The sequence below is a fragment of the Accumulibacter sp. genome, assembly GCF_029255145.1.
Classification (GTDB): Bacteria; Pseudomonadota; Gammaproteobacteria; order Burkholderiales; family Rhodocyclaceae; genus Accumulibacter.
In genome coordinates this window covers 1-80866 of sequence record NZ_JAPUVQ010000113.1, presented here as the reverse complement: position 1 = coordinate 80866, position 80866 = coordinate 1, and the positions used below count along the sequence as shown (strand labels likewise).

Here is an 80866-nt window from a genome sequence, read left to right as displayed (position 1 = left end):
TCGTCCCGCTGTTGACTGCTCAGCGACCTTCAGCACGCTCTGGCGCAGGCTAACTCGCGCCTTGAGGTGCTCCAGCGTAGGGCAGAGCCCTGGCATCAGGTCGGCAAGAATTCCAATCGCGGAGTTTGGGGCACTGCTCTCGTCGCCAGCTGGCCGGCAGTTGCCGGTACAATTGCCAGATGACACCTCGCTATTGGCAGCAGGCTTCAGCAGACTTGGCACGGGGCGACCCGGTACTCGCTGGGCTTGTTGAGCGTTTTTCCGGCACGGCGCTGGTTTCGCGCGGAGAGCCCTTCGTGACCCTGGTGCGCTCGATTGTCGGCCAGCAAATTTCGGTGAAAGCGGCGGACAGTGTCTGGCAGCGCTTCGCAGCCGCTTTGCCGGCGATTAACCCGACCGAAATCCTGTCGCGTGACCCGGCAAGCTTGCGTGCCTGCGGACTTTCGGTGCGCAAGGTCGAGTATGTCGTCGACCTGGCACGGCACTTCGACAACGGTCAGATCCACGTCGGTCACTGGTCGGCGATGAGCGACGCGGAGGTCATTGACGAGTTGACTGCGGTGCGCGGGATCGGCGTGTGGACGGCCGAAATGTTTCTGATCTTCAGTCAGTTGCGCCCCGATGTCTTCCCCCTTGACGACATCGGCCTGCAGAAGGCGGTGGCCAGACACTTCTTTCAGGGAGAGCGTCCGCCGCGGCGGACGCTTGCTGCGCATGGCGAACGCTGGCGCCCGTGGCGTTCGGTTGCGACCTGGTATCTCTGGCGAAGCCTCGACCCGCTACCCGTGGAATATTGACGCGGCTGGTTTCGGCAGATCAGTGGCTTGTCCTTTCGGGTTAGAATGACAGGTTTTGAAGAATCGGCATGCTTTCAAACACGGTTGGGCCTGATGAAAACCAGTTTCCTCGATTTCGAACAGCCGATCGCTGATCTCGAAGGCAAGATCGAAGCCCTGCGCTTCGCGCAGGACGAGTCGGCCGTCGATATCTCGGAAGAGATCAGTCGCCTTGAGCAGAAAGGTCAGAGCCTCACGAAGGAGACCTACGCTCGGCTGACGGCCTGGCAGGTCTCGCAGGTGGCGCGCCATCCACAACGGCCATATACCCTCGACTACCTGTCGCTGATCTTCACCGACTTCGAGGAGTTGCACGGCGATCGCAGCTTTGCCGACGATCATGCGATCGTTGGTGGGCTGGCCCGCTTCAGCGGTCAGGCGGTGATGGTGATCGGCCACCAGAAGGGGCGTGACACCAAGGACAAGATCTTCCGCAACTTCGGCATGCCGAGGCCAGAGGGTTATCGCAAGGCCTTGCGTCTGATGCGACTGGCCGAGAAGTTCGCCATTCCGGTACTGACCTTCATCGACACGCCCGGGGCGTATCCCGGCATCGACGCCGAAGAACGCGGCCAATCAGAGGCCATCGGCCGCAACCTCTACGTCATGGCGGAGCTGAAGGTGCCGATCATCGTCACCGTCATTGGTGAGGGAGGCTCGGGCGGTGCCCTGGCGATCGGCGTTGGCGACCAGGTGCAGATGCTGCAATACGCGACGTATTCGGTGATTTCTCCCGAGGGCTGCGCGACGATCCTCTGGAAGAGCGCCGAAAAGGCGAGCGAGGCGGCAGAGATCATGGGCATTACCGCTCCGCGCCTGAAATCCCTGGGTTTGATCGACAGGATCGTCAACGAACCGACCGGCGGCGCCCATCGCGACCATCCGGCAATGGCCAAGAACCTCAAGCAGGCGCTGCAGGAAGCCTTGCAGCAGCTCGCCCCGGTGCCGACTCGCGACTTGCTGAAGCGGCGCCTGGAACGTTTGCTGGCCTATGGCCGGGTCAAAGAACAGGCACGGCACTGAGTTCGGTCAGCCAGGATCCGCCGGTCTGATCGCGCAGACGCTGGCGGCGTTTCTCAAGCCCCGCTTGTTGTTGGGCGCCCGCTTGTGCGTCGGCCTTTCCGGCGGTCTTGATTCGGTCGTACTGGTGCACGCGCTCGATCGCCTACGGCGAACGGGCGTCGCTGTGGAGCTGTCGGCGGTGCACGTGCACCATGGCCTGAGCGCCAACGCTGACGCGTGGGCGATGTTCTGTTCGGACTTCTGCCGAAGCCGCGGCGTACCGCTGGCGGTCGTTCGAGCACAAGTGCCGGATGCTCGCGGTGAGGGACTGGAAGCAGCGGCACGCGGCGTGCGGCACGCGGTGTTTGCCAACTGCTCCGCAGACTGGCTGGCGCTGGCGCATCACCGCGACGATCAGGCCGAGACCGTCCTGTTCAGGTTGCTGCGCGGCGCTGGCGTCGGCGGCGCCGCCGGGATGCCTGCCGAACGCTCGCAGGCTGCCGGGCCCCGGCTGATCCGTCCCTTGCTCGACGTTGCGCGGTCGGAGATTGCGCGCTATGCCGAAGAGCATTCGCTGGCGTGGATCGAAGACGAAAGCAACGCCGACTGCCGCTACCGCCGCAATTACCTGCGACAGCAAGTCATGCCGCGAATCAAGGAGATCTTCCCCGGAGCGGCGCAGGCGCTGGCGCGCGCCGCGCGGCACTTTTCAGAGGCAGCAGCGCAGCTCGAAGAGCTGGCGAGCGCCGACCGGGGCGCCGCTGCCGGTGCGCAGGGGCGCATCGATCTGGCGCGTTTCAATGCCCTGAGCGCGCCGCGAGCGCGCAACCTGTTGCGCTGGGAGCTTCGTACTGCCGGTTTTCGCGCTCCCGATGAACGCTGGCTTGACGAGGCCCTGCGGCAGTTGTCGCGGGTCGGCGCCAGTTCGCAAACCTGCGTCGCGACGCGGGATGGCGAGTTGCGCGCCTATCGTGGCGAATTGCACGTCGTCGTGCGGCGCGAGCCGATTCCGCAAGTTGCCGTTCCCTGGAACGGTGAGCTGGCCTTGCCGTGGGGCGGCGATCGGGTGTCCTTCGTACGCACCGTAGGCAGCGGGATCAGTCATCGCTTGCTCGTCGGCGCCAGTGTTTGCCTCCGGTCCAGGCAGGGCGGTGAGCGTCTGCGGCCCGATCCGCGGCGGCCGGCAAGAAGCCTGCGCAACGTGTTGCAGGAAGCGGCGATGCCACCCTGGGAACGAGCGCGCCTGCCACTGCTGTGGTGCGGCGAGCGGCTGGCGTGGGTTGGCGGGGTCGGTGTCGATGCGGCCTTCGCCTGTGCGCCGGGTGAGGAGGGTTTGGTGCCGCTCTGGGAGGCTGGCGACGGCCCGCCACCTGCGGCTTTCCAGATGGCGCCCGCTTGAGGCCCTGGCGGCGTTCGCCGGGAACGGGATCCGCAACCGTGGTCAGCGTTTGCCGGCCAGCAGTTGCGCCAGTTCAACTGCTGTTCTGACGCCCATTTTTTCGAAGAGGTTGGCGCGGTGCACTTCGACCGTGCGCATGCTGATCTGCAGTTCGTCGGCGATCACCTTGTTCAGCTTTCCGGCCAGGATCAGGTCCATGACCTGCCGCTCGCGGGTGGTGAGGCGGTCGGTCAGGGCGTTTACCGTATCGGCGCCCGACGCCGCCAGCCGCTGGGTTTCATCGAGCTTCAGCGCTTCGATCACGCGATTGACCAGTTCGTTGTCGTTGCAGGGTTTCTCGACAAAATCGAAAGCACCCTGCTTCAGTGCCGCGACGGCCATCGGCACGTCACCGTGGCCGGTCAGAAAGATCACCGGCAGCTTGCTGCCGTGCTCGCACAAGGTCGCGAAAAGCTCGGGTCCGCTCATGCCGTCCATGCGGATGTCGAGCACGATGCAGCCGGTAAGCGAGGGGTTCCAGGCAGCCAGGAAGTCTTCGGCAGAGGGGTAGCTCAGGCAGGCGACACCGCGCGATTCGAGTAGCCAGCCGAGTGAGTCGCGGATCGCTTCGTCGTCGTCGACCAGGTAGGCGTGCGGGCTCATTGCATGGCAATCGGGAGGGTGATGAAAAAGATCGAGCCGCCTTCCGGGTTGGGCTCAACCCAGAGCCGGCCGTGGTGAACCTCGATAATCGAACGGCAGATGTTGAGTCCCATGCCCATGCCCTCGGCCTTGGTCGAGAACAACGGGGTAAACAGCTTGTCTTTCACCTCGGGCGGGATCCCCGGGCCACGATCAATCACCCGGATCTCCATTTGATGATTGTCGAGTTGGCTGAGCTTGACGGTCAGCCGCCGCTGCTCGGAGGGGGTGTGCCGCATCGCCTCGATGCCGTTGCGCATCAGGTTGAGCAGCACCTGTTCGAGCATCACCGGATCGGCCATCAGTTCGGGACGCATGCCCTGGATCTCGCGGACGATACGGACGCCGCGGGCCTTCGCCGCCCCGTCGATGAAGCCGACACTGTCGTCGATCACTTCGGCGAGGTCGCATGGCGCGCGCTTGGGTTCGCTCTTGCGCACGAAGTCGTGCACCCGGCGGATGATGTGGCCTGCACGCTGGGCCTGGACGGCCAGTTTTCCGAGCGCTTCCTGCAGCTGCTCGGTCGTGAAATTGCCCGACTCGAGCTTGTTCAGGCAGCCGGCGTTGTAACTGGTGATTGCCGCCAGTGGCTGGTTCAGCTCGTGGGCCAGCGTTGACGCCATCTCGCCCATGGTCACCAGGCGTGCGGTGACCTGAAGTTTTTCCTGCTGCTGCTGGGCGAGTTCCTCGGCGTGCTTGCGGACGGTGACGTCGATGATCGACGCCATCCAGCCGGTTTGCTGACCATCGGCGTCGATCAGCGGCGCCTCATAGACCAGAGCATCGAAGCGGCTGCCGTCCTTGCGCATCAGGCGGATCTCGAAGCCCTCTGGTGGCGCCTTGCCCTGGAGTACCTCGTTGTGCAGCTGCAGGGTTCTCTCCATTTCTTCCGGCGCCCAGTAGGGCATCGGCGGCTCGCTGCCGATCAGCTCTTCGGCGCTGAAGCCGACCATATGCAGGAACGCCGGGTTAACGTAGCTGACCCGGCCGTCGAGGTCGCGCGCCCGCATGCCGACCATCAGCGAGTCCTCCATCGCCTTGCGGAATGCGTACTCCGAGCGCAGTGCCTGCTCGGCGTAGAGCCGCCTCTGGATCAGACCACGGACCGCCCACAGACTCCAGAAGACAGCCGCCGCCAGGACAATGATCAGCGCCGCAATCAGGGTCTGCGCCAGATTGTCCGCTCCGCGGTAGGCGGTGACCTGCAGCACGACGCCATAGCCTGGCGGGTCGAGGATGACCGGGTAGCTGAGGGTGGTCGCCGCGGCGTCAATCTTCGATTTGCTGGCCAGTACGCTGCCGTTGCCGTCCAGAACGCGGACCTGATATTTTTCGGCGAACCACCAGGGAACCTGTTGTTTGAGCAGGCCATTGAGCGAATAGACGCCGAGCAGCGTGCCGCGATAGCGGCCGTCATCGAAGATCGGCACGTAGAGTTCGAACTGGCTTGCCTCAGCCGTCTGATAGGCGTCGCTGTAGACCGGCTCGCCGAGGCGGGCGAGTTCGATCGCGCGGCCGACGGGGCTGTCGTCGGATGCTTCCGACTCGTGTCGCGGCAGCTTTCGGGTCGGCATCCCGTGCACCGCGGTGGCCGTTGCGTCCAGCCACAGGACCTGCTGCAGTTCCGGGTTGTTCTTGAGTATGTGGCGCGCGCGCAGAGCGAATAGAGCCTCCTGATCGCCTGCCCGGGTGAGGTCGAGGGCGAGTTGCCGCAGTTGCTCGGAGTTGCCCTCGAGGTGAAAGCGAACGCTTTGCTCCAGCCAAAGGACGTCGGCGATCAAGGTCGAGCGTTGTTCATCGATCGCGTTCTGGCGCAACAGCCAGAGCAGCGCGATCAGCAGGATCAGCAGCAGGCCGACGGCCACCTTGAGGATCGAGAGGTACCAGTGCGACCAATTCTGGGGAATGGGCCGCCGGAGGTCGCGCTGGTATACGAGGGGGGCGTCTTTCATGGGCTGCCATCTTACCCAAGTTCTGACTGCCGAGAGCGCCATGGACGATGTCAAACCGCGGTCCGGCGCTTGGTCGATGCATTGCATTGCGGATTTCCACAATACTCGCCAGCGCGTTTTTTTGTGATATTCGCTGCTGCAACACAGTCATGGCGTGATTTCACAACCAACTCTCGAATGGAGGAGACAACATGAAAATTTCGAAACTGCTGTTTGGCTTGGTGGTCTGCGCGGTGTCCGCCGGGCCGCTCACAGCTCTCGCCGACGATCCGATCGTGATCAAGTTCAGCCACGTGGTAGCCAACGATACGCCGAAGGGTCTGGGTGCGGATTTCTTCGCCAAGCGCGCCGGCGAACTGACCAAGGGCAAGGTCAAGGTCGAAGTCTACGGCAACTCGACGCTGTACAAGGACAAGGAGGAACTCGAGGCGCTGCAACTCGGTGCCGTGCAGATGCTCGCGCCGTCGCTGGCCAAGTTCGGCCCGCTCGGCGTGAAGGAGTTTGAAGTCTTCGACCTGCCGTACATCTTCGACAACTACGTCGACCTGCACAAAGTGACCCAGGGTCCGCTTGGCAAGAGCCTGTTGAAGAAGCTGGAGCCCAAGGGGGTGACCGGCCTGGCCTACTGGGACAACGGCTTCAAGTCGTTTTCGGCGAACACGCCGATCATGATGCCGGAGGATCTCAAGGGCAAGAAGCTGCGCATTCAGTCGTCCAAGGTGCTCGAAGCGCAGATGCGCGCGCTCAAGGCGATTCCGCAGGTGATGGCCTTCTCAGAGGTTTATCAGGCGCTGCAGACCGGTGTTGTCGACGGGACCGAGAACCCGATCTCCAACCTTTACACCCAGAAGTTCTTCGAAGTGCAGAAGCATCTGGCGCTGACCGACCATGGGTACCTCGGTTACGCCGTGATCGTCAACAAGAAGTTCTGGGACGGCTTGCCGGCAGACGTCCGCGGCCAGCTCGAAGCGGCGATGAAGGAGTCGACCGAGTACGCCAACAAGATCGCCAAGGAGCAGAACGACAAGGACCTCGAATCGGTCAAGAAGACCGGCAAGACGGCCGTCCACGTGCCGACGCCCGAACAGCGCCTGGCCTTCAAGAAGGCGCTGGTGCCGGTGCATAAGGAGATGGAATCGCGGATCGGCAAGGATCTACTGCAGTCGGTGTACAAGGAGACCGGGTTCGATCCAAGCAAGCTCTAGGGAGCTAGAGAGCACGAAAGCAGCCCGTTGGGACACCACGCCCAGCGGGTTTTTTTCAGGCAGGCGGGGACTTTCTGGGGGACTCATGAATGAAAATACTTGATCACCTGGAGGAATGGCTGATCACCTTCCTCATGGGGGCGGCGACGACGATCATCTTTATCTCCGTCGCCCATCGCTACGCGGCCGGATATGAAATTCCGGTCTTGCAGGACTGGTTGCTGTCGCTCAACGTCGGATGGGCGCAGGAATTGTGCATCATCATGTTCGTCTGGATGGCGAAGTTCGGAGCGGCCTACGGCGTTCGCACCGGCATCCACGTCGGGGTCGACGTGATGATCAACCGCCTGAGCGATCGCTGGCGCGCCAAGTTCGTCGTTTTTGGCATGCTCGCCGGCGCCTTGTTTACCGGCGTCGTCGGTACCTTGGGCGCGTTTTTCGTGTGGGACAACGGTGCCCACTACGCGATCTTCCAGTTTCTCGGGATGAATACCAACGACATGTTCTCTGGGCCGACGACACCCGACCTCGAGTGGCCGACCTGGGTGGTCTATAGCGCCATCCCGCTGGGTTCGTCGTTGATGTGTTTCCGCTTTCTGCAGGTCACCGTGAGTTTCCTGAAGACCGGCGAGTTGCCGCACCACGATCACGGCCATGTCGATGGACTCGAAACGGAAGAGATTCCGGACGAGGTGACGGTCTACGAGATGGAGGACAACCTGCATCCCCATGACCGGACGTACGAGAAGCGACATCCGGAAGATCGCTCGGGCAACGGAGGCCAGAAACAATGAACGCCATCATCATCTTCACCATCCTGTTGTGTCTGATGCTGACGGGCATGCCGATCTCGATCTCGCTCGGCCTGACGGTCCTCAGCTTCCTGTTCATGTTCACCGAAGTGCCGCTCGAGGCGGTCGCTCTCAAGTTGTTCACCGGCATCGAGAAGTTCGAGATCATGGCCATTCCGTTCTTCATCCTGGCCGGCAACTTCCTGACTCACGGTGGCGTGGCGCGACGGATGATCAGGTTCGCGACGAGCATGGTCGGCCACTGGTACGGCGGCTTGGGTCTCGCCGGCGTTCTCGCCTGTGCGCTGTTTGCGGCCGTTTCGGGTTCTTCGCCAGCGACCGTCGTGGCGATCGGCTCGATCCTGATGCCGGCGATGGTCAAGGCCGGTTTTCCGAAGCGCTTCGGCGCCGGGGTGATCACCACTTCCGGGGCGCTCGGCATCCTGATCCCGCCGTCGATCGTGATGGTCATGTATTCGGTCGCCACCAATACCTCGGTCGGCGCGCTGTTCATGGCCGGCGTGATCCCCGGTATCGGTCTGGCGATGGTCCTTGGTGGCGTGACCTGGTATCGGGCGCGGACCAACAACTATCCGCGCATGGCCAAATCGTCGTTCGCCGAGCGCTTCAAGGCTTTCCGTGAATCGGCCTGGGGGTTGCTGCTGATCGTCATCGTCATGGGCGGGATCTACAGCGGCATGTTCACGCCGACCGAGGCCGCGGCGATGAGCGCGGTCTACGCCTTCGTCGTCGCCGTCTTTGTTTACAAGGACCTGTCGCTGAGCGACGTGCCGCGGGTGCTGCTCAACTCGGCGAACATGTCGGCGATGCTGCTCTACATCATCACCAACGCCGTGCTCTTCTCGTTCATCATGACCAACGAGAACATCCCGCAGACGTTGGCCGACTGGATGCTGGGCCACGGACTTGGCATGATCGCCTTCCTGCTGGCGGTGAACGTGATCCTGCTGCTTGCCGGCAACTTCATGGAGCCGTCGTCGATCGTGCTGATCTTTGCGCCGATTCTCTTCCCGGTAGCGATGACCCTGGGGATTGATCCGGTGCACTTCGGCATCCTGATGGTGGTGAACATGGAAGTGGGGATGTGCCATCCGCCGGTCGGCCTCAACCTCTATGTGGCCTCGGGGATTACCAAGATGGGGATTACCGATCTGACCATCGCCGTCTGGCCGTGGTTGCTGTCGATGCTCGCCTACCTGGTCCTCATCACTTATGTTCCGATCATTTCGACCTGGCTGCCGACCAGGCTGGGCATGATGTAGACGCCACGCCAGAACTGGCGCGATAGAGGCGCGCGTGCGGGGAGACCCGTACGCGCGCCTTGCTTTTCGTCGCCCGGCGATAGCAGATCTGTGCCGGAGTCTTGGTATAATATGAGGTTGTGTTTCTAGCGATATGATTTGTCGTCGTTTTTCTTGACTACCTACTGTTTGGAGAATGATTCATGGCCGTCGAACGTACTCTTTCCATCATCAAGCCCGATGCCGTCGCCAAGAACGTGATTGGCAAGATCTACTCCCGTTTCGAGACCAACGGGCTGAAGGTGATCGCCGCCAGGATGGCCTGGCTGTCACCACAGGAAGCTGGCGGTTTCTACGCCGTGCATAAGGAGCGTCCGTTTTTCAATGATCTGGTGTCGTTCATGATTTCCGGTCCGGTGATGGTGCAGGTACTCGAGGGCGAGGATGCGATTGCCAAGAACCGCGAGCTGATGGGCGCCACCGATCCGAAGAAGGCCGCCGCGGGAACGATCCGTGCGGACTTCGCCGAGTCGATCGACGCCAACGCCGTGCATGGCTCGGACGGCGAGGAAACGGCGAAGACCGAGATTGCCTTCTTCTTTCCGGCGATGGCCGTCTATTCCGGCCGCTAGGCCGAAGCATCGGTTTTCATGACGGTCAACCTGCTCGATCTCGATGCCGCCAGCCTGTCGGCGTTTTTCGCCGGACACGGCGAGAAGCCTTTTCGCGCCAGGCAGGTGTTGCGCTGGGTGCATCGCTTCGGGCAGGGTGATTTCGATGCGATGACCGACCTGGCCCGGAGTCTGCGCGAGAAACTGAAGGACATGGCGGTGGTGCTGCCGCCCGCCATCGTTGCTGACAGCCTCGCCGGCGACGGGACGCGCAAGTTCCTGTTCGACGTCGGCGCCGGCAATGCCGTCGAGTCGGTGTTCATTCCGGAGGACGATCGCGGCACGCTGTGCATCTCGACTCAGGCCGGCTGTGCGCTGGACTGCTCATTCTGCTCGACCGGCAAGCAGGGTTTCAACCGCAATCTGACGGTTGCCGAGATCATTGGCCAGTTGTGGCAGGCCAGGCACGCGCTCGGCGCTTACCGGCACGGCGAAACGCAAGGTGAGCGGGTGATCAGCAATGTCGTGCTGATGGGCATGGGCGAGCCGCTGGCCAACCTCGACCATACGGTCCTGGCGCTGCGTCTGATGCTTGACGACGACGCCTATGGTCTTTCCCGCCGCCGGGTCACGGTCTCCACCTCGGGTCTGGTACCGGCGATGGACCGCTTGCGCGACGAGTGCCCGGTGGCTCTGGCTGTTTCCCTGCACGCGCCGAATGACCGTCTGCGTGATGAACTGGTGCCGATCAACCGCAAGTACCCCTTGCCGCTGCTGCTGGCGGCCTGCAGACGGTATCTGGAGAAGGCGCCTCGCGATTTCGTGACTTTCGAGTACGTCATGCTCGACGGCGTCAATGACTCGGATGGGCAGGCGGAGGAGTTGCTGGCGCTGACCCGCGACGTGCCGTGCAAGTTCAACCTGATCCCCTTCAATCCGTTCCCGGGCTCGTCGTATCGCCGCTCTCCGGCACCACGCATCCGACGTTTTGCCGAGATTCTGATGGCCGCCGGGGTGGTAACGACGACCCGCAAGACGCGAGGCGACGACATCGATGCCGCTTGCGGGCAGCTGGCGGGGCAGATTCTAGACCGGACAAAACGTGGTACAGGGCGAACCTTTGCGCTCCAAATGGCGCGTCACGAGGTCGCCAGATGAGGAAGCTTGCATGGGTGTTGGTCGCGTTGCTGAGCGCCAGTGGCTGTTCGTCTGGACTCTTCTCTTCGGGCAGCGCGCAGAAGCCCGCCGAGGAGGACGTCGATTCGCGGCGGCCGACGCCGCCCCGCGACAACCGCACGCGCGCCAAGCTGCATACCGATCTGGGTTCGCTGTACCTGCAGAACAAGAATTACTCGGTGGCGCTTGAGGAGCTGACGATGGCCATCGTCGTCGACCCGGATTACGCGAAGGCGCATGGTACCCGCGGGCTGGTGCTCTACCACATCGGCGAGATGCAACTCGCCGACCGGGATTTTCAACGAGCCTTGAGCCTTGACCCCAACGATCCCGAACTCCAGAACAACTATGGCTGGTATCTTTGCCAGATTGGCAGGGAGAAAGAGGCCATTCCGATTTTGCAGCGAGCAATGAAGAACCGTTTGTACGAAACCCCCGAGAGGGCTTACCTGAATGCCGGCGCCTGCTACATCAAGCTCGGTGATCTGGATAATGCCCAGGGGCTGATCGAGCACAGTCTGCGGATCGTGCCAGACAACCCGCAGGCGCTGCTGCAACTGGCAGACATCAACTACCAGCGCGGTAATCTGGACCTTGCCAGTCGGCAGCTTGCAGACCTGATCCGCAAGGCCAAGCCGAATGCCGAGGCGCTGTGGTTAATGGTGCGGGTCGAACGGAAACTCGGCGATCGTCTGGCCGAAGCCCGCTATGCTGCCCAGTTGAAGCGAAACTTTCCGCTCTCACCGGAGGCTCATGAACTGCTGAAAGGCAACTTCGAATGAGTGAACAGTCTGTATTCTCGATCGCCGCAGAGCAGGGCTTGCCAGGCGGAAATGCTACACACGAGGCGCCGCTCGCAACCGTCGGGCAGCAGCTGCGCGCCGCTCGCGAGGCCAGAGGCATCAGCGTCGCCGACGCCGCGCAGTCGCTGAAGCTTGGCCCCAGGCAGGTAGCCGCGCTGGAGAGCGAGGACTGGTCGTCGCTGCCCGGCAACACCATGATTCGCGGCTTCGTTCGCAACTACGCGCGCCTGCTCAATCTGGACGGCGATGCCCTGATGCGCGGTCTCGACGCGGAACAGATGCAGCGGACTCTGCAGCTCGAGGTATCCGCCGGAACCAGCGCCAGCTTGCCGCAAGCCGGAAGGCGGGCAGAGCGGCGCGACTACCTCGCGATATTTGGCGGGCTGCTGTTGCTGCTGCTGGCCGTGCTGGCGTATCTGTTTGTGCCACCGGGCTTCTGGGACGAGAAGCTGGCGGCGTTGACCGGCAGCAGCAACTTGCCAGCGCCTGCCGCGCCGCCGGTAGTCGCGGCACCGCCGGCGGCCCCGATCGAGACGCAGCCGGTGCTTGCGCCGCCTGGCCCGTCGGCGGCAGCCGCGCCAGCGAACCCGGCGGGGGCTGTCGTTCAGAGTCCCGGCGGCCAGTCGCAAGGCGCGGCGACGATCGACACGCCGCCTGCAGCTGTCGGCGACACGCTCAGGCTCCGCTTCGCGGAGGCCGCCTGGATAGAGGTTCTCGATGGCCGCGGCGAGGTGCTGTCGACGGGTTTCAAGCCGGCAGGCAGCCAACAGGATATCACCGGGCAACCGCCGTTCTCGCTGGTGCTGGGAAACGCCCGCCATGTGACGGTCGAGTACAAGGGCAAGACCATCGATCTTGAGTCGCACACCAGCAAGGGCGTGGCGCGGCTTACCGTCAAATGAGGATCTCGCCACTGGTGGACAACAAGCTGTGAGCAATTTGCTGCCTGCTCGGCGGCGTCGGCCGACGCGCGCAGTCCGGATCGGCCAGGTGACCGTCGGTGGAGGGTCACCGGTGGTGGTCCAGTCGATGACTAATACCGATACCGTCGACATCGTCCGGACGGCGATCCAGTGCGCCGAGCTCGCGGGTGCAGGGTCTGAACTGGTGCGCATCACTGTCAATACGCCGGCCGCGGCGGCCGCCGTGGCGGCGATTCGTGCGCAACTCGACCGGATGGGCGTCGACGTGCCGCTGATCGGCGATTTTCATTACAACGGTCACCGCCTGCTCGCCGAGCATCCGGAATGCGCCGCCGTGCTGGCCAAGTACCGGATCAATCCGGGCAATGTCGGCCATGGCCGGAAACGCGACGAGCAGTTCGTGCAGATGATCGAGATGGCCTGCCGCTATGAGAAGCCGGTGCGCATCGGTGTGAACTGGGGAAGTCTCGATCAGGATCTGCTGGCCCGGATCATGGACCAGAATGCGCGCCGCGCAGAGCCATTGGATGCGGTCGAGGTGATGCGCGAGGCAATGGTCGCTTCGGCGCTCGAATCGGCCGCGCGGGCCGAGGAGATTGGCCTGCCGGCTGACCGCATCATCCTTTCGTGCAAGGTTTCGGGCGTCCAGGACCTGATCGCCATCTATCGCGAGCTGTCACGGCGTTGTGATTATCCCTTGCATCTCGGCCTGACCGAGGCGGGAATGGGCTCCAAGGGAATCGTCGCCTCGACGGCGGCGATGGCGGTCCTGTTGCAGGAAGGCATCGGCGATACGATCCGCGTTTCGCTGACCCCGGAACCGGGTGGCAAGCGGACGCAGGAGGTGATGGTCGCCCAGGAGATGCTGCAGACCATGGGTCTGCGCGCCTTTACACCGATGGTCGTTGCCTGTCCCGGTTGCGGCCGGACCACCAGCACCTTCTTTCAGGAATTGGCGCAGTCGATCCAGGAGCACGTCCGCGAGCGGATGCCGCAATGGCGCGGCGAGTACGATGGGGTCGAGAACATGACCCTGGCCGTGATGGGCTGCGTCGTCAATGGCCCCGGCGAGAGCAAGCATGCGAACATCGGCATCAGCCTGCCGGGTACCGGCGAGACGCCGGTGGCGCCGGTGTTCGAGGACGGAGCCAAGACCGTTACCCTGCGCGGCGACCATATCGCAGCGGAATTCACCGCCATCGTCGATGCCTACGTGGCGCGCAGCTACCAGAGAAAGAGTAGATGATCGCTCCGAAGATCCAGTCCGTTCGCGGGATGAACGATATTCTGCCGGACGAGGCCGAGTTCTGGGATCTGTTCGAGGAGGCCATCCGTTCGTGGCTCAAGAGCTACGGCTACCGCCCCTTGCGCCTGCCGATCGTCGAGCCGACACCGCTGTTCAAGCGGGCTATCGGCGAGGTCACCGATATCGTCGAGAAGGAGATGTATTCGTTTGTCGACAGCCTCAACGGTGAGCCGCTGACGCTGCGTCCCGAGGGTACCGCTGGCTGCGTGCGCGCTGTCATCCAGCACAATCTGATTGCCCACCAGCCCCAGCGGCTGTACTACATGGGGCAGATGTTTCGCCACGAGCGGCCACAGAAAGGGCGTTATCGCCAGTTCCATCAGGTGGGCGTCGAGTCACTGGGCTTTGCCGGCCCGGATATCGATGCCGAACAGATCCTGATGGGTGCCCGCCTGTGGGGCGACCTGGGGCTGGCCGGCATTACCCTGCAGCTCAATACCCTGGGGCAGTCGGCCGAGCGGGCCAGCCATCGCGCAGAATTGATCCGCTATTTCGAGCAGCACCGCGAAGTACTCGACGAGGACGCCAGGCGGCGTCTGCACAGCAACCCCCTGCGCATTCTCGACAGCAAGAGTCCGGCGTTGCAGGAATTGCTTCTCGGGGCGCCGAGACTGATCGATCATCTGGGCCGCGAGTCGATGGCGCACTTCGAGGGCGTGCAGCAAGTTCTGCGCGACGCCGGCCAGCCCTTCGAGATCAATCCGCGCCTGGTGCGCGGCCTCGACTACTACAATCTGACCGTGTTCGAGTGGGTCACGGACCGCCTTGGCGCACAGGGGACGGTCTGCGCCGGTGGCCGCTACGATGGTCTGGTGCAGCAACTCGGCGGCAAGCCGGCGCCGGCCTGTGGTTTTGCGATGGGCGTCGAGCGGCTGCTGGCGCTGATTCGCGAGGCGGGCGGGGAAACCACTGCGCCAGCGGTCGACGTCTACGTTGTTCATCAGGGAACGGCCGCTTCGCGTCTGGCCGCGCGGGTTGCCGAAGGCCTGCGCGACCAGGGTATCGATGCGCTGTTCCACTGCGGCGGCGGCAGCTTCAAGACCCAGATGAAGAAGGCAGACGCTTCCGGGGCCGGCTTTGCGGTGATCATCGGTGATGACGAGGCCGAGGCCGGCGAGGTGACGCTCAAACCACTGCGCTCGATCGGCGAGCAGCAGAACCAGCAGAAGCGCGTCAGCGTCGATCGCGTCGCTGACGAAATCATGAGTTCTATTTTGGATTGGGAAGAATCGTAATGGCTACCTACGACCTCGAGGAACAGGAACAGATCGCCGAGATCAAGGCGTGGTGGAAACAGCATGGCAATCTGGTGACTGGCGTCCTTACCGCCGCCGCGATCGGCGTTCTTGCGTGGCAAGGCTGGAACTACTATCAACGCAGTCAGACGGCCAAGGCCGCGATGGTCTACGGCAGCCTGCAGAAAGCGGTGGCCGAGAATGATTCGCAGCGGCTCAAGGCCGCCAGCGGCGAACTGATCGAGAAGTTCGGCGGCACGGCGTATGCGCCACTGGCCGCCTTGTCAGCCGCCAGAGTGATGGTTGACGCCGGTGACGCGAAAACTGCCAGCTTGCAGCTACGGTGGGTGATTGATCATGGCCAGAACGAATTGCGCGATCTGGCGCGTTTGCGGCTGGTGGCCCTACTGCTTGACGAGCAGGCTTACGATGAAGCACTGAAGCAGCTTGATGGCAATGTCGGTGCCGGCTTTGCGGTTCGCTTTCTCGACAGTCGTGGCGACGTATTCAGTCTCCAGGGCAAGAAGGCAGAGGCGCGCAGCGCCTACCAGGAGGCTCTGGCCAGGATCGAGAAGGCAGACCAGCCCGGCAAGGGACAGAACACCCAGCAGGCCGCGCAAGCCAATGCGGCCTACCGTGAATTGCTGCAACAGAAGCTTGACGCCCTCGGGGAGAGCAGTTGATGAGGCGCCCCGTGCTGGCGTTGCTGCTGCCGTTGGTGTTGGCTGGTTGTTCGATGCTCGACTCCCTGAATCCGTTTTCGAGCAGCGGTCCGAAGATGGCCGAACTGCAGCCGATTCAGGCCAGCGCACAGGCGCGCGTGGTCTGGCAGGAAAGCGTCGGCAAGGGCGAACCGTACGCCTTCGTTCCTGCGGTGGTTGGCTCGTCGGTGTACGCGGCCGGCAGGGACGGCACCATCGCCCGCTTCGACGATGGTCGTCCGGTCTGGCGAATCAAGACCGAGCAACCGCTGTCGGGGGGCGTCGGGGCCGATGAGCGCCTGCTTGCTGTCGGCACCGCCAAGGGCGACATTCTTGCTTTTGCCGCCGCGGACGGCAAGCTGCTGTGGGAGGCCAAGGCCAGCAGCGAGGTTCTGGCGCCGCCGGCGGTCGCCGGCGGACGGGTGATCGTGCGCAGTGGCGACCATCGCCTTGCGGCCTACGATGCTGCCGACGGGACTCGCAAGTGGATCTATCAACGCCCGACCCCGGCCCTGTCGGTGCGCGTGACCGCAGGGCCGGTGGTGGTCGAGAAGTATGTCTTTGCCGGTTTTCCGGGCGGCAAACTGATCGCGGTGAATGCCGACAACGGCGCGCCGCTGTGGGAAGGGACCGTCGCCTTGCCGAAAGGCGCCACCGAGCTCGACCGCATCGCCGATGTCAGCAGCGTTCCGGTCATCGATGCGCGAATGATCTGCGCGGTCGCCTTCCAGGGGCGCGTTTCCTGTTTCGATCTGGGCGCGGGGAACCTGATCTGGGCCCGTGACATTTCGAGCGCGGCGGGTTTGTCGATTGACAGCCGCTACGTTTACGTCGCCGACGATCAGGGCGCCGTGCATGCCCTCGACAAGGCCAGCGGGGCCAGCATCTGGAAGCAGGACAAGCTCTTTCTGCGCCGCCTCACGGCGCCCCTGGCCAGCGGCGGGCTCGTTGCGGTGGCTGATGTGCAGGGCGTCGTGCACCTGCTGAGTCGCGACGACGGCTCTTTTGCGGCTCGGCTGAGCACCGACGGCAAGCCGGTCGTGGCGCCGCTGCAGCGGATCGGCAAGAACCTGCTGGTGCAGACCAGCGGCGGTGGTTTGTACGCGATCGAGGCGCAATGATCCAGTCAATGGCACCTGCCCGGGCCGTTCTTCAGCGCAGGTCTGCGGGAGGTCCGCGCCGCGGTTCGCCGCCTCCGTCGCGGGCACCTTCGTGGTCGCGACTGCTCCGGAAACGGCAGCGCGCCGCGCTGTGCGAGCGCTGTCCAGAATGAAGCCGAGCATCGTCCTGGTTGGACGGCCGAATGTTGGCAAGTCAACACTGTTCAACCGACTGACCAGGAGCCGCGACGCGCTGGTTGCCGACGTCCCGGGTCTAACCCGCGACCGCCACTACGGTCATGGCAGGTTGGGCAGCAAACCCTATCTGGTGATTGACACCGGCGGTTTCGAGCCGCTGGCCAAAGACGGCATCATGCAGCTGATGGCACGCCAGGCCGAACAGGCGATCGACGAAGCCGACGTTGTCGTGCTGGTCGTCGATGGTCGCGCCGGGATCACCGCGCTGGACAAGGAAATTGCCAATCGTCTACGCCAGTCCGGCCGCCCGGTTCTGGTGGCGGTCAACAAATCGGAAGGAATGAGTCACGGTCTTGTCGCCGCCGATTTCCACGAACTCGGGCTGGGTCAGCCGCGGCCGATCTCGGCAGCACACGGCGAGGGCGTGCGCGCGCTGATCGATGATGCGCTGGAGGGCTTTCCAGAGCCCGGGGATAACGAGGCCGAGAGCGACACCGTCAGGGTGGCCATCGTCGGTCGGCCGAATGTCGGCAAGAGCACGATGATCAACGCACTGCTCGGCGAAGAGCGAGTGATCGCTTTCGATCAGCCGGGAACGACCCGCGATGCCATCCATGTCGATTTCGACCGTGCTGGCAGGAAGTACACGCTGATCGATACGGCTGGTCTTCGCCGCCGCGGCAAGGTTTTCGAGACCATCGAGAAGTTCTCGGTAATCAAAACGTTGCAAGCGATCGAGGAGGCCAATGTCGTGCTTCTGGTAGTCGACGCGCGCCAGGACATCTCCGACCAGGACGCCCACATCGCCGCCTTCATCCTCGAATCGGGGCGCGCGCTGGTGGTTGCGGTGAACAAGTGGGACAGTCTTGACGCGTACGTTCGCGAGCAGATCAAGGTGGCGCTCGAAGGTCAGCTGGCGTTCATCGATTTCGCCCGCTTTCACTACGTCTCGGCGCTCAGGGAGCAGGGCCTCGAGGCGCTCTTCCGCTCGGTCGATGAGGCCTACAAGGCGGCCACTGCCAATCTTCCGACACCGCAACTGACGCGCACGCTGATCGACGCGGTGGCCAGGCAAGCGCCGCCCCGCAACGGCCTGTTCCGGCCCAGGTTGCGCTACGCGCACCAGGGCGGCCGCAATCCTCCGCTGATCGTGATTCATGGCAACGGCCTCGATAAGATCCCGGAGTCGTATCGCCGTTACCTCGAGCGTCTGTTCCGGGAGGTGTTCAAATTGCAGGGAACGCCATTGCGGATTCAGTTCAACGTTTCCAGCAACCCGTATGCCGACAAGAAAGCGCCCGAGGTGAAGCGCCGCGACCGCAAGGCCGCCGACCAGCCGAAAGCAGCTGTCGGCGCCACGGCCAGGCCCGGGTCAGCGCGCAAGGAGAAGGTCGCAGCCAGGCCCCTTAGGCCGTCCAGGGCGCGCTGATCGGCGGCCACACCGGGCGCTCGAAGCAGCCGGCCGAGCTGAACGGTACGCTCCGCGCGGCAAGCTGTTGTTGGCCGGGAAACGTTGGCCGCGTCCATCGCGCTCAGGGTGGCTGCGACTTTTTGTCGCCACCTCTGTACAATCCTGGCTCCCCGGTTGCACTGACCTGCTTTTCGAAGGATGATGGAGGCGTGCTTGGCGTCAGTTGCTTGCCGGACTTCGGTAGCTTGAATCGGGCCGAGGACGAAACGTACCTGGAAGATGGAAGGTGATCAAGGTCCTATTTGTCTGTATGGGGAATATCTGCCGCTCTCCGACGGCGGAGGGCGTCGTTCGCCAGATGCTTCGCGAGAAGGGTCTGGAGGACAAGGTCGAGGTCGATTCGGCCGGGACGCACGGCTATCACGTTGGCGAAGCGCCGGATCAGCGTACGCAGCGGGCTGCTGCCAGTCGTCGCTACGATCTGTCCGAGATGCGGGCGCGCAAGGTGGCGGGCCAGGATCTCGACTACTTTGACATGATCCTGGCCATGGATCACAACAACCTGTCGGTCCTGCAACGCATCTGTCCGCCGGAAAAGCACGAGCGGCTGGCACTGTTCATGAGTTATTCCAAGAACTTCGACGATGACGAGGTCCCGGATCCCTACTACGGCCTGGGGCACGGCTTCGATCTCGTGCTCGACATGGTCGAAGATGCCGCCAACGGGCTGATTGAAAGCCTTCAGAAAAGGCTGGCCGATGACGCTTCTGGCGCGGCTGATCCAGCTCGGCTGAGGCACCACGATAGCACGACCTGACCGCCAGGGCGGCGCGAGCTGGCCGGCCCCGGCCCAGCTGTGCCGAGAATGCTCCCGTAGCTGCGCTGCGGGCCGTTTTCCTGCCCACCGTCGCCAGAGCGGCGTCGAACGCCGTTTCTGAAAGCATCCGCGCCTGTGGCCGCCCATCGAAGTCGTGTCGGCCAGCGGCCCCCGCTGAAAAGCAGGGATCCGTCGGCAGGTCTCAGAAGGGCAGGATCAGCCCCGGTCGCGCGCCGTTGAGGACGCGTCGAAAGTCGGCCTGGATGCGGTCGAGTGCAGCACGGTTGTCGGCCTCGAATCTCAGCACCACCACCGGCGTGGTGTTCGACGGACGTGCCAGGCCGAAGCCATCGGCGTACTCGACGCGCAATCCATCGATGGTGATGATCTCGCGCGCGCCCTCGAAGTGGGCGTCACGCCGCAACTCGTCGAGCAGCGTGAAGGGCTCGCCTTCGTGCATGGCGATATTCAGCTCCGGCGTCGAACTGCTGTCGGGCAGTGCTTCGAGCACCGCGTTGGCGTCGCTTGCGCGTGAGAGGATTTCGAGCAACCGGACACCGGCGTAGAGGCCGTCGTCGAAGCCGAACCAGCGTTCCTTGAAGAACATGTGGCCGCTCATTTCGCCAGCCAGCGGCGCGCCGGTCTCCTTCAGCTTGGCCTTGACCAGCGCGTGGCCGGTCTTCCACATTAGCGGTTCACCACCGTGCTCGCGGATCCAGGGTGCCAGCAGGCGCGTGCATTTGACGTCGTAGATGATCTGCTGGCCGGGGCAGCGGCGCAAAACGTCGGCGGCAAAGAGCATCAATTGGCGGTCCGGGTAAATGATCTGACCATCCCTGGTGACCACCCCGAGACGATCGCCGTCACCGTCGAAAGCGAGCCCGATCTCGGCGTCGGTGTCGCGCAGTGCGCGGATCAGGTCCTGCAGGTTTTCGGGTCTTGATGGATCGGGGTGGTGGTTTGGGAAGTTGCCGTCAACCTCGCAGAACAGCTCGACCAGGTCGCAGCCAAGGGTGCGGAACAACTCGGGAGCGATGCCGCCGGCGACGCCGTTGCCGCAGTCGATGACGATCTTCATCGGCCGCGCCAGGCGCACGTCGCCGACGATCCGCGCCAGATAGGCTGGCCCGACGTCGGCACCGCTGGCCTGGCCGGCGCCGCGGCACAAGTCGCCTGCTTCGACGCGCTGGCGGATGCCCTGGATCGTCTCGCCGGCAAGCGTTTCGCCGCCGACGACCATCTTCAGGCCGTTGTAGTCGGGCGGGTTGTGGCTGCCGGTGACCGCCACACAACTGTCGCAGCCGAGGTGGTGCGCGGCGAAGTAGACCACCGGTGTCGGCACGCGGCCGACGTCGATGGTGTCGATTCCCGCCAGGCGGATACCTTCCATCAGCGCGGACGCCAGTTCCGGTCCCGACAGGCGTCCGTCGCGACCGACGGCGACCGCGCGCTGCCCACGCTCGGCCGCCAGCGAACCGAGGCCGTGGCCGATACGGCGGACGATCGCGGCGGTCAGCGTCTTGCCGACGATGCCGCGAATATCGTAGGCCTTGAAAATCTCGCTGGGGAGGGCGGCGTTCAATTCAGACATCTCGTACCTCGTTCCGAAAAAAATGAAGAATGCGTTGTGGCAGCCAGTCCAGCCGCCCCGGCAGGCGGCCGCTGACGAAGCCGACGTGGCCGCCCTGTTGCGGGAATTCGGCTTGCACGCTGGCGGCTGTCTGGCTGGCGGCGGGCAGCGCCTGCGCCGGCAGAAAGGGATCGTTGCGCGCATTGAGCAACAGCGTCGGCAGGCGGATGGCGGTCATCCACGGTTTGCTTGAGGCCCGCCGCCAGTAATCGTCGGCGCTGGCGAAGCCATGCAGTGGGGCGGTGACGACATCGTCGAATTCGTGTAAACAGCTGGCTGCGCGCATGCGCTGCGCGTCGAACAGGCCGGGATGGCGGCGCAGTTTTTCCGCCGCCTTGCGCTTGAGCGTCTGCAGGAAGTGATGCGTATAGATCCGGTTGAAGCCACAGGCTAGTTGGTGGCCGGAGGCGCCCAGATCGAACGGAGCACTGATCGCTGCCGCTGCCCGCAGGCAATCGGCGGCGTTGCCTTGTCGTTCGCCCAACCATTTGAGCAGGGCATTGCCACCCAGCGAAACGCCGACCGCGTAACGCGGACGCGCCGGGAAAAGTTGCTGCAGGCGCCTCAGGATCCAGTCGATCTCGGTACTGTCGCCGGAATGGTAGGCGCGCGGCAGGCGATTGATTTCGCCCGAACAGCCGCGGAAATGGACCACCGCGCCGGTCCAGCCGATGGCCGTGCAGGCGCTCATCAGCGTGATCGCGTAATGGCTGCGGGAACTGCCTTCAAGCCCGTGGAAAAGAACCAGCAGTGGCATCGAGTCGGCGCTGACCGATGCTGTTGGCGGATCGGCCCAGTCGACATCAATGAAGTCGCCATCCGGAGTTTCCCACCGTTGCCGACGGTAGAACCGCGGCGCAGGTTTGATCAGCAGTGGGTAGATGGTCTGGGCGTGGCCACCGGGCAGCCAGTCCGGTGCACGGTAGGGGGTCAATGCAGGGTCCGCGGCACCGTGCCTTCGCGCTCGCCGGCGACCCGCTTTTCGGCCAAGTCGCGGTCGGCCGCCGTCGAGGAATGGTGCGCGAGCAGTCGCCAGCCGCTGGCGCCCCGCTGAAAGACGTTGGTGGCCAGCATCGGGCCGTGCGCTTTTTCCTCGTCGCCGATGTACAGCGTCTCGACGACGTTGTGCACTGCCAGCAGCATGCTGTTCCAGCGCGTGACGCGTGACAGGCGGACCTTGAGGCGCGGATTATTGGCGAAAATGCCGCGCCAGCTGTCGCGAATCGCTGCCGGACCGCTCAGGCGCTGGCCGGTCGGATGAATGCAGACGATTTCTTCGTCGTCGGCCCAGACGCTCATCAGCGCGACCAGATCGGCGCGCGCGATGGCCTCGTAGAAAGCCGCTTCGACTTCCTGCGGGCTGGCGAAGATCGGGTTCATGAGCGGCTCATGCGCTGCTGCCGGCCAGGCAGGCATTCAGTACCCGTTGCGGATCGAGCTTGTTCAGACAGTCGAGATGACCCAGCGGACATTCGCGCTTGAAGCACGGGCTGCACTCGAGCTTGAGGCTGAGGACCTGCGCGTGTTCCGACAGCGGCGGAGTAAAGGCAGGCGACGACGAGCCATAAACGGCGACCAGCGGTCTGCCGAGCGCCGCGGCGACGTGCATCAGCCCGGAGTCATTGCAGACCACGAAGGTCGCGGCGGCCAGCACGTCGATCGCCTGCGCCAGCGAGGTGCTGCCGCAGAGGTTGCGCGGCCGGGTCTGGCGGGTCTGGCCGGCGATCTGCTCGGCGATCGGCCGGTCCTTGGCCGATCCCAGCAGCCAGACGGCGTAACCGCGCTCGGCCAGCGCATCGGCCAGGGTCGCAAAATGGCGCGCCGGCCAGCGCTTGGCTGGACCGTACTCGGCGCCCGGGCAAAAAATGGCCAGTTTCCCCGGGAGATCGACGCCGAGCGACGCCAGCGTCGCGCTGCGTTGTGCGCTGCTCGAGTTCAGCGAGGGCAGCGGCAGGGGTCGCGGCAGTGGATCGCCGGCGGACTCGGCGAGTTGGGCGAAGCGTTCGGCCATCTGCGGCAGCCGCGCCTTGTCCAGCGTATGCCGACGGTTGATCAGACCATAGCGCTTCTCGCCGACGAAGCCGATCCGTTCCGGAATGTCGGCAAAGAAGGGGACCAGTGCCGACTTGAGCGAATTGGGCAGCACGTAAGCGCGCTGGTAGCCGCCCTCAGCCAGTTGGCGAGCAAGACGGTGACGCGTCTTCAGCGACAGCTCGCCGTGCGCGAAGGGGCTGTCGACGACCTGCGCGATTTCCGGCATCCGTTCCAGTACGGGCGCCACCCAGCGTGGCGCGAGGGCGTCGAGCCGCAGGCCGGGTGTGCGCTGGTGCAGGCGCATGAACAGTGGTTGCGCCAGAACTGTGTCGCCGATCCACGACGGGGCGACGATCAGAGCCTTCATCAGCGCTTGGTGATCTGGCTAGGCTGGTCTACCCGAGGCGGGTAGCCGCCGCCCCTCAGTGGTGTCCCTTCGGGAGTTCACCCTTGAGGACGTAGTGGGCACTGCAGTACGGGCAGATCGCCTCGCCGGTGCGCGCGATCTCGAGAAATACGCGCGGGTGCCTTGCCCACAGCGGTGCGTCGCCGGTCGGGCAATGCAGGGGCAGGTCCTTGGCGGTAATCTCGATGGGCTGCTGCGGAGTGGTCTGTGACATGGTGGCAACCTTGCAAGCTGGGGGGCGCAGGCGACGCGCTTAGACGTACGCGAGCCAATGGGCATACGCCGGCACCCGGCCGTTCACGCAGTCGAAGAACAGGCTCTGCAGTTGGCTGGTGATCGGGCCACGGTGGCCGGCGCCAACCTGACGGTTGTCGAGTTCGCGAATCGGCGTGACCTCGGCGGCGGTGCCGGTAAAGAAGGCCTCGTCGGCACAATAGATTTCGTCGCGTGTGATCCGCTTTTCGATCACCTGGATGCCCAGTTCGTCGGCCAGCTGCAGGACCGAGGCGCGGGTGATGCCCTCCAGGCACGACGTCAGATCGGGGGTGTACAGCTTGCCGTGCTTGACGATGAAGACGTTTTCGCCGGCACCCTCGGCGACGTAGCCGTCGACGTCGAGCAGCAATGCTTCGTCATAGCCGTCGTGGGCGACTTCCTGGTGGGCGAGGATCGAGTTGGTGTACGTACCGACCGATTTCGAGCGGCACATGTTGATGTTTACGTGATGACGGGTGAACGACGAGGTCTTGACCCGGATCCCTTTCTCCATCCCCTCGGCGCCCAGATAGGCGCCCCACGGCCAAGCGGCGATGGCCACATGCGTACTGACCCCGGTGGCGGCGATACCCATCGCTTCCGAACCGTAGAAAACGATCGGCCGGATGTAGCAGGATTCGAGCTGGTTGGCGCGAACCACTTCCTTCTGCGCGTCGAGCAGCGTTTCCTTGTCGTAAGGCATCTTCATCTGGAAGATGTACGCCGAGTTGAAGAGCCGGTCGGTGTGGTCCTCCAGACGGAAAATGGCGGTTCCCTGTTGGGCTTTGTAGGCGCGGATGCCCTCGAATACACCCATTCCATAGTGCAGGGTATGAGTCAGTACGTGCGTGGTCGCCTGGCGCCACGGCACCAGTTGACCGTCGTACCAGATGAATCCGTCGCGATCCGCCATGGACATTGTCTGCTCTCTCTTTGCGGGAAATCCTGAAGCGGAAATTCTAGCCGATTTCGGCCGCCGGTTGGCGGTAAAATGGCGCCTTTGCCCTGGTCACAAGGCTCCTCGAATGGTCTGGAAACCGAATGTCACTGTCGCGGCCGTGCTCGAGCGCGATGGCCGCTTTCTGCTCGTTGAAGAGCAAACCGATTACGGTATCTGCTACAACCAGCCGGCCGGCCATCTCGAATGCCGCGAGTCATTGATCGAAGCGGTGATTCGGGAAACGCTCGAAGAAACGGCCCATATCCTGGAGCCGCAGTACCTGATCGGCATCTACAACTGCCGCAACGAGGCCCGGGACGTGACCTACCTGCGCTTTGCCTTCGGTGGCGAGATCCGTGCGCACGATCCCGGGCGGGCGCTTGACAGAGGCATTATGGCGGCGCACTGGCTGACGATTGAAGAGATTCGGGCACTGCGGGAGCACCATCGAAGCCCGCTGGTGATGCGCTGCGTCGACGACTGGCAGGCCGGCCGGCGCTATCCGCTGGATCTATTGACCCATTGCCAGTAGGGTGGCTGCTGGCGCTGCTGTTGGTCGGCGCGGCGCCGGTGCGCGGCGCCGAGGCGGTCAGCGTCTGTTACAACTATGGGTGTCTGACCAGCGCCGAGGTCATCTATAGCGATCGCCAGCTGCAGCAAGTCCGGGCTTTCCTGGGCGCCGCACGGGCCGCGGCAGACGAGCGCCAGCGTTTGTCGCTGGTGATTGGCTGGCTGCTCGGCTGGGCCGGCCAGCAGACGCCGATTGCGGCCGACCGCGGCGGCAATACGGAGGATGCTGGCGTCGATGGGCGGATGGACTGTATCGACCATTCGACCACTACCACCCGTCTGTTGCGCTTGCTGGAAAGCCGTGGCTGGCTTCGGTTTCACCGCGTCCTTGACCCGGAGTACCGTGTGCACCACCTGTCGGTGCACCATTCGGCGCAAATCGAGGAAATTGGTCGGGGAGGGCAGGCGGCCGCGTCGACACGTTACTACGTCGTCGACAGCTGGTTTCGCGACAATGGCCAGCCGGCGGTGGTTATTGCGCTGCCGAGGTGGTTGGCAGGCGGCGACGAAACGAGTGCAGACCAAGAAGCCGGTGAAAGCCAGGAAGCCGGTGAAAGCCAACCGGCGGGTGACGAGAACAACAGGCGCGCGGAGGCTGCCGCGGGCAGCCCCGGCGCACGACCGGGATGGTGATCGCGAGCAAGGGCAAGAAAATGAATGAGGCAAAGACGGTGGTCGTCGGCTTGTCTGGCGGCGTCGATTCGGCAGTGGCGGCACTGCTGCTCAAGCAACAGGGCTGGCGTGTGCTCGGGCTGTTCATGAAGAACTGGGAGGACGACGACAGCGACGAGTACTGCTCGGCACGACAGGATCTGGTCGACGTCATCAGCGTTGCCGACGTCATCGGCATCGACGTCGAGGTAGTAAACTTCGCCGCCGAATACAAGGAGCGTGTCTTTGCACACTTCCTGAAGGAATATCAGGCCGGGCGAACGCCAAACCCGGACGTGCTGTGCAACTCGGAGATCAAGTTCAGCGCTTTTCTAGAGCACGCGCTGCGCATCGGCGCGGACTGCATCGCGACCGGCCACTATGCCGGGGTACGCGAATTTGCCGGTGCTTTCCAGTTGCTCAAGGCCGAAGATGGGACCAAGGATCAGAGCTATTTTCTCCATCGCCTCAACCAGCAGCAGTTGTCGAAAGCGCTGTTTCCGCTGGCCGGACTGTACAAGCGCGAGGTCCGCAAGATCGCCGACGCGGCCGGCCTGCACGTCGCTCTGAAGAAGGATTCGACCGGCATCTGCTTCATCGGCGAGCGACCGTTCAAGGACTTCCTGATGCGCTATCTGCCGCGGCAGAAAGGCGAAATTCGCGGCCTTGAAGACAACCGCCTGCTCGGCGAGCACGATGGCGTCGCCTACCACACCATCGGCCAGCGCAAGGGCTTGCACATCGGCGGGGTGAAGGGGGGCAAGAGCGCCGACAGCGGCGACCACGACGCCTGGTTCGTTGCCGGCAAGGACCTTGCCAGCAACGTCCTGTATGTCGTCCAGGGGCACGCGCATCCCGCCCTGCTGGCCGAAGAGCTGAATGCCTCCGATCTGTCGTGGGTCGCCGGCGAGCGGCCGCACACGCACTGGGTGTACACCGCCAAGACACGCTATCGGCAGGCCGACGCGGCGTGCGAGCTCGAACGCGTCGACGCCGACTCGTGTGTGGTCCGCTTTGCCGAGCCACAGTGGGCTGTGACCCCTGGGCAGTCGGTGGTGGTCTACGAAAGCCGCGTCTGCCTGGGTGGCGGCGTTATCGCGTGAGCCCGGCAAGCGCTGCTCATGGCGTAGCTGGCGGGCAACTGGCGGACAAGGCAGGACAGCGATGAGCGCGCCGACGAGCGCGCTGCCGTATCGGCAAAACATCGCCCTGCTGGCTGCTGCGCAGGCCCTGCTGCTGACCAACGGCGTGACCCTGGTGGCGATCAATGGCCTGCTCGGCTTGCAACTCGCCGCCGACAAGCGGCTGGCGACCTTGCCGATTACCACCTACGTCATCGGTGCGGCGCTGGCCGCGGTTCCCGCAGCGCTGTTCATGAAGCATCATGGTCGCCGCATCGGCTTCATGCTCGGGGCGGCGTTCGGGGTCGGTGGTGCGCTGTTGTCGGCGATTGCGGTGTATGCAAGCAGTTTCTGGCTGCTCTGTCTGGGAACGATTCTGGCCGGCGTCTATAACGCGTTCGGCCAGCAGTACCGCTTTGCAGCGGTCGATGCGGCGCCTGCCGACTGGCGAGGCAAGGCAATTTCGCTGACCCTGGCCGGGGGCATCGTCGGCGGCGTGATCGGACCACAGGTCGGTACGCTGACGCGCAATCTGCTGCAACCGACCTACCTGGCGAGCTATCTTGCGCTGATCGGCTTTGCGGCGCTGGCGATGCTGCTGGCCAGCCGGCTCGAAATCCCGGCGTTGCCGGCCAGCGGACAGCAGGGGGCTGGCCGGCCCTTCCGGGAGATCGCGCGCCAGCCGGAGCTGATCGTCGCTGTTCTTGCCGCTGCCTGCGGCTACGCGACGATGAACCTGCTGATGACCGCGACGCCGTTGGCGATGGAGATCTGCGGTTTGCCATTCGCTGACACGGCCTTCATTCTGCAGTGGCACGTGATCGGCATGTTCGCCCCATCGTTCTTCACCGGCGACCTGATCAAACGCTACGGTGTGCTGACCGTCCTGCTGGTCGGCGCTGCGCTGCTGTTGGTCTGCATCGGCATCGCCCTGTCCGGCGTCAGCCTGATGCACTTCTGGTGGGCGCTGGTCCTGCTGGGAGTTGGCTGGAACTTCCTTTTCGTCGGCGGCACCACGCTGCTGACCGAGGCCTGCCGCCCCGAGGAAAAAGCCAAAATTCAGGGCAGCAACGACTTCATCGTTCTCGGCATCCAGGGCGCAACTTCGTTTGCCGCCGGTCTGCTGGTCACCGACGGCGGCTGGACCACGCTCAGTATCCTTGCCCTGCCACTCGTCGCGCTGACCACCCTGGCCAGCGTCGTGCTCGCGGTCCGCCGACGGCGGCGCGCCGATGACGCCGGATTCTGACTCGCGGACGTGAGGAATGGTTGCTGCCGCTTTCTTGCAGTCGGGCGCCGGGTTCGGCTATCCGGGGTCTGAGTTGGCGGCGAGGATTTAGACTCTGGAAGTCGCTATGACCGACCTTGAAGCGCTTTGCGGCGCGCAATCGCGGTGGCGTCACAGATGCGGGCGACGGATCGTTGCATGCGGGGGGCTGCACGGCTCACACGTTCTGTCGGAGGGCTTCGACCACGGGGATCCGGGCAACGCGGAACGCCGGGAACAAGGAAGCCAGGACTGTAGCCAGGAATCCAACCGCGAAGGCCAGTGCGATTTGTGACGGTACGATCGCCACGTGAGCCGTGTAGCCGAGGTTGGCGTTGGGTGGCGGCGGCATCGGAACGCCGACGGCAGAAATTGCCAGAGCCATCAGCACGCCGAGAGCTGCGCCGATCGCTGCGCCAGACGCTCCCAAGAGGACATTCTCCACGACAATCAGGCGAAATATCTGTCCGGGCCTGTTGCCGACGGCCATCATCGTGCCGAATTCCCCCACACGCTCGGAGACGCTCATGTTGACACTGTTGGCCACACTCAGCAGCACCGTGACCAGAATGATCAGGATCAGCACGCTGAACTGCCGCTCGTAGAGCGCGACGGCCTTCTCGTAGAAGTCGTTGATCTGGTACCACGCCCTGACTTCGTAGTCGTCGGGGTCAAGCAACTGCCGAAGCGAGTTTACGGTGCGGTCCGTGTCGGAAGTCCGCTGCAGCGAGACAACGATCGTGTTCACGCCAGCACTGGCCAGCAGTTCCTGCGCCGCAGCCAGGGGAATCCGCACGGCGCTGGCGTCGAACTCCTTCGAGAAGCTCTGGAACACGCCGACCACTTCCAGTTCCACGGTGTTCAAGGCGCCTTCGGTCGAATTGGCGACCAGCGTTACGCGGCTGCCCGGCTCAAGTTTCAGGCTGGTGGCTATACCTTCGCCGACCAGCGCTCCGTAACGGTCATCATTGGTCAGTTGTCTCCCAGCGATAATTCGTAGAAGGCTTCCGAGCCTGGTTTCGCGGTCGGGCTCTATGCCCTCACCCAGGACTGACTTATCGGTCTTGCCGTTGTTGAGTAGCCCGGAAAAGCTGATGCGCGCCATCTGGTCGTCGATACCGGGCAATGAAGCGCTTGTCGTACGCACTTCGTCTGGACGATCGATCAGGAACTTCTCTGGTGAGCGTGACCCGCTTTCGAAGAAGCCCTTGCGGTTGATCTGAATGTGGCCGGACTGCGAATGGATGATCGTTTCGGCGAGTTGAGTCAGCATATCCTGGATAAACCCGCCGCCCAGAATCAGCCCGAGAACACCGAAGACGATCGCCGCTAGCGTCATCGCCGTTCGCACTTTTTGGCGAAAGATGTTTCGAAAAGCGAGCGAGAACATCAGGCGTGCGGGCGTAAGAGACACTATCGATTGGCCCGCAGTGCGTCGACGATGATCATGCGTGACGCCTTGAACGAAGGATACAGGCCAGCGATGACGCTGGTCGCGACCGCCAGGACGAAAGCGCCCGCAGTCAGACTCCAGGAATTGAGGATTTCGGCGGTGTATCCGCTTTCCATTCCCGGTGCCGGTGGCATCGGAATGCCAATCCAGCTGATCAGCGTGGAAAGCAGCACGCCGACGATCGCCCCGATCGCGCCTCCGAGCAGGCCAAGCACGGCCCCCTCGATGAGAAACTGTCGTTGGATGTTCGATCGTCGCAAGCCCAGGGCCATCGCGGTTCCAATCTCGCCTCGACGCTCCATGACGTTCATGATCAGCGTATTGGAAATGGACAGCACGATGAGCAGACCGATGATCAGCCGGATGATTCCTACCTGCCGCTTGAACAGGCTGGCGGTCTTGTTGTAGTAGTCGGTCAGCTCATTCCACGGGACAAATTCCAGCGCCGCCGCGCCGTGCTGCGCGCGCAGCTTCTCCAGCACCTCCGAGGTCTGTTCGGTATGGTCCAGAAGTATGACCCAGACATGCGACCCGGCAACCTTGAGCAATTTGCGCGCGGTCGCGATGGGCACCCGCAGGGCGGCGTCGTCGTACGCCTTTGAGGCGGTAACGAAGAGACCTCGTACCCGGCATTCCACCGCATTGATCCCGCCCGAAGCAGTTGTCGCCATCAGGACGACAGTGCTTCCCACCTGTACCCCGAGGTTGGCGGCCAGTCCCTTTCCCAGGATGACGCTGCGAGTATCTGCCGATGAAAGTGCCTCGCCGCTGGTGATGTGCAGGGCGCTGGAGAGGAGGCGTTCCTTGTCGGGCTCGACGCCGTCGCCAATGAACGCCACCGTCGCTTCCCCCTGGCTGATCAAGCCGCTGAACGACAGCCGGGCGCCCATGGCCTTGACTTCCGGCATTGCGGCTATCGCCGCTTGTTCGGATGAGTCTTCTGGAAGGAGATAGTTGAACGGATCTCCCAGTCCCTTGTCTCGATAGCCAGGGCGCATCACCTGGACGTGCCCGATCTGTGCATTGATCGTCGACTCGCGCAGAGCCATGAGCAGCCAGTCGATGAATCCGCCAGCGAGAACCAGTGCGACCACCCCAAAGGCTACCGCGGTCACGGCAACGGAACTTCGTCGGCGTTGACGTTCAACGTTGCGCCAGGCGGCCAACAAGTCTCTATTGAACGAACTCATCGCGGTCTTGGCGTAGGCAACAGGGACTGGCAGGAGAAAGGGGCAAACCGGCCCGACGCCAGCGGAGCAAGAATGAAAGTCCTTGCCGTCGGCTCATCATTCACGGTGGTCACCAAGGCGTCGCGCAAGGAGAGCAAGCATGAGCCTGATGGGAGTGTCTCGGTTGAACGGCTGATCTTGTTGCTGCGGCTGGTGAAAGGGGCACGCCTTGCCGCACGCTTCTCGTGCGATTCACTGACCAGGGCAGAGTTACAACGCTGACGGAATCTATGCTACCGGACGCTAAGTGATCACGCAATCCGTGCGGCGCCAAGATCGTCGAAGAACGCCCCTTGGGTAAGCTGCGGTGTGCCGGTGGAAGAGGGGCCTGTGGGTGAGAGCGGCCTTGGGCCGCAAAGCGCCAGTCGCGCAGCCATCCGGGGACAGGCGATCAAGGTTACGCACATGCAGGGAGCAGCATGGGGCGGAGGTGACCTATCCGAAGGATATGGCCGGCCGATCTTTGCATTGCGATCCAGGACGAGAATGGGCGTCGGCCATCTGCACGGAACGAAAAAAAGCCGGCGTTTGACGCCGGCCTTTTCTAGTGAGGCAACTTCGCCTAGCTCAGTTGCTTGCGCCGAGTGCTCCGTGCGAACACACCAAGCAGAGCGATTCCGAAGAGCGCAACCGAGGTCGGCTCCGGCACCACCTGCAGTGCTTGCTGGGCATCAGCCTGGAAGGTGATGTTGCTCGGCGGCAGAGCGCCAAACGGAGTTCCCGTCGGGGCTGTCCAGTTGGTCGTAAATGTTCCACGCTGGAGCGTTGAGGTTGCGTTGGTTCTCCACTGGTCTGGCGAAATGTAGGTGGGGTTGGTATAGGTTACCGGTCCCTCGAAGGAGAATGAACCCGTACCGCTGGTTGCCGAGGTGGGAACAAACACTCCCGCAAACCCGGGATCGACGAGACCACTCAGCACCTTGGTGCCGTCGGTGAACCCCGTTCCCGTGATCTGGTTGGCGATGGTGTCGCCGAACGCGTTTCCAGCGTAGTCATAGTAGACGTCCCACGTTCCCCCAAGGGCGGTGAAGAAGCCCGGCAAAGCGCCGCAAGGCGTACCAATCGGCCCGACGCCGCAGGAAATGATTTCGGACAGCGTGGCAACGACGGTGTATTCGTACTTGCCGGCGGCAAAAGCTCCGCCGCCAGGCGCGCCAAGGATCATGTTCGGCGTGACGAAGCTGCCGCCGCCGACCTTGTCGAGGGTCTTGGCGTCGGCAAAGTAGTAGCTTGTTACCGCGTCGCCGTTCTTGTATGCCGGACCAGGCGTCGAGACGACCGTTCCGTTACCCGACCAGTCGAACCCGTTGAACGGGGTTGCGGCTACGAGGTCCAGGTTGGTGATTGTGCTCGCGAATGCTGAGGAGCACAGCCCGATCGCCATAGTGGCTACCAGGGGACGAAGAATTTTCTTTTTCATGACCAGACTCCTTGCTGCAAAACTAGGTTTATCACGAGAACTTTGGTTTATTGTTGCGGCACACGTCTAGTAAGCAATCCGCGTGCCACATATTAAAATCCGTTCAAAAACAACGTTATATATCTTACTTCTTGTTTGGGTGCCGCTCGGTTCCGGTTCCACTGTAAAAAAATCCGACACTCCGGCGGTCTGTTGCATGCAACGGGGGTTGCTGTGTGGAGGCAGGCATGCGCTCAGTCTGAGGCAATGTTCAATGCACTGCCTGCGTCAAGCTGTCAACAGCGTGCGGTAAGATCTCTCGCTTCCCGTTCGCGATTCTACTGGTCTGCGCTGCTTCCGATCCGGGGCCGGTGAACGCGTGCTCATCGGGTGCTCGCCTGGGTGGGGCTGGCTGAACGCCCTGTCGCAGGCGTCCATCGCGCCGACCCTTCGTGGTGGCCGTGAACTGAGAGGTCAATGTCTTGATTCCAGATGCAGATCAGCGGGACGAAACGAATTCCATGGCGCACGCAAACGGGCGGCGTGAACCGGCCAGGACGCGAAGGCGAATTCTCTTTTTCGGCGAGCCGGCAACGCTGGCTCATGTTGCCCGTCCCAGCGTTCTGGCCAGCTCGCTTGATCCCGAAGTCTACGCCGTGACTTTCGTCACTGGCGCCGATTATGCCAGCATCCCGGCGGAAGTGGGTCTGATTGTCAGGGAGGTCGAGTGCATTGGCAGTGCCGCCTATCTGCGAGCGGTGGCGAGCGGCAGGCCGGTGTTCCCGCTTGATGTTCTCGAAAGATACGTCCAAGACGACCTGCGGGAGATTGAACGATTCGCCCCGGACCTTGTGGTCGGAGACTTTCGGCTGTCGTTGGCAGTGAGCGCGCGGCTCGCTGGTGTTCCCTACGTCGCCATCTCCAATGCCTACTGGAGTCCTCATGTTCGCGTCGCATTCGATGTGCCAGTCCATCCAGTGACCCGCTTACTGGGTCCGGCAACCGTGAATCCGCTCTTTCGCTTGCTCTGTCCCGCCATTCTTGCCTTCCATGCGCTCCCCATGCACCGGCTTCGCAAGCGCTACGGGCTGCCTTCGCTGGGCTTCGATCTGCGGCGGATTTTCAGCGAAGGCGACGTCACCTTGCTTGCCGACGTGCCTGAGCTTGTTCCGTTCGCCGAGCATGGGGAATCGGCCAGGTACGTCTACATCGGGCCGATCATCTGGTCGCCGCTGGCTCCGCTTCCAGCCGAATTGCTCCACTTGAACGAGCCAAAGGATCTGGTTTACATCGCCATGGGAAGCTCCGGCGATCCGAGGGTGTTGGCGGACCTCGTTGAAGGCGCGTTGTCGACCGGGTGCCGGGTCGCGGTGGCAACAAGTGGCGTAGACCTGCCGGCTTCGCCACGACTCGTGACCGCCCGTTTCCTGCCGGGAAACGAGGTGTCGGCGCTGGCCAGCCTGGTCGTCTGCAACGGCGGCAGCCCGAGTACACACCAGGCACTTCGAGCGGGCAAGCCGGTGCTGGGCATTCCCAGCAACCTCGATCAGTTGCTGAACATGCAGTTCGTGACTGCCTCGGGTGCGGGTGCGCAACTGCGCGCCGATCGAGTGTCGCAGCGAAGGGCTGGGGACCTGATCAGCGCGATGTTGGGTGAGCGCTCCTTCACGCAACGGGCGCAGGAGGTGGCGGCTTCGTTCCAGGCTTACTCGTCGGTTGACCGTTTCAAGACAGTCATCCAGTCATTGCTGGCCGAGGGGGCCGATACTGCGCCCAGATCGGGCGTTTGAGGATGGTCGATTCCCGGGCTCGCCGCCCGGTCGGTCAGGCGGTGGCGTGTGTTCCCTTCGGTGGGTGTCGAGCAGGATCCGGGCCCACCATCGCAAACGCCGACGCGCTCGGGATTGACGACGTGGCCGGCCTGCGAGTGACCTCGTCGCGCAGACCGGTCTTGGTCCGCTCGGCTCACACGCCGCGGCTACAAGGCTTCTAGTTCGCGCGCGTAGCGCTGCCAGTTGGCGACGTAGTGGTCGGCGCTGTGCCGCAGGCGCTCGACTTCTTCAGGGCCGAGCTGGCGAATCGCCTTGCCCGGCGAACCGACGATCAGCGAGTGGTCGGGGAAGACCTTGCCTTCCGGGATCAGGGTGTTGGCGCCGACGATGCAGCCCTTGCCGATCACGCAGCGGTTGAGCAGCACTGAACCGATGCCGATCAGCGAGCCATCGCCGATGGTGCAGCCGTGCAGCATCACCAGGTGGCCGACGGTGACGTCGCGGCCGATGGTCATTGGCACGCCTTCGTCGGTGTGCAGCACCGAGTTGTCCTGGATGTTGCTGTTCTCGCCGATGCTGATCGGGTCGTTGTCGCCGCGCAGCGTGGCATTCCACCAGATCGAGGCGTTTCTGGCCAGCCGAACGTCGCCGATGACGATCGCCGTCGGGGCGACCCAACTGTGCGGGTCGAGCTGCGGGCGGCGGCTGCCGATGGCGAAGATGGGCATGATGTAGGTCTCGCTGTCGTTGTGGATCGCAGATTGTAGCGCCTGCAAGGCTACTGATGGCGTAGCGCCTCGATCGGGTCGAGCGCCGCCGCCCGGCGTGCCGGATAGAAACCGAAGAATACGCCGATGCCGGCGGCGACGCCGAAGGCAACCAGCACCGATGCACCGGAGATGACGATCACCATGTCGTTGATGGCGTTGATCAACAGCGCGCTGGCGATGCCGAGAACGAGGCCGATCAGGCAGCCGGCGATCGAGATCATCAGCGCTTCGAGCAGGAACTGGGCGAGGATGTCCTTCTGGCGGGCGCCGATCGCCATGCGGATGCCGATCTCGCGCGTTCGTTCGGTCACCGACACGAGCATGATGTTCATGATCCCGATGCCGCCGACGAGCAGCGAGACCGAGGCGATGGCGCCGAGCAGGACCGACATCACGCGCGTCGTTTCCGCCGCCGAGTCGGCGGCGGCGGCCAGGTTGCGCACGTAGAAGTCGTTGTCCTGCCCTTCGCGCAGGCGGTGGCGCTGGCGGAGCAGCGCGATCATGCCCGCTTCGACCGCCGGCATCGCTTCGGCGGAACCGGCCTGGACCATGACCAGCCGTACCGACCCCGGAAAGGGGGTGCCGAAAACCTTGCGCTGGGCAGTGGTCAGCGGCACGATGACGGTGTCGTCCTGGTCGCGTCCGTCGAGGTTCTGTCCCTTCTTGCCGAGGACGCCGATAATCACGAACGGACTCTGGCGGATGCGGATGGTCTTGCCAAGCGGATCGTCGACGCCAAACAGGTTATCGGCGGCGGTCTGGCCAATCAGCGCCACGCGGGTCGCCGAGCGGACGTCCGAGTCGCTGAAGGCGTGACCGCTGGCGATCGTCCAGGCGCGCGCATCGAGGTAGGCGGGCGTTGTGCCGACCACCGTCGCGCTCCAGTTGTTCGGGCCATGGACCAGTTGCTGGGTGCCCTGGTGCACCGGCGCGACGTTGCTGACGCCGTCGAGTTCGGCAATTGCTTCGGCATCGGCGACGGTCAGCGACGGGCCGCCGCCGCCGCCGCTGCGCAGGCCGCCGGCGCTGGTCGAGCCGGAGATCAGAATGTACAGGTTGCTGCCCATGGTGCTGATGGTCTGTGCCACCGCGTACTGGGCACCCTGGCCGATGGCCATCATCAGCACCACCGAGCCGACGCCGATGACCATCCCGAGCATCGTCAGCGCGGTGCGCAAGCGGTTGGCGCCCATCGCGTACCAGGCCTCGCCGAGCATCGCCTTGAACATCAGCCGACCGCTCGCGCCGGGGTGGCGAGATCGCTGACGATCAGGCCATCGAGAAAGCGTACCTGCCGCCGCGCGCAGGCGGCGATGTCCGCCTCGTGGGTGACCAGAACGATGGTGATGCCCTCGCCATTCAGCTGCGCAAAGAGGGCCATGATTTCCGCGCTGGTATGGCTGTCGAGGTTGCCGGTCGGTTCGTCGGCGAGGATCAGCTGCGGCGAGTTGACCAGCGCGCGGGCGATCGCCACGCGCTGCTGCTGACCGCCGGAGATGCGGCCGGGGAGCGATTCGGCGTAGGCGGCAAGACCGACGCGGGCGAGTTCCTGGCGCGCCCGCTGGCGCCGCGGCTGGCGCTCGACTCCGGCGTAGACCAGCGGCAGGGCGACGTTGTCTTCGAGGCTCATCCGCGGCAGCAGGTTGAAGCCCTGGAAGACGAAGCCGATGGTCTGGTTGCGCAGCTTCGCCAACTGGTCCCGGGTCAGACGGGCGACGTCGTGGCCGACCAGGAAGTAGTCGCCACTGCTCGGCGTGTCCAGGCAGCCGAGCAGGTTCATGAAGGTCGACTTGCCCGATCCCGACTGGCCCATGATGGCCACGAATTCGCCGGCTTCGATGCTCAGGGCGACGCCCCTGAGCGCCGGGAACGGACCGGCGGCGGTGCGGTACGACTTGCCCAGCCCGGCGACCCGAATGAGCGGTTGCGACATCAGAACAAACGCATGCCGACGCTGCTCGGCTTGGTGCCCGAATTGGCCAGATTTTCGCCGATCACCACCCGGTCGCCTTCCTTCAGGTCGCCGCCGAGCACTTCGGTATTGCGGCTGTCGGTGATCCCCAACTGCACGCTCAGCGCTTTCAGCCGGCCGTTGTCGATGATGTGCACGGTGCCGCTGTTGGCTCCCTTAGCGTCGCGCTTCTTGCCCTTGCCCTCGCCGGTACGCTCGGCGGCTGGCGTCTTTGCCGCGGTCGCCTGCTCACCGTTGCTGCCGGCGCCCTCGGGTGGCTTGAAACGCAGCGCAGCGTTGGCCACCAGCAGCACGTTCCGGCGACTGGCGACGGCGATACTGACGTAGGCGGTCATCCCGGGCAGCAGGATTTGTTCGGGGTTGGAGAGCGAAACGCGGACGTTGTAGGTGACGACGTTCTGCTGGGTAGTCGGGTTGAGGCGGATCTGCTGGACTTCGCCCTCGAAGCTGCGCTCCGGAAAGGCGTCGACGGTGAACCGGACCTTCTGCCCCGGCCTGATCTTGCCGATGTCGGCTTCAGCGAAGTTCGAGTCGATGCGCATTTCGGAGAGGTCCTGGGCGATCTTGATCAGCGTCGGCGTCTGCAGGCTGGCGGCGACCGTTTGCCCGAGGTCGACGACGCGGTCGACGACGACACCCGAAACCGGTGATCGGATCGTCGTGTAGCGGAGATTGACCTGGTCCTTGTCGGCGGCGGCCCTGGCCTGCGCCAGTTGCGCCTCGTTCGAGCGGCGTGCCTGGATGGCCTGTTCGAGTTCCTGGCGCGAGACGTACTCCTCGGCAAACAACTCTCGCATGCGCGCTTCATTGGCCCGAGCCAGATCGAGCGCGGCCGCCACGTTGAGCACGTTGGCGGCCGTCTGCCGCGCCTGCGCGGCGAGCAGCGAGTGGTCGAGTTCGAGCAGGGCCTGTCCCTTTTCGACCTTGTCATTGAAATCGACGTACAGCCTGGTCACCGTTCCCGACACCTGGGTGCCGACATTGACCAGCACCACCGGGTTGAGTGTGCCGTTGGCCGACACGGTCTGGGTGACGTCGCCTTTATCTACCATCTGCAGCTTGTAGCGCTGTTCGGGCGATTGGGCGGCGTTCTGACGTTGCCAGTACACACCGGCGGCAGCCACGGCGACGAGCAGCACGGCGATAGCCGATTTTCCGAAGGTGATGTTCATGGTTTTCCGGCTTTCCAGGTAGCGTCGACCGACAGCAGCAGGCTGCCGTCGAGAACGCCGACCGCCCTGGCCAGCGCTGCGCGCGAGACCCGCCAGTCGAGCATCGCCTGGATCCGCTGCAGGCGTGCGGAAGCGAGTGCGCTCTGGGCGTTGAGGACGTCGAGAATGTTGCCGACGCCGGCCTTGTAGCGTCCCAGCGCGACGCGCTCGGACTGCTCGGCGCTGGCCAGCAGGTCGGCGGTAGTCCTGATCGTCTGGGTGGCGGTGGTCAGACTCTGATACGCCTCCCAGACGTCCAGTGCCACCTGTTGGCTGGTGCTGTCAAGGCGCGCCGCCTGGACGTCGCTTCTCGCCTGCGCGGCGCGGACGTTGTAGGTGGTGTTGAATCCGGAAAAGAGCGGCAGGCTGAGTGTCAGCCCGACCGAATTGCCGTTGGTGGATAGTCCGCCGAGGTCTTGCCATTGCGGTCCGGCGCTGAGCGAGATAGTTGGCAGTCCGCTGGCACGCGCGTAGTCGACGCCGGCCTGCGCCGCCAGCAATTCGGCTTCGGCGGCCTTCATCTCCGGTCGTTGCCGGCGCGCTTCGACGATCAGCTCGGCAACGTCCCGGTCGAAGCTGGCGTCGGGCACGGCTGCCGGAATCTCGTCAAGTCGCAGCGCCTGATTGGCGTCGAGTCCCATGACCTTGGCCAGCCGGCCGTAGGCGTTGCGCAGCACGCCTTCAGCCCGGATGCGGGTGAGCGTCGCCTGCGACCACGCGGTTTGCGCCTGCAGGCGGTCAGCCGGGGTGCCGGTGCCGACCCGGTAGCGGACCTCGGCCGCCGACAGGCTCTCGCGGCTCGCTCGCTCGGACTCCCCCGCGGCGGTGACCGCTGCCCGCGCGGCCTGGGTGTTGTAATAGGATTGGAGCGCGCCGAGAAAAACACTTTGTACGGTCGAGTCGAGCGTCGCCGAGGCTGCGCTGAGCAATTGCCGTGCAACTTCGAGGTTCGCCGACCGGGCGCCGAAGTCCACCAGCAGCCACGACAGGGTCAGCGCGGCACTGCGCTGGTTGGCGCTTCGCGAATCGATGGTCACCCGACTGGCGGCCAGCCGACCGTCGAGCGTCGGCAGGAATTCCGACTGCGCCACGCCGACCTGCGCCGCCTGGACGCGCGCGATCGACCATACCTCACGGGTGGTCGGGTTCTTGCACAGCGCCAGGTCGATGACTTCGAGCACCCCGTAGGCGGCGTCGGCGGGCAGCGCCCGACACGGCAGGTCGGCGCTGTCCGGGCCGGAGAGCGTGAGCGCCGGGCGCGGCGGGGTGATCGCGCGGGTGTCGAACGGATCACTGCTCGCCATGGTTTCAAGGGCCGACAGCTTGCCCGGGATGGCGGCAAACAGCGCCGCAAGTAATAGCGAGAGTCGGGCAGCGCGGTGCAGCGGCGAATCCGGTCGGGATGTGGTGTCGGGCATTTTTCGCTAGTATAGCCAAGCTGGTGGCGATCGCGCCGATCAGCGACTCACCTACTCGGGAGTATTCGCAGTGGCCCGGAAGAAGATCGATTTCGCGAGCTCTTGCCAGCGTGCGCTGTCGGGCCTGCGCGCGCGGCCCAGGCGGTAACGCTCGCGATGCCGTGGATGGAAACCCTCAGCCTGCTCGGCATGCTGGCCGCCGGCTGGCTCTGGCTGGATAGTTTCAGGGCACGAGAGGCGGGCATTCGCGCGGTACGCGCGGCGTGTGATGCCGACCAGCTGCAACTGCTCGACGACACCGTGGCGCTGGCGTCGCTGCGTCCTGCCCGCGACGACGAGGGCCGCTTGCGGCTGCGTCGCGTCTATCGTTTCGAGTACAGCGACACCGGCGACAATCGGCGCAACGGCCAGATCACGCTGCTGGGCAGCGAGTTGCTGCTGTTGCACTTGCCGCGTGTGCCCGGGTCTGCGTTGCGCCTGGTCGCGAGCGAGTGTGAGCCGGAGCGTCGGCAGTTTCCGCGTCTGCCGTCGTGAACTACCTGGCGCACGCGCTGCTCGCCGGCCCCGATGACGACTACCGCCTGGGTGCCCTGCTCGGCGATTTCGTCAAGGGGCCGCTGCGGCCAGCGCCGCCTGGGCTCAGCGCAGCACTGCAGCGCGGCCTTGCCCTGCACCGGCGGATCGACAGCTTTGCCGACGCCCACGCTGTCTTCTGCCGGAGCCGGCAGCGAATCAGCGTCGAGCGCCGCCGCTACAGCGGCGTCATCATCGACGTCTTCTACGACCACTTTCTTGCCGTGCACTGGGCTCGTTTTTCCGAGCAGCCGCTCGAATCCTTTACGGCTGGCGTGTACGCGCTGCTCGCGCAGCGATCGCCGTTGCCCGATCGCCTGGCGCAGATGCTGCCGCGAATGCGCCAGGAGGACTGGCTCGCCGGCTATCGGGAGCTGGCGGCGGCAGGCCGTGCCCTCGACCAGATCGCAGCGCACCGCATCAGCCGCCGCAACAGCCTGGCGGGCGCCGGCAGCGAACTGAGCAGCGCTTATCCGCATTTCGAGCGCGATTTCCTCGATTTCTTTCCAGCAGCGGTCGCTTTTTCCGAGCAGTTCCGGCGAGAAATCGAGGGCGGCAGCTGAGACGGGACGCACGAGCCCGGGCGATCGGGCCATTGCGCGGCGTAGCCCCGCTTCGTCTCGCCGGCTTCCTCGATCGATGGCGAAGTCGACGATGGTATGGACAATTCCGCCGTCTTCCCCGATTATTCGGCACTCCTACGCTGGCAGGCTCGGCCAGCGCCGGACTCAACCGCTTCAACCGCCGGCCAGGCTGCCTCCGCATCCTCTGGCGGCATCTTGAGCCGAGGCTGCGCGGGGCTATCCTGTAATCCGGAACTGAATGGCCGGGGATGGTAATTGCCGGCTCGCTACTGAACAGACGTTGCTGCTGGCATTGGTCGTATCGGCGCCCGGGGTGTGGCAAGAAAAGGCGTTTGCCCGGTGCCTGGGTGGCCACCAGACTCCGCGGCCTCTTGCGCGGTCGTGAACGATTGACGTTGATGGCAGTGGGTCGCAAGCGTTTTTCGAACTGGCTGGGCCAATCTGGAAGCTGCAGCCAACCAAGACCTCTTGCTGTGGGAAAGGGGTGGGCCAAACACGGCATGCGCTCCCGTTCAGCGTTCACCCGGTGCGTGGAGATGGTGAAATGCAAAGATGCACCAAGTGTCTGGTGCCCGATCGCGTTCCAGGCGTGTCGCTGTCAGCAGACGGCATCTGCAACCTATGCCGCGACGACGTGTCGCTGGCCGCGGAGGCCGCCAGGGCGGAAGACGCCCGACGAGCCTACGAGGCTGATTTCGAGAAGGCCCTGGCCGAGTGTCGAGGGCAGGGTGAGTACGATTGCCTGGTGCCGCTCAGCGGCGGCAAGGACAGCGTCTTCCTCCTCTACCGGTTGGCCGTCGAGCTCAAGCTCAAGGTACTGGCGTTCACGGTCGACATCAACATTCCGGCGCTGGCCTGGGATAACATCAGGCGTGCCCTGGGCAAGTTGAATATCGACCACGTCAGCTATTCGCCCGCACCCGAGTTCTACAAGAAGATTTTCCGCTATCTGCTGCGCAACCAGGAGGAACGCGGTGCGGTTTACACGCTGTCGTACGTTTATGCGCCTCTCTTCGAGGGCGACGCGATCAAGCTGGCGATCGCCAAAGGCATCCCGCTGGTGCTGGCAGGATACTCCCCCGGCCAACCGGAGCCGGAGCGCATGCTCTACGAGTTTTCGCGGCAGCTGCTCTGCGAGACCGACTGGACGCCGCCGGAACTGGCAAGCTGCGGCGAGTTTAGCGCCGAGGATCTTGCCCGCTTCTACAACCCCAGGAGCCACCCTGCGGGAACGCAGGTGCCGCGCTACCTCGCTCCATTCCACGCCTGGCCGTACAATCAGGAGGAAATCATGCGCAAAGTGGTCGATCTTGGCCTGGTGGCATCGAGCAGGCATGCCAACCCGATTCACAGCAACTACCCGATCAACTGGTTGCTGATGTATTCCGATCTGCGCACCTTTGGCTACAACCCGTACGCTCCGGAGTTTTCCAGTTTGATCCGGCACGGCAAGGCCAACCGCAATTACTGGCGGGTCATGGGCCCGGTGGTCGACTTCTTGATCCGCAAGCGGCTCGGTCCGGGAAAGGAAGTAACCCGGAGCATGGCCTGGCTTGGCCTGACTGCCGACGATCTGTGCATCAACCGGTGCCGAGGCGCCTACGATCCGGTCGTCGAGCAGCGATAGGCGGCTGCTGTGCAACCGTCAGAGCGACCAACGGGCGGCAAGATTGGCGTGAGCCGCGTGCCGGCCGGTGACGTGTCGATGGAAAGCAGCGGTTGGACGGTACCCGGGATGCTGCTTGCCCGCAGTCTGCTGACTCCAGACGACCCTGCTCTGTTCCAGGTTTCGTCAGCCGGCGGGGAGTGGCTGGGCACCACCTGGAGTGGCTACCGCCAGGCGGTGGCCACCCTCAGCAATGGTTTCCGGAAGCTCGGCGTGTCCGCTGGCGCAAGGGTTGGCATCATGGCGCCGAGTTGCCGCGAGTGGGACTTCGCCCAACTCGGGATCCTGGCCGCGGGCGGTGTTGCCGTCGGCCTCGACCCCTATGCAGTTGACGCGCACATTGGCGAGATAGCTCGCCGCTGCAACTTCGCGGGTCTGGTGCTGGCGCACCCTTCTCAGCTTGATCGGCTTGGCGATGCGTTTCGGCGAGGGCTCGATTTCGTCGTCTGCTTCGATGCCGCCGGGGTAGAGGGCGTTGTGCCACTCGAAGAGCTTCTCGCTGAAACGAACTCCGGCGGAGACTGGAATCAGGCGCAGGCCGACGCTCCGGCAACGATCATCTTTACCTCCGGAACGACCGGTGAACCCAAGGGTATCGCGTATAGCCATCGGCAGATGTGTCTCGCCGCCGCGGCGATTCTCTCCGCTTACGCGCAGGTCGGCGAGGGCAGTCGTCTGGCGTGCTGGCTGCCGCTATCGAATCTCTTCCAGCGAATGATCAATCTGAGCGCGATCGGTCGTGGCGCGCAAACCTATTACGTGGCTGACCCGCGCGAGGTGATGAACTACGTCAGGCGTATCGAACCGGCTCTGTTCATCGGTGTTCCGCGGTTTTTCGAGAAGCTGTACGTGGGTATCGAGCAGGTCGTCGCGCAGCAGCCGGCCTGGCAACAGAAAGTGGTGCACTGGGCGTGGCGGGTCGGTGACCGGCGAGCCGCGGCAACGCGAGCCGGGCACCGGCTCGGAATCGCTTCCCGCCTGCAGTTTCTGGCCGCCCACTGGCTGGCCCTCGGCAAGCTGCGCAAGGTGCTCGGCCGCGATCTGCAGTTCATGGTCAGCGGCTCGGCGCCGATGCCGCTGTGGCTGCTCGAACGCTTTCACGCGATCGGCTTGCCGATCCTCGAAGCCTACGGGATCAGCGAAAACATCATCCCGGTGTGCCTCAATCGACCCGACAGCTTTCGTTTCGGCAGCGTCGGCAAGCCCCTTCCCGGCAGCGAGGTGCGTCTGGCCGACGACGGCGAACTGCTGGTGCGCGGCCCCGGAGTGTTCTCCAGCTATCTTGGCGAGCCGAGTGCTTGCGGTCCGGCCACCCTGGATGCCGATGGCTACCTGGCAACTGGAGACCTCGCGATTGTCGATGCCGACGGCTTCATTACCCTGATTGGTCGCAAGAGCGATATTTTCAAGACCTCGACCGGGCGTCGCATTGCTCCCGCCGGCATCGAGAGTCAGCTGCAGCAGGTGTCGCAAGTGGAGCACGTGGTGGCCTTCGGCGCTAGTCGCCCGCAGCCCGTGGTCTTGCTGGTGGTCAGCGAGGTGGTGTGGCAGGCGGGCGTTGCGGAGTCGTTCCAGAGCCTGCGACGGCAGCTTGCCGACGCCAGCGGGTCTCTTCCAGCCTACCAGCGCCCGGCAGGATTGCTGATTACGGCGCAGGCGCTGACCGTCTCCGGCGGCGAAATAACGGCCAACATGAAACTGCGCCGGCAGGCCATCGCAGCCAAGCACGAGGTTGCCTTGGCCGAGCTCTTTGCCCACCTCGATGCCGCTCACGGCACCGCCTTCACAGCCTGGAGCGCGGACGCACTGACTTGCTATTGCAGTTCATGAAGAATTACTTCATTACCGGCGCCACCGGAGCGATCGGCAGCTCCCTGGTCCCGATACTGCTGCTGGATCCCGAGACGCAAGTCACCTTGCTGCTGCGGGCAGCGTCGCTCGGCGAACTGGCCGGGCGCCTGGAGTCGCTCTACGGCTTCTGGCAGATGGGTCCCGCCGAGGCTGCCGCACGCCAGCGGGTACGGGTTCTGCGCGGCGACGTGACGCGCCCGGCCTTTGCTCTGGACGCCATCGAATATCGGCAGCTTGCCGCCACTAGCACGCACATCATTCACTCGGCGGGCAATGTGCGGATGAACCTGCCGATCGAGCAGGCTCGCCACTCTTCGGTCGATTCGGCTCGCCACATCATCGCGCTGGCGCACGGTTGTGCGCGTCTCGAGAAAGTCGAGTTCGTCAGCACCGTCGGCGTCGGTGGGCGCACGCATGGGAAGGTGCCGGAAGAATGGCTGACCGCACCCCGGAACTTTCACAACACCTATGAGCAGGCCAAGGCTGAAGCCGAGGAGGTCGTCCGCGTCGAACTCGAACGAGGTCTGCCGCTGACCGTGCATCGGCCGAGCATGGTCGTTGGCAACGGGAGCGATGGCCGGATCATCCATTTTCAGGTCTTTTACCATTTGTGCGAGTTCTTGTCTGGCAGGCGCACGTTCGGAATGTCCCCGGATCTTGGTGTCGCGCGACTCGATATTGTCCCTGCGGACTACGTCGCCAAGGCTATCGCCTGGTCGAGCACGGCAGCGGCCAGCACTGGCCGGATCATCCATTCGTGTTCGGGACCAGCGCTGGCGCTGGCGCTTGACCCGCTGCGCGAACGTGTTCGGCGCGCTTTTGCCGAGGCCGGGCGCCGCGTGCCACCGCTGATCAAGCTGCCAACCGGTGTGTTCAGCGCAATCATCAGTGCAGCCAGCCTGTTGATGCCGGCTGATGCCAGGCGTGCGGTCAGGACGCTGCCGGTCTTCCTCGACTATCTGGCCACCGAACAGACCTTCGCCAATCATCGTACGCAGGAATTGCTGTCCGCCGCCGGGCTCGCTGTACCGGCACCCGAGCAGTACCTTGAGCAGGTGCTGGGCTATTACCTGGAAAGTTTGCGACCGCGATAGCGTGGAGGCTGTGGGAGGCGCAACGGTGGCCCCGGAGCAAGCGTCATTGCTGACCTGACCTGCGCTGTGCGCGCCATGGGGCCAAGCCGAGCCGGGCGTGCCGGCCGACCTCGCCGCAGCAGCTAGCCTTCGCGCGACGCCCGTCGGCGCTCGTTGTCGGTGAGCAGGCGCTTGCGGATGCGGATGCTCTTCGGGGTGATTTCGACCAGTTCGTCGTCGGCGATGAATTCGACCGCCGACTCGAGCGTCAGCGCGACCGGCGGTACCAGACGCACGGCCTCGTCGGTACCCGAGGAGCGGATGTTGGTCAGCTGCTTGCCCTTGATCGGATTGACCACCAGGTCATTCTCGCGGCTGTGGATACCGATCACCATGCCCTCGTAGAGTCTGTCGCCCGGACTACTGAACATCCGCCCACGGTCCTGCAGCTTCCACAGTGCATAGGCGACCGCTTCGCCCCGCTCGGCGGAGATCAGGACGCCGTTGCGGCGGCCCGGAATTTCGCCCTTGAGTGGCGCGTACTCGTCGAAAACATGGCTGATCAGCCCGGTGCCGCGCGTCAGGTTGAGGAACTCCCCCTGAAAGCCGATCAGGCCGCGCGCCGGAATCCGGTATTCGAGACGGACGCGACCGCGCCCGTCCGAAGACATGTCCTGCAGGTCACCGCGACGATAGCCGAGGGCTTCCATGACTCCGCCCTGATGTGATTCCTCGACGTCGAGAGTGAGCGCCTCATACGGCTCGCACTGCTCGCCGTCGATTTCCTTGACGATCACCCGCGGGCGGCCGACGGCCAGTTCGTAGCCTTCGCGGCGCATGGTCTCGAGCAGGATCGTCAGGTGCAGTTCGCCGCGCCCGGAAACCAGAAAGCTGTCGGTCTCCGACGTCTCCTCGACGCGCAAGGCCATATTGGTCAGCAGCTCCTTGCGCAGACGCTCACCGATTTGCCGACTGGTGACGAACTTGCCCTCGGTGCCGGCGTAGGGCGAGTTGTTGACCATAAAGGTCATGTTCAGAGTGGGTTCATCGATGCGCAGCATCGGCAGCGCCTCGGGCTGCTCGATGGAGGTGACCGTGCAGCCGATCGACAGATCGTCGATACCGGTCACCAGAACGATGTCGCCGGCCACCGCTTCGCTGAGCGGCACCCGTTCCATGCCGCGGAAACCGAACACCTGGTTGACCTTGGCGGTCTTGGGCGCGCCGTGCTCGAACGTTCCGTCGACCCTCGCCTGCCCGTACATCACCAGCACCTGTTGCGCCGGTTGCAGGCGGCCCCGCTGCAGACGGCCGATGCCGATCCGGCCAACGTAACTCGAGTAATCGAGCGCTGAAATCTGCAGTTGCAGCGGACCATCGATCTCGTCGGCGTGCGGTGGGGGAACGTGCTTGAGAATCGTCTCGAACATCGGCCGCATGTCGGGCGAAGGCCTGGCCAGATCAAGCGTTGCGTAGCCGTTGATGGCCGAAGCATAGATTACCGGGAAATCGAGTTGCTCGTCGTTGGCGCCGAGTTTATCGAAGAGGTCGAAGGTGTGGTCGACCACCCAGTCCGGACGCGCGCCATCGCGGTCGATCTTGTTGACCACGACGATCGGCTTCAAACCGAGAGCGAGTGCCTTCCTGGTGACGAAGCGGGTTTGCGGCATCGGGCCTTCAACGGCATCGACCAGCAGCAGGACGCCATCGACCATCGACAGCACCCGCTCGACTTCGCCGCCGAAGTCGGCGTGTCCCGGGGTATCGACGATATTGATGTGCACTCCGGCATAGTCGACGGCCAGGTTCTTGGCCAGGATGGTGATGCCGCGCTCTTTCTCGAGGTCATTCGAATCCATCATCCGTTCGGTAATGTGCTGGTGCGCGGAGAAGCTGCCCGCCTGCACCAGCAGCTTGTCAACCAGGGTCGTCTTGCCGTGGTCGACGTGGGCAATGATGGCGATGTTACGGATGGCGCGGGACATTTAGGGTCAAGCCTCTCAGGAAGGGCCGTTATTCTAGCACGGACGGGACCGTTCGTGCTGCGCTGCAAAAAACCGCGGGCGCCTAGAGCGTGTTGACTTTCCGCATGCCCCTCAAATGCCATTGTCAACAAATGGATTAAACGGCTTCTCACTATCAAGCACTTACAAACTGGCTGTCCACAGCGGTTGATTATTGGTCATATCCTGACTTTTGGGCAGAGTCAGGATGGCACTAATGTGGTTCAGAGACGATCAGCTTTCGCGGATCGAAGCGCTGTTGCCTGGTAAGAAGGGCGACCCGGGCCGTAACAGCGGCGGACAATCGTCTGCTTGTTGAAGCCGTCGTGTGGATTGCACGGACCGGCAGTCCATGGCGAGACCGGCCATCGGAATTCGGGCCATGGAATAGCGTCTATCAACGCTTTGGCCGATGGTCGCGTCGAAGCGTTTGGCATCAGGTCTTCGCTCAGCTGGCTGACGACGCCGATTTCGAGGAAGCAATTATCGACAGCACCATCGTACGCGCCCACCAGCACGCAGCGGGTGCACAAAAAAAACGGTGACCAAGCGCTTGGGCGATCCCGCGGCCGGTTGAGTACCAAGATTCACGCATTGGTTGAAGGATTGGGCTCTCTTGCCCGGTTTCGACTCACGGGTGGTGAGGCAGTCGTTGACGCTCCCCGGAACTGACCCGCCTTTGCTCACCGAAGCTGACCCATCAAGCGTGACCCAGTGAGCCCTGGTTGAGGTCCGTAGCGGCTCCCCGGAGCCGAACTTCGTAACTCCCCAAGCTCGGTCGGTTGTAGGTCATGCCTGTTGGCAACGCGGCCGCGCGCGTAGGTCCGGCTGCCCGACCTTCTGATTGCGCGGTCAAGCCCCTTCGCCAAGCTCGCCGCGTCCGCCCAGTTCGCCCGCCGCCAGGTTGCGCTCAGGCCTCGTCAGATCTCCGGCTCCGCGACAGGAAGCCCGGCACGGGCCCATTCTTCCCGCACGACGTCGTGTGGGGAGAAACCGTCATGGAATTCCGACAGTGCGAGGCGTGTCACCAGCCGTTCCGGCCGCGTCCGCAGAACCCCGACCAATGTTTTTGTGCCGCCGCCTGCCAGCGCGAACGGCGACGGCGTTGGCAGGCGGCCAAGCGCCACAGCGATCCCGACTACCGCGAGGACCAGAAGCGTGCGCAGAAGGCCTGGGCGGAGCGTCACCCCGACTACTGGCGCACGTATCGAGAGCAGCATCCGGAGTACGTCGCACGCAATCGGGCTCGGCAGCGGGAACGCGCGCCCGCCCCGGCCGGCGTTGCAAAGATGGACGCGTCAAAGGCGGAAATCCCCCTGCGTTCCGGCACTTACCGTTTGTCGCCGGTGGCGGACGTGTCGTTTGCAAAGAAAAACGCGTGGATGGTCGAAATCACCGTTCTTCCAGCCGCTTGTGCCTCGCCCTGAGGCTCCTGCCGCGGCTTGCAAAGAGAGGACTCGATCGCCTGGTGACGGTCGTCCCGATAGGCTGTGCAGCAGGAGGTGACGCACATGGGTCAGACGGCCACGGCGGCCCGGACTCTGGACCAGCCTCTTCAGTGGCGCCTACACGGAAATGCTCAATTTGATGGCCACCAATCTCCAACAAAGCCACCAGAAGAAATTGGATGATTGGGTAAAGGCCAGCCTGAAATAACACGGACGTAATCGGCCAACACTCTTTCATGTGCAGCGTGGAGGGGTGGCCGGTCGAATCCCGGTGACTTTTGCGGCGGTGCCGGGGTACGGTTTCGGAAATATCCGCCGACTCAGCGGTTCAAGAGCATCAGCAGCACCAGATTCAACAGCAGCGAAACGCCGGCGATGACCCGCCAGGTGAGCAGCGGGTTGCGCATCGCCAGTGGCGTGACCGGTGGTCGGCCGACCGGGCGGTTGGCGCCACGTTCCAGTGCCAGCAGAAATTCCTCGGCGGTTTCGAAGCGCTGCGCCGGGTCTTTGGCGACCGCCTTGAGCAGTGCATTCTCCAGCCAGCCGGGGATGTCTGGCCGGTAACGCGTCGGCGCGATCGGTTCGCCAAATCTGGGGTGCTGGAAGGGCTCGATCTCGCCGTAGGGGTATTTGCGCGTCAGCAGGTGGTACAGCGTGACGCCGGCGGCATAAAGGTCGTGCGGCGGGCCGGCCTGCTCGCCGGCGAACAGCTCCGGTGCCATGTAGCTGGGGGTGCCCGGGCTGCCGGCGGCGGGGTCGTCTTCCGACAGGCTGATCGCGACGCCGAGGTCGAGAATGCGCAGGCGGCCGTCGCGGCCGATGTGGATGTTGTCGGGTTTGATATCGCGGTGCGCGACGTCGAGCCGGTGCAGCGCCGACAGCCCCTTGATCAGCCGGATGCCGTGCTGAACGGCATCGGCGACGGTGAAATGGAGGTCGGCGTCGAGCATCCGCTGCAGCGTTGCGCCCTCGTGCCAGGTCTGCAGGTAGTACAGGCAGCTGCGTCGATCGGCTGGCAGCAGTTGCGCGAAGAATGGCGAGGAGATGCGTCGTCCTCGCCACTCCTCCATGATCAGCGCGCGGATCTCGTCGGGGTCGTCGGCCAACTCCGGGCGCAGCGTCTTGAGCACCAGCTGCTGGCCAGACGCCTGGTCGGTGACGCGGTAGAGCAGCGTCGCGCGTGAGTCGTGCAGCACTTCGTCGATCAGTAGCCCGTCAATTTCCTGGCCCGGTTTGAACAGCGGCGGCAGCGGCAGGCGCGCGGTGCCCTCGAGCGAGTCGCGAAGGTTCTCGGGGGGCAGCTCGTCGATTCGCGCGACGACGGCGCTGGCGTTGTCCTGGCCGCCGGCGGCGAGCGCCAGGCTGGTCAGCGACGCAGCGGCCTGCTGCGCGTCGGGATGGGCAAGCAACGTCGCGCGGATGCGCGCATCGCCGAGGACGCCCCAAACGCCGTCGGAACAGAGCAGGAAACAGTCGCCCTCTTTCAGTTCGCCGTCGGCGAAGTCGATCCGGAAATGACGGTCGAGGCCGACCGCGCGCGACAGCACGTTCTTCAGCTCCGGGTGTTCCCAGAGGTGGTCGACGGTCAGTTGCGTGCAGCCGCCATCGCGCAACAGGTAGAGCCGCGAATCGCCGACGTGGCCGCTGACGTAGCGGCGGCCACGCAGGACCAGCATGGTCAGCGTTGTGGCCATGCCGGTGAGCTCCGGTTGCCGGCCGGCTTCGGCCATCACCCAGCGGTTGAGCGGCACGACGACCTTTTCCAGCGCGTGTGGCACGCTCCAGGTATCGGGTGTCGCGTAGTAGTCGGAGAGCAGGCCGCGGACGGTGTATTCGGCCGCTTCGCGCCCGCCCTGATGGCCGCCGACGCCGTCGGCAAGGGCGGCGATCAGCCCCTTGTTTTCGAGTTCGGCCCCGTGTGGGGTGACCATGCCGCAGAAATCCTCGTTGCGCTGGCGCGGACCGGTCAGCGAGGAATGGCCGATGTCAACCTTTAGCGGCATGCAGACGCTGCTCCGTAAACGAGAAGGGGGCGGAAGGTACGCAATGTACCCTGCCGCCCCCGGCTGTTGAAAGGATTCGCCGGATCAGATCTTGGCGGCGGTGAGGTGCGCCGCACCCCAGGTGGTGCGCCAGCGGTTCTTGACCGCGCTCAGTCCGGCCAGCGCCAGCAATGCCAGCGCGGCGAAGATCAGGAAGCCGACCTGGTAGCTGCCGGTGAGCTGCTTGGCGTAGCCCAGCGACGACGCCAGGTAGAAGCCGCCGACGCCGCCAGCCATGCCGACCAGTCCGGTCATGACGCCGATTTCCTTGCGGAAGCGCTGCGGCACCAACTGGAACACCGCGCCGTTACCCATGCCCAGCGCCAGCATCGCACCGACAAAGGCGAGCAGTGCCATCCACGCCTCGGGCAGGCCGACGCTGACGATGCCCAGGAAGATCGCGGCGAAGACGTACATCACCGACAGGCTCTTGATGCCGCCGATGCGGTCGGCGACGTTGCCGCCGATCGGCCGTACCAGCGAACCGGCGAAGACGCAGGCGGCGGTAAAGAAACCGGCGGTTTTGGCGTCGAGCCCGTACTGGATGTTGAAGTAGATGGTCAGCGACGAGGCCAGGCCGACGAAACCGCCGAAGGTCACCGAGTAGAAGAACATGAACCACCACGCGTCGGCGTCCTTGAGCACTTTCAGGTACTCGGCGAGCGACTTCGGCGGCGGGCATTCGGGCGAGTCCTTGGCGGCGATCATGTAGTAGATGAAGACCAGCAGCAGCGGCAGCAGCGCCAGCCCGAAGACGTTGGTCCAGCCGTAGGCGATCGCCAGGCTCGGCGCGATCAGCGCCGCCAGCGCGGTGCCCGAGTTGCCGGCGCCGGCGATGCCCAGCGCCGTTCCCTGGTGTTCGGGTGGATACCAGCGCGAGGCGAGTGGCAGCGCGACCGCGAAGGAGGCGCCGGCAACGCCGAGAAAGACGCCCAGAATCAGCGTCTGCTGGTAGCTGTGCACGCCCAGGTACCAGGCGAAGAACAGCGAGACCATCACCACCACCTGGCCGATGGCGCCGGTCATTTTCGGCTTCAGGTGGTCGACCATCAGTCCCATGACGATTCGCAGCAGCGCCCCGGCAAGCACCGGCGTGGCGACCATCATTCCCTTCTGGGCGTGCGTCAGGCCGAGATCGCTGGCGATCTGGACGCCGAGCGGGCCGAGCATCACCCAGACCATGAACGCCAGGTCGAAGTAGAGAAACGAAGCGATGAGTGTCGGCCGGTGGCCGGCCTTCCAGAACGAGTTGTCCATTGTCGTGGTCCGTTGGTTAGATTGAGAGCTCAGATTTCAAGAAAAACCGTGCCACTTTCGACGCGGATCGGGTAGCGGCGCGAGCAGCCCTGGTCGGGGGCGACTGCCTCGCCGGAGTCCAGGTGCAGCTTCCAGCCGTGCAGAGGGCAGGTCACCTGGTTGCCATGGACCATTCCCTGCGACAGCGGACCGCCCTTGTGCGGGCAGCGGTCGCGCAGGGCAAAGACCTCGTTGCTCGAGGTACGGAAGACCGCGATGTCGCCACTCGTTGACCTGACCACGCGACTTCCCAGTTTCGGGATGTCGTCGATCCTGCAGATCGATTTCCATTCAGCCATTTCTGTTCTCCAGTCCGCTATACCGAAAGCACTTCGTATTCGTTCTTCTCGACGCCGGCGATGCGCTCGGCCCAGGGATCCCTGGCGTCCTGCAACTCGGCCAGCAGACGTCCGTGCAGCGCCTTGCGGTTGTCGGCGTCCTCGACGACGCGGTTCTTGGCGTGTTCGAGGCCGACGCGTTCGAGGTAGTGGCAGGTGCGCTCGAGGTAGAAGCCTTCCTCGCGGTAAAGCTGCAGGAAAGCGCCGGCGTACTCCATCACCTCTTCGTCGCTGCCGACCTTGACGAAGAACTGCGCGACCTCGGTCTTGATGCCACCGTTGCCACCGACGTACAGCTCGTAGCCCGAATCGACACCGATCACACCGACATCCTTGATGCCGGCCTCGGCGCAGTTGCGCGGGCAACCCGAAACGGCCAGCTTGACCTTGTGCGGCGAGTACATGTCGAAGAGCATCTTTTCGAGCTTGACGCCCATGTCCATCGCCAACTGCGTACCGAAGCGGCAGTGTTCGCGGCCGACACAGGTCTTGACGGTGCGGATCGACTTGCCGTAGGCGTGGCCAGAGGGCATGTCGAGGTCCTTCCAGACGCCGATCAGGTCTTCCTTTCTGATCCCGAGCAGGTCGATGCGCTGGCCGCCGGTCACCTTGATCGTCGGCACCTGGTACTTTTCGGCGACGTCGGCGATCCGTCGCAGCTCGGACGCGGTGGTCAGTCCGCCCCACATCCGCGGCACCACCGAGTAGGTGCCGTCCTTCTGGATGTTGGCGTGCGCGCGCTCGTTGATCAGCCGCGAGCGCGGGTCGTCCTTCGCCTGTTTCGGCCAGGTCGAGATCAGATAGTAATTGAGCGCCGGACGGCACTTGTCGCAGCCATCCGGCGTCGTCCACTCAAGGAAGCGCATCGTTTCGCCGATGCTCAGCAGCGGCTGCTGGCGAATCGCGTCGCGCACTTCCTGGTGCGAGAAATCGGTGCAGCCGCAGACCGGCTTGCGATTCGACGCCGCCGGTGTGTAAGCGCCGCCGATGGTCGCCGAAAGAATCTGTTCGCAGAGGCCGGCACAAGAGCCGCAGGACGACGACGCCTTGGTGTGCTTCTTGATGTCGTCGAGTGTGAACAGGCCGTTTTCCTTGATCGCCTTGACGATGGTGCCCTTGCTGACGCCGTTGCAGCCGCAGACTTCGGCGCTGTCGGCCATCGCCGCCGCCTTGCTGTGGCCCTGGTGACCGACGTCGCCGACGTGCGACTGACCGAACAGCAGGTGATCGCGAATCTCGTGGATGTCCTGACCGTCGCGCAGCAGCTGGTAATACCAGGGGCCATCGGCGGTGTCGCCGTAGAGCACGCCGCCGACCAGCTTGTTGTCCTGGATCACCAGCTTCTTGTACACGCCGCCGGCGGCATCGTTGAGGATGATCTCCTCGGTATCCCTGCCGCCGAAAAAGTCGCCGGCCGAGAACAGGTCGATGCCGGTGACCTTGAGCTTGGTCGAGGTCACCGAACCGGTATAGCGGCCGATGCCGTAGTTGCCGAGATGGTTGGCGGCGACCTTGCCCTGCTCGAACAGCGGCGCGACCAGACCGTAGGCGATGCCGCGGTGGGCGACGCACTCGCCGACGGCATAGACCTTCGGATCGTAGGTCTGCATGGTGTCGTTGACCACGATGCCGCGGTTGCAGTAGATCCCCGCCGACTCGGCGAGGGCGATGTTGGGGCGGATGCCGATCGCCATCACCACCAGGTCGGCCGGCAACTGCAGGCCGTCCTTCAGGCGGACGGCGGCGACCCGGCCGCTCTCGCCGGCGACCAGCATCTCGGTCTGTTTGCCGAGCAGGAACTTGAGGCCGCGCTCTTCGAGTGATTTCTGCAGCATCCGGCCGGCGGTCTGGTCGAGCTGGCGTTCGAGCAGCCAGTCGGCGAGATGCACGACGGTCACGTCCATGCCGCGCAGCTTCAGGCCGTTGGCCGCTTCGAGACCGAGCAGGCCGCCGCCGATCACCACCGCGTGCCGGTAGCGGCGGGCGGCGTCGATCATGGTGTCGGTATCGGCAATGTCACGGTACGAGATCACCCCCGGCAGATCGTTGCCGGGGACCGGCAGCATGAAGGGGTTCGAGCCGGTCGCCAGCAGCAGGCGGTCATACGCCTCTTCGGTGCCGTCCTCGGCGATCACCCGCCGCTGCACGCGGTCGATCCGGTTGACCTTCTTGCCGAGGTGCAGCGTGATCCCGTGGTCGGCGTACCACTGGTGGTCGTTGAGGATGATGTCCTGGATCGTCATCTCGCCGGCGAGCACCGGCGAGAGCAGGATGCGGTTGTAGTTCGGGTGCGGTTCGGCCCCGAAAACGGTGATCTGGTACTGATCGGGGGCGATCTTCAGCAATTCCTCTAGCGTACGGACGCCCGCCATGCCGTTGCCGACCATCACCAGTTTCTTCTTGCTCATCTTCGCGACTCCATTCAATGCATTTTGATGGAGGCACTGAAGCAATCGGCGTGCCAGAATCCATTGGCTATGATTTGCAATGTCTTTTTGCGGCGTGAATGGTGGTTGAAATGATGCGGCGCACAATTTCGGGGCATCTCCCGGATCACAGGTGCGAAATCTGGTGCGGCGTGCGACAAAATGGTGCTGGCGGCGGCAGCCGCCATCGGAAGACGCTTGCCCCGTGCGGTTTCCGATCCGGCTCCATCGCCCAGAAGGGTTTTTCGATTGACTGTGGTATGGAGGGCCGGCGATACTTCCGGGCCCGCCTCTGGCCTTTTCCTGCCGTGCTTCTGGAGATCGTTGCAAATGAAAATTACTGTCATCGGCACCGGCTACGTCGGTCTTGTTTCCGGAACCTGTCTGGCCGACGTCGGCAACGACGTGCTCTGTCTCGACCTCGACGCCGAGAAGATCCGCATTCTGCACGCCGGTGGCATCCCGATCTTCGAGCCTGGCCTCGAGGCGATGGTCAGACGTAATGCCGATGCCGGCCGCCTGCGCTTTACCACCGACATCGAGGAAGCCGTTGCGCACGGCGTGCTGCAGTTCATCGCTGTCGGCACGCCACCGGATGAGGATGGATCGGCTGACCTGCAGTACGTCCTGGCCGCTGCGCGCAGCGTCGGCAGATACATGCGCGAGTACAAGGTGGTGGTTGACAAGTCGACGGTGCCGGTGGGCACCGCCGACAAGGTACAGGCGGCGATAGCCGAAGAACTCGCGCGCCGCCAGCAGCGGATCGACTACAGCGTCGTCTCCAACCCCGAATTCCTGAAGGAGGGGGCGGCTCTGGAGGACTTCACCAAGCCCGACCGGATCGTCGTTGGCGCGAGCGATCAGCGCGCCATAGACATCATGCGCGAGCTCTACGCGCCCTTCCAGCGCAACCACGAGCGGCTGCTGGTGATGGACGTGCGCAGCGCCGAGCTGACCAAGTACGCGGCCAACGCGATGCTGGCGACGCGGATCAGCTTCATGAACGAGCTGGCCAATCTCAGCGAGCTGCTCGGGGCCGATGTCGAACTGGTGCGCAAGGGTATTGGGTCGGACCCAAGGATCGGATTCGACTTCCTCTACCCCGGTGTCGGTTACGGCGGTTCGTGTTTTCCGAAAGACGTGCAGGCGCTGATTCGTACCGCGCACGCAAGCGGCTACGACTTCAAGGTGCTGCAGGCCGTCGAAGACGCCAACGACGCCCAAAAGGGTGTGCTCACGAAAAAGATCGTCAAGCGCCTGGGCGACGACCTGTCGGGCAAGACCGTCGCCCTGTGGGGGCTGGCGTTCAAGCCCAATACCGACGACATGCGCGAAGCGCCCAGCCGGGTGCTGATCGCCGACCTGCTGGCGCGCGGGGCGACGATTCGCGCCTACGACCCGGTCGCCACGCACGAGGCACGGCGCATCTTTGCGGGCCAGGCGGGGATCGAATTCTGCAGCCAGCCGATGGATGCGCTGCGCGGCGCCGACGTGCTGGCGATCGTCACCGAGTGGAAGGAGTTTCGCGCCCCGGACTTCGCGGCGATCAGGTCGCTGCTCAAGACGCCGGTGATTTTCGACGGCCGCAATCTCTACGACCCGGCCATTCCGCGCAAGGCGGGGCTCGAATATTTCGCGGTCGGGCGCTTGTAGCGACTGCGGCGAAATTCCGGCGGCGGCCGTGACGCGGCATTTCGCCATGGCGCTGGGGTAGAATCGCGGTCCTGCCTAACAGGGGTGACCCGATGAAAGTTCTTGTGACCGGCGCCGCCGGGTTTATCGGCGCTAGCACTGCGCTGCGGCTTCTGGCGCGCGGCGACCAGGTCGTCGGACTCGACAATCTGAATGACTACTACGCGGTCTCGCTCAAGGAAAGCCGGCTGCAGCGACTCAAGCCGCTGGCCGGTTTCAGCTTCGTCAAACTCGACATCGCCGACCGCGCGGGGATCGAGAAGCTGTTCGCCGACGAGCGCTTCGACCGGGTGATCCACCTCGCGGCGCAGGCCGGCGTGCGCTATTCCTTGCAGAACCCGCACGCCTACGTGGACAGCAACCTGGTCGGCTTTCTGAACATTCTCGAAGGCTGCCGTCACCAGCAGGTGCAGCACCTGGTCTATGCTTCCAGTTCCAGCGTCTACGGCGGCAACACCCGCATGCCGTTTTCCGAACACGATAGCGTGGACCACCCGGTCAGCCTCTACGCGGCGACCAAGAAGGCCAACGAGCTGATGGCGCACACCTACAGCCACCTCTATGGCCTGCCGACCACCGGTCTGCGCTTCTTCACCGTCTACGGGCCGTGGGGCAGGCCGGACATGGCGCTCTTCCTGTTCACCCAGGCGATTCTCGAAGGGCGGCCGATTGACGTCTTCAACCACGGCCTGATGCAGCGCGATTTCACCTACGTCGACGATATCGTCGAAGGCGTCGTGCGGATCCTCGACCGAACCGCTACCGCCAACGCCGACTACTTGCCGGACGAAGCCGACCCGGCGACCAGCAACGTGCCCTACCGTGTCTTCAACATCGGCAACCACCAGCCGGTGCCGCTGCTCGAGTTCATCGGAGCGATCGAAAGAGCCCTCGGCAAAACCGCCGAAAAGCGCCTGTTGCCGATGCAGGACGGCGACGTGCCGGCGACCTACGCCGACACCGCCCTGCTCGACGACTGGCTGGGCTTCGCGCCGGCGACTCCCCTTGAGGAAGGCGTCAATCGCTTCGTCGCCTGGTATCGCGAGTACTACGGGGTTTGACGCGCGCCGGGTTTGACCGGTGGGCTTCGTCCCTCGCCGCAAGCCGGCACGCGGCGACACTCGTTTGCCTTGCAATTCCTTATCTGGAGTGTAAACTTTCCGGAAAAGGAGACGCGTCATGAATCTTGCGTATGCTTACCCCGCCAGCCGCTTCGAACCGGCGATTCTGGTTGATCTGAGCGCCCGGTCCGAGCGCGAGCGGCTGTCGAAATCGGCGCTACAGGGCTTCTTCAAGTTGGCGGAGGCCTGGAAGTTGCGCGACGAGGATGCCCGCGAGCTGCTCGGCGGGCTGTCGAGCAGCGCCTTCTACGAGTGGAAGAAAAACCCGGCACGGGTGCTCGAGGTCGATCGCATCACGCGCATCTCGTACCTGATCGGCATCTACAAGGCCTTGCACATCCTGTACGGCGACGCGCTTGCCGATCAATGGGCGGGTTTGCCCAACCGCAACCGGATCTTCGCCGGGCGTACGCCCCTGGCTTACATGCTCGGCGGCGGTCTGCTGGCCATGCAGACGGTTCGCAAACTGCTCGAAGCGCGGCGTGGCGGGGTGTGATGCAGCGCCCGCCGCCGCTGTCCCGCGTTCGCCGGTTTGACACCATCCGCTTGATTCCCTCGCGCTTCGCCGACCGCGAGGAGTCGGTGCTCGGCGCGCTGGCCGAGGACGTCGACCACTTGCGGGACCTGTTCGATCTCGACAACGCCACCAACGAGCGCCTGCTCGGCGAGAGCGGCGGCCTGCCGGGGATCGGCGTCGATGAGCTGGTGTTTGGCGTGCCGAACTTCCGGATCATCAATGCCGCGTTCACCTACCCGCGCCCGGAAGGCAGTCGCTTCAACGACAGCAGCCGCGGTGCCTGGTATTGCGCGTTCGAATTGCCGACGGCGATGGCCGAAATCATCTTCCACAAGACCGTCGAGTATCAGGAGATCAACCGTTTCGACGACAGCGTCGCCTATCAGGCACTGCTCGCCGACTTCAGCGGCCAGTTTCACGACCTGCGCCGTGCGCCGGCGTTCGTCGGCTGTCTCGATCCGGACAGCTATCTGGCTTCGCAGGAGCTGGCGTCAGAGTTGCTCGACGCCGGGTCGATGGGGATCGTCTACCCCAGCGTACGCCGCCACGGCGGCACCAACCTGGCGTGCTTCAGACCGGCGCTGGTCGGCCATCTGCGCCGCGGAGCGGCGTATCGCCTGACCTGGGCCGGCGACCCGCAGCCGCAGGTCGCCCCGATCGTGCCTGACGCCTAGCTGGCCAGGGCCGGCTGTGCGGGCAAGCTCCTTCAGCCGGCGGTCGCCGCCACGATCGCTTGTCGGCTCTGCAGCCAGGCGGTGAAATCGCGACCGAGTTCGGGGTGGGTTTGCCCGAGGACGACGCAGGCCTGCATCAGCCCCAGTTTGCTGCCACAGTCGTAGCGGGTGCCGTGGTAGCGATAGGCCAGCACCTGTTCGGTGTTGAGCAGCGCGGCGATGCCGTCGGTCAGCTGGATCTCGCCGCCGGCCCCGCGCGGTTGCACCCGGATCAGGTCGAAGATCGCCGGCGTAAGGATGTAGCGGCCGGCGACCGCCAGGTTGGACGGTGCGACTTCTGGCCGGGGCTTTTCGACCAGGCCATTGATGGCCAGCAGATCGGCGGTCAGCGGGTCGCCCTTGACGATCCCGTAGCGATGCGTTTGGTTCTTCGGCACTTCCTGGATGGCCAGGATGCTGCACTGGCGTTCGGCGAAAATTTCGGTCATCTGCTGCATGATCGGCGGCTCGCCGATCATCAGATCGTCGGCCAGCAGGACGGCAAAGGGCTCGCCGCGCACCAGTCGTTCGGCACACAGTACCGCGTGGCCGAGGCCGAGCGCGCGGGGCTGGCGGATATACACGCAATCCATGTCCTCTGGTTTGATCGACTGGACCAGCGCCATCAGCTCGGCCTTGCCGCCCGCGACGAGTTCGGCTTCCAGCTCGCAGGCAGTATCGAAATGGTCTTCGATGGCCCGCTTGTTGCGGCCGGTGACAAAGATCATCTCGCGAATTCCGGCGGCGTAGGCTTCTTCAACCGCGTATTGAATCAGCGGCTTGTCTACCACCGCCAGCATTTCCTTGGGGCTGGCCTTGGTCGCCGGCAGGAAGCGCGTTCCGAGACCGGCGACCGGGAAGACCGCCTTCTGAATCGGTGCGTCGGATCTCTTTCCAGTCATCATCCAGTTCCAGTCATCATCCAGTCCAGTTTGCGTGGGACCGCCAGCCTTCGGGGGAGCTTAGTGCGGCGCAACGGCCGGCCGGGCCCTTCCGGCGTCATGGCCGAGCACCGGGTATTGTAGCGCGCGGGACGCCCTGGGGGTGTCCAGGCCGCGAATCACGGATAATGGGCCGTGCGCTACCCTGCCGGCCGCCGGGCGGCGAGCAGCACAGCCTGGCGCCAGCTGATGAAGGTGATGGAGGTGATTGAGCCGATGAGCACGATGGCGCCGATCGAGTCGCTGCCCCTCGACCTGGCGGGTTTGCTGGCGGTTGCCGCAGGCGTCGGCTGGGCGTCGGGAATCCGCCTGTACGCCACGCTGTTTGTCGTTGGCCTGGCCGGCCGCCTGCACTGGGTGACGCTGCCGGATGGCCTGCGGGTGCTCGAACACCCGTGGGTCCTGGCGGCGGCAGGCCTGATGGTGCTGGTCGAGTTCCTGGCCGACAAGCTGCCGATCGTCGATTCGGCCTGGGACAGCGTGCACAGCTTGATCCGCATCCCGGCTGGCGCGGCGCTGGCGGCGATGGCTTTTGGCGGGCAGGGCGTCGAGTGGCAGACGGCGATGGCCATCGTCGGCGGCAGCCTGGCGGCCGGCGCGCATCTGGCCAAGGCGGGAACGCGGCTGGCGATCAATCTGTCGCCCGAGCCGTTCAGCAATCTGGTCGCGTCGCTGGGCGAGGATTCACTGGTGCTGCTGGGGCTGTGGTTGATGTTTGCGCACCCCTGGCTGCTGCTCGCCTTCCTGTCGCTGTTCGTTGCCACTCTGGTCTGGCTGCTGCCGAAGCTGTATCGGCTGCTGGTCGGGCGTCGGCCGGTGCATCGCTGAGCGCCGAAGCCGATCACGGCCTGGCCAGGGCGATGCGCTCGCCGGTCCATGCCATGCCGCTGAGCACCGCCAGCACCGAAGCGATCGCCAGCGCGACGCAGATCACCCGGTATAGCCGGGGGCGGCCGGCGCGGTCGGCGATGGCCAGAATGTGCAGGGCGCCCCAGGTGACCGCCAGGCCAATCAGCAGCGGAACGCCGAGCACCTGCCACTCGACACCGCTCAGTGACCCCATGCGGTTCTCGCGCCAGGGGACGGCGAGGAAGACGCCGAAGGTCCAGAACAGTGCGATGCTGCCGCAGGCACAGATTGCGGCGACGCCGCGGGTGATCCAGTTCTCCATTGCCAGTCCTCGCCTGCCTGCTGGGTTGATTACGGGTGGGTGCTGATCGGTGCGCGCTCGGCGACCCGGTACCTCGGTCAATAGATGAAGCGGTCGCGCAGCCCGTCGAGATTCAGCTGGTGCAGGATCTGTTCGAGTCGGGCAGTGGCGTTGCGGCGCGGCTGACCGGTGTGCCTGGCGACGATCAGTTCGTTCTTCAGCGAGTGCTCCCAGCCGACCAGTTCGGTGACCTGCAGCTGATAGCCGCGCGCTTCGAGTTGCAGGCAGCGTAACGCGTTGGTCAGCTGGCTGCCGAATTCGCGGGTGTGCAGCGGATGCCGCCAGATCTCGGACAGCGGCGTCCTGGCGAAGGACTCGTTCTTCTTGCTGCGCAGCTGTGCGGCAACCTCGGCCTGGCAGCAGGGGACCAGAACGATGAACCTCGCCTGCTTGTGGAAGGCGAAGCGGATCGCGTCGTCGGTGGCGGTGTCGCAGGCGTGCAATGCGGTGACCAGGTCGATCTGCGCGGGCAGCGCCGGCGAATCAATGGCGTTCTCGACGCACAGATTGAGGAAGGACATGCGGGCGAAGCCCAGCCGGCTGGCCAGATCGCGCGCGTTGTCTACCAGCTCCGGGCGCGTCTCGATGCCGTAGATGTGCCCGTCGTCCCGGCTCTTGAAGAACAGGTCGTAGAGGATGAAGCCGAGGTAGGACTTGCCCGCGCCATGGTCGGCCAGGGTCAGCGTGCCGTTGGTGGCGACCAGCTCGGCGAGCAGCGGCTCGATGAAATGGAACAGGTGATTGACCTGCTTCAGCTTGCGCCGGCTGTCCTGGTTGAGCTTGCCGTCGCGGGTCAGGATGTGCAGTGCCTGGAGCAGTTCGAGCGACTGTCCGGGCCTGATTTCGGGGATCGGCGGCAAATTTGTCCTGAAGTTGATGGCGACTGGACCAGCATTCTAGCGCTTCAGGCCTTGCTGCGGCCGTCTTGGCTCCTGCATGAGACGCTGCCATGGGGCAGAGAGTGTCAAGCAGTGGGATAATGCGCGATCTTACCCTTTGTCGGACTTTGCATGGCCATCCAGTGGTATCCCGGTCACATGAACTCGGCGCGCTTGAAAGTCGCCGAGACGATGGCGTCGATCGACGTGGTCATCGAGCTGCTCGATGCGCGCCTGCCCGAGGCCAGCACCAATCCAATGGTCCGCGACCTCCGCCTGCAGCGGCAGCGGCCATGCCTGAAGGTGCTCAACAAGGCCGATCTGGCCGATCCGCAGGTGACCCGGGCGTGGATCGACCACTACAACCGGCAGGATGGCGTCCGCGCCGTCGCCCTGTCGTGCCGCAGGCCTGGCGACGTGACGCGCCTGCCGACCTTGTGCCAGATCCTGGCGCCGCATCGCAATGATAACGTCAAGCCCTTGCGGATGCTGATCATGGGCATTCCGAACGTCGGCAAGTCGACGCTGATGAATGTCCTGCTCAAGCGCAAGATTGCCAAGGTCGGCGACGAGCCCGCGGTGACCCGCTCGCAGCAGACCTCGCAGCTCGATATCCGGCATTCGATCACCGACACCCCGGGGCTGCTGTGGCCGAAGATCGCCTATCCGAGCGACGGCATGATGCTCGCTGCCAGCAACGCCGTCGGGCGCAACGCGATGATCGACGAAGAGGTGGCGACTTTTCTCGCCGGGCTGCTGCTGTTGCGCTACCCGGCGCTGCTCGCCAGTCGTTATGGCGTTCCGGCCGATGAACTGGCGGCTCTCGACGCGGTGGGCGTCATCGACCGGATCGCCAGGCGTCGCGGCCTGCGCCGGCGCGGCGGCGACGCCGACCTGGAGAAAGCGGCGAAGGTCCTGCTGCAGGATTACCGGGACGGCGTCCTCGGCCGGATCAGCCTGGAGACGCCGGACACGCGCGCCGTCATGCTGGCCAGCGAGGCGGCGAAGCAGCTGCCGCCGGATCGGCCGGAAGGAGGCGCCGACGCGCCCGCACCGGCTGGCACGGGCAGCGACGAGCAAGCGGCAGCGGTGCCTGGCGCCTTGGCGCCCGACACCTCGCCGCCGCTCGCCAACCGTTGCTAATCGGCGCTGGCCGGCGCACTCCCCGCTGATGGTTGGTCGGTCGCCCCGCATGGCCAGCACCTCCTTACCTCGTCGCACCCATTCCTGATGTTCGGTTTCTTGCCCGCGCCACTGATTGGACTGATTGCCGCCGCATTGCTGGCGGTCAACACGCTGTGGTGGGTGCCGATCCTGCTGCTGCTGGCGATCGTCAAGCTGCTCCTGCCGGTCAGGGCGCTGCGCCGGCGGCTCGACCCGGCGCTGGTTCGTGTTGCCGAGGCCTGGATCGCGTGCAACAGCGGCTGGATGCGGCTCACCCAGAAATGTCACTGGGACGTCGAGGGGATCGACGGGCTCGATCCGCGTGGCTGGTATCTGGTCAATGGCAACCACCAGTCGTGGGTTGACATCCTGGTCTTGCAGCACCTGCTGAACCAGCGCATTCCCTTGCTCAAGTTCTTTCTCAAACAGCAGCTGGTCTGGGTGCCGGTGATCGGGCTGGCCTGGTGGGCGCTCGACTTTCCGTTCATGCGCCGGCATGGCGAGGAAGTGCTCAAGAAGCACCCGGAGTTACGCAGCCGGGACCAGGAGGCGACGCGCAGGGCCTGCGAGAAGTTTGCGCTGATCCCGACCAGCGTCGTGAACTTCAGCGAGGGGACGCGCTTCACGCCAGCCAAGCAGCAGCGACAGCAGTCGCCCTATCGGCACCTGTTGCGACCAAAAGCAGGTGGTATTGCGATGGCCTTGAGCGTGCTGGGCGACAAGTTCCGGGCGATCCTCGATGTGACCATCGTCTATCCCGGCGGCGCGCCCGATTTCTGGCAGTTTCTCTGCGGCAGGATGACTCTGGTCCAGGTTCGCGTGCGCAGCCTGCCGGTGCCCAGGCATCTGGCGAGCGGCGACTACGCCAGTGATCCGGCCGTTCGCGAAGCGTTCCAGCAATGGCTGCAGCAGATCTGGCACGACAAGGACAAGCAGATCGACAGCCTGCTGGCCAGTCGGCGGCGGTGAACGGCTCTGCCCCCGATCGGCCGCCGCTGCGCAGCTTCGGTGGTCTCGACGTATCATCGCCATCTTTGATCTCAGGCTGTCGGTTCACCCCGACGGCAGAGGATGCGGCCAGCGATGCCAGCGCTTCAGATCGTCCATAGCAAGCTTCACCGTCCCCCCGTCGTCGGCGATTTCGTCGACCGCGGCGAGCTGCTGCGTCTGCTCGAAGTGGGCAGCCAGCTGCCACTGACCCTGCTGTCGGCGCCGCCAGGTTACGGCAAGACGTCGCTGGTCGCGCACTGGCTCGATGGCTACGCGGGCCAGGGCCACCGGTGCGCCTGGCTGTCGCTTGACCCGACCGACAGCGATCCGCTGGTTTTCTTGCGCTACTTCGTGGCCGCGGTGCGGACCGCGATGGCCGACGCCTGCCGCGAGACGCTGGATGCCCTGGAGGAGGCGCCGCCGCCGTCGCTGGAGTTCCTGGCCGGCAGCCTGAGCAACGATCTAGACGCTCTGCCGACACCGCTGGTGCTGGTCCTCGACGACTACCAGCGCATCGACTCGCCGGCGACGCACGCGCTTATCGACCGCCTGCTGGCGCGTCCGGCCAGCCATCTGCACCTGGTGATCGTCAGTCGCCACGAACCGGCCCTGGCGCTTGCCGCCTCGCGCGTTCGCCAGGCAATGATCGAGATCCGGGCGCCGCAGCTGCAATTCTCCGACCAGGACAGCGCGACACTGATCGAGCGCTGCGTCGGTCGCGCGGTGCCGCCGGCGGCGCTGGCGCAACTGGCCAGCAGCACCGAGGGCTGGCCGGCCGGCATTCGCCTGGCAGCGCTGGCCTTGACGTCCGGCCACGGCGACGACGTCGCTCTGGCAGCCAGCGCTTTCAGCGGTGCCACACCGCAAGTGCGGCAGTATTTCATCGAGGAAGTGCTCTCGCAGCAGTCCGATGCGATGCGTGACGGGCTGCTCAGGACGGCAATTCTCGACCGTTTCTGTGCCCCCTTGTGCGCCGCGCTTTTCGGTTCCAGTGCGGCCGCCGCCGAGGCGTGTCCCGGGGAGGCCTTCGTCCAGTTCGCGACCACCGGTGCCGCGCTCTGTAGCGCGATCGACGAGCGACACCAGTGGTATCGCTACCAGCGCCTTTTCCGGCAGTTCCTGCAGCGGCAACTCGGCATCGAGCGTACCGCCGACGAGATCGCCGAGCTGCATCGACGAGCGGCCGCCTGGTTCGAGACCCAGGCCGTGCCCGAAGACGCGATTCCCCACCTGCTGGCCGCCGCCGGGGCGGCCGCTGCCGGGCAGTTGCTGGTACGCCAGCAGCAGTGGCTGCTCGACCGCCAGCAGCGGCGGCGGCTTGCGCATTGCTTGCGGCTGTTGCCGCCAGACAGCGTTGAGAACGATCCCGAAGTGCTGCTGCTGAAGGCCTGGTTGATGCACCACCAGGGTCGTCATATCGAGACGCCCGCGGTTCTCGACCGGATCGAGGCGCTGCTTGGAACCGATCCCCCCCAGCCGGCGGCGCAGCGTCTCGAGGATTTGCGTGGTGGCATCCTGTCGCTGCGCAGCGTCCAGGACTACTTGCACGGCCGCGCCGAAGTCGCCGGAGCGGCTGCCGAGCAGGCTCTGCAGCAGCTCTCCGAGGAGGCCACGCACGCGCGGGTCAACGCCCTGACGGTGCTCGCGCTGAGTCGGCAAATGAACGGTCAACTGGAAGCGGCGCGGCAGGGCATTCAGCAGGCCCTGACACGCGCCGCAGGGCCGATCGATCGCTGCCAGGCGCCGTTGGTGGCGACCCTGTGCTTCATCGACTGGGTGGCCGCAGACCTGTCGGCGCTGCAGTGGACGGCCAGGCAGAATTACCAGCAGGGCGACGGCAGCGCCGACTGCGCAGGAAACTCGGCGCTTGGCTCTTACTTCCTTGGTCTGGTTCAGTATCAGCGCAACGAACTGCTGCCGGCCGAGGCGACGCTGGCGCCCGCGCTTGCCGCACGCGCGGCGCCGCCCCTTGGCTATCGGACCGAGATCTCGTTCGCCCTGGCCGCGGTCTATCAGGCGCTGGGGCAGGCGGACCGGGCGTGCGCCATCGTCGAGACGGTATGCGAGCATCTGTCGCGCAAAGGCGATTCGCCGGCTTTGTTTCGCGCCCTGGCCTTCCGGGCCGAGATCGCGCTGCGCCAGGGGCGCGTCAGCGAGGCCATGGAGTGGGCACGCAATTTCGATCCGGGCCCGGTGCGCTTCGTTTATCGCTTTTTCAGCGCGCCGCACCTGACGCTGGTTCGGACCTGGATCGCCGAGGGCAGTGCCGAGAGCCGCGAGCAGGCGGCTCGTCTGCTGCAGCTGCTGGAAGCCGAGATGCAATCCAGGCACAACCTTCGCTTCCTGATCGAGGTGCTCGCCCTGCAGGCCTTGCTGCAGGTGGCTCAAGGTCACGACGCGGTTGCCGGCGATGTGCTCGGTCGTGCTGTAGCGCTGGCCCGGCCCGCCGGGTTCATCAGGCTGTTCGTCGACCTCGGGAGCGAACTTGCAAAGCCCCTGAAGCGCCTGCTTGCCGATCCGGCGAATGCGCGCTACGTCGGCCAGATCCTCGCGGCGCTGAGCGACGAATGGTTGGTGACTGCTGGTCGGCAGCAGGTGGGAGCGGATCTCACGCGGCGCGAACTGAAGATCCTCAAGCTGCTCGCGGGTCGCTTGAGCAACGTCGAGATTTCGCAGGAACTGTGCATCTCGCGCGCAACCGTCAAGCGGCATACGCAGAACATCTACCGCAAGCTGCGCGCCTCGAGTCGCGGCGAAGCGGTGACCAGGGCCCGCACCCTCAAGGTTCTTTCCGACGGCTGATCCGTGGTCGGTGGGCTGGTTGTCTGAATGGTGGTGGAGTATCGCGATCCCCTTTTCTGGCGGGCATTTCCCGCGCCGTGGGGTGCGTCGCGGGAGGTCTTTTTCTGGCGCTTTGCCGCTCGGCCGCGGGCTTTCATTGACCTGCGTCAGGAAATCGCCAGAGATGTAAAAAATGGCCCGTTTTATGGCCCTTCGCAGCACTTCTTTTGGCTGGTCCTGCTTTTTTGTAGTGGCATAATTGCCGCCTATGCAAACTTACCTCAAGAACCCGTTTTCGGAGGCTGCTTCGACGTCCGTGCCACTGGGCCGGGTGGTCGCCGTTGTTTCGCAAAAAGGCGGTGCCGGCAAGACCACGGTCGCCATGCAACTCGGCGGCGGCTTCCATGCCCGCGGCGCGTCGGTCTTGCTGGTCGACCTCGACCCCCAGGAAAGCGCCTTTCGCTGGGCCGAATCGGCGCCGCTGCTCGATTCGGACTTGCAGTTGGACGTTCGCAAGATGTCTGGGCTCGAGCTGATCAAGCACGTCGGCGAGTTGCAACGGGAAGCTGATTACGTCGTTCTCGATACTCCGCCGTCGATCTACCATCCATCGACGCTGGCGGCGCTGGCGGTGGCGCATCTGGCGCTGATCCCGGCGGTGCCCAGCCCGACCGATCTGTGGTCGACGCTTGCTGTCGAGCGGCTGATCCTGAATCGCATGGAGCACAGCCATCGCCTGCATGGCTGCATTCTTCCCAACCGCGTACAGAACACGGCTCTGGCTACGGATGTGCTTGAACTGCTACATGAATTTACCTTGCCAATTCTCGATGCTATGCTCTGCCAGCGCAACGCTTATGCACAGAGTGCGGTCATCGGAGGATCCGTTTTTCAGCTGGGTTCCGGCGCTGAAGCCGCACAGAAAGAGGTTCGTAAGCTGGTCGCAGCCGTTCTTAAACAATTGGGAGAAGATTGATGACCACACCCACGACTACCAGCAGTAACAAGACCGCCCTGCGGGCCAGCCTGAAGAAGGAGGACGACTCGCTGGCCGATCGGCTGGTGGCTGCCGACGCACCGCTTGTCGCCACACCCGAGACCGAAGCTCCCGATGTTGCCGCCGCCGAAAGCGCCCAGGTGACGACGCCGGCGCGCAAGGTCGCGGCGAGGTCCACCGCCAGGCCGGTTGCCGCGGCGAAGGCCGATCAGCCGACGCCAGCGGCCAGTGCCCGACCGGTGCGCGGCAAAGCAGCTGCCCCAGCCGAGGAGGGGCCGCTGGAACAGCTGGAGAAGCTGGAGAAGGTGGTCAAGCAGAAGCGTGACAAACTGGTTCGCTACTCGGTCGATCTGTTGAAGAGCGAGGAAGCGGCAATCGATGCCTTGCGCGACGAGTTGGCCAGGGCTGCGGGCTGGGTAGCGAGCAAGTCCGATATCGTGCGCGCTGGCATTCGCGTCTTTGCCGAGCAGAAGCTGGAGCAGATGCAGGACTTGCTTGGTTCGCTGGCGACGACCGCGAAGAGCAAGGGTGGCACGCCGGGAACCAAAGGCAAGAAGGGCAGGAAAGGAAAAAAGAAGGGCTGATCGAAGCCGATCAGCCATCACGGGCAATGAATACCCTGGAGTTCTCGCCGTCATGGCGGAGGACTCCCGGCCGAGGGAGTCGGCCATGGACTATTCATTGTCCGTTTTTTTGTGGGTGTAGCAAGGGTGCCGGGGTTGCTCGGCGTTGAAGGTCTAACGGGCAGTCGCTCGCGAGAGCGCAATCGCATGGGGGGGTTTTATGTTTAGTAGTCTAATGCCGCAGCGCAGGGAATTTTTTGAACTTCTTGCTGCGCACTCGGAACAGGTGGTGGCGGGGGCAAACGCGACCTTGCGTCTGATCAATGGTTTGGGGGACGCCGGGGTCGACCTATCTGCGCTGGTGGCGGAAGTCAATCAGCACGAGCAACAGGGCGACGAGATCAAGGCCAAGGTGATCGGGAGGCTGCACCAGTCGTTCACGACGCCGATCAACCGCGACCAGATCCACGCGCTGATCACCGATCTCGACACCACGCTGAATGTCCTGCAGAGCGTTGCCAATGCGGTAGGCATGTACAGCATCACGCAGTCTACGGTTGAAGCGCGCGAAATGGCCTCCTTGAGCGCCGACGCCTGCATGCGCCTGGACCGCGCCGTCGCCGCGCTCGGTGACAAGGCGCGCGGAGCGGAAATGCTCAGTTTGTGCAAGGAGATCGAGGACATCGAATCGAAGGCCGACAAGGTGCAGCACCGGGCGATCACCGCCTTGTTCCAGGATGGCGCCAACATCTGGCAGACGATGAAGATGAAGGAGTTCTACTCGCTTCAGGAAACCGTTCTCGACTCTTGCCAGGAAGCGGCCAAGATGATCGAAGAGATCCTGATCGAAAACTCCTGAGAGGTAGCCCAAAATGGAAGGCCTAAATATGAGCATCTGGACGCTGGGGCTGCTGATAGCAGTGGCTTTGGCGTTCGACTTCATGAACGGGTTTCACGATGGCGCCAACTCGATCTCGACGATCGTTGCGACCGGTGCCCTGACCCCGAAACAGGCGGTGTTGTTCGCCGCTTTCTTCAACTTTGCCGCGCTGTGGGTGTTTCAGCTCAAGGTCGCGGCGACAATCGGCAAGGGCACGGTCGACCCGAGCTTCGTCGACTACTACGTGATCTTCGGGGCCTTGATGGGGGCATTGATCTGGAACATCATCACCTGGTATTACGGCATTCCGTCGTCGTCGTCGCACGCGCTGGTCGGTGGTCTGGTCGGAGCGACGGTGGCCAAGGCGGGTTCGGGGGCGCCAATCGTCTGGGAGGGTTTCGGCAAGATCCTCGCTTTCATCATCATTTCGCCAGTGGTGGGGGTGATCATCGGTGGGCTGCTGATGGTGCTGGTTGCCTGGATCTTTCGCGGTACCTCGCCGTATCAGGCCGGGAAGTTCTTCAAGGGCGGGCAGCTGTTCGCCGCTGCGGCCTACAGTCTGGGCCACGGCGGTAACGACGCGCAGAAGACGATCGGCATCATCTGGCTGCTGATGATCACCGCCGGGGTGGCGACCAAGGATGTGGCAACGCTGCCGACCTGGGTGATCTACTCGTGCTATTTCGCGATTGCCTGGGGAACGTATCTGGGTGGCTGGCGAATCGTCAAGACGATGGGGACCAAGATCACCAAGCTCAATGCGGTCAGCGGTTCGTGTGCTTCGATGGGTGGCGCGATCACCCTGGGACTGGCCACCCTCGGCGGCATTCCGGTGTCGACGACGCATACCATCACCGGCGCGATCATCGGTGTCGGTGCGGCGACCGACGTCAAGGCCGTGCGTTGGGCGATCACTGCCAACCTGCTGGTCGCGTGGGTGCTGACGATTCCCGCTTCGGGACTGATTGCGGCGATCTTCTGGTACATCGGGACCAAGTTCCTGTAGGCCCGGATCTCGCCGTTCGCAGCAACGGACGCCCCACCGCGTAGGGGCGTCCGCTTCAACCAGTCACCACTCGTTACAAGTGCTTCAACCGGATATTGAGGGAGTTTTTATGTTACCGAAGCGGACCGAATTTTTTGAGCTTCTCGCGGCACACAGCGAGCGTGTTCTGGCCGGTGCCAACGCCATGCTGCGCCTGGTTACCAGTCTGGGGGTCAGCAAGCAGGATGTTGCCGCACTGATCGAGGAAATCAACATGAACGAGGCGAGTGCGGAGCAGATCAAGGCCGCGCTGCTGACGATGCTGCACAAGTCCTTCGTCACGCCGCTCAACCGTGACCAGGTCTACGCGCTGACCATGGACATCGACAACGTGATGGATGCGGTACAGGATGTCGCCCAGGCGGTCAGCATCTATAACATAAGCGAGTCGAATACCGAGTCGCACGAGCTGGCATCGATGACGGTCGACGCCTGCATGCGCCTGACTCGCGCGATCGTTTCGCTGAAGGAACGGGAGCGCAGCCAGGAGACTGTGAACCTCTGTGTCGAAATCGAGCGCATCGAAGAGAAAGCGGTCGCGGTCATTTACAGGGCGATCAAGAGCTTGTTCGCGACCGAAGGGGACGAGGCGGCGGCGCTGCGGGCGATGCGGATGCGGCAGTTCTACGCCCTGCAGGAGAAGGTACTGCGGGCCAGCAAGAAATCGGCCCAGACCGTCGAAGAGATCCTGCTCCAGAATGCGTGAGAGGTAACCGCGTGCGGAAGGCCCGAACAGCAGCGCTGGTGGTTGATGTCGACGCTGTTCGGGCCGGTTGTGCAATTCGACGTCACGGGCGGCTGGTATCGGTATCGCTGCGCGACCGCGGCTGCGGGCTGCGCAATCGGCGCTGTTCGGCTGTTCGCAAGCCTGTGGCGTTGACGGCGGCCGCGACGCGCCTGGCAGGGCCTAGCGTACGAAGGCGTACGAACTTGCCGCCGTCCGCCTTCGTACCCCTCACTTGACCAGAGTAACGGGCAGGTCGCTGAGGTGCAGGACGCGGCTGCTTACCGACCCGAGCATCATGCTTGATACCGCGCCCAGGCCACGGGTGCCCATGACGATGCCGTCGCAACCGTGTTCCCGGGCGACCCTGGCGATGGTTTCCGCGGCCGGCCCGATCTCCACCTGCGGCGTGAAGCGCACGCCAGCGGCCTTCAGCACCTCCCGGTCGTGCTGCAGGACATCGCCGCCTCGACTTTCCTCGATCGCCTCGACCTCCTCTTTTCTTAGCACACGGCGAACCTTCCAATCCTCGACTTCGGGCTGGACGTTCAGCAGGACGGCTTCCATCGACGGGTACAGGCGGGCCAGCGCCGCGATGTGGCGAACGGCGCGGTGGGCGGCAGCGGAACCATCTACGGGGACAAGAGCCTTGCGCATGGCGAATTTCTCCGGCGAAGTAGTACGCGATGAAACCAGTTCGGATGACGCCAGCGACGCCAGACTATCCCCGAAATGACCTGCTTGACTGGGCACAAACTAACCGGCAAGGTTACCATAGTGCCGTTATCACTAGGGGAGTTTTCTGATGTACAGCATAGTCCGCGGTCCTCCGGTCAGCCGCCTGTTGGCGCTCGGTGCGCTGCTCTTCTTCGCGTCGCCGGCGCTGGCCGCGGACGGCCCGGAAGTGTTTGGCATTCCGGTGGATTTCATCCTGTTCGGAGCCACGTTGCTGGCCGTTGCCCTGTTCCATCATTACGTCCTGCAGGTCGCGCTGACCGGACTGGTGGTGATCTCCGCGTACAAGATCGCGTTCACCGGCTTCAAGACCGGCGACGGGTTCGGCGGGTTCGCAGCCCACATGGGACACGAATGGGTACTGCTGGTCAATCTGCTCTGCCTGCTGGTCGGCTTCGCTCTGCTGGCGCGTCATTTCGAGGACAGCGGTGCTCCTGAAGTCCTGCCGAGGCTGCTGCCGCAAGGCTGGCTCGGTCCCTTCGTGCTGCTGCTGATCATCTGGGTCCTCTCGGGCTTTCTGGACAATATCGCGGCGGCATTGATCGGCGGCACCATCGCCGCCGGCGTCTTCAAACGCCGACTGCACGCCGGCTATCTGGCCGCCATTGTGGCCGCTTCGAATGCCGGTGGCGCCGGCAGTGTGGTTGGCGACACGACCACGACCATGATCTGGATCGCCGGCATCAGTCCGCTGCAGGTCATGCCTGCCTATATCGCGTCTGCCGTGGCGCTGGTGGTGTTCGCCATACCGGCGTCTCTGCAGCAGCATCGTTACCAGCCGATCATTCGCGACCTGCACACGGCCCATCGCATCGACTGGGCTCGGCTCGGCGTCGTCGCTTTCATGCTGGTCGCCGCCGTCGCCACCAACGTCACGGTTAATCTCACCTTCGCGGCCTACGCCGACGATTTCCCGTTTTTTGGCGTCGCGGTGTGGGTTGCCCTGCTGCTCGCCTTGCCGGTTCGCAAGCCCGAGTGGAGCTTGCTCCCGGATGCCGTCAAGGGTTCCGTTTTTCTGCTGTCTTTGGTCGCTTGCGCGTCGATGATGCCGGTCGAGAAGCTGCCGCTCGCTTCCTGGCAGACGACGCTTGGCCTTGGCTTCGTTTCGGCGGTTTTCGACAACATCCCACTCACCGCTCTGGCTCTCAAACAGGGCGGTTATGACTGGGATTTTCTCGCCTTTGCGGTGGGTTACGGTGGCTCGATGCTGTGGTTCGGCTCCTCGGCGGGGGTGGCGTTGGCCAATCTGTTCCCGGAAGCGAAGTCGGTCGGCCGGTGGCTGCTGTACGGCTGGCACATCCCGATCGCCTACCTCGCTGGCTTCTTTGCGCTGTTGTTGATCGTTGGCTGGGCTCCCCGGGCGGCCGGCTAGGCGCGGCGGCGGCGCGGGGTGAGCTGGGATCGGCGCTTGGGCCAGCACAGCCCGGCATCCACAAGTTTTGCTACTGATGATTCATTGGCGGGATGATTGATCATGGAACGTTTCGTAATCGGCCGGGAAGAAAGACGGCGGCGCTGGATCAATGTCGGCTGGGGCCTGTTGTTCAGCGGCGCGATCGTGGTCGCCGTCGGTCTCGAGCACCAGCAGGACCCGGAGCGCTACGGAAGCGTCCTGCTGTGGTCGGTGGCGTCGATCCTGGCGGTGGCGAATCTTGCCAATCTGGTATTCTTTCTGCGCTATCTGCGCTTGATTGGCGACCACTGCCTGGAGGTGTTGCCGGCCAAACCGAAGGTGCGGGGCGAAGCGGCGGAGCCTGGCAAGCTGAGATTCTTTTCGGCCGGGAAATGGACCGAACTGGAGCTTGAGCAGGTGACGGCGATACGCCTGTTTACTCGCTGGGGCAAGCTGCGGCATGTCCAGTTGTTGCTGAGCAACAATCGCGGCATTCGCCTCGAGGGTTATCAGGATCTACCGCGCCTGGCGGAGACCCTGCAGACGGCTCTCCCCGGGAAGCTGATCTCGTGACGCTCAATGGCCGGCGGCGCAGCAATCAGCGACCGGCGGATTGGCGTGCGATCATCGCCCGCTGAGGCGGCGTGGCTGGCGCCGCCGAGGGCAGCGCTACGGAGCTGGGCGCGCCCTGATCACGACATGCTGACCGCGCTGTCGGCAGCGCGTGGCTTCCGTACCTATCGTAAAACGACCTGGCGTGGGGGCGCGCAAACCAACCGAGAGTAGTGCTGAGCGCTTACATTAGGCTTGCATGAAATTCAGATCGGTGTTGACATTTCGCCGCATTGGCGTGCTCGGCGCGGGCCTTCAGCGAAGTAGGGTCCAGCACCGGGCTGGTCGGCGTAATTTCACGTCACGCCAGAAAAAATTCGCATTTTCTGGTACTTGCGCCACAAAATCGTGCCCGGCGGCGCCCCTCGCGATTTCTTTTGGACTACAATTTGCAAAGCCTTCAGGGCTCGGCATGTGGTGACGTGAGGAGGTCGTGCGGGCCTTTCTTGTGTTTCTAAAGCGAGTCTTTTCAGTTTTCGTTCAGTTGTTTTCAGTTTCTCTCACCACCCATAGCGGAGGACAAATGTTATCCACCAATCCGATTGCGGCTCTGTTTGGCAAATCGCCGTTCAAGCCGATGCAACAACACATGCGCATCGTCACCGAGTGCGTCGCGGAGGTGCCGGGACTGTTCAGCGCCGTCATCGAGCAAGACTGGGCGCAAGTCGAAGCGCAGAAGGACAAGATTTTTGTCAAGGAAGGCGAAGCCGACGCGCTCAAGAACGACCTGCGCGACCATTTGCCGAGGAGCATGCTGCTGGCGGTTGACCGGCGGGACCTGTTGGAGCTTCTGGCGATGCAGGACGCGATCGCCGACACCGCGCAGGACATCGCCGGCCTGCTGGTCGAACGTAAGATGGAAGTGCCGCCGGGGATGGCCGAGCCGCTGATGCGATTCGTGGCCCGTTGCGTCGAGACCTGCGAACAGGCGCACAAGATCATTGAGGAACTCGACGAACTGCTTGAGACGGGTTTCCGCGGTCGTGACGTCGACCGGGTCAACGCGATGGTTCTGGAACTGGGCCAGATGGAAAGTGATACCGATCTGATGGGCATCGCCCTCAGCGGCATCCTTTTCGCCCAGGAAGACAGCATCAAGCCGGTGTCGGTGATGTTCTGGTACCAATTGATCCAGTGGGTGGGCAATCTGGCCGATAACGCGGAGAAGGTCGGTGACCGGTTGCGTCTGCTGATCGCCCGCTGAGCAGCAGAAGCCAAGAGGGTGGGCAAACCCCTTTGGCAGCCCGGTGTTCCCGATCCTGGGCGTGCGCTTCGTGTGTCACCAAGAAACTATCTTTATAGGGTGCAAGATGGAAATTATTGAGCAGCATCAAACGATCTTCTTAATCCTGGCCTATACCTTTGGCCTGTACATGACCTGGGGAATTGGCGCCAACGACGTCGCCAACGCCATGGGTACTTCGGTCGGTTCGGGGGCGCTTACCGTCAAGCAGGCCATCGTCCTGGCCGGCATCATGGAGTTCGCCGGCGCCTATCTGGCTGGCGGCGGCGTCGCCTCGACGATCTCGAAGGGCATTATCGATGGCAAGGTGTTCGAGCCGGTACCGGAGCTGCTGATGCTCGGCATGTTGGCCGCGTTGCTGGCCGCTGGACTCTGGCTGATGGTCGCCACCATGCGCGGCTGGCCGGTGTCAACGACGCACTCGATCATCGGCGCCGTCGTCGGCGTCGGTGTCGCGGCGGTCGGCATGGAAGCGGTGCAGTGGGACAAAATGGGTGAAATCGTCGCCAGCTGGTTCGTGTCGCCAGTGCTCGGCGGCTTCTTCGCCCTGCTGCTGACCTTGAGTATCCGCAAGCTGATCCTCAATACCGAAGACCCGATCAGCCAGGCGCGCAAGTGGGGGCCGATGTACGCTTTCCTGGTTGGCTGGCTGGTGTCGCTGGTGACCATCACCAAGGGTCTCAAGCACATCAAGATCCATCTCGGTGCCACCGAGGGCCAGGTCCTGGCGGTGGTGATCGGCGTCGGGCTGGCAATCGTTGCCAAGATGATGATGAACCGCATCAAGACCGATGAACGCGCGGACAAGGACTTCCATTACGCCAGCGTCGAGAAGCTGTTCATTCCGCTGATGGTGTTTACCGGTGCGGCAATGGCCTTCGCGCACGGTTCGAACGACGTCGCCAACGGCATTGGCCCGATGGCCGCGGTGGTTCAGCTGATCGAGACCAAGGCGGTGTCGGCGAAATCGGCGGTGACGCCGTTCATGTTGTTCGTTGGCGGCATCGGTATCGTCGTCGGTCTGGCGACCTATGGCTACAAGGTGATGGCGACCATCGGCAACAAGATCACCGAGCTGACGCCGACCCGTGGTTATTGCGCGACCATCGCCGCGTCGTTCGTGGTGGTGCTCGCTTCCGGGCTGGGATTGCCGGTATCGACCACTCATATCGCGGTCGGTGCGGTGATGGGCGTCGGCCTGGCGCGCGGTATCGGTGCGCTCGATCTGCGGGTGATCGGCGGAATCATTCTCTCATGGTTCATCACCGTGCCGGTCGGGGCGATTCTGGCGGCAATAATCTTCTATATCCTGCGAGCGATTTTCATTTAGGCTAACGGAAAATCGCCCCACCAGGCGGCGCCTCCTCGCGGGGTGCCGCTTTTTCCGTTTCTGAGCAAGTGAGCCTTTTGAGCCATGCCGGATCTGCCTACCCAAGTCGTAGACGCCTTGCAGCGCTTCAAGGGAGTCGCATTTCCAGGCGACATCCGGTTCCGCCAGATCCTGGTTACCGGCCCCCCGGGCGCCGGCAAGAGCACCCTGATCAGGCGCCTCGGCGGCTGGTCCGAGGAGGGCTACCTGGATATTAGCCGGAAGCATTGGTGGCGAGCCGAAATGCTCTCGATGAGGCCGCGCGAGATTCATCTGGGCCTTCCATTCGTTGGTCTGACCAACGCGATGGCGGTCTTCGATCCGCAGTTTCTCGACCATGACCCCTTGCCGCAGGTCGATTTTGCGCGTATCGCTTTGCCGCCCCAGCAGCTTTTCTTCCTTTCTGTCGACTGGTATCGACGCTACGTTTTCGAGTTTCTCGTGCCACCTCCGGAGTTGGTCTTCGAGCGGCGCAGGGAGCGCGCGCGGCACAGCACACACCCGGTGGATGCACAGCTGAGCCTGGCGATCTGTACAGCGCAGACGGCGGTATTCCGTCAGGTGGCAGAGTATCTGCACGAGAAGGGCTTTTACGTGTATGTCCGCGAGGGGATCGAAAACCCTCCGCGGCGCTTTGTCGATCGTTCCGGAATAGCGGTGACCACCACCCGTCGTCGCCGCCGGATCACCTTTTTGAGTGTTCTGGCGCGGCTGAAAGCGATTTCGGCGCGCCTGGGCTTTGGCGTCGGCCGTCACCTCAGGTTGCGCGACGCGTATCGTCTCGGCGACACCAAAGTGCGGGTCACGCTCGAAGGGCGGCCAATCGAGATTACCCTCGGTCTGGGCGACAAACGGCTGCGGCTTTATCCCGAGACACGAATGGACCGCAACGGCAAAGCGGTCAAGCTGGGCAGTTTCGTCGTCATTGATCCCGATACCCACCTTCGCCAGCTCGGGGGTTTTCTGCGACTGACCCCGAAGAGCTGGCTGGTCCTGGGTTCTGACGACCCGGTACAGCAAGCGATATTCCATTATCCGCCGGCCGTCGATGGCCATCACCTAGCCTTGATCTACGGCCGCGACGGCCTGGTGTTTCGCAACCTGAGCGACGCGGGTACGACCATTGCGCCAGTCGTTGAAGAGGCCAAGGTGGTCCGCTTGAACCGCTTGCGGCGGTTGCGCACGCTTGGTCAGTCACGAGACTCGGGCGTCGCCGTCAGCCCGCCGCTCGACGACAGCACGGCGCTTCGGATCAGTCGCTTGCGGCGGCTGCGGGCGATTTTCGGTGGGCCGGTCGAGCTGCCGCCAAAGGAAGAAGCCCTGGAACTTATCGAGCAGATCAATCGCCTGATGCTCACCGAGATCTATCGCCCCAGGGACGATCGAGGCTTGCCCGGCGGACTGTTGGTGCTGCCGCGGTCCTTGACGCCGATCGTGCTCGCCGACCTGCATGCGCAGATTGACAATCTGCTGACCGTGTTGACCCAGAACGCCTTCCTCGAAGCGTTGGAGGACGGTAGCGCCGCCCTGATAATCCTCGGTGACGCCGTGCATTGTGAGGCGGACGGCCAGCTCAGGGCGATGGAAAGCTCGATGTTGCTGATGGATCTCATCTTCCGGCTCAAGCTGCGCTTTCCCGAGCAGATATTCTATGTTCGTGGCAACCATGACTCGTTTTCCGAGGACATCGCCAAGGAAGGCGTTCCGCAGGGCCTGCTATGGGCCAGGGAGTTGAGCGAAATCCGCGGCGCGGTCTATCAGAAGGCAATGCGCGAGTTCTACGGATTGCTACCCTACGTCGTCATTTCCCCGGACTTCCTCGCGTGCCATGCCGCAGCACCAAAGACCAAGGTCAGCAAGAAGATGCTGATAAACATCCATCAGCACCCTGAGCTGATCCCGCAATTGATCAGCAATCGCCTGCAACGCGCCAACCGGCCTCAGGGCTACAGCCGGGGCGATGTCCGGCACTTTCGCAAGCGTCTCAACCTTGACCCGGAGACCCCCTTCATCGTCGGCCACACGCCGATCGACCGGGAGAATACCCTGTGGCAGAACGTCGATGGCATCGACAACCACCACGTCCTGTTCAGCGCCAATCCCCAGCTGGTCGGTGTGTTTACTCGCCTTGGCGAGACGATGCTGCCGCTGACCTATCCGGTGGACGAATTGACGCCGATTCTCAACGCGCTGGAAGCCGAGCCGCAGGCTCAGATAGCCACCACGGAACTTCCCCGCGAGGCCGCCGGCGGGGGCGGCCAGGAGTCGGCGGCGTCACCCACCCGGAAATGGCGGATTGGCGGGTAGAGCGTTTTGTCGGCGGGTCACGGCCGCAAGCGAACGCTGAAGTCAGCCGCGCTCTGGCCGCCACCCTGGCCTTGGCGACTTCATGCTTCGGAGGAGTGAATTTTGGAAGACCGCGTTTCCGAGCTTGAAGTCAGGATCACTCTTGCCGAGGATCTGGTGGAAGAGCTCAATCTGACTGTCTATCGACAACAGCAGCAGATCGACTTGTTGCAGCAGCAACTGCGCCATCTCTACCGGCACCTGCAGGAGGCGCCGACAACCGTCGACAAGAGCAACCCGCGCGACGACATTCCGCCGCATTACTGAGTAGGGACGACACCCGTTGCTGGGTCTTCCGGCGCCGGCACAGGCCATGTCTTTCGGTCGCCTTCGTCACCGCGGGATATTGCTGACGAGCACGCGCGTCCTTTCTTCACCGCGGGGGCGCTGACCATTTTTGTTCCGGATTCCTGTCAACCGCTGCCGCCAGCGAGCGTTATGCGCACCATGGGTAGGAAGCAAACAAGAACCTTCGACAGGAGAAAAGAAATGGGAAGCCTGAGCACAGAGTCGTATGAGCAGTTCCTTGATTCACTAAAGCAGGCTGGTGTCGAGATCAGCAATGAGCGCGAGCTGCGTGAGCGTCTGGCCGAGGCCCAGCGCTGGCGTTTCGCTTTCGCCACCCTGGCCGCCAACGGTCGACAGTTGGGGATTCGCTTCCAGGACGCCGGATGTAGTGTAAACAACGCGGATATCCACCGCGCCTTCGCCCGTTTCCAGATCCCTGAAAATCTGGAAACCACCTTCGCCGCCAGCCTGCGGGCTGATCACTGATCGCTGGCTGCGCCTACAAGCGGAGACGACCAGCATCTCCGCGACCGCCGATCCCTGGGTGACTCCGGGGTATCGGGGAACCCAGATGACCGCCTTGACGCGGGCCTCGTTCAGGGTCCAGCGCCGGCAGAGTCGGCGCCAACGAGGTGTGTCAGAGTGGTCCTTGTTTCACGCTTGATCGACGTGGTGCGTGGACTCCTTCACTCTTGTTGGACGACGACTTCACGGTGAGTCATAATGTCGCCATGAACGAGTCCCCTCCCCAGGATCCGCGCCGTCGGCTCCGCGAACTTCTCTCCGTCCCCGAGCGCGATCGCACTGATCCGCAATGGGATGAAATCATCGAGCTCGAGATCACCTTGGCTCCGGGGAACCGCGAGTCCGAGCGGCCTTCGGACCGGCAGCCCGGGCAGCAGGATCGGCGCCAGGCTGCCACGACTCCGGGGCGTCGGCCGGAGCCGCGCAAGACCGGGCCCAGGCCGGTTGGACCACGTCCGGACCAGCGACCGCCGGCGGTCAGACCCGACCCCGGCTCTGAAGGGTCGGCTGACGTGCGCGGCCCGGATTCCAGGGCGATTCCCAAGCGACATGGTCGGCGGCCCAGGCGCCCACCGGAGGCCCCCAGCGACAGCTGAATCAGCTCCTTCGACGGATTCCGGATGCTGCTCGCGGTGAATTTGACCCACGGGCCGACGTGCCACCTTGGGGCCGCGCGGCAAGGGCTCCCATCTACCTCCTATGGGGCCGCTCCCCCTGGGCCGGGCCGGGCCCCCGATCCGGCGGGGTCGCTATCGTGCGCTCGTTGTTCCGGGTCGCGCAGGATCAGAGTCGGCGAGGCAGCGAACTGCGGAAAAACGTCGCCATCGGCGTTTCGATCCAGATCCGGTCGGCGTAGGTCCAGAGTTCGTACGGTGTGTCGCCCACGTGGTTAGCGTCGCGGTCGAATCCTTCATAGTCGTCCCAGTAGTTGCCACGCCATTCGTTGTGGTCCAGTTGGCCGCTTCGCCAACCAGTGCTTGCCAGAGATCGTGCTCGAAGCGGTTGCCCAGGACGAGATGACCGCCTTTCTCGCCATAGAAGCTGACGCCGGTGAAATTGTGTGCAATACGATTGTCGATCACCGGAATGCGATTGATCGCGTACATCGGCGAGTCGGACATCAGACCGACGGCGCAGTGAATGATTTCGTTTCCTTGAATCAGCGTGGTGCCGCTTTCCTTTAAACCTATTTTCCTGTGCGCCGTGCTAAGGCGCTGTTTTCCAGCGGGTGCGAATCCCGCCCGGCAACTTTCGCTCCGGCCGGTAGCAACTGGAGCAGTCGTGGAGGTAACGAAGCGGCTGAAGCCTCCGGTATAGAGGGTTCTTTAAGGA

General features: G+C 63.9%; 75 protein-coding genes and 1 pseudogene. 50 read left to right on the top strand and 26 right to left on the bottom strand.

Annotated elements, in window-relative coordinates; translation table 11 throughout:
- Window positions 1-296 precede the first annotated feature (296 nt).
- The 3 genes from Q1L50_RS12605 (at window position 297) to tilS (ending at window position 3237) form a co-directional block, all read left to right on the top strand.
- On the top strand, window positions 297-797 hold the full coding sequence (locus tag Q1L50_RS12605) for a DNA-3-methyladenine glycosylase (protein WP_366145237.1): 501 nt from the start codon (window positions 297-299) through the stop codon (window positions 795-797).
- A 93-nt stretch (window positions 798-890) separates the two neighbouring features.
- Window positions 891-1859, top strand: a complete 969-nt coding sequence (locus tag Q1L50_RS12600) for an acetyl-CoA carboxylase carboxyltransferase subunit alpha (protein WP_300339277.1) — start codon at window positions 891-893, stop codon at window positions 1857-1859.
- Window positions 1828-3237 (top strand): tRNA lysidine(34) synthetase TilS, encoded by a 1410-nt coding sequence (tilS, locus tag Q1L50_RS12595; RefSeq protein ID WP_300339275.1) that lies wholly within the window; start codon window positions 1828-1830, stop codon window positions 3235-3237. The genes Q1L50_RS12600 and tilS overlap by 32 nt, the downstream gene beginning before the upstream one ends.
- Window positions 3238-3279: 42 nt before the next feature.
- Here the strand turns inward: tilS and Q1L50_RS12590 are convergent, their stop codons facing one another.
- Together Q1L50_RS12590 and Q1L50_RS12585 are read right to left on the bottom strand one after the other, a co-directional pair.
- Window positions 3280-3879 (bottom strand): response regulator, encoded by a 600-nt coding sequence (locus Q1L50_RS12590; protein ID WP_300339273.1) that lies wholly within the window; start codon window positions 3877-3879, stop codon window positions 3280-3282.
- A complete protein-coding gene (locus tag Q1L50_RS12585; RefSeq protein WP_300339271.1) occupies window positions 3876-5870 on the bottom strand; it encodes a PAS domain-containing sensor histidine kinase in 1995 nt (664 codons plus the stop codon). The genes Q1L50_RS12590 and Q1L50_RS12585 overlap by 4 nt, the downstream gene beginning before the upstream one ends.
- 191 nt (window positions 5871-6061) lie before the next feature.
- On the opposite strand from Q1L50_RS12585, the gene Q1L50_RS12580 reads away from it, so the two are divergent.
- The 13 genes from Q1L50_RS12580 (at window position 6062) to Q1L50_RS12520 (ending at window position 19409) form a co-directional block, all read left to right on the top strand.
- Window positions 6062-7075, top strand: a complete 1014-nt coding sequence (locus Q1L50_RS12580) for a TRAP transporter substrate-binding protein (RefSeq protein ID WP_300339269.1) — start codon at window positions 6062-6064, stop codon at window positions 7073-7075.
- A gap of 89 nt (window positions 7076-7164) precedes the next feature.
- The gene (locus Q1L50_RS12575; protein WP_300339267.1) at window positions 7165-7869 is read left to right on the top strand and encodes a TRAP transporter small permease; all 705 of its coding nucleotides are present in this window, start codon (window positions 7165-7167) and stop codon (window positions 7867-7869) included.
- Window positions 7866-9149 carry a TRAP transporter large permease subunit gene (locus Q1L50_RS12570; protein WP_300339265.1) on the top strand — a complete coding sequence of 428 codons (1284 nt, stop codon included), beginning with the start codon at window positions 7866-7868 and terminating at the stop codon, window positions 9147-9149. The genes Q1L50_RS12575 and Q1L50_RS12570 overlap by 4 nt, the downstream gene beginning before the upstream one ends.
- A gap of 182 nt (window positions 9150-9331) precedes the next feature.
- Window positions 9332-9760 carry a nucleoside-diphosphate kinase gene (gene ndk / locus Q1L50_RS12565; protein ID WP_300339263.1) on the top strand — a complete coding sequence of 143 codons (429 nt, stop codon included), beginning with the start codon at window positions 9332-9334 and terminating at the stop codon, window positions 9758-9760.
- An 18-nt stretch (window positions 9761-9778) separates the two neighbouring features.
- The gene (rlmN, locus tag Q1L50_RS12560) at window positions 9779-10897 is read left to right on the top strand and encodes a 23S rRNA (adenine(2503)-C(2))-methyltransferase RlmN (RefSeq protein WP_300339261.1); all 1119 of its coding nucleotides are present in this window, start codon (window positions 9779-9781) and stop codon (window positions 10895-10897) included.
- Complete coding sequence (pilW, locus tag Q1L50_RS12555; RefSeq protein ID WP_300339259.1) at window positions 10894-11697, top strand: type IV pilus biogenesis/stability protein PilW; 804 nt, start codon at window positions 10894-10896, stop codon at window positions 11695-11697. Before rlmN ends, pilW begins: the two co-directional genes overlap by 4 nt.
- Window positions 11694-12620, top strand: a complete 927-nt coding sequence (locus tag Q1L50_RS12550) for a helix-turn-helix domain-containing protein (RefSeq protein ID WP_300339257.1) — start codon at window positions 11694-11696, stop codon at window positions 12618-12620. The genes pilW and Q1L50_RS12550 overlap by 4 nt, the downstream gene beginning before the upstream one ends.
- Before the next feature lie 28 nt (window positions 12621-12648).
- On the top strand, window positions 12649-13887 hold the full coding sequence (gene ispG / locus Q1L50_RS12545) for a flavodoxin-dependent (E)-4-hydroxy-3-methylbut-2-enyl-diphosphate synthase (protein WP_300339255.1): 1239 nt from the start codon (window positions 12649-12651) through the stop codon (window positions 13885-13887).
- On the top strand, window positions 13884-15182 hold the full coding sequence (gene hisS, locus Q1L50_RS12540) for a histidine--tRNA ligase (protein WP_300339253.1): 1299 nt from the start codon (window positions 13884-13886) through the stop codon (window positions 15180-15182). The genes ispG and hisS overlap by 4 nt, the downstream gene beginning before the upstream one ends.
- Window positions 15182-15865, top strand: a complete 684-nt coding sequence (locus Q1L50_RS12535; protein WP_300339251.1) for a tetratricopeptide repeat protein — start codon at window positions 15182-15184, stop codon at window positions 15863-15865. The genes hisS and Q1L50_RS12535 overlap by 1 nt, the downstream gene beginning before the upstream one ends.
- Window positions 15865-17004, top strand: a complete 1140-nt coding sequence (gene bamB, locus Q1L50_RS12530) for an outer membrane protein assembly factor BamB (RefSeq protein ID WP_300339250.1) — start codon at window positions 15865-15867, stop codon at window positions 17002-17004. Before Q1L50_RS12535 ends, bamB begins: the two co-directional genes overlap by 1 nt.
- Window positions 17005-17152: 148 nt before the next feature.
- Window positions 17153-18610 carry a ribosome biogenesis GTPase Der gene (gene der, locus Q1L50_RS12525; protein WP_300339248.1) on the top strand — a complete coding sequence of 486 codons (1458 nt, stop codon included), beginning with the start codon at window positions 17153-17155 and terminating at the stop codon, window positions 18608-18610.
- Window positions 18611-18878: 268 nt separating this feature from the next.
- Entirely contained in the window at window positions 18879-19409 is a 531-nt protein-coding gene (locus tag Q1L50_RS12520) for a low molecular weight protein-tyrosine-phosphatase (RefSeq protein ID WP_300339246.1), read from the top strand.
- A gap of 202 nt (window positions 19410-19611) precedes the next feature.
- Here Q1L50_RS12520 and Q1L50_RS12515 read toward each other — a convergent pair whose 3' ends face one another.
- From Q1L50_RS12515 to Q1L50_RS12490, 6 genes are read right to left on the bottom strand one after another with little or no spacing between them, the layout of a single operon-like run.
- Window positions 19612-21000, bottom strand: coding sequence for a phosphomannomutase/phosphoglucomutase (locus Q1L50_RS12515; protein ID WP_300339244.1), 1389 nt, complete (start codon window positions 20998-21000; stop codon window positions 19612-19614).
- Window positions 20993-21973, bottom strand: coding sequence for a hydrolase (locus Q1L50_RS12510; RefSeq protein WP_300339242.1), 981 nt, complete (start codon window positions 21971-21973; stop codon window positions 20993-20995). The genes Q1L50_RS12515 and Q1L50_RS12510 overlap by 8 nt, the downstream gene beginning before the upstream one ends.
- Window positions 21970-22419 carry a nuclear transport factor 2 family protein gene (locus Q1L50_RS12505; RefSeq protein ID WP_300339240.1) on the bottom strand — a complete coding sequence of 150 codons (450 nt, stop codon included), beginning with the start codon at window positions 22417-22419 and terminating at the stop codon, window positions 21970-21972. The genes Q1L50_RS12510 and Q1L50_RS12505 overlap by 4 nt, the downstream gene beginning before the upstream one ends.
- 7 nt (window positions 22420-22426) lie before the next feature.
- Window positions 22427-23440, bottom strand: coding sequence for a lipopolysaccharide heptosyltransferase II (gene waaF / locus Q1L50_RS12500; protein WP_300339238.1), 1014 nt, complete (start codon window positions 23438-23440; stop codon window positions 22427-22429).
- Window positions 23441-23495: 55 nt separating this feature from the next.
- Window positions 23496-23693, bottom strand: coding sequence for a zinc-finger domain-containing protein (locus Q1L50_RS12495; protein WP_300339236.1), 198 nt, complete (start codon window positions 23691-23693; stop codon window positions 23496-23498).
- A 39-nt stretch (window positions 23694-23732) separates the two neighbouring features.
- Window positions 23733-24653, bottom strand: a complete 921-nt coding sequence (locus Q1L50_RS12490) for a branched-chain amino acid transaminase (protein ID WP_300339234.1) — start codon at window positions 24651-24653, stop codon at window positions 23733-23735.
- 106 nt (window positions 24654-24759) lie between these two features.
- On the opposite strand from Q1L50_RS12490, the gene Q1L50_RS12485 reads away from it, so the two are divergent.
- From Q1L50_RS12485 to Q1L50_RS12470, 4 genes are all read left to right on the top strand, one after another.
- The gene (locus Q1L50_RS12485; protein ID WP_300339232.1) at window positions 24760-25206 is read left to right on the top strand and encodes an NUDIX hydrolase; all 447 of its coding nucleotides are present in this window, start codon (window positions 24760-24762) and stop codon (window positions 25204-25206) included.
- Complete coding sequence (locus Q1L50_RS12480; RefSeq protein ID WP_300339230.1) at window positions 25197-25877, top strand: hypothetical protein; 681 nt, start codon at window positions 25197-25199, stop codon at window positions 25875-25877. Before Q1L50_RS12485 ends, Q1L50_RS12480 begins: the two co-directional genes overlap by 10 nt.
- Window positions 25878-25897: 20 nt before the next feature.
- A complete protein-coding gene (gene mnmA, locus Q1L50_RS12475) occupies window positions 25898-26998 on the top strand; it encodes a tRNA 2-thiouridine(34) synthase MnmA (protein WP_300339229.1) in 1101 nt (366 codons plus the stop codon).
- Window positions 26999-27059: 61 nt separating this feature from the next.
- A complete protein-coding gene (locus Q1L50_RS12470; RefSeq protein ID WP_300339227.1) occupies window positions 27060-28265 on the top strand; it encodes an MFS transporter in 1206 nt (401 codons plus the stop codon).
- Between the two features lie 196 nt (window positions 28266-28461).
- On the opposite strand, the gene Q1L50_RS12465 is transcribed toward Q1L50_RS12470, so the two are convergent.
- Both Q1L50_RS12465 and Q1L50_RS12460 read right to left on the bottom strand, forming a co-directional pair.
- A complete protein-coding gene (locus Q1L50_RS12465; protein WP_300339284.1) occupies window positions 28462-29673 on the bottom strand; it encodes an ABC transporter permease in 1212 nt (403 codons plus the stop codon).
- A 23-nt stretch (window positions 29674-29696) separates the two neighbouring features.
- Window positions 29697-30851: an FtsX-like permease family protein gene (locus Q1L50_RS12460; protein ID WP_366145236.1), complete on the bottom strand. Its 1155-nt coding sequence runs from the start codon at window positions 30849-30851 to the stop codon at window positions 29697-29699.
- Window positions 30852-30998: 147 nt separating this feature from the next.
- Between Q1L50_RS12460 and Q1L50_RS12455 the strand changes: the two genes are divergently transcribed.
- Window positions 30999-31187 carry a hypothetical protein gene (locus tag Q1L50_RS12455; protein WP_300339224.1) on the top strand — a complete coding sequence of 63 codons (189 nt, stop codon included), beginning with the start codon at window positions 30999-31001 and terminating at the stop codon, window positions 31185-31187.
- Window positions 31188-31527: 340 nt separating this feature from the next.
- On the opposite strand, the gene pepA is transcribed toward Q1L50_RS12455, so the two are convergent.
- On the bottom strand, window positions 31528-32385 hold the full coding sequence (pepA, locus tag Q1L50_RS12450) for a flocculation-associated PEP-CTERM protein PepA (protein WP_300339222.1): 858 nt from the start codon (window positions 32383-32385) through the stop codon (window positions 31528-31530).
- A gap of 680 nt (window positions 32386-33065) precedes the next feature.
- Between pepA and Q1L50_RS12445 the strand changes: the two genes are divergently transcribed.
- The gene (locus Q1L50_RS12445) at window positions 33066-34154 is read left to right on the top strand and encodes a nucleotide disphospho-sugar-binding domain-containing protein (RefSeq protein WP_300339220.1); all 1089 of its coding nucleotides are present in this window, start codon (window positions 33066-33068) and stop codon (window positions 34152-34154) included.
- A 188-nt stretch (window positions 34155-34342) separates the two neighbouring features.
- Here Q1L50_RS12445 and Q1L50_RS12440 read toward each other — a convergent pair whose 3' ends face one another.
- From Q1L50_RS12440 to Q1L50_RS12420, 5 genes are read right to left on the bottom strand one after another with little or no spacing between them, the layout of a single operon-like run.
- Entirely contained in the window at window positions 34343-34864 is a 522-nt protein-coding gene (locus tag Q1L50_RS12440) for a gamma carbonic anhydrase family protein (protein WP_300339218.1), read from the bottom strand.
- A gap of 50 nt (window positions 34865-34914) precedes the next feature.
- Window positions 34915-36135: an ABC transporter permease gene (locus tag Q1L50_RS12435; RefSeq protein WP_300339216.1), complete on the bottom strand. Its 1221-nt coding sequence runs from the start codon at window positions 36133-36135 to the stop codon at window positions 34915-34917.
- Window positions 36135-36839 carry an ABC transporter ATP-binding protein gene (locus Q1L50_RS12430; RefSeq protein ID WP_300339214.1) on the bottom strand — a complete coding sequence of 235 codons (705 nt, stop codon included), beginning with the start codon at window positions 36837-36839 and terminating at the stop codon, window positions 36135-36137. Before Q1L50_RS12430 ends, Q1L50_RS12435 begins: the two co-directional genes overlap by 1 nt.
- Window positions 36839-38050, bottom strand: coding sequence for an efflux RND transporter periplasmic adaptor subunit (locus Q1L50_RS12425; RefSeq protein WP_300339212.1), 1212 nt, complete (start codon window positions 38048-38050; stop codon window positions 36839-36841). Before Q1L50_RS12425 ends, Q1L50_RS12430 begins: the two co-directional genes overlap by 1 nt.
- A complete protein-coding gene (locus Q1L50_RS12420; RefSeq protein WP_300339211.1) occupies window positions 38047-39507 on the bottom strand; it encodes a TolC family protein in 1461 nt (486 codons plus the stop codon). Before Q1L50_RS12420 ends, Q1L50_RS12425 begins: the two co-directional genes overlap by 4 nt.
- Window positions 39508-39672: 165 nt before the next feature.
- Between Q1L50_RS12420 and Q1L50_RS12415 the strand changes: the two genes are divergently transcribed.
- The 5 genes from Q1L50_RS12415 (at window position 39673) to Q1L50_RS12395 (ending at window position 45275) form a co-directional block, all read left to right on the top strand.
- On the top strand, window positions 39673-40041 hold the full coding sequence (locus Q1L50_RS12415) for a DUF3301 domain-containing protein (protein ID WP_300339209.1): 369 nt from the start codon (window positions 39673-39675) through the stop codon (window positions 40039-40041).
- A complete protein-coding gene (locus Q1L50_RS12410) occupies window positions 40038-40643 on the top strand; it encodes an ACP phosphodiesterase (protein ID WP_300339208.1) in 606 nt (201 codons plus the stop codon). Before Q1L50_RS12415 ends, Q1L50_RS12410 begins: the two co-directional genes overlap by 4 nt.
- 565 nt (window positions 40644-41208) lie before the next feature.
- Window positions 41209-42291, top strand: coding sequence for a hypothetical protein (locus tag Q1L50_RS12405; protein WP_300339207.1), 1083 nt, complete (start codon window positions 41209-41211; stop codon window positions 42289-42291).
- Between the two features lie 48 nt (window positions 42292-42339).
- On the top strand, window positions 42340-44160 hold the full coding sequence (locus tag Q1L50_RS12400; protein ID WP_300339206.1) for an AMP-binding protein: 1821 nt from the start codon (window positions 42340-42342) through the stop codon (window positions 44158-44160).
- On the top strand, window positions 44142-45275 hold the full coding sequence (locus tag Q1L50_RS12395) for an SDR family oxidoreductase (protein ID WP_300339205.1): 1134 nt from the start codon (window positions 44142-44144) through the stop codon (window positions 45273-45275). Before Q1L50_RS12400 ends, Q1L50_RS12395 begins: the two co-directional genes overlap by 19 nt.
- 122 nt (window positions 45276-45397) lie before the next feature.
- On the opposite strand, the gene typA is transcribed toward Q1L50_RS12395, so the two are convergent.
- Window positions 45398-47239 carry a translational GTPase TypA gene (gene typA, locus Q1L50_RS12390; RefSeq protein WP_300339203.1) on the bottom strand — a complete coding sequence of 614 codons (1842 nt, stop codon included), beginning with the start codon at window positions 47237-47239 and terminating at the stop codon, window positions 45398-45400.
- A 226-nt stretch (window positions 47240-47465) separates the two neighbouring features.
- On the opposite strand from typA, the pseudogene Q1L50_RS12385 reads away from it, so the two are divergent.
- Window positions 47466-47902, top strand: a pseudogene (locus Q1L50_RS12385) (IS5 family transposase); the annotation flags it as partial.
- Between the two features lie 353 nt (window positions 47903-48255).
- Window positions 48256-48684 carry a hypothetical protein gene (locus tag Q1L50_RS12380; RefSeq protein WP_300339202.1) on the top strand — a complete coding sequence of 143 codons (429 nt, stop codon included), beginning with the start codon at window positions 48256-48258 and terminating at the stop codon, window positions 48682-48684.
- A 341-nt stretch (window positions 48685-49025) separates the two neighbouring features.
- Here Q1L50_RS12380 and Q1L50_RS12375 read toward each other — a convergent pair whose 3' ends face one another.
- The 5 genes from Q1L50_RS12375 to Q1L50_RS12355 all read right to left on the bottom strand — a co-directional run bounded on the left by Q1L50_RS12375 (window position 49026) and on the right by Q1L50_RS12355 (window position 55154).
- Complete coding sequence (locus Q1L50_RS12375) at window positions 49026-50708, bottom strand: bifunctional protein-serine/threonine kinase/phosphatase (protein ID WP_300339200.1); 1683 nt, start codon at window positions 50706-50708, stop codon at window positions 49026-49028.
- 84 nt (window positions 50709-50792) lie between these two features.
- Window positions 50793-52004 carry a nitrate/nitrite transporter gene (locus Q1L50_RS12370; RefSeq protein ID WP_300339198.1) on the bottom strand — a complete coding sequence of 404 codons (1212 nt, stop codon included), beginning with the start codon at window positions 52002-52004 and terminating at the stop codon, window positions 50793-50795.
- A 29-nt stretch (window positions 52005-52033) separates the two neighbouring features.
- Complete coding sequence (gene nirD / locus Q1L50_RS12365; protein WP_300339196.1) at window positions 52034-52342, bottom strand: nitrite reductase small subunit NirD; 309 nt, start codon at window positions 52340-52342, stop codon at window positions 52034-52036.
- Between the two features lie 17 nt (window positions 52343-52359).
- Entirely contained in the window at window positions 52360-54789 is a 2430-nt protein-coding gene (gene nirB, locus Q1L50_RS12360) for a nitrite reductase large subunit NirB (RefSeq protein WP_300339194.1), read from the bottom strand.
- A 14-nt stretch (window positions 54790-54803) separates the two neighbouring features.
- The gene (locus tag Q1L50_RS12355) at window positions 54804-55154 is read right to left on the bottom strand and encodes a hypothetical protein (protein WP_300339192.1); all 351 of its coding nucleotides are present in this window, start codon (window positions 55152-55154) and stop codon (window positions 54804-54806) included.
- On the opposite strand from Q1L50_RS12355, the gene Q1L50_RS12350 reads away from it, so the two are divergent.
- From Q1L50_RS12350 to Q1L50_RS12335, 4 genes are all read left to right on the top strand, one after another.
- On the top strand, window positions 55138-56460 hold the full coding sequence (locus Q1L50_RS12350) for a UDP-glucose/GDP-mannose dehydrogenase family protein (protein ID WP_300339190.1): 1323 nt from the start codon (window positions 55138-55140) through the stop codon (window positions 56458-56460). The two genes, Q1L50_RS12355 and Q1L50_RS12350, sit on opposite strands and share 17 nt — an antisense overlap.
- Before the next feature lie 92 nt (window positions 56461-56552).
- Window positions 56553-57560, top strand: a complete 1008-nt coding sequence (locus Q1L50_RS12345) for an NAD-dependent epimerase (RefSeq protein ID WP_300339188.1) — start codon at window positions 56553-56555, stop codon at window positions 57558-57560.
- 118 nt (window positions 57561-57678) lie between these two features.
- A complete protein-coding gene (locus tag Q1L50_RS12340; RefSeq protein WP_300339186.1) occupies window positions 57679-58116 on the top strand; it encodes an antitoxin Xre-like helix-turn-helix domain-containing protein in 438 nt (145 codons plus the stop codon).
- Complete coding sequence (locus Q1L50_RS12335) at window positions 58116-58811, top strand: RES family NAD+ phosphorylase (RefSeq protein ID WP_300339184.1); 696 nt, start codon at window positions 58116-58118, stop codon at window positions 58809-58811. Before Q1L50_RS12340 ends, Q1L50_RS12335 begins: the two co-directional genes overlap by 1 nt.
- Before the next feature lie 32 nt (window positions 58812-58843).
- Here Q1L50_RS12335 and galU read toward each other — a convergent pair whose 3' ends face one another.
- Window positions 58844-59752: a UTP--glucose-1-phosphate uridylyltransferase GalU gene (gene galU, locus Q1L50_RS12330; RefSeq protein ID WP_300339183.1), complete on the bottom strand. Its 909-nt coding sequence runs from the start codon at window positions 59750-59752 to the stop codon at window positions 58844-58846.
- 174 nt (window positions 59753-59926) lie between these two features.
- Here galU and Q1L50_RS12325 point away from each other — a divergent pair, with 174 nt between their 5' ends.
- A complete protein-coding gene (locus tag Q1L50_RS12325; RefSeq protein ID WP_366145235.1) occupies window positions 59927-60619 on the top strand; it encodes a DUF4126 domain-containing protein in 693 nt (230 codons plus the stop codon).
- 13 nt (window positions 60620-60632) lie between these two features.
- Here Q1L50_RS12325 and Q1L50_RS12320 read toward each other — a convergent pair whose 3' ends face one another.
- Together Q1L50_RS12320 and Q1L50_RS12315 are read right to left on the bottom strand one after the other, a co-directional pair.
- Window positions 60633-60962, bottom strand: a complete 330-nt coding sequence (locus Q1L50_RS12320) for a hypothetical protein (protein ID WP_300339181.1) — start codon at window positions 60960-60962, stop codon at window positions 60633-60635.
- A 77-nt stretch (window positions 60963-61039) separates the two neighbouring features.
- The gene (locus tag Q1L50_RS12315) at window positions 61040-61861 is read right to left on the bottom strand and encodes an SAM-dependent methyltransferase (protein ID WP_300339179.1); all 822 of its coding nucleotides are present in this window, start codon (window positions 61859-61861) and stop codon (window positions 61040-61042) included.
- Window positions 61862-62011: 150 nt separating this feature from the next.
- Here Q1L50_RS12315 and ylqF point away from each other — a divergent pair, with 150 nt between their 5' ends.
- The 8 genes from ylqF (at window position 62012) to Q1L50_RS12275 (ending at window position 71005) form a co-directional block, all read left to right on the top strand.
- The gene (gene ylqF / locus Q1L50_RS12310; RefSeq protein ID WP_300339177.1) at window positions 62012-63022 is read left to right on the top strand and encodes a ribosome biogenesis GTPase YlqF; all 1011 of its coding nucleotides are present in this window, start codon (window positions 62012-62014) and stop codon (window positions 63020-63022) included.
- A gap of 87 nt (window positions 63023-63109) precedes the next feature.
- A complete protein-coding gene (locus Q1L50_RS12305; protein WP_300339175.1) occupies window positions 63110-64012 on the top strand; it encodes an acyltransferase in 903 nt (300 codons plus the stop codon).
- 114 nt (window positions 64013-64126) lie between these two features.
- Window positions 64127-66835, top strand: coding sequence for a LuxR C-terminal-related transcriptional regulator (locus Q1L50_RS12300; protein ID WP_300339173.1), 2709 nt, complete (start codon window positions 64127-64129; stop codon window positions 66833-66835).
- A 247-nt stretch (window positions 66836-67082) separates the two neighbouring features.
- The gene (parA, locus tag Q1L50_RS12295) at window positions 67083-67790 is read left to right on the top strand and encodes a ParA family partition ATPase (protein ID WP_366145234.1); all 708 of its coding nucleotides are present in this window, start codon (window positions 67083-67085) and stop codon (window positions 67788-67790) included.
- Entirely contained in the window at window positions 67790-68395 is a 606-nt protein-coding gene (locus tag Q1L50_RS12290) for a hypothetical protein (protein ID WP_300339171.1), read from the top strand. The genes parA and Q1L50_RS12290 overlap by 1 nt, the downstream gene beginning before the upstream one ends.
- Window positions 68396-68594: 199 nt before the next feature.
- Window positions 68595-69233, top strand: coding sequence for a DUF47 family protein (locus Q1L50_RS12285; protein WP_300339169.1), 639 nt, complete (start codon window positions 68595-68597; stop codon window positions 69231-69233).
- A gap of 13 nt (window positions 69234-69246) precedes the next feature.
- Complete coding sequence (locus tag Q1L50_RS12280) at window positions 69247-70260, top strand: inorganic phosphate transporter (RefSeq protein WP_300339166.1); 1014 nt, start codon at window positions 69247-69249, stop codon at window positions 70258-70260.
- 109 nt (window positions 70261-70369) lie between these two features.
- Window positions 70370-71005: a DUF47 family protein gene (locus tag Q1L50_RS12275; RefSeq protein WP_300339164.1), complete on the top strand. Its 636-nt coding sequence runs from the start codon at window positions 70370-70372 to the stop codon at window positions 71003-71005.
- A gap of 249 nt (window positions 71006-71254) precedes the next feature.
- Here Q1L50_RS12275 and Q1L50_RS12270 read toward each other — a convergent pair whose 3' ends face one another.
- Window positions 71255-71680 carry a universal stress protein gene (locus Q1L50_RS12270; RefSeq protein WP_300339162.1) on the bottom strand — a complete coding sequence of 142 codons (426 nt, stop codon included), beginning with the start codon at window positions 71678-71680 and terminating at the stop codon, window positions 71255-71257.
- Between the two features lie 148 nt (window positions 71681-71828).
- Here Q1L50_RS12270 and Q1L50_RS12265 point away from each other — a divergent pair, with 148 nt between their 5' ends.
- The 8 genes from Q1L50_RS12265 (at window position 71829) to Q1L50_RS12230 (ending at window position 80718) form a co-directional block, all read left to right on the top strand.
- Entirely contained in the window at window positions 71829-73130 is a 1302-nt protein-coding gene (locus tag Q1L50_RS12265) for a citrate transporter (RefSeq protein WP_300339161.1), read from the top strand.
- Window positions 73131-73232: 102 nt separating this feature from the next.
- Window positions 73233-73724 carry a hypothetical protein gene (locus Q1L50_RS12260; protein WP_300339159.1) on the top strand — a complete coding sequence of 164 codons (492 nt, stop codon included), beginning with the start codon at window positions 73233-73235 and terminating at the stop codon, window positions 73722-73724.
- A 562-nt stretch (window positions 73725-74286) separates the two neighbouring features.
- Complete coding sequence (locus Q1L50_RS12255; protein ID WP_300339158.1) at window positions 74287-74967, top strand: TIGR00153 family protein; 681 nt, start codon at window positions 74287-74289, stop codon at window positions 74965-74967.
- A gap of 106 nt (window positions 74968-75073) precedes the next feature.
- Window positions 75074-76336, top strand: coding sequence for an inorganic phosphate transporter (locus Q1L50_RS12250; protein WP_300339156.1), 1263 nt, complete (start codon window positions 75074-75076; stop codon window positions 76334-76336).
- An 84-nt stretch (window positions 76337-76420) separates the two neighbouring features.
- Window positions 76421-78682, top strand: a complete 2262-nt coding sequence (locus Q1L50_RS12245) for a metallophosphoesterase (RefSeq protein WP_300339155.1) — start codon at window positions 76421-76423, stop codon at window positions 78680-78682.
- Window positions 78683-78784: 102 nt separating this feature from the next.
- Complete coding sequence (locus Q1L50_RS12240; RefSeq protein ID WP_300339153.1) at window positions 78785-78988, top strand: SlyX family protein; 204 nt, start codon at window positions 78785-78787, stop codon at window positions 78986-78988.
- A 222-nt stretch (window positions 78989-79210) separates the two neighbouring features.
- Window positions 79211-79495 (top strand): hypothetical protein, encoded by a 285-nt coding sequence (locus Q1L50_RS12235; RefSeq protein WP_300339151.1) that lies wholly within the window; start codon window positions 79211-79213, stop codon window positions 79493-79495.
- A 1016-nt stretch (window positions 79496-80511) separates the two neighbouring features.
- Window positions 80512-80718: a hypothetical protein gene (locus Q1L50_RS12230; RefSeq protein WP_300339149.1), complete on the top strand. Its 207-nt coding sequence runs from the start codon at window positions 80512-80514 to the stop codon at window positions 80716-80718.
- Window positions 80719-80866 lie beyond the last annotated feature (148 nt).

What these genes read in the sequence shown, in the direction of transcription:
- Q1L50_RS12600 (WP_300339277.1), top strand. Translation starts at nt 891, where the DNA reads ATGAAAACCAGTTTCCTCGATTTCGAACAGCCGATCGCTGATCTCGAA.
- tilS (WP_300339275.1), top strand. Translation starts at nt 1,828, where the DNA reads ATGGCCGGGTCAAAGAACAGGCACGGCACTGAGTTCGGTCAGCCAGGA.
- Q1L50_RS12590 (WP_300339273.1), bottom strand. Translation starts at nt 3,879, where the DNA reads ATGAGCCCGCACGCCTACCTGGTCGACGACGACGAAGCGATCCGCGAC.
- Q1L50_RS12585 (WP_300339271.1), bottom strand. Translation starts at nt 5,870, where the DNA reads ATGAAAGACGCCCCCCTCGTATACCAGCGCGACCTCCGGCGGCCCATT.
- Q1L50_RS12580 (WP_300339269.1), top strand. Translation starts at nt 6,062, where the DNA reads ATGAAAATTTCGAAACTGCTGTTTGGCTTGGTGGTCTGCGCGGTGTCC.
- Q1L50_RS12575 (WP_300339267.1), top strand. Translation starts at nt 7,165, where the DNA reads ATGAAAATACTTGATCACCTGGAGGAATGGCTGATCACCTTCCTCATG.
- Q1L50_RS12570 (WP_300339265.1), top strand. Translation starts at nt 7,866, where the DNA reads ATGAACGCCATCATCATCTTCACCATCCTGTTGTGTCTGATGCTGACG.
- ndk (WP_300339263.1), top strand. Translation starts at nt 9,332, where the DNA reads ATGGCCGTCGAACGTACTCTTTCCATCATCAAGCCCGATGCCGTCGCC.
- rlmN (WP_300339261.1), top strand. Translation starts at nt 9,779, where the DNA reads ATGACGGTCAACCTGCTCGATCTCGATGCCGCCAGCCTGTCGGCGTTT.
- pilW (WP_300339259.1), top strand. Translation starts at nt 10,894, where the DNA reads ATGAGGAAGCTTGCATGGGTGTTGGTCGCGTTGCTGAGCGCCAGTGGC.
- Q1L50_RS12550 (WP_300339257.1), top strand. Translation starts at nt 11,694, where the DNA reads ATGAGTGAACAGTCTGTATTCTCGATCGCCGCAGAGCAGGGCTTGCCA.
- hisS (WP_300339253.1), top strand. Translation starts at nt 13,884, where the DNA reads ATGATCGCTCCGAAGATCCAGTCCGTTCGCGGGATGAACGATATTCTG.
- Q1L50_RS12535 (WP_300339251.1), top strand. Translation starts at nt 15,182, where the DNA reads ATGGCTACCTACGACCTCGAGGAACAGGAACAGATCGCCGAGATCAAG.
- bamB (WP_300339250.1), top strand. Translation starts at nt 15,865, where the DNA reads ATGAGGCGCCCCGTGCTGGCGTTGCTGCTGCCGTTGGTGTTGGCTGGT.
- der (WP_300339248.1), top strand. Translation starts at nt 17,153, where the DNA reads ATGAAGCCGAGCATCGTCCTGGTTGGACGGCCGAATGTTGGCAAGTCA.
- Q1L50_RS12515 (WP_300339244.1), bottom strand. Translation starts at nt 21,000, where the DNA reads ATGTCTGAATTGAACGCCGCCCTCCCCAGCGAGATTTTCAAGGCCTAC.
- Q1L50_RS12505 (WP_300339240.1), bottom strand. Translation starts at nt 22,419, where the DNA reads ATGAACCCGATCTTCGCCAGCCCGCAGGAAGTCGAAGCGGCTTTCTAC.
- waaF (WP_300339238.1), bottom strand. Translation starts at nt 23,440, where the DNA reads ATGAAGGCTCTGATCGTCGCCCCGTCGTGGATCGGCGACACAGTTCTG.
- Q1L50_RS12495 (WP_300339236.1), bottom strand. Translation starts at nt 23,693, where the DNA reads ATGTCACAGACCACTCCGCAGCAGCCCATCGAGATTACCGCCAAGGAC.
- Q1L50_RS12490 (WP_300339234.1), bottom strand. Translation starts at nt 24,653, where the DNA reads ATGTCCATGGCGGATCGCGACGGATTCATCTGGTACGACGGTCAACTG.
- Q1L50_RS12485 (WP_300339232.1), top strand. Translation starts at nt 24,760, where the DNA reads ATGGTCTGGAAACCGAATGTCACTGTCGCGGCCGTGCTCGAGCGCGAT.
- mnmA (WP_300339229.1), top strand. Translation starts at nt 25,898, where the DNA reads ATGAATGAGGCAAAGACGGTGGTCGTCGGCTTGTCTGGCGGCGTCGAT.
- Q1L50_RS12470 (WP_300339227.1), top strand. Translation starts at nt 27,060, where the DNA reads ATGAGCGCGCCGACGAGCGCGCTGCCGTATCGGCAAAACATCGCCCTG.
- Q1L50_RS12465 (WP_300339284.1), bottom strand. Translation starts at nt 29,673, where the DNA reads ATGTTCTCGCTCGCTTTTCGAAACATCTTTCGCCAAAAAGTGCGAACG.
- Q1L50_RS12455 (WP_300339224.1), top strand. Translation starts at nt 30,999, where the DNA reads ATGAAAGTCCTTGCCGTCGGCTCATCATTCACGGTGGTCACCAAGGCG.
- pepA (WP_300339222.1), bottom strand. Translation starts at nt 32,385, where the DNA reads ATGAAAAAGAAAATTCTTCGTCCCCTGGTAGCCACTATGGCGATCGGG.
- Q1L50_RS12440 (WP_300339218.1), bottom strand. Translation starts at nt 34,864, where the DNA reads ATGCCCATCTTCGCCATCGGCAGCCGCCGCCCGCAGCTCGACCCGCAC.
- Q1L50_RS12435 (WP_300339216.1), bottom strand. Translation starts at nt 36,135, where the DNA reads ATGTTCAAGGCGATGCTCGGCGAGGCCTGGTACGCGATGGGCGCCAAC.
- Q1L50_RS12430 (WP_300339214.1), bottom strand. Translation starts at nt 36,839, where the DNA reads ATGTCGCAACCGCTCATTCGGGTCGCCGGGCTGGGCAAGTCGTACCGC.
- Q1L50_RS12425 (WP_300339212.1), bottom strand. Translation starts at nt 38,050, where the DNA reads ATGAACATCACCTTCGGAAAATCGGCTATCGCCGTGCTGCTCGTCGCC.
- Q1L50_RS12420 (WP_300339211.1), bottom strand. Translation starts at nt 39,507, where the DNA reads ATGCCCGACACCACATCCCGACCGGATTCGCCGCTGCACCGCGCTGCC.
- Q1L50_RS12415 (WP_300339209.1), top strand. Translation starts at nt 39,673, where the DNA reads ATGGAAACCCTCAGCCTGCTCGGCATGCTGGCCGCCGGCTGGCTCTGG.
- Q1L50_RS12405 (WP_300339207.1), top strand. Translation starts at nt 41,209, where the DNA reads ATGCAAAGATGCACCAAGTGTCTGGTGCCCGATCGCGTTCCAGGCGTG.
- typA (WP_300339203.1), bottom strand. Translation starts at nt 47,239, where the DNA reads ATGTCCCGCGCCATCCGTAACATCGCCATCATTGCCCACGTCGACCAC.
- Q1L50_RS12380 (WP_300339202.1), top strand. Translation starts at nt 48,256, where the DNA reads ATGGAATTCCGACAGTGCGAGGCGTGTCACCAGCCGTTCCGGCCGCGT.
- Q1L50_RS12375 (WP_300339200.1), bottom strand. Translation starts at nt 50,708, where the DNA reads ATGCCGCTAAAGGTTGACATCGGCCATTCCTCGCTGACCGGTCCGCGC.
- Q1L50_RS12370 (WP_300339198.1), bottom strand. Translation starts at nt 52,004, where the DNA reads ATGGACAACTCGTTCTGGAAGGCCGGCCACCGGCCGACACTCATCGCT.
- nirD (WP_300339196.1), bottom strand. Translation starts at nt 52,342, where the DNA reads ATGGCTGAATGGAAATCGATCTGCAGGATCGACGACATCCCGAAACTG.
- nirB (WP_300339194.1), bottom strand. Translation starts at nt 54,789, where the DNA reads ATGAGCAAGAAGAAACTGGTGATGGTCGGCAACGGCATGGCGGGCGTC.
- Q1L50_RS12350 (WP_300339190.1), top strand. Translation starts at nt 55,138, where the DNA reads ATGAAAATTACTGTCATCGGCACCGGCTACGTCGGTCTTGTTTCCGGA.
- Q1L50_RS12355 (WP_300339192.1), bottom strand. Translation starts at nt 55,154, where the DNA reads ATGACAGTAATTTTCATTTGCAACGATCTCCAGAAGCACGGCAGGAAA.
- Q1L50_RS12345 (WP_300339188.1), top strand. Translation starts at nt 56,553, where the DNA reads ATGAAAGTTCTTGTGACCGGCGCCGCCGGGTTTATCGGCGCTAGCACT.
- Q1L50_RS12340 (WP_300339186.1), top strand. Translation starts at nt 57,679, where the DNA reads ATGAATCTTGCGTATGCTTACCCCGCCAGCCGCTTCGAACCGGCGATT.
- Q1L50_RS12335 (WP_300339184.1), top strand. Translation starts at nt 58,116, where the DNA reads ATGCAGCGCCCGCCGCCGCTGTCCCGCGTTCGCCGGTTTGACACCATC.
- galU (WP_300339183.1), bottom strand. Translation starts at nt 59,752, where the DNA reads ATGACTGGAAAGAGATCCGACGCACCGATTCAGAAGGCGGTCTTCCCG.
- Q1L50_RS12320 (WP_300339181.1), bottom strand. Translation starts at nt 60,962, where the DNA reads ATGGAGAACTGGATCACCCGCGGCGTCGCCGCAATCTGTGCCTGCGGC.
- ylqF (WP_300339177.1), top strand. Translation starts at nt 62,012, where the DNA reads ATGGCCATCCAGTGGTATCCCGGTCACATGAACTCGGCGCGCTTGAAA.
- Q1L50_RS12305 (WP_300339175.1), top strand. Translation starts at nt 63,110, where the DNA reads ATGTTCGGTTTCTTGCCCGCGCCACTGATTGGACTGATTGCCGCCGCA.
- Q1L50_RS12300 (WP_300339173.1), top strand. Translation starts at nt 64,127, where the DNA reads ATGCCAGCGCTTCAGATCGTCCATAGCAAGCTTCACCGTCCCCCCGTC.
- parA (WP_366145234.1), top strand. Translation starts at nt 67,083, where the DNA reads ATGCAAACTTACCTCAAGAACCCGTTTTCGGAGGCTGCTTCGACGTCC.
- Q1L50_RS12290 (WP_300339171.1), top strand. Translation starts at nt 67,790, where the DNA reads ATGACCACACCCACGACTACCAGCAGTAACAAGACCGCCCTGCGGGCC.
- Q1L50_RS12285 (WP_300339169.1), top strand. Translation starts at nt 68,595, where the DNA reads ATGTTTAGTAGTCTAATGCCGCAGCGCAGGGAATTTTTTGAACTTCTT.
- Q1L50_RS12280 (WP_300339166.1), top strand. Translation starts at nt 69,247, where the DNA reads ATGGAAGGCCTAAATATGAGCATCTGGACGCTGGGGCTGCTGATAGCA.
- Q1L50_RS12275 (WP_300339164.1), top strand. Translation starts at nt 70,370, where the DNA reads ATGTTACCGAAGCGGACCGAATTTTTTGAGCTTCTCGCGGCACACAGC.
- Q1L50_RS12270 (WP_300339162.1), bottom strand. Translation starts at nt 71,680, where the DNA reads ATGCGCAAGGCTCTTGTCCCCGTAGATGGTTCCGCTGCCGCCCACCGC.
- Q1L50_RS12265 (WP_300339161.1), top strand. Translation starts at nt 71,829, where the DNA reads ATGTACAGCATAGTCCGCGGTCCTCCGGTCAGCCGCCTGTTGGCGCTC.
- Q1L50_RS12260 (WP_300339159.1), top strand. Translation starts at nt 73,233, where the DNA reads ATGGAACGTTTCGTAATCGGCCGGGAAGAAAGACGGCGGCGCTGGATC.
- Q1L50_RS12255 (WP_300339158.1), top strand. Translation starts at nt 74,287, where the DNA reads ATGTTATCCACCAATCCGATTGCGGCTCTGTTTGGCAAATCGCCGTTC.
- Q1L50_RS12250 (WP_300339156.1), top strand. Translation starts at nt 75,074, where the DNA reads ATGGAAATTATTGAGCAGCATCAAACGATCTTCTTAATCCTGGCCTAT.
- Q1L50_RS12245 (WP_300339155.1), top strand. Translation starts at nt 76,421, where the DNA reads ATGCCGGATCTGCCTACCCAAGTCGTAGACGCCTTGCAGCGCTTCAAG.
- Q1L50_RS12235 (WP_300339151.1), top strand. Translation starts at nt 79,211, where the DNA reads ATGGGAAGCCTGAGCACAGAGTCGTATGAGCAGTTCCTTGATTCACTA.